Annotated in this window: 86 protein-coding genes and 1 tRNA gene (1 of these 87 cut by a window edge); 48 read left to right on the top strand and 39 right to left on the bottom strand. The window is 69.3% G+C overall.

The window, feature by feature from the left end; translation table 11 throughout:
* Window positions 1-494 carry the 3' portion of a carbohydrate ABC transporter permease gene (locus tag LCL61_RS26410; RefSeq protein WP_340682204.1) on the top strand. Its footprint begins 325 nt before the window's first position, so 494 of the gene's 819 nt are visible here — the last part of the coding sequence; its start codon lies off the left edge, out of view; the stop codon is at window positions 492-494.
* 29 nt (window positions 495-523) lie between these two features.
* On the opposite strand, the gene LCL61_RS26415 is transcribed toward LCL61_RS26410, so the two are convergent.
* Window positions 524-2161, bottom strand: coding sequence for an ABC-F family ATP-binding cassette domain-containing protein (locus LCL61_RS26415; protein ID WP_340682205.1), 1638 nt, complete (start codon window positions 2159-2161; stop codon window positions 524-526).
* Window positions 2162-2420: 259 nt separating this feature from the next.
* On the opposite strand from LCL61_RS26415, the gene LCL61_RS26420 reads away from it, so the two are divergent.
* Window positions 2421-3197, top strand: coding sequence for a PaaX family transcriptional regulator (locus tag LCL61_RS26420; RefSeq protein WP_340688684.1), 777 nt, complete (start codon window positions 2421-2423; stop codon window positions 3195-3197).
* A gap of 35 nt (window positions 3198-3232) precedes the next feature.
* Window positions 3233-4012 carry an enoyl-CoA hydratase/isomerase family protein gene (locus LCL61_RS26425; RefSeq protein WP_340682206.1) on the top strand — a complete coding sequence of 260 codons (780 nt, stop codon included), beginning with the start codon at window positions 3233-3235 and terminating at the stop codon, window positions 4010-4012.
* Here LCL61_RS26425 and LCL61_RS26430 read toward each other — a convergent pair.
* Together LCL61_RS26430 and LCL61_RS26435 are read right to left on the bottom strand one after the other, a co-directional pair.
* The gene (locus LCL61_RS26430) at window positions 3999-4130 is read right to left on the bottom strand and encodes a hypothetical protein (RefSeq protein WP_340682207.1); all 132 of its coding nucleotides are present in this window, start codon (window positions 4128-4130) and stop codon (window positions 3999-4001) included. The genes LCL61_RS26425 and LCL61_RS26430 overlap by 14 nt on opposite strands.
* 141 nt (window positions 4131-4271) lie before the next feature.
* Window positions 4272-4742, bottom strand: a complete 471-nt coding sequence (locus LCL61_RS26435; protein ID WP_340682208.1) for a hypothetical protein — start codon at window positions 4740-4742, stop codon at window positions 4272-4274.
* 634 nt (window positions 4743-5376) lie between these two features.
* On the opposite strand from LCL61_RS26435, the gene LCL61_RS26440 reads away from it, so the two are divergent.
* From LCL61_RS26440 to LCL61_RS26455, 4 genes are all read left to right on the top strand, one after another.
* Entirely contained in the window at window positions 5377-7593 is a 2217-nt protein-coding gene (locus LCL61_RS26440) for a glycosyl hydrolase family 18 protein (protein WP_340688685.1), read from the top strand.
* 73 nt (window positions 7594-7666) lie between these two features.
* The gene (locus LCL61_RS26445; protein ID WP_340682209.1) at window positions 7667-8692 is read left to right on the top strand and encodes a lactonase family protein; all 1026 of its coding nucleotides are present in this window, start codon (window positions 7667-7669) and stop codon (window positions 8690-8692) included.
* A 133-nt stretch (window positions 8693-8825) separates the two neighbouring features.
* Window positions 8826-9995, top strand: coding sequence for an alginate lyase family protein (locus tag LCL61_RS26450; protein WP_340682210.1), 1170 nt, complete (start codon window positions 8826-8828; stop codon window positions 9993-9995).
* A gap of 139 nt (window positions 9996-10134) precedes the next feature.
* Window positions 10135-10208: transfer RNA gene (locus tag LCL61_RS26455), tRNA-Pro, on the top strand.
* A gap of 306 nt (window positions 10209-10514) precedes the next feature.
* Here the strand turns inward: LCL61_RS26455 and LCL61_RS26460 are convergent.
* Window positions 10515-11183 (bottom strand): tyrosine-type recombinase/integrase, encoded by a 669-nt coding sequence (locus LCL61_RS26460; protein ID WP_340682211.1) that lies wholly within the window; start codon window positions 11181-11183, stop codon window positions 10515-10517.
* Window positions 11141-11347, bottom strand: a complete 207-nt coding sequence (locus LCL61_RS26465) for a hypothetical protein (RefSeq protein ID WP_340682212.1) — start codon at window positions 11345-11347, stop codon at window positions 11141-11143. Before LCL61_RS26465 ends, LCL61_RS26460 begins: the two co-directional genes overlap by 43 nt.
* A gap of 50 nt (window positions 11348-11397) precedes the next feature.
* Between LCL61_RS26465 and LCL61_RS26470 the strand changes: the two genes are divergently transcribed.
* Together LCL61_RS26470 and LCL61_RS26475 are read left to right on the top strand one after the other, a co-directional pair.
* On the top strand, window positions 11398-11733 hold the full coding sequence (locus LCL61_RS26470; protein WP_340682213.1) for a hypothetical protein: 336 nt from the start codon (window positions 11398-11400) through the stop codon (window positions 11731-11733).
* Between the two features lie 576 nt (window positions 11734-12309).
* Window positions 12310-12765 (top strand): hypothetical protein, encoded by a 456-nt coding sequence (locus LCL61_RS26475; protein ID WP_340682214.1) that lies wholly within the window; start codon window positions 12310-12312, stop codon window positions 12763-12765.
* Window positions 12766-12924: 159 nt separating this feature from the next.
* Here LCL61_RS26475 and LCL61_RS26480 read toward each other — a convergent pair whose 3' ends face one another.
* Window positions 12925-13302, bottom strand: a complete 378-nt coding sequence (locus LCL61_RS26480; RefSeq protein WP_340682215.1) for a hypothetical protein — start codon at window positions 13300-13302, stop codon at window positions 12925-12927.
* Between the two features lie 259 nt (window positions 13303-13561).
* Between LCL61_RS26480 and LCL61_RS26485 the strand changes: the two genes are divergently transcribed.
* Window positions 13562-14539, top strand: a complete 978-nt coding sequence (locus LCL61_RS26485; RefSeq protein WP_340682216.1) for a hypothetical protein — start codon at window positions 13562-13564, stop codon at window positions 14537-14539.
* A gap of 65 nt (window positions 14540-14604) precedes the next feature.
* Here the strand turns inward: LCL61_RS26485 and LCL61_RS26490 are convergent, their stop codons facing one another.
* On the bottom strand, window positions 14605-15369 hold the full coding sequence (locus LCL61_RS26490) for a serine protease (RefSeq protein ID WP_340682217.1): 765 nt from the start codon (window positions 15367-15369) through the stop codon (window positions 14605-14607).
* A gap of 257 nt (window positions 15370-15626) precedes the next feature.
* Here LCL61_RS26490 and LCL61_RS26495 point away from each other — a divergent pair, with 257 nt between their 5' ends.
* Window positions 15627-16031 carry a ChaB family protein gene (locus LCL61_RS26495; protein WP_340682218.1) on the top strand — a complete coding sequence of 135 codons (405 nt, stop codon included), beginning with the start codon at window positions 15627-15629 and terminating at the stop codon, window positions 16029-16031.
* Window positions 16032-16103: 72 nt separating this feature from the next.
* On the opposite strand, the gene LCL61_RS26500 is transcribed toward LCL61_RS26495, so the two are convergent.
* The 4 genes from LCL61_RS26500 to LCL61_RS26515 form a co-directional block, all read right to left on the bottom strand.
* The gene (locus LCL61_RS26500) at window positions 16104-16235 is read right to left on the bottom strand and encodes a hypothetical protein (protein WP_340682219.1); all 132 of its coding nucleotides are present in this window, start codon (window positions 16233-16235) and stop codon (window positions 16104-16106) included.
* Between the two features lie 89 nt (window positions 16236-16324).
* Window positions 16325-17473, bottom strand: a complete 1149-nt coding sequence (locus LCL61_RS26505) for a family 43 glycosylhydrolase (protein WP_340682220.1) — start codon at window positions 17471-17473, stop codon at window positions 16325-16327.
* A complete protein-coding gene (locus LCL61_RS26510) occupies window positions 17470-18282 on the bottom strand; it encodes an endonuclease/exonuclease/phosphatase family protein (RefSeq protein ID WP_340682221.1) in 813 nt (270 codons plus the stop codon). The genes LCL61_RS26505 and LCL61_RS26510 overlap by 4 nt, the downstream gene beginning before the upstream one ends.
* 103 nt (window positions 18283-18385) lie before the next feature.
* A complete protein-coding gene (locus tag LCL61_RS26515) occupies window positions 18386-18634 on the bottom strand; it encodes a hypothetical protein (protein ID WP_340682222.1) in 249 nt (82 codons plus the stop codon).
* A gap of 173 nt (window positions 18635-18807) precedes the next feature.
* Between LCL61_RS26515 and LCL61_RS26520 the strand changes: the two genes are divergently transcribed.
* Genes LCL61_RS26520 through LCL61_RS26530 form a run of 3 tightly spaced genes read left to right on the top strand, consistent with a single transcriptional unit; the run spans window position 18808 to window position 20464 of the window.
* Entirely contained in the window at window positions 18808-19176 is a 369-nt protein-coding gene (locus tag LCL61_RS26520; protein WP_340682223.1) for a hypothetical protein, read from the top strand.
* Between the two features lie 56 nt (window positions 19177-19232).
* A complete protein-coding gene (locus LCL61_RS26525; RefSeq protein WP_340682224.1) occupies window positions 19233-19901 on the top strand; it encodes a DsbA family protein in 669 nt (222 codons plus the stop codon).
* A complete protein-coding gene (locus tag LCL61_RS26530; RefSeq protein WP_340682225.1) occupies window positions 19898-20464 on the top strand; it encodes a vitamin K epoxide reductase family protein in 567 nt (188 codons plus the stop codon). The genes LCL61_RS26525 and LCL61_RS26530 overlap by 4 nt, the downstream gene beginning before the upstream one ends.
* Here LCL61_RS26530 and LCL61_RS26535 read toward each other — a convergent pair.
* Window positions 20443-20625 (bottom strand): hypothetical protein, encoded by a 183-nt coding sequence (locus LCL61_RS26535; protein ID WP_340682226.1) that lies wholly within the window; start codon window positions 20623-20625, stop codon window positions 20443-20445. The genes LCL61_RS26530 and LCL61_RS26535 overlap by 22 nt on opposite strands.
* 199 nt (window positions 20626-20824) lie before the next feature.
* On the opposite strand from LCL61_RS26535, the gene LCL61_RS26540 reads away from it, so the two are divergent.
* From LCL61_RS26540 to LCL61_RS26555, 5 genes are all read left to right on the top strand, one after another.
* Entirely contained in the window at window positions 20825-21871 is a 1047-nt protein-coding gene (locus LCL61_RS26540) for a C40 family peptidase (protein WP_340682227.1), read from the top strand.
* A gap of 37 nt (window positions 21872-21908) precedes the next feature.
* Window positions 21909-22271 carry a BlaI/MecI/CopY family transcriptional regulator gene (locus LCL61_RS26545; RefSeq protein ID WP_340682228.1) on the top strand — a complete coding sequence of 121 codons (363 nt, stop codon included), beginning with the start codon at window positions 21909-21911 and terminating at the stop codon, window positions 22269-22271.
* Window positions 22268-22738, top strand: coding sequence for a hypothetical protein (locus LCL61_RS42680; RefSeq protein ID WP_425341936.1), 471 nt, complete (start codon window positions 22268-22270; stop codon window positions 22736-22738). Before LCL61_RS26545 ends, LCL61_RS42680 begins: the two co-directional genes overlap by 4 nt.
* The gene (locus LCL61_RS42685; RefSeq protein WP_425341937.1) at window positions 22645-23175 is read left to right on the top strand and encodes a M56 family metallopeptidase; all 531 of its coding nucleotides are present in this window, start codon (window positions 22645-22647) and stop codon (window positions 23173-23175) included. Before LCL61_RS42680 ends, LCL61_RS42685 begins: the two co-directional genes overlap by 94 nt.
* Before the next feature lie 319 nt (window positions 23176-23494).
* A complete protein-coding gene (locus LCL61_RS26555) occupies window positions 23495-24589 on the top strand; it encodes a S1 family peptidase (RefSeq protein WP_340682229.1) in 1095 nt (364 codons plus the stop codon).
* On the opposite strand, the gene LCL61_RS26560 is transcribed toward LCL61_RS26555, so the two are convergent.
* The 5 genes from LCL61_RS26560 to LCL61_RS26580 form a co-directional block, all read right to left on the bottom strand.
* Window positions 24562-24978: a hypothetical protein gene (locus tag LCL61_RS26560; protein ID WP_340682230.1), complete on the bottom strand. Its 417-nt coding sequence runs from the start codon at window positions 24976-24978 to the stop codon at window positions 24562-24564. The two genes, LCL61_RS26555 and LCL61_RS26560, sit on opposite strands and share 28 nt — an antisense overlap.
* A 284-nt stretch (window positions 24979-25262) precedes the next feature.
* A complete protein-coding gene (locus LCL61_RS26565; protein ID WP_340682231.1) occupies window positions 25263-26375 on the bottom strand; it encodes a VanZ family protein in 1113 nt (370 codons plus the stop codon).
* Window positions 26368-26673: a hypothetical protein gene (locus tag LCL61_RS26570; RefSeq protein WP_340682232.1), complete on the bottom strand. Its 306-nt coding sequence runs from the start codon at window positions 26671-26673 to the stop codon at window positions 26368-26370. The genes LCL61_RS26565 and LCL61_RS26570 overlap by 8 nt, the downstream gene beginning before the upstream one ends.
* A 95-nt stretch (window positions 26674-26768) precedes the next feature.
* Window positions 26769-26933 carry a hypothetical protein gene (locus tag LCL61_RS26575; RefSeq protein WP_340682233.1) on the bottom strand — a complete coding sequence of 55 codons (165 nt, stop codon included), beginning with the start codon at window positions 26931-26933 and terminating at the stop codon, window positions 26769-26771.
* Between the two features lie 80 nt (window positions 26934-27013).
* On the bottom strand, window positions 27014-27940 hold the full coding sequence (locus tag LCL61_RS26580; RefSeq protein ID WP_340682234.1) for a MurR/RpiR family transcriptional regulator: 927 nt from the start codon (window positions 27938-27940) through the stop codon (window positions 27014-27016).
* Window positions 27941-28084: 144 nt separating this feature from the next.
* Between LCL61_RS26580 and LCL61_RS26585 the strand changes: the two genes are divergently transcribed.
* The 3 genes from LCL61_RS26585 to LCL61_RS26595 are packed head-to-tail and all read left to right on the top strand — an operon-like array spanning window position 28085 to window position 31124.
* On the top strand, window positions 28085-29476 hold the full coding sequence (locus LCL61_RS26585) for an MFS transporter (protein WP_340682235.1): 1392 nt from the start codon (window positions 28085-28087) through the stop codon (window positions 29474-29476).
* The gene (locus LCL61_RS26590; protein WP_340682236.1) at window positions 29473-29913 is read left to right on the top strand and encodes a GAF domain-containing protein; all 441 of its coding nucleotides are present in this window, start codon (window positions 29473-29475) and stop codon (window positions 29911-29913) included. The genes LCL61_RS26585 and LCL61_RS26590 overlap by 4 nt, the downstream gene beginning before the upstream one ends.
* A complete protein-coding gene (locus LCL61_RS26595) occupies window positions 29910-31124 on the top strand; it encodes an amidohydrolase family protein (RefSeq protein ID WP_340682237.1) in 1215 nt (404 codons plus the stop codon). Before LCL61_RS26590 ends, LCL61_RS26595 begins: the two co-directional genes overlap by 4 nt.
* Window positions 31125-31266: 142 nt before the next feature.
* Here the strand turns inward: LCL61_RS26595 and LCL61_RS26600 are convergent, their stop codons facing one another.
* The 7 genes from LCL61_RS26600 to LCL61_RS26630 all read right to left on the bottom strand — a co-directional run bounded on the left by LCL61_RS26600 (window position 31267) and on the right by LCL61_RS26630 (window position 38422).
* Window positions 31267-32637 (bottom strand): aldehyde dehydrogenase (NADP(+)), encoded by a 1371-nt coding sequence (locus tag LCL61_RS26600; protein ID WP_425342066.1) that lies wholly within the window; start codon window positions 32635-32637, stop codon window positions 31267-31269.
* 370 nt (window positions 32638-33007) lie between these two features.
* Complete coding sequence (locus tag LCL61_RS26605; RefSeq protein WP_340682239.1) at window positions 33008-34009, bottom strand: proline racemase family protein; 1002 nt, start codon at window positions 34007-34009, stop codon at window positions 33008-33010.
* Window positions 34010-34921, bottom strand: a complete 912-nt coding sequence (locus tag LCL61_RS26610) for a dihydrodipicolinate synthase family protein (protein ID WP_340682240.1) — start codon at window positions 34919-34921, stop codon at window positions 34010-34012. It lies immediately after the preceding gene.
* Window positions 34918-36279: an NAD(P)/FAD-dependent oxidoreductase gene (locus LCL61_RS26615; RefSeq protein WP_340682241.1), complete on the bottom strand. Its 1362-nt coding sequence runs from the start codon at window positions 36277-36279 to the stop codon at window positions 34918-34920. Before LCL61_RS26615 ends, LCL61_RS26610 begins: the two co-directional genes overlap by 4 nt.
* Window positions 36276-36584 carry a (2Fe-2S)-binding protein gene (locus tag LCL61_RS26620; RefSeq protein WP_340682242.1) on the bottom strand — a complete coding sequence of 103 codons (309 nt, stop codon included), beginning with the start codon at window positions 36582-36584 and terminating at the stop codon, window positions 36276-36278. The genes LCL61_RS26615 and LCL61_RS26620 overlap by 4 nt, the downstream gene beginning before the upstream one ends.
* On the bottom strand, window positions 36581-37744 hold the full coding sequence (locus LCL61_RS26625; RefSeq protein WP_340682243.1) for an FAD-dependent oxidoreductase: 1164 nt from the start codon (window positions 37742-37744) through the stop codon (window positions 36581-36583). The genes LCL61_RS26620 and LCL61_RS26625 overlap by 4 nt, the downstream gene beginning before the upstream one ends.
* A 78-nt stretch (window positions 37745-37822) precedes the next feature.
* Window positions 37823-38422 (bottom strand): XRE family transcriptional regulator, encoded by a 600-nt coding sequence (locus LCL61_RS26630; protein WP_340682244.1) that lies wholly within the window; start codon window positions 38420-38422, stop codon window positions 37823-37825.
* Window positions 38423-38658: 236 nt separating this feature from the next.
* Between LCL61_RS26630 and LCL61_RS26635 the strand changes: the two genes are divergently transcribed.
* Complete coding sequence (locus LCL61_RS26635) at window positions 38659-39792, top strand: metalloprotease (RefSeq protein WP_340682245.1); 1134 nt, start codon at window positions 38659-38661, stop codon at window positions 39790-39792.
* Between the two features lie 420 nt (window positions 39793-40212).
* On the opposite strand, the gene LCL61_RS26640 is transcribed toward LCL61_RS26635, so the two are convergent.
* Entirely contained in the window at window positions 40213-41628 is a 1416-nt protein-coding gene (locus LCL61_RS26640; protein ID WP_340682246.1) for an aminopeptidase P family protein, read from the bottom strand.
* Between the two features lie 90 nt (window positions 41629-41718).
* Here LCL61_RS26640 and LCL61_RS26645 point away from each other — a divergent pair, with 90 nt between their 5' ends.
* The 3 genes from LCL61_RS26645 to LCL61_RS26655 all read left to right on the top strand — a co-directional run bounded on the left by LCL61_RS26645 (window position 41719) and on the right by LCL61_RS26655 (window position 44047).
* Window positions 41719-42705, top strand: a complete 987-nt coding sequence (locus LCL61_RS26645) for a LysR family transcriptional regulator (RefSeq protein ID WP_340682247.1) — start codon at window positions 41719-41721, stop codon at window positions 42703-42705.
* Window positions 42706-42843: 138 nt separating this feature from the next.
* Entirely contained in the window at window positions 42844-43056 is a 213-nt protein-coding gene (locus LCL61_RS26650) for a hypothetical protein (RefSeq protein ID WP_340682248.1), read from the top strand.
* 550 nt (window positions 43057-43606) lie between these two features.
* Window positions 43607-44047, top strand: coding sequence for an STAS domain-containing protein (locus LCL61_RS26655; RefSeq protein ID WP_340682249.1), 441 nt, complete (start codon window positions 43607-43609; stop codon window positions 44045-44047).
* Between the two features lie 12 nt (window positions 44048-44059).
* Here LCL61_RS26655 and LCL61_RS26660 read toward each other — a convergent pair whose 3' ends face one another.
* Complete coding sequence (locus LCL61_RS26660; RefSeq protein WP_340682250.1) at window positions 44060-44410, bottom strand: STAS domain-containing protein; 351 nt, start codon at window positions 44408-44410, stop codon at window positions 44060-44062.
* A gap of 151 nt (window positions 44411-44561) precedes the next feature.
* Between LCL61_RS26660 and LCL61_RS26665 the strand changes: the two genes are divergently transcribed.
* Window positions 44562-44978, top strand: coding sequence for an ATP-binding protein (locus LCL61_RS26665; RefSeq protein ID WP_340682251.1), 417 nt, complete (start codon window positions 44562-44564; stop codon window positions 44976-44978).
* 34 nt (window positions 44979-45012) lie between these two features.
* Here LCL61_RS26665 and LCL61_RS26670 read toward each other — a convergent pair whose 3' ends face one another.
* The 4 genes from LCL61_RS26670 to LCL61_RS26685 form a co-directional block, all read right to left on the bottom strand.
* Window positions 45013-45846, bottom strand: a complete 834-nt coding sequence (locus LCL61_RS26670; RefSeq protein ID WP_340682252.1) for an ABC transporter ATP-binding protein — start codon at window positions 45844-45846, stop codon at window positions 45013-45015.
* A 39-nt stretch (window positions 45847-45885) separates the two neighbouring features.
* Window positions 45886-46461: a dihydrofolate reductase family protein gene (locus LCL61_RS26675; protein ID WP_340682253.1), complete on the bottom strand. Its 576-nt coding sequence runs from the start codon at window positions 46459-46461 to the stop codon at window positions 45886-45888.
* 87 nt (window positions 46462-46548) lie between these two features.
* Entirely contained in the window at window positions 46549-47220 is a 672-nt protein-coding gene (locus LCL61_RS26680; protein ID WP_340682254.1) for a response regulator transcription factor, read from the bottom strand.
* Window positions 47221-48405, bottom strand: coding sequence for a sensor histidine kinase (locus LCL61_RS26685; RefSeq protein WP_340682255.1), 1185 nt, complete (start codon window positions 48403-48405; stop codon window positions 47221-47223).
* Between the two features lie 158 nt (window positions 48406-48563).
* Between LCL61_RS26685 and LCL61_RS26690 the strand changes: the two genes are divergently transcribed.
* Window positions 48564-48797: a hypothetical protein gene (locus LCL61_RS26690; RefSeq protein ID WP_340682256.1), complete on the top strand. Its 234-nt coding sequence runs from the start codon at window positions 48564-48566 to the stop codon at window positions 48795-48797.
* A gap of 89 nt (window positions 48798-48886) precedes the next feature.
* Entirely contained in the window at window positions 48887-51190 is a 2304-nt protein-coding gene (locus LCL61_RS26695; RefSeq protein ID WP_340682257.1) for a LuxR C-terminal-related transcriptional regulator, read from the top strand.
* Between the two features lie 12 nt (window positions 51191-51202).
* Here the strand turns inward: LCL61_RS26695 and LCL61_RS26700 are convergent, their stop codons facing one another.
* The 3 genes from LCL61_RS26700 to LCL61_RS26710 all read right to left on the bottom strand — a co-directional run bounded on the left by LCL61_RS26700 (window position 51203) and on the right by LCL61_RS26710 (window position 55829).
* Window positions 51203-52324 (bottom strand): helix-turn-helix domain-containing protein, encoded by a 1122-nt coding sequence (locus LCL61_RS26700; RefSeq protein ID WP_340682258.1) that lies wholly within the window; start codon window positions 52322-52324, stop codon window positions 51203-51205.
* 481 nt (window positions 52325-52805) lie between these two features.
* Window positions 52806-54485: a dihydroxy-acid dehydratase gene (ilvD, locus tag LCL61_RS26705; RefSeq protein WP_340682259.1), complete on the bottom strand. Its 1680-nt coding sequence runs from the start codon at window positions 54483-54485 to the stop codon at window positions 52806-52808.
* A gap of 63 nt (window positions 54486-54548) precedes the next feature.
* The gene (locus LCL61_RS26710; RefSeq protein ID WP_340682260.1) at window positions 54549-55829 is read right to left on the bottom strand and encodes a hemolysin family protein; all 1281 of its coding nucleotides are present in this window, start codon (window positions 55827-55829) and stop codon (window positions 54549-54551) included.
* Between the two features lie 131 nt (window positions 55830-55960).
* Between LCL61_RS26710 and LCL61_RS26715 the strand changes: the two genes are divergently transcribed.
* Window positions 55961-57295, top strand: a complete 1335-nt coding sequence (locus tag LCL61_RS26715; RefSeq protein ID WP_340682261.1) for a cytochrome P450 — start codon at window positions 55961-55963, stop codon at window positions 57293-57295.
* A gap of 14 nt (window positions 57296-57309) precedes the next feature.
* Here LCL61_RS26715 and LCL61_RS26720 read toward each other — a convergent pair whose 3' ends face one another.
* Window positions 57310-58482 carry an MFS transporter gene (locus tag LCL61_RS26720; RefSeq protein WP_340682262.1) on the bottom strand — a complete coding sequence of 391 codons (1173 nt, stop codon included), beginning with the start codon at window positions 58480-58482 and terminating at the stop codon, window positions 57310-57312.
* Window positions 58483-58637: 155 nt separating this feature from the next.
* Window positions 58638-59090: a carboxymuconolactone decarboxylase family protein gene (locus LCL61_RS26725; protein WP_340682263.1), complete on the bottom strand. Its 453-nt coding sequence runs from the start codon at window positions 59088-59090 to the stop codon at window positions 58638-58640.
* Window positions 59091-59148: 58 nt separating this feature from the next.
* Here LCL61_RS26725 and LCL61_RS26730 point away from each other — a divergent pair, with 58 nt between their 5' ends.
* The 9 genes from LCL61_RS26730 to LCL61_RS26770 all read left to right on the top strand — a co-directional run bounded on the left by LCL61_RS26730 (window position 59149) and on the right by LCL61_RS26770 (window position 67956).
* Window positions 59149-60564 (top strand): PLP-dependent aminotransferase family protein, encoded by a 1416-nt coding sequence (locus LCL61_RS26730; RefSeq protein WP_340682264.1) that lies wholly within the window; start codon window positions 59149-59151, stop codon window positions 60562-60564.
* A gap of 133 nt (window positions 60565-60697) precedes the next feature.
* Window positions 60698-61180, top strand: a complete 483-nt coding sequence (locus tag LCL61_RS26735; RefSeq protein ID WP_340682265.1) for a hypothetical protein — start codon at window positions 60698-60700, stop codon at window positions 61178-61180.
* Between the two features lie 79 nt (window positions 61181-61259).
* A complete protein-coding gene (locus tag LCL61_RS26740; protein WP_340682266.1) occupies window positions 61260-62240 on the top strand; it encodes a helix-turn-helix domain-containing protein in 981 nt (326 codons plus the stop codon).
* Between the two features lie 40 nt (window positions 62241-62280).
* Window positions 62281-63048, top strand: a complete 768-nt coding sequence (locus LCL61_RS26745; RefSeq protein WP_340682267.1) for a MoaF C-terminal domain-containing protein — start codon at window positions 62281-62283, stop codon at window positions 63046-63048.
* Between the two features lie 9 nt (window positions 63049-63057).
* A complete protein-coding gene (locus LCL61_RS26750) occupies window positions 63058-63450 on the top strand; it encodes a nuclear transport factor 2 family protein (protein ID WP_340682268.1) in 393 nt (130 codons plus the stop codon).
* Window positions 63447-64625 carry an ABC transporter substrate-binding protein gene (locus LCL61_RS26755; protein WP_340682269.1) on the top strand — a complete coding sequence of 393 codons (1179 nt, stop codon included), beginning with the start codon at window positions 63447-63449 and terminating at the stop codon, window positions 64623-64625. Before LCL61_RS26750 ends, LCL61_RS26755 begins: the two co-directional genes overlap by 4 nt.
* A gap of 88 nt (window positions 64626-64713) precedes the next feature.
* Window positions 64714-65574, top strand: coding sequence for an ABC transporter permease subunit (locus tag LCL61_RS26760; RefSeq protein WP_340682270.1), 861 nt, complete (start codon window positions 64714-64716; stop codon window positions 65572-65574).
* Window positions 65561-67264, top strand: coding sequence for an ABC transporter permease subunit (locus LCL61_RS26765; RefSeq protein WP_340682271.1), 1704 nt, complete (start codon window positions 65561-65563; stop codon window positions 67262-67264). The genes LCL61_RS26760 and LCL61_RS26765 overlap by 14 nt, the downstream gene beginning before the upstream one ends.
* The gene (locus tag LCL61_RS26770; RefSeq protein WP_340682272.1) at window positions 67261-67956 is read left to right on the top strand and encodes an ABC transporter ATP-binding protein; all 696 of its coding nucleotides are present in this window, start codon (window positions 67261-67263) and stop codon (window positions 67954-67956) included. The genes LCL61_RS26765 and LCL61_RS26770 overlap by 4 nt, the downstream gene beginning before the upstream one ends.
* Before the next feature lie 118 nt (window positions 67957-68074).
* On the opposite strand, the gene LCL61_RS26775 is transcribed toward LCL61_RS26770, so the two are convergent.
* Window positions 68075-68872 carry an SDR family oxidoreductase gene (locus LCL61_RS26775; protein ID WP_340682273.1) on the bottom strand — a complete coding sequence of 266 codons (798 nt, stop codon included), beginning with the start codon at window positions 68870-68872 and terminating at the stop codon, window positions 68075-68077.
* A 14-nt stretch (window positions 68873-68886) separates the two neighbouring features.
* A complete protein-coding gene (locus LCL61_RS26780; protein WP_340682274.1) occupies window positions 68887-69606 on the bottom strand; it encodes an SDR family oxidoreductase in 720 nt (239 codons plus the stop codon).
* Between the two features lie 114 nt (window positions 69607-69720).
* Here LCL61_RS26780 and LCL61_RS26785 point away from each other — a divergent pair, with 114 nt between their 5' ends.
* The 4 genes from LCL61_RS26785 to LCL61_RS26800 are packed head-to-tail and all read left to right on the top strand — an operon-like array spanning window position 69721 to window position 74655.
* Entirely contained in the window at window positions 69721-71586 is a 1866-nt protein-coding gene (locus LCL61_RS26785) for a primary-amine oxidase (protein ID WP_340682275.1), read from the top strand.
* 10 nt (window positions 71587-71596) lie between these two features.
* Window positions 71597-72388, top strand: coding sequence for a molybdenum cofactor biosynthesis F family protein (locus LCL61_RS26790; RefSeq protein ID WP_340682276.1), 792 nt, complete (start codon window positions 71597-71599; stop codon window positions 72386-72388).
* Window positions 72389-72391: 3 nt separating this feature from the next.
* Window positions 72392-74026 (top strand): amidohydrolase, encoded by a 1635-nt coding sequence (locus LCL61_RS26795; RefSeq protein ID WP_340682277.1) that lies wholly within the window; start codon window positions 72392-72394, stop codon window positions 74024-74026.
* Between the two features lie 41 nt (window positions 74027-74067).
* Entirely contained in the window at window positions 74068-74655 is a 588-nt protein-coding gene (locus LCL61_RS26800; protein ID WP_126732189.1) for a TetR/AcrR family transcriptional regulator, read from the top strand.
* 61 nt (window positions 74656-74716) lie between these two features.
* On the opposite strand, the gene LCL61_RS26805 is transcribed toward LCL61_RS26800, so the two are convergent.
* Both LCL61_RS26805 and LCL61_RS26810 read right to left on the bottom strand, forming a co-directional pair.
* Window positions 74717-75661, bottom strand: a complete 945-nt coding sequence (locus tag LCL61_RS26805) for an alpha/beta hydrolase (RefSeq protein WP_340682278.1) — start codon at window positions 75659-75661, stop codon at window positions 74717-74719.
* Window positions 75658-76644, bottom strand: coding sequence for a methyltransferase family protein (locus LCL61_RS26810; protein ID WP_340682279.1), 987 nt, complete (start codon window positions 76642-76644; stop codon window positions 75658-75660). The genes LCL61_RS26805 and LCL61_RS26810 overlap by 4 nt, the downstream gene beginning before the upstream one ends.
* A 234-nt stretch (window positions 76645-76878) precedes the next feature.
* Between LCL61_RS26810 and LCL61_RS26815 the strand changes: the two genes are divergently transcribed.
* The 5 genes from LCL61_RS26815 (at window position 76879) to LCL61_RS26835 (ending at window position 82803) form a co-directional block, all read left to right on the top strand.
* Window positions 76879-78639 carry an ABC transporter ATP-binding protein gene (locus tag LCL61_RS26815; protein ID WP_340682280.1) on the top strand — a complete coding sequence of 587 codons (1761 nt, stop codon included), beginning with the start codon at window positions 76879-76881 and terminating at the stop codon, window positions 78637-78639.
* A complete protein-coding gene (locus tag LCL61_RS26820; protein WP_340682281.1) occupies window positions 78636-80216 on the top strand; it encodes an ABC transporter substrate-binding protein in 1581 nt (526 codons plus the stop codon). The genes LCL61_RS26815 and LCL61_RS26820 overlap by 4 nt, the downstream gene beginning before the upstream one ends.
* Complete coding sequence (locus LCL61_RS26825; RefSeq protein ID WP_073842625.1) at window positions 80213-81157, top strand: ABC transporter permease; 945 nt, start codon at window positions 80213-80215, stop codon at window positions 81155-81157. The genes LCL61_RS26820 and LCL61_RS26825 overlap by 4 nt, the downstream gene beginning before the upstream one ends.
* Window positions 81154-82074, top strand: coding sequence for an ABC transporter permease (locus tag LCL61_RS26830; RefSeq protein ID WP_340682282.1), 921 nt, complete (start codon window positions 81154-81156; stop codon window positions 82072-82074). The genes LCL61_RS26825 and LCL61_RS26830 overlap by 4 nt, the downstream gene beginning before the upstream one ends.
* 75 nt (window positions 82075-82149) lie before the next feature.
* On the top strand, window positions 82150-82803 hold the full coding sequence (locus LCL61_RS26835; RefSeq protein WP_340688686.1) for an alpha/beta fold hydrolase: 654 nt from the start codon (window positions 82150-82152) through the stop codon (window positions 82801-82803).
* Window positions 82804-83013 lie beyond the last annotated feature (210 nt).

Genomic DNA, 83013 nt, shown 5'->3' on the forward strand with positions numbered 1-83013 from the left:
GCTTGATGATCCCGCCGCAGGTGATCCTCATCCCGGTCACCGAGGTGCTGCGGCTGACCGGGTTGATGGCGACGATCCAGGGCTTGGTGCTGTTCAACGTCGGCTACTACGTGCCGTTCGGAGTCTTCGTGTTCACCGGATTCATCCGCGGGGTGCCGGTGGAACTCGAGGAAGCCGCGCTGCTCGACGGCGCTAGCCGGACGCAGGTGTTCTGGCGGATCGTGTTCCCGCTGCTGCGCCCGGCCACGGCGAGTGTGCTGATCTTCCTCGGGGTGTGGATCTGGAACGACTTCATCGACCCGTTGATCATCCTCGGGCCCAGCCAGGGCACGACGATCACCACCGGGATCTACCGCTCGATCGGGCAGTACCAGGCGGATCTCGGCAGCGTGTTCGCGCTGATGTTCCTGGCGACGCTTCCGGTGCTGATCTTCTACCTGGCTTTGCAGAAGCAGTTCGTGAAGGGGCTGACCGGCGGGGCGACCAAGGGCTGACCCCCTGCCGCATTCAGTCCTCTAAATGCTCAGAGTTCCGTGACCTTGCCCTCGGCGACTTCCAGCCGCCGCGTCGTCGCCACCGCGTCCAGCATCCGGCGGTCGTGCGTCACCAGCAGCAGCGTCCCCGGATACTCCGCCAGCGCCGACTCCAGTTGCTCGATCGCGGGCAGGTCGAGGTGGTTCGTCGGCTCGTCGAGCACGAGCAGGTTCACCCCGCGTGCCTGCAGCAGCGCCAGCGCGGACCGGGTCCGCTCCCCCGGCGACAGCGTGGCCGCGGACCGGAGGACGTGCGCGGCCTTGAGCCCGTACTTCGCCAGCAGCGTCCGCACGTCGGCGTCGGCAAGTTCCGGGACCTCGCGGGCGAAGGCCTCGACGAGCGGAAGGTCGCCGAGGAACAGCTTCCGCGCCTGGTCGACCTCACCGACCACGACACCGGAACCGAGTGACACAGCGCCTTCGTCGGCCGGGACCCGGCCGAGCAACGCCGCGAGCAGCGTCGACTTCCCGGCGCCGTTGGCCCCGGTGATCGCGACCTTGTCCGCCCAGTCGATCTGCAGGTCCACCGGGCCGAGGGTGAACTCGCCCCGCCGCACCACCGCGCCGCGCAGGGTCGCCACGACCGCTCCCGCCCGGGGTGCGGCGGCGATCTCCATCCGCAGTTCCCATTCCTTGCGCGGTTCCTCGACGACTTCGAGCCGCTCGATCATGCGGTCGGTCTGCCGCGCCTTCGACGCCTGCTTCTCCGTCGCCTCGCTCCGGAACTTGCGGCCCACCTTGTCGTTGTCGGTGGCCTTGCGCCGGGCGTTCTTGACGCCCTTCTCCATCCACGAACGCTGCATCGCGCCACGCGCTTCGAGTGAGGCCTTGGTGTTCGCGAACTCCTCGTACTCCTCACGGGCGTGCCGCCGCGCGACGGCGCGTTCCTCCAGGTACGACTCGTACCCGCCACCGTAGGTCCGCACCTGCTGCTGCGCGTAGTCGAGTTCGACGACGCGGTCCACGGTGCGGGCGAGGAATTCCCGGTCGTGGCTGACCAGCACGGTCCCGGCGCGCAACCCGGTCACGAACCGTTCGAGCCGTTCCAGCCCGTCGAGGTCGAGGTCGTTGGTCGGCTCGTCGAGCAGGAAGATGTCGTACCGGCTCAGCAGCAGCGACGCCATCCCCGCTCGGGCCGCCTGCCCGCCCGACAACGACAGCATCGGCTGGTCGAGGTTCACGGCGAGCCCGAGATCCGCGACGATCTCGCCCGCCCTGTCGTCCAGGTCGGCCCCGCCGAGCGCGAGCCAGCGGTCGAGCGCGAGACCGTACGCGTCGTCCGCGCCGGGTTCGCCCGCGGTGAGCGCTTCGGTGGCGGCGTCGAGCGCGGCCTGTGCGGCGGTGACGCCGGTGCGCCGGGAGAGGAACGCGCGGACGGACTCACCCTCACGGCGTTCCGGCTCCTGCGGGAGGTGACCGACGGTGGCCGTCGGCGGGTTCAGCCGGACGCTGCCCTCTTCCGGCGGGACGAGGCCGCCGAGGGTCTTCAGCAGGGTCGACTTGCCCGCCCCGTTGACACCGACGAGACCGATCACTTCGCCGGGCGCGACGACCAGGTCGAGACCGGAGAACAGAACGCGGTCGCCGTGGCCGGCGGCGAGATTCTTGGCAACGAGTGTGGCGCTCATGAGATCGGTAAGTCTACGGGGGCCGATTGGACACCTCGTGGTCCCTCGGAAGAGTGGCAAGTATCCAAGCGATCACGGAACGTGGGTAACCTGGTTGTTCTTCTGGACCCGAACGAATCCCCGAGCATGAGGTCGGTGACAGCAAATGGCGGACTCCGCCACCCCGGTCCCCGTCGTCCACCAGCAGAAAGGCGGTACCCGTAGGCCGACGTTGAGCAGGCGGCGGGAAGTCGGTCATGCCAGCGCGCGGTCGCTGCTGATGACGATCCTCGGCGAGTACGTCCTGCCCCGTGACCAAGCGATCTGGACCTCGACGCTGGTCGAGGCGCTGCGCGTGCTGGACATCGAGGAGAAGTCCGCACGGCAGGCGCTGGCCCGTTCCTCCGCCGAGGGCTGGGTCGTCTCCGAACGCGTCGGACGAAGAGTGCGCTGGTCGCTCACTCCACCCGGCAGGCGCCTCCTGACCGAAGGCGCGGAACGGATCTACGCGTTCGGCAACGAGGAGAAGACCTGGGACGATCGCTGGCTGATGCTGATCGTGTCGGTCCCCGAAGCGAAGCGGGATCTCCGGCACAGGCTGCGCACCCGCCTGACGTGGGCCGGGTTCGGTTCGCCGGTGGCCGGTGTCTGGGTCAGCCCGGATCTCAGCCGCCAACGGGAGGCCCAGCAGATCGTGCAAGAGCTCGGCCTCGACGCGCAGGCGATGTCGTTCACCGCCGCCTACGGTGACGTCGGCGATCAGGAGACGATGGTCGCGCGGTCCTGGGACCTGAGTGACCTCAAGGACCGCTACGAGGACTTCATCGACCGGTTCACCGGTCTGCGCCCCTCCGGTGAACGCGGTGTCCTGCGCGCGCAGACCGAACTCGTCCACGAATGGCGCAGCTTCCCCTTCCTCGATCCCCGGCTTCCGCTAAAACTTCTCCCCGACGGTTGGAGCGGCGTGCGCGCGGCGGACCTGTTCCACCGCAAGCACGTCGAATGGCGACCAGAAGCACAGGCGCAATGGGACGAACTCGTGGGGGCATCGGGCTAGGGTCACGGAAAACGACCCATCGGAGGGAACCCGCCTTGGCCGCCTCGATCCGCCTCGACCGTGAAGACGACCTCGCCGTCCTGACCATCGCTTCGCCGCCGCTGAACCTCTACACGGCGGATCTGCAGGCCGAACTGGGCGAGGCGATCGGTGAACTGGAGGCCACGCCGCCCCGCGCGGCGCTGATCCGCGCCGAAGGGAAGATCGTCAGCGGCGGCGTGGACGTCTCCCTGTTCGACGCCCAGTCGAGCGCGGCCGAGGCGAAGGTGCTCTTCGACGAGATGCTGGCGATCCCCGACCGGATCGCCGCGCTCCCGTTCCCCACCGTGTTCGCCGCCCACGGCCTGTGCCTGACGTGGGCGTTCGAGGTCGCGGTCGCCTGCGACCTCATCCTCGCGAGCGAGAAGGCCAAGTTCGGCCTGGTCGAACGGGTCGTCGGCCTGACCCCGACCATGGGCGGCACGCAGCGGCTCGCCGCCCGCGCCGGCGTCGGCCGCGCCAAGGAATTCGTGATGACGGGCGCGACCTACGACGCCGCGACACTCGAACGCTGGAACGTGGTCAACCGGGTGCTCCCGGTGGACGGCTTCGACGAGGCCGCACGCGCCTTCGCGACCGACCTCGCCCAGGGGCCGACAAAGGCGCACGCCGCCACCAAGAAGGTCCTGGAACACTACGAGCACGGCGGCGTCGCCGAGGCGAATGAACACATCACGACGATCGCCGCCGGGCTCTTCGACACCGAGGACCTGCGTGCGGCGGTGAAGTCGTTCCTCGCCGACGGTCCCGGGAAGGCGACCTTCACCGGCCGCTGAGCCGCCACGGCCGCTGACCGACCGCGTCCACCGGGCCGGACGCGGTCACCGCGGTCGAATTCGTGCCCAAGTACCGGAAGGTATCGGCGGCGAAGACGATCACGACGGGATTCGCCACCTTGGGGTCGTCCTCCGGGCCGAGCGGCCAGGTGATGCCGCCGCGGCGAACAGAGCCGACTGGACGACCGGCGGAAGATGGCTCTCGGTGGTCAGCGCGAGGAGGTCCTTGCCCATCGCGTTGGAGTCGCCCTTCGCGCCGCTATGGCTGCTGTTGAGGTAGGCGAACATCGCGTCCGCATCGGAGAGGGAGATCCGTCCGGTAGGCGGGTCTCGGCGTGCACGGCTCCGCGACGCCCTTGAGCGGCTCCTCGCCCTTGTACACCTGCGCCCGCCCGTTCCGGCAGCCCGGAACCGGGAAGAAACCGCCGTCCGCCGCCTTGATCACCCCGTCGTGGGTGCCATCGGCCGAAAGCCACGATTCCCGCTCGCCGTCGGGTTGCCTGGTCTTCGTATAGACGAACTGGCTCGGCTTCGGTGACGTGCCCGGTGTCTTCAGCGCGGCCGCGACGGCATTGCGGAGAACCATGACGGGATCCGCGGCGGCCGCGGGCGGTTCGAGACCGACCTCCTCGACCGGGGCCAGAGCGACGACAGCGGTGATGGCCTCGGCCAGCCCGGCCGCCCGCACCCAGGCCCAGACCCAGCGCCGCCGTTTCGGCAGCGGCACCACGTTTCTGTTCCGGCGGCGGCCTCGGCCATCCGGCGCGCCCGCGCCGAGGCGAGTGCGCCGGATTCCGCGAACGGGACCGATCCGGTCCGCTCGGCGATCAGCTTCAGCTCATCCATGAGTGGAGATCTCCTTCGCAGTCGTGGTGTCCTGGCGCCTGAGCGGAATGCCCAGTGCCGAAGCCGCCTCCTCGTAGCCCAGGCCTTCTCCAGCAGCTTCCCCGTCGCCTCGGCGGTCACCTGTTCGGCGACGCGCTCGGCGTGCCCTTCTACTCTGGCGGCGGACCGAGGGCTTCGCGCAGCTTCAGTTCCCTGGCCTCCTCGCGGCGCCGGCGCCACCAGGAATACCTCCCCCAGCGCGTCCTCGGTGGCGGCGGGCCCGATGCGCCCGACCGGATCCTCCCCAGATGAGCTCATGAGCCGGCTTTCGCCGTTCGTCGGTGTCACCTGCTATCCGCGCTCGCGGCCGAACGGGTTCACGCCCGCCGAATCGGTCTAGACCTTTTATGCGAGCCGCGCTACATTCAAGCGTGGTCTAGACCACATCGCGCCAGTTCAGCTCAGGTTCAGTCTCGACGCCTCTTTTGGAGAGAACCGCCATGAGACGCACCAGAAAACGACTACTCAGCGCACTCACCGTGACACTCTTCGCCGCCGGGCTCCTCGTGGCCGCGGGGAGTCCGGCGTTGGCGGCGGGCCGCCTCCGCGCCGCCTTCACCTTGGCCGGAACCACCGGTGAGTACACCGTCACCAACCCCAGCGGCGAAACCGTCGCCGACTGGTCCATCACCTTCACCGTCCCCGCCGGCGTGACCGCCACGAGCGGCTCGCACGCCACGGTCTCCCAGTCGGGCGACCAGGTCACCCTCACCCCGGCGTTCTACATCAAATCGCTCGCGCCGGGCCGTTCGACCTACCCCTACAGCCCGTCGTTCCGGCTCAGTTCCGCGGTCAACCCGCTCACGTGCCGGATCGACGACGCGAACTGCGACGGTTCCGGCGACACACCGCCGTCGACACCGTCCAACCTGCGGCTCGTGGCGAAGACGACCACGACCGCCGCGCTGGCCTGGAACGCCGCCGCCCCGGGCTCCCTGCCCGTCGTCGGCTACGACGTCTACCAGGGCACCACGCTGGCGGCCTCGGTCACCGGCACCGAAGCGAGGATCACCGGCCTGACGCCGAACACGGCGTACAGCTTCACCGTCGTCGCCAAGGACCGGAAGGACGCCAAGTCCCCGCCCACCCCGGCACTGGCGGTGACCACCAACAACCCGAGCGACGACACCCAGGCACCGACCGTGCCTTCGAACCTCCGCTCGACCGCGGTCACCTCGGGCTCGATCTCGCTGGCGTGGAACGCGTCCACCGACAACACCGGCGTCGTCTCCTACGACGTCTACCGCGGCACTTCCCTCGCCACCACGGTGACCGGGACGACCGCGACGGTGACCGGGCTTTCACCGTCCACTTCGTACTCTTTCACGGTCAAAGCCCGCGACGGTTACGACAACGTCTCCGCCGCCAGCGCCGCCGTCAGCGCTCGCACCGGCGACATCGTGAACGGGTACGCCCGGGTCGGCTACTTCGTCCAGTGGGGCATCTACGGCCGCCAGTTCTTCGTCAAGAACCTGGTGACCAACGGGTCCGCCGCCAAGCTGACCCATCTGCTGTACGCCTTCGGGAACATAGACCCGGTCAACCACACCTGCCTTTCGGGTGTCACCAAGGGGACGACGTCGAATCCCCAGGACCCGAACCAGGGGGACGGCGCCGGCGACGCGGAAGCCGACTACTCACGGCCGATGTCCGCCGCCCAGTCCGTCGACGGCGTCGGCGACACCGGCTGGGAGACGCTGCGCGGCAACTTCAACCAGCTGAAGAAGCTCAAGGCCAAGTACCCCAACCTGAAGATCCTCATCTCCTTGGGCGGCTGGACCTACTCGAAGTACTTCTCCGACGTCGCGGCCACGCCCGCGTCGCGGCAGAAGTTCGTCGCGTCGTGCATCGACACGTACCTCAAGGGGAACGTGAAGCCGTACGGCGGCGCCGGCGGTCCGGGTACGGCCGCAGGCATCTTCGACGGCATCGACATCGACTGGGAGTGGCCGGGCAGCCCCGACGGGCACCCCGGGAACCACTGGAGCGCCAACGACAAGACGAACCTGACCGCTCTGCTCGCCGAGTTCCGCACGCAGATGGACGCCTACGGCGCGACCACCGGCAAACGGTACGAACTGCAGGCGTTCACCCCCGCCGACCCGGCGAAGGTGAAGGGCGGCTGGGAGATCCCGAAGATCTTCGACTACCTCGACGTCGCGAACGTGCAGGGCTATGACTTCCACGGCTCCGGCAGCGACAACTCGTGGGAGCCGAACCGCACCGGCCACCAGGGGAACCTCTACGCCGACGCGGACGATCCGTACAACTTCAAGTTCAGCGTGGAGTCGGCGATCAACGCCTACACCGATGCCGGGGCCAATCCACGGAAACTCACCCTCGGCCTCGCCTTCTACGGGAGAGGCTGGCAAGGGGTCGCGGACGGCGGCAAGAAGGGCGAATGGCAGAGCGCGACCGGAGCCGCGCCAGGCCAGTTCGCCGAGGAAGCAGGTACTCGTGGTTACGCGAATCTCTTGGCCAGTGTCCCCAACTGCGCCGTCCAGCACGACACCGCGGCCGTGGCCACGTCGTGCTACACGGGCAACGGAGGGCAATGGTGGACCTTCGACGACGCCTGGTCCATCCAGCAGAAGGTGGCCTGGCTCAAGACCAGAGGGCTGCTCGGGGTCATGGCCTGGGAGATGTCCGGTGACACCGGATCCCTCATGACCACGGTGGACAACTCGCTGAAGTGACGGCTCCCCTCGCGCGTGGTGAGCCACGCGCGAGGGCTTCACCTCCGCCTCGGCTTGCTGCACAGTGTGCTTCGTGACTTCTGCGAATGATGGCCCGACTCTGCTCATCGCCGGCTCCTACACCGCGGTGAGCAACGGCAGTGGCGAGGGCATCGGCACGTTCCGGCGTGACGCACGGACCGGGGAGCTGACCCCGGCGGGTTCGCTCGCGCTGGACTCGCCGAGCTGGCTGACCCCACATCCCGCGCTTCCCGTGCTGTACGCCGTGAACGAAACGGCCGAAGGCGCGATCACCGCGGTGGCCGTCGCCGCAGACGGCACGCTGTCGGCGCTGAACTCGCTGCCGACCGGCGGCGCTGATCCGTGCCACCTGGCGGTCACTCCCGATGGCCGGTACCTGTTGTGCGCCAACTACAGCGGCGGCAGCCTGGCCGCTTTCGCGCTGGGCCCGGACGGAGTGCCCACCGTGCGGACGGCGCTGGTCCGGCACGAAGGCAGCGGCCCGGACACCGAACGGCAGGAGACGGCGCACGTCCACATGGCCGTCGTCGACGAGACCGGGACACTGGTCAGCGCGGTCGACCTGGGCACGGACGAGATCCGCGGCTACCGCCTCGGCGAGGAGGGCGAGCTGATCCCCTTGTCGGTGTCGACGCTGCCCGCGGGGACCGGTCCGCGGCAACTGGTCCGGCGTCCCGGCACAAATCACGCGTACGTCGTCGGCGAACTGGCCGCCTCGCTGGTGACGGTGCGCGAAGAGCCACCAGGCACGTTCGCCGTCGAGAACTCCGTTCCCGCGACGCTCGAACCCGGCGGCGAGAACCTCCCGGCACAGCTCGTCCTGCACGAAGACCGGCTGTTCCTGTCGAACCGGGGTCCCGAGAGGATCACGGAGTTCACGTTCGACGGTGTGCTTCCGCAGGCCGTCGCCGACCATCGGACCGGCGCATGGCCGCGGCACTTCTCCGTTGTCGGCGAGCATTGTTATGTCGCGTCGCAGAACTCCGACGCGATCCAGGCCTACGAACGCGCGACCTGGCGCCTGATCGGCACTTATCCGGTCGGAAGCCCGGCCTTCATCGGTGTCTGGCCGCACTGATCCGTTCAGCCCGCTGAACGGGCGGGCCCTCTTTCTTTTCGGGGTGAACAAAGGTCTTGACGCACCTGGTTCAGACCATGACACTGAATCGCGCGCCGCCGGTGACCTGGTTCACACCCACTCGAGGAGTCCCATGTCCCTACCGAGGAAACTGCTCGCCCTGACCACGCTCGTCCCGTTGGCACTGGGCCTTTTCAGTGCCCCCTCGCAGGCCGCACCCGCCACCTTCACCCATCCCGGCGTACTGGTCAGCCGCCCGCAATTGGATTTCGTCCGCGCCAAGGTGCAGGCCGGCGCGCAACCGTGGAAACAGGCTTACGACGCGATGATGTCGAGTTCGTACGCCTCACTGTCGCGGTCACCGAAACCCCGCGCCATCGTCGAATGCGGTTCCTATTCGAATCCGAACATCGGCTGTACCGATGAGCGGCAAGACGCGATCGCCGCGTATTCGCTTTCGCTGGCGTGGTACATCACGCGGGACGCGAAATACGCGACCAAAGCGATCGAGATCATGGACGCGTGGTCCGCGATACTGAAGGATCACACGAACAGCAACGCTCCCCTGCAGTCGGCGTGGTCGGCCTCCTCGTGGCCGCGCGCGGCGGAGATCATCAAGCACACGTACACGAGCTGGCCGAATTCCGGCCGCTTCGGCACCATGCTCCGGAACGTGTACCTGCCCGAGGTGATCAACGGCAGCCACAGCAACGGCAACTGGGAACTCAGCATGACCGAGGCCGCGATCGGCATCGCCGTGTTCCTCGACGACAAGGCGGCCTACGACAGGGCCGTCGCGAAGTTCCGCACCCGCGTCCCCGCTTACCTCTACTTGACCAGCGACGGTGCGCTCCCGAAGACCGCGCCCGGCAGCGGCCTGGACACCCGCGACAAGATCGTCAAGTACTGGCAAGGCCAGACGACGTTCGTCAACGGCCTCTCCCAGGAGACCTGCCGCGACTTCACTCACACCGGCTACGGCCTCGCCGCCATCGCGAACTTCGCCGAGACCACCCGCATCCAGGGCCAGGACCTCTACCCCGAGATCGCCGACCGCCTCCGCGAAGGCCTCGGCTTCCACGCGAAGTACCAGATGGGCGCGGCCGTCCCGTCGTGGCTTTGCGGCGGCGGCCTGAAGCTCGGCCTCGGCCCGATCACCGAGGTCGGCTACAACCATCTCCACACGCGCCTCGGGCACACCATGAGCAACACCGAGGCCCTCACCCTGCGCCAGCGCCCGGCGGGCACCAACAACCTGTTCGTCTCCTGGCAGACCCTCACCCACGCCGGCAACCCCCAGTGACCGCGTAAGGGCCGCCCGAATCCGGCAGGGCGGCCCTCACGGACCGTTTTCCCAGCTCAGACACACAGTGACCCCTGGTTGCAAGCCCCTGTCCGGGACCCGCTAAAGTACTCACATCGCACTCCACGGAGCGCGGGTCCGGGCTGTGGCGCAGTTTGGTAGCGCACTTGACTGGGGGTCAAGGGGTCGCAGGTTCGAATCCTGTCAGCCCGACCGGAAGACGAAGCCGCTTGGCTTGGGTGAAGACCCAGGCCAAGCGGCTTTTTCGTGCCACCGGACAAAATTCTTCAGTGAATACCGAAGCAGCTGCTTGGGGACCACGTAGGGACCAAGTCACGGTCTGGAGCGTCTCTGGCGCACTTGACCCGGGCAAAACAGCGCCAGGTCGCCGGGGCTGGCTTTGGACCAGGCGGCGGGCTGATGGCTGGGATCTGGTCCACCGCGGGGCCGGTAGGGCCACGAGAACGGTGTGTACGACCCCATAGGCGGGCGGTGCGTGCGGCAGCGTGAACAACGCCTTTAACGGGCACACCCGGATTGAGCTTCGTCGGCGCCTTCCGGCATTCGTGCTGTCGGCCGGTACGCGCTTCCGTCCGGTCCTAAAACGCCAAAAAGAAACGCTCCGCCTTCGAGAAGGCGGAGCGTCTCCTGAATTTCTGGCAATTCTTCTATCGGACGAACTGGAGCCGTCCTGACCGTGGTGCCCGCAGATGCTCGCTGAGCATCTCCCCCGCCTCCGTGATGGCGCGGTGGTCGGGTACAGGTACCTCTGGGTTGTCGTGATCGAGCCGTGGCCGGCGATCTTCCGCGGATGGTGCACGGAACGCCGGGGGCGGCCATCCAGGTCAGCCCGGTGTGCCGCAGGTCGTGGCGGCGCAGGTGCTCGTATCCGAGCTGGGCGACCACGTCGTCCCAGTAGGTCGCGTCGCGCAGCACCGCGGTGGTGATGCGGCCGCCGCGGGGCCCGCGGAAGAGCCGGTCGTCGGGGTTCCCGTCGGTCAGGGCGATCCGGTGCTCGACCAGTTCCCGAATGTCCTCGATCAGGGGTACTTTCCGGGCCCGTTCGCCCTTGTCCAGCAGCCCGCCGGGCCCGGGGGTGATCTGCCGCCGGAGGTTCCGCGTCCAGGTCGTAGTGTCGATGTCTTTCACCGGCAGCCCGAGACTTCGCCGATCCGGGCGGCAGTACACGCCGCGAACAGCGCCACGTCGCCCCAGCTGCGGTACTCACCGTGCGAGCGCGCGACGAGCGCGTCCGCGAGCCTGGTCAAGGTGTGCCAGTCCGGCAGCGCCAGGGCCCGCGGGTCTTCCAGTTCGTCCTCGGCCTGCTTGTACTGTTTCTGCCGGCCGGTCACCCTCGCCGGGTTGTGGTCGACGATGCCGTCCCGGTAGGCCTGCTCCGTTGATGGCCTGGCGTGACAACACCGGCGAGTCGCTGGCGTTGTTGCCGCGCAAGGGAAGCGGGGGTTCCAACACGGTGGCCGATCACATCGAGGTCCTGGATGAGGCCATCGCCCAGATCCCGGCCCGCTATCGCCGTGACCTGCTGATCACTGTGGACGGTGCGGGCTCGTCCCACGGTCTGGTCGACCACATCACGGCCCTGAACGGCTCACCATGGCGGACGGTGCGGTATTCCATCGGCTGGGACCTGGGCGCCCGGGAACGCGCCGCCATCGGCCATGATCTTCGGCAGCCCGCTATAAGCGTTCCAGCCGCCAACCTTCGCCTGTCCGCATAACTCCGGATGGTGTCGGTGTCCGGCACCGCGAACACGTGCACCACGCGGCGGGACTCGCCCACCGTGCCGGGACGCGGGCGCCCGAAGAACAGCCGTACCGTCAACGCGCCTCCCGCAACGTGGCGCCCGGCGGAGACGGGCGTGGCCGGGGAGCTACCCGCCTCCGCCGGAACCCTGGTGCGGCCATCCCGTTCCGGTGCCGGCCGTGGCCGTCATCGTCGCCGACTGGCCACCGATCACCGACGAGCAGATCCAGGCACTGGCGATCATCCTCAACCGCGTTGAGACACGCCTTGCGAAGCAACAGCCGCATAGCTGCGTGGTGGTCCGGCATGGCGCAAGCAGTACTTGTCAGTCCCCGTCACTATGAGGGACAAGGCTTACTCTGCGCCAGGAGGCCGGAGCAGCGCATCGACCGTACGGCGGAGCGGGGGCGCCAGTGCGCGGCCGGAGCTGTGGTGGGCGAGGCTTGTCCGCCTGTCTTGCCGCCGGTTCCAGGGCCAGGAAGTGGCTACTTGTCCTCACCTGATTTTCGACCTGACAATGAGCTACATCGGCCTTTTCTTTTCTTGATATGTGAGGAGAATTGTTTTGTCGAATTCAATTGTTCGGCGCTCGCTGGTCGCGGCGAGTGTGACACTCTTTATTTCCGGACTCCTCGCGGGGGGCGCGTCCGCCGCCGAGGCGGCCACTGGGACGGCTGAGGCACTGCCGCAATTGGAGTGCGAGGGCCGGGTGGAGCGCCCGACGCAAGACGGCGACATCGTGCGTGCCCGCGCCGTAACCCGCTGCCGCGACGAGGTGGAGGTGATCGGGGTACGAACGTGGCTGCAGAAATATGATGACGGCGAGTGGGAGAACGTCGAGGAGGATCTCGGAAGGAGGGAGGACGCCAGGTGGGTGCGCGCCGACGCCGAAGCTGAGTGCGAGCGGGGCCGCTACCGGACAGTATCCGAGCACTTCGCACGCGATGGCAGGGATGATTACCGCGACCGCAAGGAGAGCGAGAGCGTCCGGATTCGCTGCAGGTGACCTGCGCTCGCGGATTCATGAAGCTCGCTGTCCGCAATGGACGCTTCTGGTAGCGCCGAGAAGCCGCGACACCGCAGCGGTGTCGCGGCTTCCGCTGACGTCAAGGCCCGCCGGGGCACGTCGCCCCAGCTGCCGGACGCCCCGCGCCGAGGTCCCGGCCTACTCGGTGATCGTGGTCCAGGGCCGACAGGTCACTTCCTCACCGTTGTCCCAAGCGCAGGCTTTGAACTTGGCCGTCTCACCGTTGGCGAAACCAGGGATCTTCACGATGACCGTCGCACCGTTCTTGGCGTGGACGGTCTTTTCGAAGGAGTCGTGGACCACCGTCATTTTGACGGAATAGCCGGGCGGGAAGAGGTCGTCGTTGAGAAACAGCTGGTCATAATCCTTGCCTTCGTGGTGGTCATTCCACCTGACCTCGCCGTAGGCGTTTCCGCTCCCGATGTACCAGTGCGCTCCATCCGGTGTGTCGGCGGCCGCAGAGGCCGGGACGGCAAAGGCGCCCAGAGCCAAGGCGGCGACCATCCCGGCGGTCATAGCGATCCTGCGTATCACTTTTCGTCCCCTCATGGTGCGGATTGGTTAAGCGGCCCCATTTCGTCAGGGCGTGGGCATCAGTGTCACCGGCGAGACGGACCGGGCACACACCCTTTTCGCCAAGGCGCAAAGGGCGTTGTTGGCCTGCCGCATCAGCACCTCGCGATCATCCGCGCATGGCGAAGTCGCGCAGGGAACCGCGAGAGCTTCCCGCGAGTCCCAGTTGAGAACTGGACGTACCACGACTACAAGGGGATGCATGAAGACCCTACTCAAGAAGGCGACGATCACTGCCGCGGCGAGCGTGCTGATGCTCGGCCTCACCACGGTGGGCACCGCCTCCGCTGAGGCCGCGGCCATCACCTGCGACACGAAGTCCAGCGGCAAGGACGGCCCCTTCTACCACGGGGAATCGGCCTCTTACGCCTACGACAACCGGTTCAGCAAGAGTCACCCTGTGCCCGCGCTGGCGACCAACATCCCGCAGGGCACGGCGACCTGGTCGAACTGGGACGGGTCGAACGACCTGATCCTGGTCACCTCGTACGAGTCGGGCCACCGCAGCGCGATCATCATCGGGATCGACGCCAAGACCGGCAAGCAGGTCGGCCAGGCGCTGCTCGCTTACTCGCACGTCGGCGGGATCGCCGTATTCGAGAAGCAGGGTTGGGCATTCGTGTCGGGCAAGGGCGACACGATTCGCAAGTACTCGCTGGCGAAGCTGAAGACCGCGATCAAGAAGTCGCTGCCCATTGAGCAGGAAGGCAAGGCGCAGACCGTCTACGCCTCCTCGTTCCTTACCAGCCACGGCCCGAGCAACACCCTGTGGGCGGGCAAGTTCGAAGACTCCGAGCGCGGACTGATGCACTCGTACACCGTCGGCGCCGACGGCAAGCTGGGCTACCGGCCGGGGTCGTGGGAGGTGCCGACGAAGACGCAGGGCCTCATCGTCACCAAGGACCTGTTCATCTACAGCACTTCGCACGGCAGGAACAACCGCAGCAACCTCTACGTGGTCCGGCGCGGCGCCGGCGACAAAGACCTGGACACGGCCAAGAAGCACTGCTTCCGCGCGCCGAGCATGTCCGAGGGGCTGACGGTCTACGGCAGCAACGTCTACCTGGCGTTCGAGTCCGGCGCGCACTACTACAGCAAGGCCGCGGACAAGCCGAGGAACATCATCTCGAACCTGCACAAGGCGCAGCTGTCGTCTTTGGAGGCGCTGGCGCCCCGGTGAAGCGTCGGCAAGCGGGCGAGGACGGTCAGGTCACCATCCTCGCCCGCTGCCGAAGCGCAGGAGCGTCAGTGGTGTCCGAGAATGGTGCGGTGGATCCAGCCCTTGTAGGCGGGCACGCTGGTGTAGAGGCCGGGTCCGTTGGCGCAGGGCACGTCGTTGTCACCAGGCCCCGAGGTGACGCCGATCAGCTCCCATCGGCCCCACTTCCCGCGCTGGATCTGCGGTCCGCCGGAGTCCCCCATGCACGCCATCGCACCAGGCTCGCGGCTGATCGTGCAGAGCCGGGTCGAGTCCGCGTAGCCGGGCGAGCATTCCGACACCGCTCCCCGGCGGGTGTCGAGCTGCTGGAGTCGTTCGGGGAAGACCACTTCGGTGATGTCGGCGGTGTCGACCGTGGTGCCGAAGCCCATCAAGCGTGTCGGTGTGCCGGGGCGGCCGGGGCGGCCGGCGATGCGGATGGGCTGTTCGGAGACGGGGCGGTCCAGGCGTACCAGCGCGATGTCGTTCTTGTTCGGCGCACCTGGCTGGTAACCGGGGTGGCGCACCATGCGATCGATCGCCCGCACGGTGCCGCCGGAGGTCCGGCGCTCGCTGCCGACGCGCACCGTCCCCTCCGGCTGAGCCGGGTTGTTCCCCGGGTCGACACAGTGCGCCGCGGTCACCACCCACTGCGGGTGGATCAGCACGGCCCCGCAGACACCTTTGGCGTTGTTCAGCTCGGGCACGACCTCCGGGATCGACGCCATGAACTCGTAGCGCTCGGTGGAGTCCTTCCCGTTCACCACGGCATCGGCACTGCCGGGTAAGGCGATCGCGCAGAAAGCTCCCACCAGCGCAACACTGGCGGCACGAATCAGGTGGCTGCGCACGGAACCCGCTCTCGTCATACGTTTCCTTAGTTCGAGTACTTCGGATCGATCGGGTCCAGCATCGCGGCCCGCCTCGTCCTGGACCATCGGGTCAGCCCGTGGATGCGTCGTGGTGCCTGCTCGACGCCGCGCGGTAGGGCTCGCCCTACTCACCCTTGGTTTCGACCGGGCCGGGATCGGTTATCCGATAGCGCGATCCGTGAGGAAGGAGGTCCGCCATGCCAGGACGGGAAGACCTGCCCAGCACGCTCTTGCGTTCGCCGCGCGAGGCTCAGGACACCTGGGTGGCCGCGCATGATTCGGCGCTCGAAACCTACGGGCCCGGCCGCCGTGCCAGCCAGACCGCGTTCGCGGCCGTGAAGCACTCCTTCGAAAAAGTCGGTGATCATTGGGAGCCGAAGGAGCGCCGCGGGCCGTCCGACGAGCAGGCCGCGGGCGGTGCCGGGCAGCGTACGAAGAGCACCCACGGAGGCGTCGACGCGCGAGCCGGAAAGGAGCACCTGTATCAGCGGGCCCGCGAGCTCGGGGTTCGCGGGCGTTCCCGCATGTCGAAGAGCGAACTGGTCAAGGCGCTCGAGAAAGCCAGCCGCCGCGAGACCGCTCGCGCCCGGCAGAGCCGGTAACGACCGGCACCGAGGTCGTCACGGGGAGAGGCCGGCTCGTCGTAGGAGCCGGCCTCCATCCCTAGTGAAGGCTCACTCCCGGCCGAGCACGATCGTGGGCTCAAGCTCGAAAGCCGTTTCCTCCAGGGCATCGTTCTCGCCGCGTGGTTCCGGCACGGCCACCCGTTCGGCCGATGACTCGGGCTCTTCGTATGCGTGTGTCATGGTTCTCAACTCCGTTGGTGTCGCATCCGGCTGGTGGAGGCCGGCACGAGGCGATTACCCGGTGATCCGGAGATCAATCATCCGGCGGGTCACCACCGCACGCTGAATTCGGCCGCTGCCCCACTGCCGGTTTTCACCAACCGGGCGATCCGGCTCCGCCGTTCCGGCGAAGGATCCTCATGCGGAAGCAAGCTCGCGTCGGTGATGTAATTCCACGAAGCCCACCACGAACCATCGGGCGCCTGGAACGCGTTGAACGCGCCAGGACCCCGCTTGTTGCCCGGCAGGTTCTTCTTGCGGTACTCGTCCGGCAGACCGGGCCGGAATCGCGGCTCACCGTCCGGGTCCGGCTGATAGGAGAAATACGCCCGCTGCTCGGCCATCGGGGTGCACCGGTTGTCGGTCAGCGCGGTTCCGCAGTAGGCGACGCCGGTCGCATAGCGGTTCGCGTACCAGTTGTTCCCCGAGTAGAAGAGGTACCAGCCACCGTCGATGCGGACGGCGTTGGGATTCTCGATCGTGAGGACGTCGTCGGACGGACTGTTGTGGTGCGTCCACTCGAGATTCGCGTTGTCGATGAGCTTCTTCGCGTCGGCTTCGGCTATCCGCCGCACGTGGCGAGGCCGGTCGAAGTCCAGTTTCGCCGCCCCCAGAGCGGTGACGCGGTCCTGCGTCCACGCGCCGTTGCGCAAGGTCAGCCAGACCTCGCCTTGTCCCCTGCTCACGTCGGCGTCGATCGCCCACCCGCGATCCGGGCAGAACAGCGGATCGGCGTTGGCGACGAAGCCTCCCGTGGCCCGCAACGAGGTGGCGTAGCCGACGCAGTGTTTCGCCTGGCCGGCGGGCTCGGGGCCGGGAAGCGCCGCGCTGTAGAACACATAGTAGACGACACGGCCGTCCTCCTGGTGCGCGAACAACGCCGGTGTCCACAGTGGAGAGTCGGGTCTCGCCCAGTATCCCGCGGGGAACGTGACGCCGTCCCAGGCGTCGCCATCGACGGCGCCTCGGCGCTGGAACGATCCGCCACCGAACTCGACTTCGGTGTACGGCAACTTCTTGCCGGGAATGCTCGCGCCGACCGCGACATAGGTGTTCGTCTCCGGCACCCGCATCAGATCCGCCGCCGGGAACCGGAAGTCCAGCGACTCGTCGCGCGGCCCGGTTTCGGCTGTCGCGGACGGCACGGCCGTCAGCAGGCTGACGCCGCATACGAGGGCGATCAGGGCGCGTCGCATCATCGGGTCACCGTCACCCGAACGCGCACCGGACGGTGGTCACTTCCGTAGCCGCCGAGGGCGTCCACCGCGGACCCTGTCGAGTCCTTCTTCGCCCACACGTGGTCGATGGACCTGGTGCCATGGCTCGGAGCGCTGTAGGAATCGGCCACTCGCCGCAGCCCCGTCATCAGGTCCGAACCCGGTTCGGCGTTGAAGTCACCCATGACGACGGGCTCGGCCGCACGCGAGGAGAACCAGTCCGCGGTGGCACGGACCTGCAGATTGTGCAGTTCACGGTTGAGGGCGAACCGCTGCGCGGACGGGGTCAGGTGCACGACGCCCACGACCCACTCGAAGCCCGCGCCTCCCACCCGCACCCAGTTGACGTACTTCGGTGGCACCCAGCAGCCACAGTCGCCGGGCTCCGCGGGGCCGGTACCGGGTGTGGACGGGTCCACTTTGGACGCGGGTGAGATCTCGTGCGCGCCGTGGCCGGTGACGGACATGGTGCCGCGCACGAGGATGGCGTTGTGCTTGACAGCGCGACGGTCCGACTCGTAGATGGCGACGTACCCCGTCGCGGCCGCGGCCTCCTTCACCACCTCCTCGCGGTCGGCGACCTCCTGCAGCCCGATGACGGCGGGGCGTTCGGTCTCGAGGAGACGGACGAGGTCGGCCTTGAGCCCGCCCGCGTCGCCCACGTTGTAGGTGACGACCTTGATCGTGCGTTCGGTCGCCACCTCGGCGGCCTCCGCGCCGGGCACCGCGACGAGCGCGGCGAACGGCACCAGCAGTGCCAGCGCGAGGGTCTTGCGCCTCGAATGCTTCATGGGATTCCCTCCAGTGTCGATGACGGAGGGAATCGGACCATCGGCGGCCCGCCACGGGCAACGCTCCGCGCGATCCCGTCATTTTCCGGAAAGAATTGGCGGCCTACCCCTGCGAAGGGTTCTCCCAGACGAAGGTGACCTTGTTGCCCGCCGGATCCGCGATCTCCGTCAGCTTGACGAAGCCGAAGTCCTGGATCGGGCCGCACCCCACGCCGCGCCCCGCGAGGCCGCCGACGGTCTCGTCGATGTCCTCGACGACGAGGACCACGGTGCTCCTACCCGCGGCTTCCGGGTCGTGGGCGACCTGGAGCCCGGCGTTCCCGGTGATCTGCCATTCCGCGACGCCTTCCATGGGTTCGGTGTCGGGCCGCCGCCCGATCCACTGCTCCTACCAGGCGACGGCGGCGGCATGGTCGGAAACCGGCAGGACCGCGTAGACATCTGTAGCCGGTTCGTCCGAGTTCGCCCCGGCTTTACAAGGTCACCTTTACCCTGCACCGCGTGACCGGCAGACGGACTATGAGGATGACAGCGCGGCTTTTCGCCGTGCTGGCCGTGCTCACCGCTGTCGCCCTCTTGCAGGGTTCCTTGTGCAGTGACGGAGCGGCGGCGGCCGGTTCGCCCTGCGCTCCCCTGTTCGCCGTCGAAGCCACCCACACCACGACCCCGGCCGACGAATGCGAGCCGGCCGAGTCCCTGCTGAGCCCGGCGGAACAGCCCCATCCGGACAACCACCTCGACGACGTCGCGGGGATCGGCATGGCACTGCTGGCCGCGCTCGTCCTGCTCGTCCGGCATCATCGCCCCGGTGGGACGGGAGTACCGCCGTCCTCCCCGGCAAGGCGTTCGACGACCACTCCACCGCTCGTCCAGCTCTGCGTTTCCCGTACCTGATCCGGCAAAGCCCCTGCCGCTTTCAGTTGCCGGAACCGAGCCAAGGACACAACAGAATGACCAAGAACACCAAGGTTTCCCTGACGGTCGTGGCCGTCGTCGTCGCGGTCGTGGCCGCGTTGCTCGTCGTCACCAATCTGGGTGAGTACGCCCCGAGCGGGCAGGCGGACACACCCCCGGTCGTACCCGCGTCGATCCTCGTCCGGCCGGACAGCCATCGGCTCTCCGACCCGCCGGGCAGCAAGGTGACCGTCGTGGAGTTTCTCGACCTCGAATGCGAGGCGTGCGGCGCCGCGTTTCCCGGCGTCGAACGCCTCCGAGCCGAGTACGGCGACCGTGTCACCTTCGTGATGCGCTACTTCCCCATCCCGAGCCATCAGAACGCCGAACTCGCCGCGCGGGCCGTGGAGGCGGCGGGTGGACAGGGCAAGCTCGAACCGATGTACCGTCTGATGTTCGAGAAGCAGCCGGAGTGGGGCGACCAGCAGGTCTCCCACCGCGAGACCTTCCTCGGGTTCGCCCGCGAACTGGGTCTCGACTTGCAGGTCTTCGAAACCGCGCTCGACGACCCGGTCACCCTCGGCCGGGTGCTCGCCGACCGCACCGACGGCTCGAACATCGGCGTCGAGGGCACGCCGACGTTCTTCGTCAACGGCGTCAAGTTCTCGGGTTCACCGTCCTATCAGGGCCTCAAGGCCGTCATAGACCGGGAACTGGCGAAATGACGCCGTTCGCCGTTCGGGTGACACCGTGGGTGCTGCTGGCCGGCGGCGCGATCGGGCTGCTGGCGTCGTTCGTGCTCACCGTCGAGAAGATCGCGCTGCTCAAGGACTTCTCCTACATCCCGACCTGCAGTGTCAACCCGGTGCTCAGCTGCGGGTCGATCATGAAGACGCCGCAGGCCGAGCTGTTCGGGTTCCCCAATCCGTTGCTGGGGATCGCCGGGTTCGGCGTGGTCGTGACGACCGGGGTCGCGTTGCTCGGCGGAGCAAAGCTCCCTCGCTGGTACTGGCTGGGCCTGCAAGCCGGCGCGGCCCTCGGTGTCGTCTTCGTGCACTGGCTGATGCTGCAGAGCCTGTACGTCATCGGCGCGCTGTGCCCGTACTGCATGGTCGTCTGGGCGGTCACCATCGCCGTCTTCTGGTACACGACCCTGCACAACCTCCACAAAGGACCGGAGGTGAAGGCGGCGATCCGATACCACAGCGTGGTCCTCGTGGTCTGGTACGCCGCCATCACCGTCGCGGTCCTGCAGGCCTTCTGGAGTTACTGGACGACGCTCGTCTGAAGGCGGCTCCGGTCGAGACCACGCAATCCCCAGGCACAGAGCGCGCCGATCACCGTCAGGGCCAGCCACGGGAATTCCGGGAAGCCTGCCCGGCGCGCGAGGTCGAAGACGGTGCCGTCGCCGTGCCCGTCCAGGCAGCCACCAGCTCCGGAGCCCGCCACGACCGCAACAGCAAGGCCGCGACGAGTCGACGAAGAGTAGCCGGGAAGACACTCACGGTTCCCACCGTAGCAAAGATCGGCTTCATCTCCCATGAGTCTTAGTACTAGGTGCTTTAGTAGGACTTCACCGGACACTCACCTCCGTCCCCGTACTACTAAGCGCAATAGTTGGCCCTGTACGACAGGAGATTCGGCACCCGTGACCCCACATCGGCGCTCACTGCGGCACCCCCTCGCCGCCACCGCCGCCCTCATGATCCTCGGCTTCGGCACGCTCCCCGCGAGCGCGCAACCGGCGCCGGACGGCCAGGATCCGATGCGGCGCTACCAGGAACTCGGCACCCAGGCGGCCAAGGCCGACGAGGATCTGCAGGAATCCCAGGACCGGTTGAAGACCCGCGAGAGCGAACGCGACCAGGCCACGGCCGCCCTCGGCCGCGCCGACGGCGATCTCACACACGCTCGGTCGGCGATCGATCGCTTCCGGCCGCAGGTCGAGGCGATCGCGCGGTCCGCGATGAGCGGCGAGCGCCTCGGCAACGCCGTCCTGCTGCTCGACAGCGGCAGCAGGCAGGAGTTCCTCGACCGCTCCTCCGCGCTGTCGGTCCTGGCCGGGGAGAAGGCCAAGGCGTTGAACGGCCTGCGCGACGCGCTCGCCAAGGCACAGACCGCGCGCGCGACGGCGGAGGACGCGCGGGAAATGGCCCAGCTCGCCGCCAACGACGCGACCTTGGCGCTGGACCAGGTCCGCACCCGCAAGAAGGACCTCGACGACCAGATCGCCAAGGTGCGGGAAGCTCTCGGACAGCTACCCGCCGCCGACAAGGCGAAACTCGGCAAGGTCCAGGACAAGGGCTCTTACCTCGGCCCTCCCGGCGCCGCGAACGACGCGCTGCAGGCGGCACTGTCCAAACGGGGCTCGCAGTACGAATGGGGGGCCACCGGGCCGAGCGAATTCGACTGCTCGGGCCTGACGTCGTGGGCGTACAAGCAGGCGGGGATCTCGCTTCCGCGCACCAGCCGCCAGCAGTACACCGTGGGGAAGGCCGTCGCGTTGGACGCGCTCGTCCCTGGCGATCTCGTCTTCTACGACGACGGCACCGGCGACCCGGGAGCCATCCACCACGTCGGCATGTACGTCGGCGGCGGCAAGATGGTCGACGCGCCCACCGAGGGCCAGCTGGTCGACGTCCGTTCGGTCAAGGGCGACGGGCATCTGATGGGCGCGCGGCGCATCGTCGGCTGAGCCGGAGCGGCACAGCGTCCTTCCCGGCGGAGGTGTCATGCAACGGCTGGGCGAACTCGAAGCGTCGGTGATGGACGTGCTCTGGGACGCGGGGGAACCCTTGCGGGTGCGCCAGGTTCTCGAGGCGATCAACCGGGATCGCGACCTCGCCTACACCACCGTGATGACGGTGCTGGACAACCTGCACCGCAAGGAATGGGTCGAGCGCGAAATGGAGAATCGCGCGTACCGCTATCGCGCCGTGGCGACCCGCGAGGAGACCACCGCGCAAAGCCTGCGGGAAATCCTCGACGCCTCGGACGACCGGGAGTCGGTGCTGCTGCATTTCGCGCGCTCGGTCTCCGAAGAGGAGTCGGACATCCTGCGGCGGGCCCTGCGACGGAAGCCCGGCAAGCGATGATCCTGGCGGCGGTGCTCCTGTTCGGCGTGGTGGTGATCGGCTGGTGCTCACCCCGGCTGCTCGGCAGGCTGACCGCAGGCGGGATCAGCCCCGGCACGGCGCTCGCGTGGTGGCTGCTGACCGCGCTCGGCGTCCTCGTCGGCGCCCTCGGCGCCGTCCTGCTCCTCGTCCTGCCGGACCACGGGCCCGCCGGGGCCATCACCCGGATCCTTCACGAGTGCTGGGCGGCCGTCGGCCACAGCGGTCTTCCCGGCCTCGATCCACTCGCCGGCACTTTCGCGGGCACCGCCGTCGCGATCGCGGCGGCCGGCTCGCCGTGTCCACCGCCCGGCGCCGGAAACGCAGCACGCTGCTGCACCGGCGCCATCTCGACGTGCTCCGGTTGTCCGGCGCCCGGCCGGGGCCGACGCTGTGGCTGCCCGACGACCGTCCGATCGCCTACAGCCTCGGCGGCCGCGACGGCCTGATCGTCGCGAGCCACGGCCTCGCGGGCAGGCTCTCACCCCGCGAACTCGACGCGGTGCTGGCCCACGAACGCGCTCATCTGCGCGGAAGGCACCACCTTCTGACCGGATGCGCCGAAACCCTCGGCCGCGTACTGCGGTTCGTCCCGCTCATGCGCGAACTCCCCGGCGCGGTCCGGCTGCTCGTCGAACTGGCCGCCGACCGGGCGGCCGCTGCCGGGCACGGACCGGAGACCGTGCGTTCGGCACTGCTGTCGATCCACGCGGCCGGCGGCGGTGACACCGCGCTCCGATTGCGCTGGCTGGCCCGGCACGCGAGCCGACCGGCGCGCTTCCCGGAACGGGTGCGAGCCATCGCGGGCGGAGCGCTGGCGTTGTTCGCCGCGCCCGTGCTCACCGTCGGCCTGATGTTCACGGCGGGCCTCGTTTCCTGCTGGTGAAAGAAACGCGTTCGTCACGGATGCGGGCGAACGGGTTCAGCGCGGACACCATCAGGTGATCTGCACTTTTCGGCCTGGGAAGCCCCTTTCCCGAACGGGTGTATGAACGTCGCTGAGCGTCGTTCGCCGGTCGGCGGATCGGGGACGGCAAATCATGCAATCTCCACTCACACGAGTGAGGAGCCGCCATTCCGCTGAGCCGGAAAGGCGAATTCCCAGCGCTACTCAGTTGGCGGCATTCGGCCGGTGTCCGCCTGTCGTAACGTCGATCAAGGAACGCTTCTCCCGCAACGAATTCCGTGAACCCATGGAGGTTTTCGTGATCCGACGTCCTCTGCGCACCCTGACCGTCCTGATCGGCGCGGCGGCAGCCGTCACCGCCTTCGCGGCACCGGCTTCCGCCGCGACATCGGTGCTGAACGAAACGGCGGGCACGGCCACGGTGGCCGCCGCCCAGCAGGATCTCGGCACCTCGCTCGGCGCCGCGTTCGCCGGGTCCTGGCTGGACGCCACGACCGGTGAACTGATCGTCGGTACCACCGACGCGAGCCGGTCTTCCCGAATCCGCGCCGCGGGCGCGATCCCGAAGGTACTGCGGCACAGCGCCGCCGAACTGCGGCAGATCCAGTCCACATTGGACAACAGAACCGCGGGCCTGCCTCGCTCGGTCGCCGGCTGGTACGTCGACGTGTCGTCGAACGACGTCGTGGTCAGTGTGGTGGGCGGCGATCCCGCCGGACTGGCGTGGGCCACCTCCGCCGGGGTCCCGGTCCGGGTGGAACACGTGAAGAGCGCGCCGCGGCCGTTGTGGAGCGTGATCGGCGGGCAAGGCCTGTACTTCAGCGGCGGTGCCTGCTCGGTCGGGTTCACCGCCTACGACGACGACGATCATTACGTGATCACCGCGGGCCACTGCACCGAACTCGGCGGCACCGTGCGCGGCGCCGGGGGCACGATCGGCAAGGTCGCGAGGTCTTCCTTCCCCGGCAACGACTACGGGACGGTCAAGGTGGCACACTCCGACGTCTCGACCCCGCCGCGGGTCGACCGGTACGAGGACGGGTCCGACGTGCGGATCGAGGGCGCCGACGTGGTCGGCGTCGGCGGCCGGGTCTGCCGGTCCGGGATCACCACCCACTGGCACTGCGGGCGGGTCGAAGCGCTGGACCGGACGGTGAACTACGGCAACGGGAACATCGTGCGGGGCCTCACCCAGACCGACGCCTGCGCCGAACCGGGCGACTCCGGTGGCTCGTTCGTCAGCCGCCCCTCGTCGGGCTCCGGCACGAAACTCGTGCAGGCACAGGGCATGACCTCGGGCGGTTCCGGTGACTGCGCCGAGGGCGGCACCACGTTCTTCCAGCCTGTCAAGGAGGTGCTCGACCGCTACGACCTGACGCTCGAAAAGGACTGATCTCCCGTGGCGAGGGGCGGCCGTCCCTTGATCAGGACGGCGAGTTCACCCGCCTCGACGACCAGGGTCTCGATCTCGGCCCAGCGGCGGCGGACTCGCTCGTGATCGGACACCAGCGTGCCGGAAACCATGCCCAGGAACAGGTTCGCGTCCGTTCCGACCTCCGCCAGCCGCAGGAAGGGACGACGGTCTTCTTCGGTTCCCGCCCCGTGCTCCGCGGCCCACTCACGGGCTCGCATCCCGGCGTCGTGGCAGGCGTCGACGAGGAGGGTCCGGATCTCCTCCGGCCGGTTCCCCGGGCTCGCGGGAGGTTTCCCCATCAGCGGGAAGATGTTCCAGGCCACCGACAGCAGGCAGTCGGCCACTTCGTCCATCGACTCCACGTCCACCGGGCGAGTGTTCCGGCCCGTGCGTCCTGCCAGGCGCAATGACGCGCACGACGGGCAGGTTCGACCCGATCGGGTGGAACCCACCTGTCGGACCTCACGTGATTGGGCGGACGACACGCGTGATCCGGCGGACGACACGCGTGACTGGATGGACGACACAACCGTGGCCGGGTTCAGCGCGAGAGCCGTCCGCGCAATCACGCGTGTCGTCCATCTGATCACGCGTGTCGTCCATCTGATCACGCGAAAGCGCCATTCCAGTAGGTACTTAAGACACTCTGGGCCTAATCGTCCTTACCGCTCACGAGGCTCGGTTCGGCCGGCTCGTCGAGTTCGCGCACGTCGGCCATCCGCAGGCCGGCGATCAGCCCGGACAGTCCCTGGTGACCTTCGGGCCGGAAGGCGAGGATCCCGCTGGCGAAGAACAACAGGTTCGCCAGCGGCTCGAACCCGCCGTTGACCACCGACGCCAAGGTCAGCAGCGTGAAATAACCGCCGGAACCGGCCAGGAACCGCACGACCGTCCGCCACAGGGCGGGCTTCCCGCCGTCCGGGCCGGCGGGGCGCAGCAGCACGACCCGCTGGCCGAAGCTGGCGCCGTTGCCGGCTACGGGAATGACGAACAACAGGAGCAGAGCCGGCAGGAACGTGCCGATCAGTGCGGTCACCACGGTGTTCGGTTCACCGGCGAGCAGGGTCGTCACGATGCCGACGGTGGTGCCGAGCAGGACGACCGACACGACGTCGACGGCCATCCCGAGAAGGCGGCGGCGCGCGGTGACCGGCCGCGGCGTTCCCGGCGGCGCGGACGGCTCGTTGCCCGGCAACAGCCGCAACAGCGGGGCGAGGCCGAAGCCGACGGCGGCACCGAGGGTGTTGGTCAGCAGGTCGTCGACGTCGGCCAGCCGGTACGGACACTCGAACAGGAACCAGACCCCGGTCAGCTGCGTGCACTCGATGAACAACGAGACCGCGAAGCCGATCGCGACGGTGGCCGCGAAGCCGCGCCCGAAGAGGTGCCGTACGAACATCCCCAGCGGCACGAACAAGGCGACGTTGAACACCGCCTGCTGGACGGCGGGATTGCGCAGGAACGCCCGCAGGCCGGCCCCGGTCTGTTCGCGACGGACGTCGGCGACGAACTGGAACGGGCGCAGTTGCAGGTGACTGGACGCGTGCTCGGCACACCACGCCGCCGTCGTGTCCGGGATGGGGAGCAACGTGTACGTCCACAGGGACATGGCGTAGACCAGGAACCCGAACACCAGCAGGACCCGCCAGAGCCCGAGCTCCCCGCGGCGCCGGTAACTCGCGGCGATGTACGGGACGGCCAGGAGGCCCGCTAGCACGAAACCCGCGAACACCGCGATGACCGCGGAGATGGTCGGATCAGTCACTCGCGGAAGCTAACAACGCGCGCTCCGGCGCACCCGTCACACCACCTGGCCGGGTGACGGAGTCGGCCGGGGCGAGGGTGCGCTGATGCGCGAGCGCGGCGATGGCGAAGGTCAGATGGACGACGACCCAGTTGCGGTCTTCGCGATGGACCCGCTGCAGCAGGTCGAGAGAAGCGTCGCCCGGCGTACGTCCCTGACGGCAGGCGTCGATGAACGCCTGGGTCAGTTCGTCGACGTTCCTCCGGAACTCCGCGAAGGTGTCGGAGGGCTGGGCGTTGGTGCAGAAATCCACGGTCACGTTACAGAGCGTTCCATAGCGCGACACAAAGTTACGAACTGGCGCAGCCCGAATCACTCACGTGAGGTAGACCTCGCGCAAATCTGTGCTCTGCGTCACGCCGAAGCGAGCCCAGCGGGCAGCCGGCGTTCCCGTTCGGCCGCCTTCGTCCGGCGGGTGACCGGGAAGCGCTGATCGAGTTCGACCAGCAGCGGGCTCGCCGCCATCAGTGCCAGAAGGGCGAGCCCGGCGTATGCGCCCAGAGTCGCGATGATCGTCATTTCGGCCTCCTCGGTCCCCGTGCCGCCTGTTCCGGCGGCCTGGAACCAGGATCGCCTCCCCGCGGGGGGCGGCGGATCGGTCATCCGGCGGAGACGCCTCGACCGGTCGGCCTTTTCGGCACTGTCCGATCGGCCGATCCCGGGCGGCGGTGCAGCAGGTCGAACCGCGACCACATGGCCTCGGCCGCCTCGATGGACTCGCCGGTGCGGACGGGATCGACGGCGGCGAGTTGCGCGACGATCGCCTGCACCAGGCTCATTCCCGCGGTCAGCGACGGGAAGAAGGTCACGCCCTCGGCGGGCACCATCAGCACCTGTTCGACCGCGGCCGCCAGCGCGGGACTGGCCGCGTCGGTGATGGCGAAGGCACGCGCTCCCCTGGCCTTGGCCTCGTTCGCGGCGAGCACCGTGCTCTCGTACAGCCGCCAGAAGCTGATCGCGATGAGGACGTCCTCGGATGTCAGTTTCGCCGTGGCGTTGGCGAGTTCGGCGTCGCCTGCCGTGATGGCGTGGACGTCGTATCCGGCGAGCCGGGCGTTGTGCGCGAACGCGATCCCGACCGCGGCGTAGCTGCCGTCGGCGATCACGACCGTGCGGCGCGCCCCGGCGACGGCCTCCGCGACGTTGCGGATCTCGTCCTCGGCGACGCGCCGGTTGAGCAGAGCGAGGCTGTCGAGGTCGCGGCGCAGCGACGCCGAACCCGGCGAGTCGACGTCCCGGTGTTCCTCGGCCACCTGCGGCGCGCTCAGCGACGACATGTACCGCGCCCGCAACTCCTGTTGCAGCGCCGGCCAGCCGGCGAAACCCAGCGCCTGGGCCGTACGGGTAACGGTGGCGACGTTGACCCCGGCGAGCTGGGCGAGTTCGGCCGTCGAGCCGAACGACGCCCGGCGCGGTTGCGAGACCAGCACTTCGAGCACAGCGGCCGCCTTCGGCCGCAGGCCGCGCTCCGGTGCGCGGTCCCGAAGCCACGCCTCGAAACCGTCGTCGGTTCCCGTCCCAGTCACGCGCACCCTCCCTCGACGGCGTCACGGTAACGCATCGTGCCCGGCGAACCACTTGCAACAACCATTGCAGTTTTGCCAAAACGCAGTATACGTTGTCCGCACTCTCGTCTCTCCTAGTCGCCCGAACCACGGAAGGCGTTCCCCATGACGCTTCTGGCACGACTGGACCGGCTCCCGCTGAGCCGTCCCCATTACAAACTCCTGCTCATCGGCGGGCTCGGTTACACCTTCGACGGAATGGACTCCGCCGTCGTCGCCTTCCTCCTTCCGAGCGCGAAAGCCGCCTGGGGCCTCGACAACGGCCAGCTCGGGTTGATCGGTTCGGCGACGCCGTTCGGCTTCCTCTTCGGCGCGATCGCCGCCGGGCTGCTGGGCGACCGCATCGGCCGCAAGAAGGTCATGATGTACGCGCTGGCCTTCTACGCGGTGTTCTCGGTGGTCGCCGCCTTCTCCCCCAACTACGAGGTCTTCCTGGGCGCCCGGGTGCTGGCCGGGGCAGGCGCGGGAGCCGAAAGCGCCATCATCGCGCCGTTCCTGTCGGAGTTCGTCCCCGCCAAACGCCGCGGCTGGTTCGTCGGCGCGCTGGCCGGGTTCTTCTCGTTCGGGTTCGTCGCCGCCGCGCTGATCGGGCGGTTCGTCGTCCCGACGGTGCCGGAGGGCTGGCGGGTCGCGCAGCTGATCACCGCGCTGCCGATCGTCATGCTGCTGTGGTGGCGCCGTTCGCTGCCGGAATCACCGAGGTTCCTGGTCGCGAACGGGCGTCATGCCGAGGCCGAAAAGATCGTCGCGAAGCTGGAGCGGGACGTCGAAAAAGCGACGGGGCAAGCACTTCCCGCCGTCGCGGCGGCCGACGCCCAGCCCGCGACGGAGACCCCCAAGGTCAATCTCCTCAGCGCGCTGAAGTTCTTGTGGAGCCCGGCGATGGCTCGCCGCACCGCGGTGATCTGGACCGTGTGGTTCGTGATCACGTTCTCCTACTACGGTTTCTTCTCCTGGATCCCGACGCTGCTCGTCGAGCGCGGCATCACGGTGACCAAGAGCTTCGAGTTCTCGATCATCATCTACCTGGCGCAGATCCCCGGATACTTCTCCGCCGCGTGGCTGTCGGAACGGCTCGACCGCAAGCACACCATCGCGTTGTACCTCGCGGGCTCCGCGGTGAGCGCGTTCTGGCTGAGCCAGATGGACGCGCCGTGGTCGATCACCCTCGCCGGGGCGGTGCTGTCGTTCTTCCTCAACGGCACCTACGCCGGCGTGTACTCCTACACCCCCGAGGTGTTCCCGACCTGGATCCGCGCCAGCGGGACCGGGCTGTCCAGCGCGTTCGGCCGGGTGGGCAGCATCCTCGCCCCGACCATCATCGGCCTGTCCGCGGCGAGCCTCGGCTTCGCCGGCGTCTTCGGCCTCACCACCGCCGTCCTGGCGGCCGGGGTGGTGTGCGTGGTCGTGTTCGGCCTGTCCACCGCCGGCCGTTCCCTGGAAGAACTGACCGAACACGGCGCGCCCGTGAAGACCGCCAAGGAGATGACCAAGTGACCGTGTCACTGTCCACTGTGGAAGACAAGACCCGAGCCACGATCGGCGTACGGCTGTTCACCGTGCTGGCCTGGGTGCCCGAACGGCGGGCACTGCGACGGGTGCACAGCAGCCACCCCGTCGAGTACCCGGTCGGCGGCGAGAAGACCGTCGAGGTGGCCGCCGGGTGGCTGGAGCGGTGCATCACGGGCCAAGAGCCCTACTTCGGGCCGGACAGCGCGGCGGTGCGGGAGATCTTCGCCGACCACGAACTCATCGATCGGCTCGGCTGCGGCGCGGTGATCAACGTGCCGGTGGTGGACGGCGGCCGCACGCTCGGCGTCCTCAACCTCCTCGACGCAGAAGGCAGCTACGACGACGATTCCGTCGCGGCGGCCCGTTCACTGGCACCGTTGGCGGTCCCGGCCCTGCGCGAACTCCTGGAGGAGAACCGATGAACGGATCGCTGCTGCTGCGCAACGCCCGTCTGCTCGACCCGGTCAAGGGCGAGTACACCGAGGGAGACCTCCGGTGCGCCGACGGCCGGATCGTCGAGATCGGTGACGGGCTCACCGCGGACGGCGCGCGGACCGAGGACCTGCGCGGTGCGTTCGTGCTGCCCGGACTGATCGACGCCCACGTGCACGTCACCGCGTCGACCGCGAATCTGGGATCGCTGCCCGCGTCGTCACCGTCGTACGTGGCCGCGCACAGTGCCCGCACCATGAGCCGCATGCTGGACCGGGGCTTCACGACGGTCCGTGACGCCTCCGGCGCCGACTACGGCCTCGCCGACGCGCAAGCCGAGGGCCTGTTCCGCGGCCCGCGCCTGCTTTTCTGCGGACGCGCGCTGAGCCAGACCGGCGGGCACGGCGACAGCCGGACGCGCGGCGCCAACGCCAGCGACGATCACCCGTGCTGCGCCGGCCTCGGCCGGGTCGCCGACGGGGTCGACGCGGTCCGCGCCGCGGCGCGCGACGAGCTGCGCAAGGGTGCGCACCACATCAAGGTGATGGCCTCCGGCGGTGTCGCCTCCCCGACCGATCGGATCGACTCGACGCAGTACTCCGCCGAGGAGCTGCGCGCCATCGTCGAAGAGGCGGAGGCGGCCAACCGTTACGTCGCCGCGCACGCTTATACCGCCCGCGCGGTGAACCGCGCGCTGGAACTGGGCGTGCGGTCGATCGAGCACGGCAACCTGATCGACGACCTCAGTGTCGAACTGTTCCTCCGGCACGACGCGTATCTCGTGCCCACCCTGGTCACCTACTGGGCGCTGAAGGAGGAAGGGCGCGAGCACGGGCTGCCGGAATCCAGCTGGCGCAAGGTCGACGAGGTGCTCGGCGCGGGCATGGCCGCCCTCGAGCGGGCGGCCAGGGGCGGCGTGAAACTCGTGTACGGCAGCGACCTCCTCGGCGGGATGCACCGGCACCAGAACCACGAGTTCCGGCTGCGCGGCGAGGTCCAGTCCGCGCTGGAGGTGGTCCGCTCCGCGACGTCGACGGCGGCCGACCTGCTGAACCTGACCGGCGAGATCGGCACGCTGGCTCCAGGCGCGCACGCGGACCTGCTCGTCGTCGACCGGGATCCGCTGGAGGACATCGGCGTCCTGGCCGAGCCGGAGAAATTCCGGCACGTCGTGCTGGGCGGGACCGTCGTCTCCCCGTGACTCGTGAGTGGAGTGGCCGGTTCCTTTGAGGGGTAAGGCGAGGTGGCGCGTTGCGAAAACCGGCCCAGGCGGTAGTGAAGGCCTCCTTCCCTACTCTGAAGGTAGGGAAGGAGGCCTTCACTACCCCGGCGTGGCTCACGAGTCACGAGAAGTGTTGCGGGACGTCCCACGGGTTGTCGTCCCGCAGCGGTTCCGGCAGGAGGTGCGACGGCCAGTCCTGATAGGACACCGGCCGCAGGAAGCGTTCCACCGCCGCCGTCCCGACCGAGGTCGACGCCGGTGACGTCGTCGCCGGGAACGGTCCGCCGTGCTGCATCGCCGCGGTCACCGCGACCCCGGTCGGCCAGCCGCCCCACAGGATCCGCCCGCTGCGGTCGGCCAGCACCGGGCGCAGCGTCTCGACCTCGGAGGCCTCTTCGGGTGACGCGTGCACGGTCGTCGTGAGCTGACCGGGCAGGGCCGCCAGCACCGGCAAGACGTCGGAAGGGCGTGAGTACCGCACCACCACGCCCAGCGGGCCGAAGCACTCTTCAGCCGCTTCCGGTACGAAGTCCTCCAGCGCGACTTCGAGCAGTTGGGCGCCTGGTCCCCGGACGACCTCACGCATCCCGGGGATCGCGGCCAGCCGTGCCGCGCCGGTCTGAAAACCGGACGCGATGCGGTCGTTCAGGAACGGCGCGGCCGGGACCTCGCGCAACCGTTCGGCGACGAGATCCCCGAACGGGCTTTCCGACGGCACGAACACCAGACCGGGATTCGTGCAGAACTGGCCGTTGCCCAGCGTCAGCGAACCGGCGTAGCCCTCCGCCAGTTCCTCCGCCCGCGACCGTGCCGCGCCGGGCAGGACGATCACCGGGTTGACGCTGCCGAGCTCGCCGTGGAACGGGATCGGGACCGGCCGCTCGGCCGCGATCCGCGCCAGCGCGAGCCCACCCGACACCGACCCGGTGAACGCGGCGGCCGCGATCGCCGGATGGCGCAGCGCATCGACGCCCGCGGCTTCTCCTTCGACAAGGCCCAGGAGCGCACCCCGGCGGCCGAGGGCTTCCACGACGACCGAAGCCGTCCTGCGGGACAACTCCGGATGGCCGGGGTGGGCCTTGACCACCACCGGGCAGCCGGCCACCCACGCCGACGCGGTGTCCCCGCCCGCCACGCTGAACGCGAACGGGAAGTTGCTCGCGGCGAACACCAGGACCGGACCGACAGCGGTGCGGTACCGGCGCAGCTCCGGCCGGGGTCCTGGCGGCCACGACGGGTCGGCTCGGTCGATCCGGACGTCGTGGTACGAACCGCTTTCGGCCGCGAGCAGTCGCAGCTGGAACGTCGTGCGGGCCAGCTCGCCGGTCAGCCGTTTCGTCCCCAGCCGGGTCTCGGCGTCGGCTATCTCGATCAAGGAGGGCCCGGCCTCGTCCAGGGCGTCGGCCACGCCGGTGAGCACCGCCGTGCGCGTCTTCGGGTCGGTCGCGGCCCATTCAGCGGCGATCTCCGCCGCCCTCTCGATCTGCTTCATGCTTCCTTCCTCTCCGGGTTCTCCACCGAGTTCCGGAATCCGAACACGGCGTACACCACCGGTCCGAGCACCATCCAGGCCGCGAACCGCGTCCAGGTTCGCGATCAGCCGCACCGCGAACGCCACCCCGACCAGCGGCACGAACGGGACCCACGGGGTGCGGAACGACCGCGGCAGATCCGGCCTGGTGCGCCGCAGCACCACCACCGCGATCGACGAGACAAAGCCACTTTCGCGACACGGGGCCGCAGTTACGGCTTCCGAACCGTCTCGATGTCGCCAGGGACCACGCCGCCGGGTGGTGAAGGGCCCCTTCGCTACTCTCAGGGTAGGCAAGGAGGCCTTCACGGACCGGTGCGCGCCGCCAACCTCAGAGAACGAAGCCCGCGGGGAACGGGTCGTCCGGGTCGAGCAGATAGGTGGCGTTGCCGGTGATCCAGGCACGTCCGGAGAACTCCGGCACCACGGCGGGAACGCCGCCGACGGTGGTCTCGGCGACGAGTTCCCCGGTGAAGGTGGTGCCGATGAACGAGCTGTTCTCGAACGGCGTGTGCAGCGGCAGTTCGCCGCGAGCGTGAAGCTGGGCCATCCGCGCCGAAGTGCCGGTGCCGCAAGGCGACCGGTCGAACCAGCCCGGGTGGATCGCCATCGCGTTCCGCGAAGCGCGGGCATCCGACCCCGGCGCGAGGAACTGGACGTGCTTGCAGCCGCCGATCAGCGGATCGGCGGGATGTTTCGGCGGACGCCGGTCATTGATCGCCGCCATGATGTCCAGCCCGGCGGCGAGGATCCGGTCCTTCGCCGCCCGGTCGAACGGGATGTCCACTTGGGACAGTTCGAGGATGGCATAGAAGTTGCCGCCGTAGGAAAGGTCGTAACGCACCTCGCCGAGGCCGGGCACTTCGACCACGGCGTCTCGCTCGGCGAGGAAGGACGCGACGTTGCGGAGCTTGACGCGGACCGCGCGGCCGTCCCGGACTTCGACCTCGGCGTGCACGAGCCCGGCCGGGGTGTCCAGCCGTACCACGGTCTTCGGTTCGGTCACCTCGACCATGCCGGTCTCCACCAGCACGGTCGCCACGCCGATCGTGCCGTGCCCGCACATCGGCAGGCAGCCGGACACCTCGATGTACACCACGCCCCAGTCTGCGTCCGGCCTGGCGGGCGGCTGCAGGATCGCGCCGCTCATCGCCGAGTGACCGCGCGGCTCGTTCATCAGGAACTGCCGCAGGTGGTCCAGGTGCTCCATGAAGTACAGGCGGCGTTCGGCCATCGTGTCGCCGGGGATGACGCCGACCCCACCGGTCACCACCCGGGTCGGCATGCCCTCGGTATGCGAGTCGACGGCGGTGATCGACCGGATCGACCGCACCTACTCCACCCCCAGCGAGGCGAGCGCGCGGCGCATGTCGGCGGTGACCTGCTCGCGGTGTTCCTCGGTCAGCGGCCCCCGCGGCGGACGGCACGGCCCGCCGTAGCGGCCGACGAGGTCCATTCCGAGTTTGATGGCCTGGACGAACTCGGTGCGCGAGTCCCAGCGAAAGGCGGCCACCAGCGGCTCGTAAAGCGCCCTGGCCTCTTCGAGTTTTCCGGACCACGCCAGGTCGAACAGGCGCACCGACTCGGCGGGGAACACGTTGGGGAATCCGGCGAACCAGCCTGTCGCGCCCATCAGCAGGCTTTCCAGCACGACGTCGTCGGCGCCGCTGATCACGTCCAGTCCCGATGCCTGCTCGCGGATCTCCAGCACCCGCCGGACGTCGCCCGAGAACTCCTTGACCGCGACCACGTTGTCGATCCGCGCGATCTCGGCGAGCAGGGCGGGCGTGAGGTCGACCTTGGTGTCGATGGGGTTGTTGTAGACCATCACCGGCAGCCCGACCGACGCCACCGCTTCGAAATGCGCGAGCACCTCGCCGCGGTTCGCGCGGTACATCGTGGGCGGCAGGCACAGCAGGCCGTCGGCACCGTCCTCGGCGGCGACCTCGGCCCAGTACTTGGCCTGGTGCGATCCGGGGCCGTGCACGCCGACGACGACGATCCCGTCCTCACCGACGGTTTCGATCGCGGTGCGGGCGACGCGACGGCGTTCCTCGTCGGTCAGCGACGAGTATTCGCCGAGCGAGCCGTTCGGGCCGACGCCCCGGCAGCCGTTGTCGACCAGCCACCGGCAGTGCGCGGCGTAGGCGTCGTAGTCCACGGCCAGCCCGGCGGGGGCCGACGCGTCCACCCGGTACGGGAGGGCGGTCGCGACGACGACGCCACCGAGGTCGGGGGTGCTCATCCAGGTTCTCCTTCGGTTCGGGCGGCGAGTTCGCCCAGCCGGATCGGCTGGACGATCGGGCGGTGGTGCCGTTCGGTGCCACCGCGGAGTTCGGACACGGTCGGACCACAGATGCGGCCCTGGCATGGGCCGAGGCCGGCCCGGGTGCCGAGTTTCAGCGCGTGCGGGCCGGGACAGACCGTGTCTTCGGCCGCACGCGTCAATTCGCCATACGTGGTTTCCTCGCAGCGGCAGACGATCGTGTCTTCGCTCAGCCAGCTTCGCCAGGCCGCACCGATCGGGTGGGCCGTGGCGAGGCGGTCGGCGAACGCGAGGGCCCGGTCGCGGGCGCGGATCAGCTCCGGCGACGGCTCGCCCCCGGCGGCGACGCACCCGGCCACCGCTCCCTCGGCCGCGGCGGTGACCGCGCCGCCGATCCCGGTGATCTCTCCCGCGGCGAAGACATCGTCCACTGTGGTCCGTTGCGCGGCATCGACCCGCACGAAACCGTCGTCCAGGACGCAGCCCGCGGCGACGGCCAGTTCCGGCTGCGGGACGAAGCCGTGGCCGACGCAGACCGCGTCGACCTCGTAGGTCCGCTCGGTGCCGGGGACGACCGACCAGTCGGCACGGACCCGCGCGGTCACGACCTCGCGGACGCGGTCCACGCCGCGGGCCTCGATCACGGCCCGCCCCAGTCGGTACGGGATCCGGTGCCGGGCCAGCGTCGTGGCGTATCGAGCCAACTCGCCGGCCTTCCCGGCGTGGGCGGCCAGGCGCCACGGACGGGACGACCATCCTTTCCGGACGGTCGAGAACGGGTTCGCCTCCAGCACCCCGACCACCTCGGCCCCGACGCCCAGCAACGATTCCGCGACCGGCAGCAGGAACGGCCCGGCCCCGGCGACGAGGACCCGCTCGCCGATCGCGACCCGCTCCCCCTTCGCCAACGCCTGTGCCGCGCCCGCGGTGTACACGCCGGGCAGTTCCCAGCCGGGGAACGGCAGGGTGCGGTCGTGCGCGCCGGTCGCCAGGATCAGCGCGTCCGGGACGAGGGTCAGCCGCCGCCGTCCACCTCCGTCGGACTGTCCCCGCAGGATGTGCACCGCCTTCTCCGCACGGTCGAACGCCCAGACGGCGGAGCCTGGCCACCAGTGACATCGCGGATGCGCGAGTACCCGGCGGCGCCGGTCGAATTCCGCCCGCCCGTGCTGAACCCGCTCCGGACGCTTCGCCGCGTACGCGTCGGGAAGCATCCGGTGGTACTGGCCGCCGGGGGTCTCCGCCTGGTCCAGCACCGTGACCTGGGCACCGGCCCACAGCGCGTGCTCGGCCGCCGCGAGCCCGGCGGGCCCGGCTCCGACGATCACCACGTTCACGCGTTCTCCTCCCGGGACTGGGTGCGGATCTCGTCGCCGTCGGCGGCCGGACGTCGGCACGCGCGGACGTCGGGCACGTCGTTCACCGTGAGCAGGCAGTCGAAGCACGCGCCGATACCGCAGAACACACCGCGCGGAGCCCCGGAACGCGTGGTCCGCCAGGAGGTCCATCCCGCGGCGAGCAGCATCCCCGCCACGCTCTGGCCCGCGATCCCGGTCACGGGTTCGCCGTCGACGGTGATCCGGATCGGCCGGTCGGTCCGGCCCACCGGATCGCGGTCGCGCGGCAGGAGCCACCCGCTCATGCCGCCACCACGGCCGGACGGTCCACAGTGAACTCCTCGACCGGCATCGCCGGCTCGGCCCCGGTGAGCAGTTCGCGCAGCAACCGCGCGGTGCCGACGCTCAGCCCGATCCCGGCGCCCTCGTGCCCGGTGGCGTGCCAGAGATTCCCCAGCCGCGGATCCTCGCCGAGCACCGGGAGGTGATCATCGACGTAGGGCCGGAATCCGCCGTACGCGCGCATGATCGCGACGTCGGCGAGCGCCGGGAACAGGCGCAGTGCCTTGACCGCGATGGCGCTCAGCACGTCCGGGCGGATCGCGTCGTCGAAATCCACCCGGCGGCGTGACGAGCCGATCAGCACGGTGCCGCCCCAGGTCGACTCGACGACGGCGGAGGTCTGCAACTCACTCGAATCGGCACCGACCGCGCCGACGTAATCGGCGTCGTAGACCTTGTGCCGGACGACGCCGGGCATCGGAGTGGTCACCAGTACCTCGCCCCGGCGAGGGCGGACCGCGATCGCGGCGCCGAGACGCGCCGACACCTGACCGGCCCAGGGGCCCGCGGCGTTCACGACGACGTTCGCCTCGATGACCTCACCGGGCACGCGAACGCCGGTGATCCGTCCGTTGTGGACGGTCGCGCCGACGACCTCGGTGTCGGAGCGCAACCGCGCGCCGTGGCGCAGCGCGGAGCCCAGCAGGGCCAGCGCCGCTCCCGCAGGCTGGACTTGCGCGTCCTCCGGGTAGTGGAACGCGGCGGCCACTTCACGGGTCAGAGCGGGCTCCGCTTCGGCAAGTTCCTTGGGGGACAACGGTTCCGCGCGAACGCCGGTCTGCGACGCGGCGAAGGCGGCGAGAGCGCGAGCTCCGTCGTCCGTGGTGGCGACGACGATGCCGCCCTTGGGGTCGTATTCGATCGCCGAAGCTGCGCGCGCGTCCTCGTCCGCGATCTCGGCGACCACCTGGGGCCACAACGCGGTCGAAAGCTTCGCGAGTTCGAGTTCCGCGCCGGGCCCCTTGTCGGAGACGAGGATGTTGCCCTCGCCGTGCGAAGTGGTTCCGCCGGCGGGACGGCCGCGATCCACGACCACGACGTCGAAGCCCGCCCGGCTCAGCTCACGGGCGCACGCGGCGCCGACGATGCCCGCGCCGAGAACGACCACGCGCGTTCGGTTCATCGACCCTCCAGCGTTCGGTAAAGCGAACGATCGGAGCGTAGGTTCCACCTCTGAGAGGTGTCAATACCTCGAGCGCGGTCAGCCCTTCAGCACCGGATGCGGCCTGCCGTCCAGCCGCTCATCGGCGCGATACTGCAGCAGGAGGACCGAGTGCACCGGCCCCTCCGACGCGGTGTAGCAATGCGGCTCACGGGCGTCGAAGGCGACATAATCGCCCGGGCCGACCTCGACGGTCCGGCCCGCCACCTCGACCAGCAGCGATCCGGTCTGCACGATGGTGTGCTCGACCCCGACGTGCCCCTGCGAACGCTGTGGCGCGTCCCCGCGCACCACCTGGTCGTACACCTCGAAGACGCCGTCACCGGTCTCGATCCGCCGCAGCGGCCGGAGATCCACTCCCTCGCCGCTGAGCACCTCGACGTCGGCACCGCGCACCACGGTGAGCGCGCCGCCCGCCCGATGGTCGAGCAGGTCGGAGATCGCCACTTCCAGCACCCTGGACAGGCTGAAGACGGTCTCGATGGTCGGATTGCCGCTGCCGGACTCCAATTGCGACAGCGTCGCCTTGCCGATGCCTGACCGCCGTGAGAGCTCCGACAGCGAGATGCCCCTCGCCGCCCTGGCCGCGCGCAGGTTGACCGCCAGCATGTCCCGGATCGAGGGCGTCTCGTCCTCCACCGCTGCTCCCTGTCGTTCGTCAAACCGTACGACCGGATGGGCGAATCGTTCGCTTTGCCGATCGAGTTCGCGGACATCATGACACGCCCCGTGGCGGGGAGGGCATAGCCGCGGCCGATGGGACGGCGCGATGGTGGGCGGCGCCGGCCGCGATGAAACTCCTTCACCAACCGGTGTGTCACCGTCGACACAGGGTCACGGGCGCACCGTCGTTTCCCTCCAGCGAGGAGATTCCCGTGCAGCTGATCCGCAGATCCGCCGGCCGACGACTTCGAGCGTTCGGCGCGGTGCTCATCACGACCCTCGGGCTGACCGCGGCCGTGTCCACCGCACCGGCGACGGCGTCCGCGAACGCCTGTCTCACCGGCACGCTCGCCTTCGACCATCTCGACGCCGAAGCGGGTACCAGCAAGCCCCTGCGCACACAGGTGGCCCGGAACGCGAACTGGGAACTGTGGGGCCGCACCGGTTCCGCCGCGGCGACCCGGCTCGCGGCGGGTATCACCGGCGCGTCCGACGGCCGGTTCACCGCCTGCCACACCGCGTCACTCACCGAGGCGTACGTGCGGTTCCGGTCGAGCAGCACCTCGATGTGGCGGGTCGTCAAGGCCGCGAACAACACCACCGACTACACGTTCGACTCGGCACACCGCACGAATGTGTCCGGCACCCAGGACCTCGGAACGGTGAAGGTGCCATCGACGCTGCAGCGGGCGTGGAAGGTCGTGGACACGCTCAATGTCTTGTACTGGAAACGCGCCAACCCGGCTTCGTCGTGCTGGACGGCCCGGCAGTCCGACGGGCGCTGCGACCGGATCACCTTCGTCTGGGATCCGAGGGTAGCCGAGGGCGGCTACTGGGACTATCCGAACACGAACTACGTCTTCCTCGGCGCGACGATGCCCGACTCGAAGCACCTCATCCTCCACGAGGCCGGGCATTGGCTGCAGTGGCAGCTCTACGGTCGTGATTTCCCCGTGGTCGACGGCTGCAACCCGCACTACATCGAGAAACACAGCTCGAAATCGTGCGCGTGGACCGAAGGCTTCGCCGACGCCGTCGCCGCCTACGCGCTCGGCGACTACCGCTACGTCTACGACAACGGCACCTCGTACAGCTTCGAAAACGACGCTTCGACGCCTGGCTGGGACGACGGCGACACCGTGCAGGGCAGGGTCGGCTCGTCGCTGCTGGACCTGTGGGCGCCGGACGGGCCGGACGGCGGGAACTGGAACCGCACGATCGCGCTGATGACCCGCCACTTCAGCCAGGACTTCCGTGAGCACTTCACCGAGGACCGGCCCGCCGCGGGCCTGTCGACGACCGGTGCCGCCGAGCGGATCCTCGCCGGGCACACCATCTGGTACTGACGGGAGGTGAAGGCCGGACCTAAGTCCGGCCCTCCGGTGAGGGGTAAGTCAAATGTGGCGTGACCGAGCCTCTGCGGTGAAGGACCCTTCGCTGGGTCAAGGTAGAGAAGGCGGCCTTCGCGGCGTGGTTCCGGACTGGCCACGAGAGCCGGCCATGCGTTGAGTGTCCACAAGGGACACATTTGAGCGGCGAAAAGTCTGATTAGTGGCTATATGTGCGGTTTTCGAGAGGGGTCGCGAGTGGCAATGATGGTTAGAACGCACATTGCCACTCACGACCCCCGCACAAAGTACCCAAAATGGACACTACTGCCCGACCGGTGTCCCTTGTGGACGGTCAAGAGCGTGCCAGCCTCCTTGGCGCCCTACTCCACCACTGACTCGGCTCACGCCACCTTTGCCTTGCCCCTCGTCCGTCCTTCAGCCCCTGGCTGCCTGGACCCAGGCGGTGATCTCGTCGGCGGTCGAAGGGAAAGCACTGGAGAGCAGGTCGCATCCCGATCCGGTGACCACGACGTCGTCCTCGATGCGGACGCCGAGACCGCGCAGCTCGGGCGGCACGGTGCGGTCGCCGGCGTGGAAGTACAGACCGGGCTCCACCGCCAGCGCCATCCCCTCGGCGAGCGTGCCCTCGCGGTACGTGGACGGATGGGCGGCGGCGCAGTCGTGGACGTCCAGCCCGAGGAAATGGCCGGTACCGCAGACGATGTACCGGCGGTGCTGCTGCCCGTCCGGCGACAGCGCTTCGTCCACCGACACCGGGAGCAGGCCCCAATCGTGCAACCCCTCCGCGAGCACGCGCAGAGCCGTCGCCTGGAACGCGCCGTAGTCCTGGCCGGGCCGGACCTCGCCCAACGCCGCGACATGCGCCTTGTGCACCAGGTCGTAGACGTCGCGCTGGGCCTTCGTGAACTCGCCGCCGACCGGGAAGGTCCGGGTGATGTCCGCCGTGTACAAGGAATCCACCTCGACGCCGGCGTCGAGCAGCAGGAGGCTGTCCTCGGTCACCTTCCCGTCGCAGCGCGTCCAGTGCAGGATCGGGGCGTGCGGCCCGGCCGCCACGATGGAGGTGTAGCCGGGCCCGGTGCCCTCGGTGCGTGCGCGACGGTCGAAAGTGCCCTGCAGCCAGCGTTCCCCGCCGCCGCGGACCGCCTCCGGGAGCGCGGCCAGCACGTCCGCGAAGCCAAGGGCGGTCGCGTCGACGGCGTCGCGCAGCTGGCCGATCTCCCAGTCGTCCTTGATCCGGCGCAACTGGGCGAGGACCGTCCGGAGCCGCTCACTGTGGCCGAAGCGGTGCGCGTCGAGCGCGGGATCGACCCCGGCACCGACCAGGAAGCTCGGGTTCCGCCCGCGCAGGCCGTGCGGGAGGTCCTCCAGCGGGTGGCATTCGATGCCGAGCGCGTCCCCGTACGCGGCCGGTCCGGCGGCGGAGCCGACCCACAGCGGACTGGTGTCGGCGTCGCCCACGAAGTCGGGCTCGTGCGCCTCGGCGGGGCGTGGGACGTACAGCGTGGCGTGGTGACTGTCCCCCGCCGGAGTCATCACCAGGATCGCGCCCTCGCGCTGGCAACCGGTGAGCCAGACGAAGTCGCTGTCGGCGCGGAAGCCATGGAAGGTGTCGTTGGACCGCACGACGGCCCGGCCCGCCGCGAGCGCGATCCGCTGACCGGGCAGTTCCGCCGACAGCCTGCCGCGATGGGCGGCGGCCGCCTCGGCGGTGCCGGGCGGCACCTCCACCACGTCGTCCGCAGGCTCCCAGCCGTCGCTGATCCAGTTCCGGAACCCTTTGGCGGCCAGCAGCGCGCGCAGATCCGGCCGGGTTCGGTCGCCGGTCATCGGCTCCCCTTTCAGGTAGTCATGGTCCTGGCCGCACCTTCGCACCGCGACGGACCCGGCCGTAATGACCGGCGGCGATAGACTCCGCCTATGGCCCTGGAGATCCGGCACCTGCGGGCGATCTGCGCCATCGCCGAAGCGGGCAGCCTCTCGCAGGCGGCCGCCGCGCTGGGCATGTCCCAGCCATCGCTGACCTCGCTGCTCCAACGGCTCGAACGGCAGATCGGCGCGCCGTTGTTCGTCCGCAGCCACACCGGTGTGACCCCGACCCCGGTCGGCGAGCAGACGTTGCGCCGCGCGCTGACCCTGCTCGTGGAGTTCGACCGGTTCGAGAGCGATCTCCTCGGCGCGCTCGGCGACGGTCCGGTCCGGCTCGGATCGTCCCAAATGGACTGTCTGCCCACCTTCGTCGAACGGCTGGACGACGCGCTGCCGGGGCTGGACGTGACCGTCCACGTGGAACCCTCCAGCGCGGTGCTGGCTCAGGCCTTGGCCCGCGCGACGCTCGACATCGCCGTCATCGCCATGTCCGACGACCAGGAAGTACCACTGGCGAAACACCTCGGGCACCGGGTGCTGTTCTCGTGGGTGCCCGTGTTCATCGGTCTCCCCGCCCGGCACCGGCTCGCCGGCGGGTTCGAGGTCGACCTCGCCGAGCTCGCCGACGAAGCGTGGATCGGGCCGCCCGGCCCCGAGGACGGCTCGCTGACGTCGCTGCGCGCGGCGACGCATCGCGCCGGGTTCACGCCGCGAATCCGGTTCGAATGCCCCAACGGCGGCGGACGGCACCTGATCGCCGCCGGGCAGGCGGTGCAGCTCGTCGAACCCACCGCGCCCGAACTGCCCGGCATGGTCGTCCGGCCGCTGAAGGGCGACCCCATGCGGATGCGGCTCGTGCTGGCCTGGCGCAAGGAACGGCTGACGTGGGACCAGGCGGAAAACGTGTACCGCGCGGTGATGACGTCGTACACGCGGCACGCCATGGCATCGACCCCGTTCCGGACCTGGTGGGAGCGGCGGCGGAGTTCCCGGTCTTGGGACGGGCTGGTGGACTTCTTCCGCGTGGACGGTCCGTGAGCGGGTCGCGGGACCAGGCGTGCCGGAGGATCCCGCCCTGGCTGAGCCCGCCACCAGGGAACGGCCGCTTTCGAACAGCCTGTAACCCGATCCCGCCGCGCCGCGATTGACCCCGTACCGAGCGAACGGAGACGGGGGATGATGCCGCAACGGCTGTGGCTGGGTCTGGCGGTCGTCTACGCGTGCACCGCCGTGGTCCAGCTCTACCTTCTCGCCAGCACCGGCGCCGTCTGGGCCGGGACACTCACCGCCGCCGGCTTCGCGGCGGCACTGCTGTGTCTTCTCGCCACCTGGAAGTCCTCGAAACGAGAACGGGGAGACACCGGGGAAATCGATTCGCACCGCCCCTGACGGCCGGGTACGGGACAGCCCACGTCTCGCCGAAAACCGTTGCGGTGTCGTGGAGTTCGTCGACGGCACGGGTCAGCGCGCGGTGCCGCTCGGACCAGACAGGATGCCGGGAGTCGCCGTCCGCTCCTGGCCGCGCTCGACCTGATGGGGACGCCGATGGACCCTGCGGGTGATCTGGGAACTCCGCCGGGGCGACGTCGGCTTCCGCGAGCTGCGGCGCCGGGGAAGGCTACCGCCTGACACCTTTGGGCGAACGGCTCCTCGACGCGTTGCACCGCTCGAAAATAGGGTCTCGCCTGGGAAAAGGCACTTCGCGAGTGACCATGCACGGCCATGTATCCCGCCGTTCACCCCAGACGGCCTTGCCAGGTGCGGTGAGCGGCGTACGGTGAGAAGTACGTGAGGTTGAGTCCACCAGCCCGCACGAACGACCCGCATGTCCGCGGCCCAGCACCTTGTCACAGGGCGACGCGGCGGCGAGTTGACTTGCGCAGCCGTTGTGCAGGCTTACCCGTTGTCGTCTCGTCCCGGCTATCCGGGAGACAGCACCATGACCGAACGTATTCCTTTCACGCGGAGCAGCCGCGACGGCCCCGCCTTCAGCGCCGCTGCCCGGCTCGCCGTTCCGCCGCCGCGTCCTTCGGCCGAGAACCTGTTGCGGGTAAAGCGGATCCGGTGGAACGAGGACCTGCTCGTAGTCGCCGCGGCCGGGGAGATCGATCTCGCCACCGCGGGACGGCTGGAGCGCGCGCTTCGGGGCAGGCTCCCGGCCGCGACGGTGCTCGACCTCACCGAGGTCGGCTTCCTCGGCGTCGCCGGGTTACGGGTCATCGAATCCGCCGCCGCCCGCGCCCGCTCCGAACACCGCACGACCGGGGTGGTCACGGACGCCCGGCCGGTACTGCGCCTGCTGCACCTGTTCGGCGTCGACAGCCATATCCCCGTGTACCGGCACCTCGACCACGCGCTCCTCGAAGTGCCGAACCGCTGAGCCGCCTGCCGCTCAGGATCCGGCGAGCGGCAGGAGCGTGGAGAGTCCCGTCTTCGAGGCCAGCCGCCGGATCGTGGGTGACGGCAGGAAACTCAGGTCGACCCCCTGGGTACTGCACCGGTCGTTGATCCTGACCAGGGTCGCCAAACCGGTGGAATCGCAGAACTCCACACCTTCGAGATCGACGACGAGCCTGCCCGGCGCGGGCTCCAGCGCGTTCTCGAACGTCTCCTTGAGATCTTCGGAGGTCGTCAGATCGATCTCCCCCGCCACCGCGATGACGACCTCGGCGCCATCGGGCCTGGCGACGGTCACCGAGAACGGAACTTCCAGGTTTTCGCCGTCTCCGCTCGTCACCGTCATCCACCCCTCGCGATCGGTACCCGACTACTCCGAACATATCGGATGACGGCGCCCGCTCGCGCGGCACTCGTGTCCCGATCCCCGGCGGTGCCTTAGCCTTGTCGATGGACCCGGCGGTCGTGGACCGCGGCGGACGACGAGGAGAAGCTTCGTGATACCGATCGACGAGCCGGTGCGCGACGGCACCGACGAGCTGGTCCTCGAGGTCGCCGCCGTCGCCGCCCAGGCAGCCGCGCTACGGGACGTCCTGGCGAAATGGGCACTCGAACGGGGGCTTCCCCGGGAACTGGCCGAAGATCTCAAGCTCACCGCCTACGAAGCGATGACGAACGTCGTCAAGCACGCTTACCCCGACGGCACCGACGACAACGTCATGAAGGTGACCGCCGCCCACGGCGACGGTCACCTCAGGATCAGCGTCGCCGACGAGGGCCGCTGGCGCGACGGAGGCCGCCCGGACGGCGGACGCGGCCTGCCGATCATCCGCGCCTTCGCGCCGGAGGCGACGGTGACGAGCACGCCGACCGGGACCATCGTCCGGCTCGCCTGGCCTTGCCCTTCCGCCTGACACGGGCGTCAGCCGACGGCGGTGACGAGCGTCTTCACGAACGTCGCACCGCGTGCGCGGCCCAGCGCCCGTTGATGCGGTGGACCTCGACGTCCCGCTCGTAACAGGCGGAGAGCCCTTCGCCGGTGAGGACATCGTCGATCGGCCCCGCGCCGGTGACCTTGCCGCGGCGCACCATCAGCGCGTGCGTGGCCGTCGCCGGGATCTCCTCCAGGTGATGCGTCACGGTGACCGTCGCGAGCTCCGGCTGGGCCAAAGTCAGGTTTTCCAGCGCCATCAGGAGATCCTCGCGGCCGGGCAGGTCGAGACCGGCGAACGGCTCGTCCAGCAGGAGCAGCAGCGGGTCGGCCATGAGTGCCCTGGCGAGCCGGACCCGGGCGCGTTCGCCCTGCGAGCAGACGCGCACCGGCCGGTCGCGCAGTTCGGTGCAGCCGACCAGTTCGAGCAGTTTCGACGCCCTGTCCCGGACCGCGTCGTCGTAGCGATCCCACAGCGGCAGCACGCTTCCGCTGAACCCGGTGAGCACCACGGTGTGCGCGTCGTGGTTCTCCGCGTCCGGCAGCCGCTGGTTCGCGCCGACGAAGCCGATATGCGTCCGCACGTCACGCAGGTCGACCGCGCCCATGCGATGGCCGAGCACGACGGCCGTCCCCGCGCTGGGGAACCGCCGGGTCGAGGCCACCGAAAGAATGGTCGACTTCCCGGCCCCGTTTCGGCCGAGGACGACCCAGCGCTGGCCGTAGTCCACCCGCCAGTCGACGTCCGACACCAGCGGCACGCGACCCACGTGGACCTCGACCCCGGACAGCTCCACCGCCGGTCCGTCGAGGTTCGGCTGCACGAAGACGGGCTTGTTCACGCGGTTCATGATCGCAGGACACGTGCCAGGCTCCTGCCTGGGGTCCGATCATCGGATGACGTCGTAGACCAGCTTCTGGACGCCGTTGCCGTAGGCCTCGCTCTCGACGAGCTTGAGGTTCTGCTTGTCCTTGTCGGTGTCGCCGAACATCTTCTTGCCCGCGCCGAGCAGAACCGGGAACAGCAGCAGGTGGTAGCGGTCGATCAGCCCGGCGTCGGTGAGGTTCCGGTTCAGTTCCGCGCTGCCGTGGATGATGATCGGCCCGCCCTCGGTCTCCTTGAGCTTCGCGACGTCGTCGAGCGAACGCAGGATCGTGGTCTCGCCCCAGTTGCCGACGAGGTCCTCGTCCCGCAGGGTGGTCGAGACGACGTACTTCGGCATCGCGTTGTACTCGGAGAACTCCTCGGTCATGCCTGGCCACACCGGCGCGAACGCCTGGTAACTGACCCGGCCCATCATCATCGCGGTCGCCTCGCCCTGCTCACGCCCCTTGAGCTCGTAGGCGGCTTCGTCGAACTCGATACCGTCGAAGGTCCAGCCGGAGTTGCGGTAGCCCGGCTCCCCGCCGGGCCCTTCGACGACGCCGTCGAGCGAGACGAACGCGGTGGCGATCAGGGTGCGCATCTGGTTTCTCCTTGGGTTGGTTCAACCTGCTTTCGACACTGCGTCGACCGGGGAACGACGGATTCGACACCGCGCCGGAAAAAACTTTCAGCCGTCCGCGTCGCGCACGAGCAAGGCGATCTGCACCCGGTTCTCGACGCCGAGTTTCGCGAGCATGCTGCTCGTGTGCGCCTTCACCGTCGCGACGGTGATGCCCAGCCTCCGCGCGACGTCGGTGTTGGACAGGCCCTCGGCGATGGCGTTCGCGGTCTCGCGTTCCCGGTCGGTCAGGGTGGCCAGCAGCCCGCGGGCGGTGTCCCGGGACGCCCGGCGCGCGTCGGACGAGTGCGGCCCGGTGGCCGCGGCGATCAGCCGGGACGTGGCGGCGGGCGAGAGCGCTGGTTCGCCGGTCGCGACCGTACGGATCGCCGCGAGTATCCGGGGCGGCGGCGTGTCCTTGAGGAGGAACCCGAGCGCGCCGACGCGCAGCGCGCCCAGCACCATCTCGTCGGAGTCGAACGTCGTGAGCACGAGAATCCGGGGCGGGTCCGGGAACCGGAGGATCTCCTCGGTCGCGCTGAGGCCGTCGCGCCCGGGCATCCGGACGTCCATCAGGACGACGTCGGGCCGCTGCTCCCCCACCACGGTCACCGCCGCGTCGCCGTCGTCGGCCTCGCCGACCACGACGAGGTCGGGTTCGCCGTCGACGATGAGCCGCAGCGCCATCCGCACCAGGTGCTCGTCGTCGACGAGCACGACCCGCACCCGCTCGTCGCCCATTCACTCGCTCCCTTCGCGGACGGGCCACGGCAACCGCGCGGCGAGGACGAAACCGCCGCCTGGTTCCGCGTGGTGGTCCAGCTCGCCGCCTGCCAGTCCGACCCGCTCGGAGAGCCCGAGCAGCCCGAAACCCGAGGCGGGCGGCCCCGCGATCGCCCGCGCCGCGCCGGAATCCCGGATGGTCGCCCGCACGCCGTCCCCCGCTTCCCCCTCGACGGTGACTGCCACCTTCGCACTCGGCGCGTGTTTGCCCGCGTTGGTCAGGCCTTCCTGGACGACCCGGTAGACGGTCCTCGCGATCGCGTCGGGCGGCTCGCCCGAGATCGTGGTCGTCAAGGAGACGTCCAGCCCCAGCGCCCGCGCGTCCGCGACCAGTGCCGGCAGGTCGGCGAGCGAAGGCTGCGGTGGTTCCACCTCATCCGGGCTGGCCCGTAGCACCCCGAGGACGTCCCGCAGTTCCTCCAGCGCCTGATGGGAGCCGTCGGCGATCCCGCGGGCGAGTTCCGCGACCTGGTCGGCGGGCAGATCCGGCCGGTGCCCCAGCACCCCGGCCTGCATCGCGACCAGCGAGACGCGGTGCGCGAGGACGTCGTGCATCTCGCGGGCGATCCGGTGCCGCTCCATGATCCGTGCCTCGGCCGCCCGCGCGGCCTGCTCCCGTTCCGCGCTTTCGACCCGCTCGCGCAGGGAGCGCACCTCTTCCCGGCGCGCCCCGATCGCGGCGCCCACGGCCACCACGATGCCCACCATCAAGGTGGGGAGGCTGATCAGCAGCCACCACGGTCCCGGCGCCTCGCGCTGCGGATACAGGTCGGCGGTCAGCACCGCGGTGACCACCGACAACACCGCCGCGACCGCCGTTTCGGCCGGTCGCCGCCGGGTGGCCAGCGAGCAGAGCGCCAGCAACGACGCGCCGCCCGCCAACACCGAAACCGTCGACGCGAGGATGACCGCGATCGTGATCACGACCGGGAAGCGGCGGCGCCACAGCAGGGCGATCAAGCAGGCGAGCGCGATCAGCGGATCACCGGTGATCATCCAGTCGACCCTCGGCCCCGTCGCGCCCACCGGCACCTGCGACGCCGTGACGAGCCAGAGCAGCACGCCCAGTCCGGCCGCGGCGAGCAGGCGCCAGGCCTGTCCCCACGGACTGAGGGGCGGCTGGGCGTCGGCGTCGGTGATCACCGGCCCATCATGGTCGACCCGCTCGCGGCGGCGCAGCCGGACACAGGACGACCCGGGGCTCGACTTTGGTCGGACGCGAAGCGCGACGCGCTGCCGATGTGCGCCTGGCCCCGCGGCGGCGACGCTGGGTCCCGACCGTGAACCAGGAGGTAGGAAGCATGACCAAGGGCGGCTATCTGGGGCTGCAGATCGTCGGGATGGTGGCCGTCGCCGTCTTCGCGCAGGCCGCCATCCGCAGCCTCTTCGATCATTCCGCGACCCAGTTGTGGGGCGCGTTCGACTGGGTACCCGGTGACTGGGGCGGCAGAGTGCTCGTGTTCCTGCTGCTCGTGGCCGCGGGAACGGTACTGGCGGGCTGGGCCCATGATCGCGGGAAGCAAGCTTCCCGCTAGGAGGACGCCGGTCCGCTAGTATCCGCAGCCGGGCGATTTCCGTCTACATCGGACGGAACTCGCGGGTCTGGTCGATGGCGGGAGAATGCATGGCGGACGGAGTTGGCTCACTCGCGGGGTGGTCTGCCGATCCCACCGAAGTGACCAGCTACGTGGGCCGCGACGCCGAGACCGGTGAAGCGCGGCGCCTGCTGGAGGCGTCGTCGCTGGTCACGCTGACCGGACCGGGCGGCGTCGGCAAGACGCGGCTGGCGTGGCGGGTCGCCGCCGCCCACCGCGAGGCCACCGCCGACGAGGTCGCGTTCGTGTCGCTGGCCGAGCTGCGGGAACCGGCGCTGCTCGTGCCGACCGTGGCGAACGTCCTCGGCTTCGGCGACCGCTCGGCGAAACCGGCCATCGAGGTGGTCGTCGAGGCGCTTCAGGCAAGCCGGTTGCTGCTGGTGCTGGACAACTGTGAGCATCTGGTCGACAGCTGCGCCTGGTTCGCCGACACCGTCGTCCGGGCCTGCCCCCAGGTGACCGTGCTGGCCACCAGCAGGCAGTCGCTCGGGGTGGCGGGCGAACGTGTCCTGCCGGTGCCGCCGCTGGCGATCCCGGAACAGGGCGACTCCTTCGAGCGCGTGATGAACGACGAGTCCGTGCGGCTGTTCGTGGACCGCGCGACCGCGGTCGCGCCGTCGTTCCGGCTCACCGAGGAGGACACTGAACCGCTCATCCGGCTGTGCCGCAGGCTGGACGGGCTGCCGCTGGCCATCGAGCTGGCGGCCGTCCGCGCGCGGGCGTTGTCGCTGCGCCAGCTGGCCGACCGCCTCGACCGGCAGTTCTCCGTGCTCACGAAGGACCGGCGAGGACGGCCGGAGCGGCACGAGACCATGCGGGCCCTGATCGACTGGAGCCACGACCTGTGCACCGGGCCCGAACGGCTGCTGTGGGCGCGTGCGTCGGTGTTCTCCGGCAGCTTCGACCTCGACGCCGCCGAACAGGTCTGTTCCGGCGGCGAACTGCCGCGCGAACGGGTCCTCGAAGTCGTCGACGGACTGCTCGACAAGTCCATCCTGCTGCGCGAGGAGTACCCCGGCGGCGTGCGGTACCGCATGCTGGAATCGGTGCGTGAGTACGGCGTCGACAGGCTCACCGAGACGGGCGGGACGGCGGAGTACCGGAAACGGCACCGCGACTGGTTCGCCGAACTCGCCGGCCGGTACGCCACCGAATGGCTGGAGACCGATCAGCTCGCCTGGATCGGACGGCTGCGGCGCGAACACGCGAACCTTCGCGTCGCCCTCGACTACTGCACCGGTGATCCCGAAGACGCGATCATCGGGCTGCGGATGCTGCGCGACGTCAAGGAGTTCTGGATCGTCCGCGGTCTGAACACCGAGGGCCGGATGTGGGTCCGCCGTCTCGACGAAGCCGCGGCGCCCGGTGTTCCCGAGCGGGCACACCTGCTGTGGCTCTCCGGTTTCCTCGCCCTGGTGCAGGGAGACCTGCCCGCTCACCGCCGCATGCTGGAGAGGGCGGCCGCCGAAGCCGAGTCCAGCGGCGACGAGCTCGCCGCCGCATACGTGCTCCACGTCCGCGCCTACGCCGCGCTGATCGGCAACGACATGGCCGAGGCGTCACGCCTGTTCGGCACGGCCATCGACCTGTTCCGCGCCCACGGCGACGAAGGCGCGGACCTCTGGGCGAGTTACAACCACGGGCTGGCCATCTGGCTGAACGGCGACATCGGCCGCGGCCGGGCGGTACTCGCGGAAGCCGTCGAACGCTGTGAGCGGCGGGGCGAGGTCTTCTGGCGGGGCTGGGCGCTGTGGTCGCGCGCCGCCGCCGAATACCTCCAAGGTGATCTCGCGGTCGCGCGCCGCTGCTGTGAGCAGGTCCTGCGCCTGCACGCCCGCGTCGACGACCGCGTCGTCGTCGGGTTCACGCTCACCGTGCTGGCGGGCTGCGCCGCCCGCACCGGACGGCCCGGCCGGGCCGCGATCCTGCAGGGGGCCGCGATGAACGTCTGGCGCACGGTGGGCGCGTGGCCGACGCGGTACGAGGCGTTCACCGAGCCCTTGCAGGCCGACACCGAGGCCGTGACGACCGCACTGGGCTGGGAGGTCGCGGTCAAGGAGTTCTCCGACGGCGCCGCGATGCCCATCGCCGACGCCATCGCGTACGCCCTCGAAGAACGGTCGCCCGAACCCCGCAAGCAGGCCTCGCAGGTGCTCACGAAACGCGAGACCGAGATCGCGCACGTGATCGCCGAGGGGCTGACGAACCAGGAGATCGCCGACCGGCTCGGCATCGCCCGGCGGACGGTGGACACCCATATCGACCACATCCTCACCAAACTCGGCTACTCCAACCGGGTCCAGGTCGCCACGTGGGTGACCCGGTCCGCGTAATCCGCCTGACGCTCAGGCCACCTTCATCGGAGTCGCCTGCCGACCCGGTTCGGGCGTGAGCAGCTCAGCGCGCAAGGCGATCCTCAGGTCCAGCCGCGCCTCCGGGTCGTCGAGCCGGGCGCCGAACAGGACCCGGAGGCGGCGCAGGCGGTTGCGGACCGTCTGCGGGTGGACGCCGAGGTTGTCCGCGATCTCGGGTGCCCCGCCGCGGGCGGAGAGCATGGCGTCGAGGGTTTCGGCGAGTTTGGCGCGCTCGTTCGCGGGCAGGCCGTCGATCGGGGCCAGGCTGCGCGTGACCAGCGCGGTCGTCAGCACCTCGTCGGCGAAAAGCCAGTGCGTGGTCAGGTGGTCCGACCAGCGCACGAGCGGGCCGTCCTCGATCACCTCACGCCGGACCAGCTCGAGGGTCCGGCGCGCCCACCGCAGGGACACCGCGGCTTCGGCGGGCGCGACCGCGGGCCCGACCGCCGCCCGCGTCCCCGCCAGCACGCCACCGATCTCGACGTCGTCCGGCACGAGCAGGTGCGGATACTCGCCGGTGAGGCCGGCCAGCACCTCCGGGCCGAACGAGGCGCGGACCGCGCCGGGCTCCGCGGCGACGGCCACCACCCGGGCGGGCGGCACCCAGCCCGCCTCCGCCGCGAGTCCCGCCCATTTCGACGGCGGGCGGCCGCTCAAGATCTCCTTCAGCAGGTCTTGCCGCAGTTCGGCGACCGAAGGAGTGTGCGCCGCGCGGTAGGCGGCGGTGGACAGCCGGATCAGGACGTCCGCGCAGCGGAGCAGGGCCTCCACCCCGGTGTCCATCAGGGCCGACCCCGCCCCGGGCTGCCGCGACAGCGAGGCCAGCGCGGGCAGGGCGCACCGGCCCGCGGAGTGGTAAGCGCGGGAGAGCCGTTCCAGGTCCTTGCCCGCCGCGTACTCGGCGACGCCGACCTGGCGGAAAGCGTCCGCACCGGCCGCGATGCCCAGGTTCATCCCGTCGTGTTCCAGCACCGAGGCGACGAACTCCGTGGCGCGCGCGTCGAACAGCGGCGCGTGCTCCGGCAGCGAGTGCCGGATCCCGTCGACGACCACGCGGGCGATCACGAGGGCGGCGGTGCGGGCTGGGGCAAGGGACGCGGTCAGGGTCATCATCGACCTCCGGAGCAGCGGGAATCGTCGGGCCGCCGAGTCTGCTACTCCGGAGTAGCGGGGCACATCGGGTGAATTACGTACTCGCGTCTCTCCGGCCTACGCATCACCCGTTCGTGGTGGCCTCCAGGTACATGAGGGACCCGTTCCTGTACCTAGCCGTCCTGAGTCGGAAGTGCGCGTCTTAAGTCCGTATCGGTATCCGGCCGTAGTGCGCCTGGGGCGGGTCGTGAGGTGACGGCAGGGTCCTAGACTGCTCTTAGGGGCGATCCCGAGACAGTCGTGCCCGATTCGGCACCTTGCCTGGCTGGCCCTTGTGGACTTTCGTGGGCACCCCTCATTTCACGCGGTGAAGGGCGCTTTACCCACGTCACATGCGGTGAAAGTCCCCTTCGTCCACCCTGAGGCAGAAGAACTAGCGACGCGAACTTCTGACTCAGGACACTAGGTACAAGAAGGGGTCCTTCCTGTACCTCTGACCCGCCTACTCGCAAACAGCTCCGTGCGCGGCACTGCGGACGACCTTGGCGTACTTGCCGAGCACTCCCCGGGTGTACGCCGGCGGCTTGGGGGCCCAGCCCTTCTTCCGCGCCTCGATGTCGTCGATCTCGACTTCGAGTGTCCGGTTCGCGACGTCGAGGGTGATCGGGTCACCGTCCCGTACGAACGCGATCGGCCCGGCGTCGACGGCTTCCGGGGCGATGTGGCCGACGCACAGCCCGGTCGTGCCGCCGCTGAACCTGCCGTCGGTGATGAGCAGGACGTCCTTCCCGAGTCCGGCGCCCTTGATCGCGCCGGTGATGGCGAGCATCTCCCGCATCCCCGGCCCGCCCTTGGGCCCTTCGTACCGGATGACGACGACGTCCCCGGCGACGATCCGGCCTTCCGCGAGCGCGTCGAGAGCGGCTCGCTCGCCGTCGAACACCCGCGCGGCGCCGGTGAACGTCGATTCGTCGAAGCCCGCCGACTTCACGACCGCGCCTTCGGGTGCCAGCGATCCCTTGAGGATGGTCAGCCCGCCGGTCTTGTGGATCGGCCGGTCGAGCGGGCGGATGATCTCGCCGTCGATCCCGGCGGGGGCGATGCCTTCGAGGTTCTCGGCCATGGTCCTGCCGGTCACGGTGAGCACGTCGCCGTGCATGAGCCCGGCGTCGAGCAGCGCCTTCATCACCACGGGGATGCCGCCGACCTTGTCGACGTCGTTCATCACGTACTTCCCGAACGGCTTGAGGTCGCCGAGGTGCGGGACCTTGTCCCCGATCCGGTTGAAGTCGTCGATGCGCAGGTCGACCTCCGCCTCGCGCGCGATCGCGAGCAGGTGGAGGACGGCGTTGGTCGAACCGCCCAGCGCCATCACGACGGCGATGGCGTTCTCGAACGCTTCCATGGTCATGATCTGCCGCGCGGTGATGCCCTGGCGCAGCATCCCGACGACGGCCTCCCCCGACCGGTGGGCGAACCCGTCACGACGCCTGTCGACGGCGGGCGGAGCGGCCGACCCTGGCAGCGACATGCCGAGCGCCTCGGCGACCGACGCCATCGTGTTGGCGGTGTACATCCCGCCGCAGGCACCTTCGCCGGGACAGATCGCGCGTTCGATCCTGTCCACTTCGGCGCGGCTGATCTTCCCCGCCAAGCAAGCGCCGACAGCTTCGAACGCGTCGATGATCGTGACGTCCTGGCCGTCCACCTGACCGGGCATGATCGAGCCCGCGTAAAGGAAAACGGAGGCGAGATCGAGCCGCGCCGCCGCCATCAGCATGCCCGGCAGGGATTTGTCGCAGCCCGCCAGCAGCACGGAGCCGTCCAGCCGCTCGGCCATCATCACCGTCTCGACCGAATCCGCGATCACCTCTCGGGACACCAGCGAGAAGTGCATGCCCTCGTGGCCCATGGAAATGCCGTCGGACACCGAGATCGTGCCGAACTCCAGCGGATAGCCGCCTGCCGCGTGCACGCCGTTCTTGACCGCCTTGGCCAGCCGGTCGAGCGACAGGTTGCACGGCGTGATCTCGTTCCACGAGGACGCCACGCCGATCTGCGGTTTGGCGAAGTCGTCGTCGCCCATCCCGACCGCGCGGAGCATGCCGCGGGCCGCCGCACGCTCCAGGCCGTCGGTCACGTCGCGCGAACGAGGTTTCACATCCGGCTGGTCTTGCGGCATCGGAACACCTTTCTTCGTGGCGGGACACCGGGCACGCTGCCAACCCGGCGCGCCCGGCGCAACTCACCGCTCCGTGTTCGCTCCACGGTGCAGCGCCACCCGCGTGATCGCGTGATGCTCCACGCCGAGCACCTCGACGGTCCAGCCGGACACCGTCACCCGGTCGCCCGGCTTCTCCGGGATCCGGCCGAGGATCACGAGGATCAGTCCCGCGATCGTCGCGTACTCCCCCGGCGGGGCGTCGCGCAGCTCGACCCCGACGTCGACGAGGTCGTGCACCGGGAAGGTGCCGGGCAGGACCAGGGAACCGTCCGTACCGTCGCGGACGGCCAGCACGTCGCGGTCGGTCTCGTCGTAGATCTCGCCGACGATCTCCTCCAGCAGGTCCTCCAGCGTCACCATGCCCGCGACGGCACCGTGTTCGTCGACGACGAGCGCCATCTGCTCCCGCTCGGCCTTGAACCTCCGCAGCGCGTCCGAGACCCGCAGCGAATCGGGGAACACGACCGCCGGCCGGACGGCCTCGGCGAGGTCTTCGTGCTCGCCGAGCAGATCACGCAGCCGCACGACACCGACGACGTCGTCCAGGTGGCCGCCGCGGGCGACCGGCGCCCGGGAATGGCCGGACTCGGCCAGCTGCCGCCGCGCCGACTCGAGGTCCTGCTCGGCCGCGAGTGTCAGCACCGCCCGGCGAGGGACGAGCACTTCCCGCAGCCGTCGCTCGTGGATCTCCAAGGCGCCGTTGATGATCATGCGCTGCTCGGCGTTAAGGCCGCGTTGCGCCGAGACCAGTTCCCCCAGCTCCTCGGGCGACATCTGATCCGGATCGGCTTCCGCCCGGCCACCCAGCACCCGCACGACGAAGTTCGTCGACACGCTCAGCGCCCACACCACGGGCCTCGAGATCGCCGACAACAGATTCAGCGGGCGCGCCACCAGCAACGCCCACCGCAACGCGTTCTGCATGGCGAGCCGTTTCGGCGCCAGTTCCCCGAGTACCAGGGTCAGGAAGGTGAGGACCATCGTCACCAGCGCGACGGCCACCGCCCCGGCGGTGTCGCCGAGGAAGGCCAGCAACGGCACCAGGGGTTGCGCGAGCGACACCGCCGCCGTCGCCGAAGCGAGGAAACCGGCGAGCGTGATGCCGATCTGGATCGTCGCCAGGAAACGGTTCGGGTCGCGCGCCAGCCGCACCAGCGTGCGGCCGGCCGCGCGACCGTCGCGCTCCAACGCCCGCAACTGCCCCTCACGCAACGAGATCAGCGCCATCTCGCTGCCCGCGAACACCGCGTTGAGCACCACCAGCACCGCGACCAGCGCGATGTCGAAACCGTAGTCGCCCACAAGCACTCCCCGGCCCGCCGGAAGTGCAGAACACTACCGAGCGGACAGCGTGTCCGCAGAAATCGGAGCCGCTGGCTACTGACACGTCGTTCCGATACCTTCGAAGGGGAACCCGCACGGACGGAGTCCTGATGTTCGCACTCAAGACCGCTCCCGCACGGACCTTCCGGCACAAGGCGGAGGCGATCGCCAAACCGGTCACCCGCTGGGGCATCGGTCACGCCATCCCCCGGGTCGCCCTGCGGGCCGCGGCACGCCGGGGCGACCTCCAGGGCAGGCTGTCCGTCGAGGCGAGCGGCGGAGCGGATCTGAGCGGGCTGTTCGACGAGATCCGCTCGCACGGCGCCATCGCCACCACCCGGGTCGGCCATGTCAGCACCCGGCATTCGGCGTGCAAAGAGGTGCTGACCAGCGACGCGTTCAAGACCGTGCGGTTCGTCCCGGACAACCCGCTGCTCAACAAGCTGGTCGCGTGGTCGGCGTCCGGCCTCATCCATCCGATCGAGCCGCCGTCGCTGCTCGCCAGCGAACCGCCCGACCACACGCGCTACCGGAAGCTGGTCACCCGCGTCTTCACCGCCCGCGCGGTCGAGCAGCTGCGCGAGCGCACCCAGGCGATCACCGACGAACTGCTCGACGGCCTCGACCCGGCGAACCCCGTCGATCTCATCGAGCACTACTGCGGGCTCTTGCCGGTCACCGTGATCAGCCAGATCCTCGGCGTCCCCCCGGAGGAACGCGACAAGGTGCTCGCACTGGGCGGCGCAGCGGCCCCGAGCCTCGACCTCGGCCTGCCGTGGCGAACCTTCCGCACGGTGGAGGCGACGCTGGCCGAGTTCGACTCATGGCTCACCGTGCATCTGGAGAAACTGCGGAAGAACCCCGGCGACAACCTGCTCAGCAAGCTGATCGCCGCGCGCGAGGACGGGGTGGGCCTGACCGAGCGGGAACTCAAGGCCACCGCCGGATTGGTCCTGGCGGCCGGCTTCGAAACGACCGTCAACCTCCTCGGCAACGGCATCGCCCTGCTCACCCGGCACCCGGGCGAACTCGCGAAACTGCGGGCGGATCCGGACCTGTGGAGCAACGCCGTCGACGAGATCCTCCGCTACGACCCGCCGGTTCTGCTGACCGGCAGGCTGTCCGCGCGGGACACCGAGATCGGCGGTGCCCGCATCGAGCGCGGCGCGATAGTCACCACCGTGCTCGCGGGCGCCAACCGGGACCCGGAGATCTTCGACGACCCCGCCACCTTCGACGTCGAGCGGGCGAACGCGCGGGATCACGTGTCGTTCGGCGCGGGGCGGCACTACTGTCTCGGCGCTTCGCTGGCGAGGATGGAAGGCGAGATCGGGCTGCGGTCGATCTTCGAGCGCTTCCCGGACCTGCGGCTGCTCGACGGTGCGCGACGGCGGGAGACCCGGATCCTGCGCGGCTTCGAAACGCTCCCCGCCGCGCTCGCGTAAGCGGATCGTTTCGTTCACCCTCTCCGCCGCCCCACCACCGGGACCGCCAGCAGCACCAGTGCTCCGCCGATCCACAGCACACTGACGGTGGCGATGGCGTCGACGGCCAAGCCACCGAAGAGCGCGCCGAGGGCGATGGACAGGTTGAACGCCGACACGTACAGCGAGGAAGCCGCCTCGGTCGCATCCGGCGCGGCGGCGAGGATCCAGGTCTGGAAAGTGACGGGGACGGCGCCGTAGCCCAGCGCCCAGAGGACGAGGATCGCGGCGGCCGAGAAGGTGTTGTTGTCGGTCACGGCGAACACGGCCATGGCCGTCGCGAGAACCACGCCGATCCCGCACACGGTCTGCCGCAGGTACCGGTCGATCAGCGCGCCCGCGAGGAAGTTCCCGCAGACGCCCGCGGCCCCGAAGATCAGCAGCACCACACCGATCATGCCGTCCGCGACGCCGTCTTCCTGAAGGATCGGCCGCACGAAGGTGTAGGCGACGAAGTGACCGGTGATGACCAGGAAGGTCATCGCGATACCCGCGCGGACCGCGGCGTGCGAACGGAACACGCGCGGCAGATCCGCGAAGGTGATCGTCTGGTCCGGCTCCACCTTCGGCATCAGGAAGATCATGCAGGCCAAGGAAATCAGGCCGAGGATGCCCACGGCCGCGAAGGCCGTCCGCCAGCCGCCGAGGTCGCCGATCAGGGTACCGGCGGGCACGCCCAGCACGGACGCCGTCTCGACACCGCCGAAGATGACGGCGGTGGCGCGCGCGACGTGGTGTTTCGGCACCAGGCGCAGCGCGATAGCGCCGGCGAGGGCCCAGAAACCGCCGACGCTGACCCCGATCAGGAAGCGGGCGACGAGAACGACGGCGAAACCGGTGGCGAACGCGGAAGCCAGGTTGGCCGCGCCCACGAGACCGACCAGCACCGCCAGCACCAGCCGCCGATCGGTCCTGCCGATGGCCACGGTCACCAGTGGCGCCGAAATCGCGGCGACCAGACCGGGCACGGTGACCATCAGGCCCGCCGTTCCCGGGGAGATGTCCATTGCCGAGCCGATCGGCGTGAGCAGGCCGACGGGCAGCAGTTCGGAGGTCATCAGGGCGAAGATGCCCAGTGTCACGGCCAGGACGGCGAGCCAGCCCTTGACCGGTGAGTGGCTCCTGGGCAGGGTTTCGGCGGCGGTCACGAGTGAGCCTTTCGAGAGCAAGGGCGATGGCCGCGCGCGAGGTTGCACGGCTGGTTCGGCAGGCCGACTTGGGAATCGAGCCACAGCGGGTTGTCCGNCCGGCGCGATGCGTCGCCGCGCGCGAGCGGCCATCGCCCTTGGTGTGCGGGGAGCGGTTATTCGGTGCCTGGCGTCTTGCGAGTGGTCACGTTCATCCGGTTCCAGGCGTTGACCGTGAAGATCAGCGCGATGAGCTGGGCGAGCTCCGCGTCCTCGAAGTGCAGAGCCGCCTGGTCGTACACCGCGTCCGAAACCCCTTGTGGCAGCAGGGTCACGGCTTCGGTGAGAGCGAGCGCCGCCCGCTCCTTCGCGGTGTAGAGGCTTGACTCTTCCCACGCGTTCAGCTGGTTGACGCGCTCTTCGGTTTCGCCCGCCTTGCGCGCGTCGCTGGTGTGGTAGTCGATGCAGTACGCGCACCTGTTGAGCTGGGACGCGCGGATCTGCACGAGTTCGAGGAGGACCGGATCCAGACCGGCGCGGGCCGCGGCGTCCAGGGCCAGCACGGCTTTGAAGACTCGCGGGGCGACGCGGGAGAAATCCATCCGCTCGGGAATGTGCACTGTGGTCATGCCAAGGACACTAGGAGTGCCAGTGACCCACGGTATGGTGCATTCTCGTGGAGATTTCATGGGTCAATTCCCGTCGGCTCGCGGCGTCATGATGGACCGGGGCAGCGATCTGCATCTGGAGCTCGCCGGCAGCGGGAGCGTGCGGTTCCGGCTGATGCGGGCCTTGCGTGAAGCGATCCGGTCCGACCGGCTCGCGCCCGGCACCCGACTGCCGCCCTATCGCGCCCTCGCCGCCGACCTGGGCATCGCCCGCAACACCGTCGCCGACGCGTACGCGGAGCTGGCGGAAGAAGGCTGGCTCATCACCCGCCAAGGGTCGGGCACGCGCGTCGCGCATCGCGCCACGCCGCTGGAACCCGGCCGCTCACGGGGACCGGCGCGCCCGGCCTCACGGCGCGTCGTCCACGACCTGATGCCCAGTTCCCCGGACGCCTCCGCCTTCCCACGCTCGGCCTGGGCGGCTTCGGCCCGGCGGGCGCTCGCGACCGCTCCCAACGAGGCCTTCGGCGCCGGTGATCCTCGCGGCAGGCCGGAGTTGCGCGCGGCTCTGGTGGAGTATCTGGCGCGGACCAGAGGGGTACGCACGGAACCGGACCGGCTCGTGGTCTGCTCCGGATTCGCGCACGGGCTGACCCTGCTGCGCCGGGTCCTGCGCGGCCCTGTCGCCGTGGAGTCCTACGGACTCGAGTTCCACCGCTCGCTGCTCGAAGAGGCCGGGCTGAAAACGGTGCCGTTGACGGTGGACGCCCACGGAGCACGCGTCGAGGAACTCGACGGCACCGGCGCGGACGCCGTCCTGCTGACACCCGCCCACCAGTACCCGATGGGAGGCGCTCTGCGTCCGGAGCGCCGGGCCGCGGTCATCGACTGGGCGCGCGCGACCGGCGGCCTGCTCCTCGAAGACGATTACGACGGCGAGTTCCGCTACGACCGCGAGCCGGTCGGCGCCGTACAAGGTCTCGACCCCGATCACGTCGTCTATTTCGGTTCGGCGAGCAAGAGCCTCTCCCCCGCGCTCCGGCTCGGCTGGCTGGCCGTACCCGGCTGGTTGGCGGACGAGGTCGTCGCCGCCAAGGGACCGCGGGAGATCTGGTCGGGCGTCGTCGATCAGCTCACCCTCGCCGACTTCATCACCTGCGGCGCCTACGACCGGCATCTGCGCCGGATGCGGAAGGTCTACCGGCACCGTCGCGACCTGCTCACGACCACCCTCGCCGAACGCGCCCCGCACATCACGGTCAGCGGAATCGCCGCGGGGCTGCACGCCGTGCTCGAACTGCCCGCAGGTACCGAGGAAGCCGCACTGCGCGCCGCACGGCGTCAGGGGCTCGCTCTCGACGGCCTCGCCGCTTATCCGCATCCGGACAGCGCGATGCCCCGGCGCGAGGGTTTGGTCATCGGGTACGGCACCCCCTCCGAACACGCCTTCGGTGCCGCACTGGACGCCCTTTGTCTCACCTTGCCCGACCGGTGACGGCCGGGCGTCCACAAAGGACGGCAAGGTTCGCTCGCGAGTGATCGACCGACCACGGGCCCGTCTCGACGCAGGCGGCAAGCGGGCATTTTTACCGGACCACCGACGGAAACCGGCCAGTAACCTCACGCCCGTGGAGACGGACCGCGAGGGCAAGGAAGCACCGGAGCTGCCTGCCTTCACCGTCGGCGGATGCCTCCTGGGCTTCTTCATGACCATCCTGGTCCTGATCGGCCCGGGCCTGCTCTGGATCAGCAGCTACTTCGAACCCGGCGACGACGACCGCTTCGTGGTCATCGCCATGGGCGTCGTGTTCACGCTCGGCGGGCTGGGCACCGTCGGCTCACACCTCAGGCAGAACGCCAAGGCTCGCGAGGCCCACCGCGGGCTCGACCGGTCCGGGGTCCGCGCGAACGCCGAAGTCGTTTCCAGGAAACGGATCTGGGTCGGCGAGGTGAGCACACCCGCGGACGACGTCGACCTCGTCGTCACCGGCCCGGGAGTGACTCCGTTCAGTGCGCGCGTCCTCACCGAAGACGTCGGCCGCTACGAAACGGGCACGGTGGTACCCGTCGACGTGGACCCGAGGACCCTCCTGTTCCGCCTCGCCGACTGACCTCGCCGCGATCATTGCCCGGCAGCATCGTATCGCTTATCGTATATGAAATTCACCCCCCGATGCTGCGAGGTGACCCGTGACCACCGCCACCGCCGACCCGACCACCACCACGGTCGCGCGAGATTTCACCGATTTCCGCACGGTGGTGTCGCAGTCCTTCGTGCCGCTGCACGTGACGAGCGAGCACCGGGACCACTTCCGCGGTCGCATCCGCTCGTGCGGCGCGGACGACGTCCAGCTGACCGAGGTGACCGCGTCGGCGCACGTGGTCGAACGGACGCCCGAGCTCATCGCCAGGGCGGACAGGCACTACTACAAGCTGAGCCTGATCCTGTCCGGCACCGGGCTCCTGGTCCAGGACGACCGCGAGGCGATGCTGCGCCCCGGGGACGTGGCGTTGTACGACACGCACCGGCCGTACACCTTGGCGTTCGAGGAGGATTTCCGCACGCTCGTGGTGATGTTCCCGCAGCGGCTCATCGATCTCCCCCGCGACCTGGTCGGCCAGCTGACCGCGGTACCCATGTCGGGCAAGCGGGGCATGGGCAACGTGGTGGTGCCCTTCCTCGCGCAACTCGGCAGCAACCTCGACCAGCTCGGCGGGCCGGCGGGCGTCCGGCTCGCGCATACGGCGGTCGATCTGCTCGCCACGCTGTTCGCCAGCGAACTGGACCTCGCCCGCGCGACCGCCGGGCCGCACCACGAGCTGATGCGCCGCGTACTCGCCTACATCGACTCGAACCTCTCCTCCACCGACCTCGGCCCGGCGCAGATCGCGGCCGAGCACTACATCTCCACCCGGCATCTGCACGGCCTCTTCCACGAACAGGGCACGACCGTCTCGGGCTGGATCCGCACCCGGCGGCTCGAACACTGCCGCCGCGAATTGCTCGACCCGGTGCACCTTTCCCGGCCCGTCGCGGCCATCGCGGCGAAGTGGGGTTTCGTCGACGCGCCGCATTTCAGCCGGGTGTTCAAGACGGAATTCGGCTGCTCGCCGAGCGAACTGCGCCGCGGCTTGACCGTGAGCGACCGGTTGTTGCCGCCCAGCGCGTGACAGCTGGCGTCGCCGGTGCGGTCGCCTCGACGATGACCGCATGCCCGAAGCACCCGAGGAACAGTGGCGCACCTATGACGAGTTCGCCGCCGGAATAGCCACCTACCGCCTGCCGAACGCGGACCTGTCGGGACGCGAGCTCACCGTCACCCTCGACGACGGAAAGACGCTCGCGCTGCGATTCGAGGACGCTGAAACCGTCACCTGCAACGGAATCAAGGATCCGTACGACGCGGTCGCCGTCCGGGAAGACGTTTTCTTCGTCAATCTCCCACACATCAGCGTGGAAGGTGAAGCGCTCACCGTCGTCTTTTCCACGACGACGCATCGCGCGCTCGCCGTGCGCTCGGTCATCGGCGCCGAGGACGTCGAAGGCGTTCCCCGTGTCTCGCAGACGTTCTGGTCCGGCACGACCGGCGCGGGCACGCCGACCGGCGAGGTACCGGGTCCGTCGCGCGACCTGATCGGCAAGCGCAACATCTACCGCTACAGCCCCGAACACCTCTACGAGCACGTGTACGTGTCCTCGCAACGCTATGCCTGGCAATGCCTCGAAGGTGTGCAGCGCGGTCACGGGGACATGGACTTGTCGACGGTGTGGAAGTTCCAGGACGGGCTCTACCTGTTCTGTTTCCGCGAATTCCGCATCGCCGTGGCCAGCGTGTGGTTGCACGACCTCGGCTACGCGCTGAAGACCACCGGCGTCTTCCTCGGCCTGACCGGCGACGGCCGGTCGGAACACTCCCGCGCGGGCGGGCACATCTACCCACTCGGCGCCGTCGACTATCCCGACGCGCAACCGGTCTAAGGAGCCTCAGTGTCCAATCTAGACATCATCGCCGCGCACTACGCCGCGAGCGACCGGGGCGATCTGGCGGGCATGCTGGCCCCGCTCGGTCCCGGGACCACTTGGACGGAGGCGGCCGGTTTCCCCTACGCCGGCACCTACACCGGCCCCGGAGAAGTACGGGACAACGTCTTCGGCGCGATCGCGAGGGAGTGGGACGGCTACACCTTCACCCTCGGCGACCTTTTCGACGCCGGTGACGCGGTGATCGGCATCGGGACCTACGAGGGCAAGCACCGCGGGACCGGTCGCTCGTTCACCGCCCGCGTCGCGCACGTGTGGAAGTTCGCCGACGGCAAGGTCACTTCGTTCGAGCAGATCGTCGACTCGGTCCCCGTCGTGAACGCCATGGAGAACCGGTGAAACCCGCGCGGCGCCTCGTCGCCCTCGCCGCCGTGGTCCTGCTCGCCACAGCAGGCTGCGCCGGCTCCGAAAGCGGTTCGAGCGGGCCGATCGTGGTCGGTTCGGTCAACGCGCTGAGCGGCGCGGCCACGTTCCCCGAGGCCTCCCAGGCGGCCAAGGCGGTCTTCGACGCGGCCAACGCGAGCGGCGGCGTGAACGGCAGACAGATCCAGTACAAGGCCCTCGACGACAAGGGTGACCCGGCAGCAGCCGCCGCCGCGGCCCGCGAGGTCGTCGGCCGGGACGAGGCGGTGGCGCTCGTCGGTTCGTCCAGCCTCATCGAGTGCGAGATCAACAACAAGTACTACGAACAGCAGAAGATCCTGTCCATGCAGGGTATCGGCGTGGACCCGGCCTGTTTCTCCAGCCCGAACATCGCCCCGGTCAACGTCGGCCCGTACCACGACATGACGCTGACCCTGCTCTACGGCTCGGAAACCCTGAAGCTGAACGACATCTGCGCGCTGCTGGAGATCGCGGGCAACACGCTGCCGTCGTACCAGGCGGCGATCGACGAGTGGTCGGCCATCACCGGCAAGAAGCTCAGGTACCTCGACGCGACCGTGCCCTACGGCGGTTCCGACTACACCTCCTACATCGTCAAGGCGCGCAACGCAGGGTGCAAGGCGATCACGGTGAACCCGGTCGAGCCGGATTCCATCGGGCAACTCAAGGCCGCCGCGGCGCAGGGCTGGAACGACGTCACGTGGCTGCTGCTCACCAGCGTCTACAGCGAGAACTACGCCAAGGCCATCACCAACGCCGGCGCCGGGGTGTACGTGCCCGCCGAGTTCTACCCGTTCACCGACACGACCAGCCCGCAGAACAAGGACTGGCGCGAGCTGATGACCAAGAACAACATCCCGCTGACCTCGTTCAGCCAGGGCGGTTACCTGGCGGCGAAGTACTTCCTCGACGTCATCCGCGGGATCCAAGGTGACATCACCCGCGAATCGGTGACCAAGGCACTGCGCGAGATGAAGCCGATCACCGACCCGATGGTCGGTACACCGTACGTCTTCGGCCCCGGCCAGACACACCACGACAACACCGCGGGCTGGCCGATCAAGCTCACCTCCGGCACCAACAAATGGGAACTCGCCGCCGACGACTGGCTGCGGATTCCCAAGAAGTAACGGGAACACGGCTGGCGGGGGTCGTGAGTGATAAGTGTCGTTCTAACGACACTCATCACTCACGAGCCTCCCTCACACAGGAGGAAACATGCTGCAGGGAGCGCTGGCAGGCTTGGCCGCCGGCGGACTGTACGCGGTGTTGGCGGTGTGCCTGACGCTGATGTCGCGCCTGGTACGGGTGGTGAACTTCGCCCAGTCGGCCACCGGGATGTTCGGCTGCTACGTGGCGGTGTTCCTGTCCGTCCACGCGGGACTGCCGACGTGGCTGGCCACGGTGGTAGGAATCGTGCTCGGCGGGCTGCTGAGCGCGCTGCTCGGCTGGATCGTGTCCACCTGGCTCGCCGAGGCGGACACCGGCACCCGATCGGCGGTCACCGTGGCGGTGCTGCTCCTGCTGATCTCGTTGTCGTTCATCCTGTTCGGCAACAAGCCACAGCCGTTCCACCCGATCCTGGACGGTCCGGCGGTCACCGTCGGCGGCGTGGTGATCAGCCAAGTCACCGTGGTCACGGTCGCGCTGGCCGTCCTCGTGGCGGTGGCCAGCCGGATCGTGCTGAGCCGGACCCCGGCGGGGGTCCGGCTCAGGGCGCTGTCCGAACGCCCGACCACGGCGGAGCTGCTGGGCATCCCGGCGAAACGGCTCAGTGTCGCGGTGTGGGCGGTCACCGGGGTGGTCAGCACGCTGGTGATCTCGATCGTGGCGCCGTCGCAGTCCAACGACGCGACGTCGCTGGCGATGCTCGTGGTCCCCGCGGCCGCGGCCGCCCTGCTCGGCGGATTCCGCCGTCTCGACCTCGCGGTCGCGGGCGGGCTGGGCCTCGGCCTGATCCAGGGCGCGGCCGCGCAGGTCGACGGCCTTTCGGTGGTGCGGTATTTCCTGCCGTTCGCGGTCATCGTCGCGCTGCTGCTCTGGTCGCAGCGCAAGGAGGTGTGGGATGCGGCTCGCTGAACGCGGGATTCCGTTCGCGGTCGCCATCGTGGCGATCGCCGTGGGGTACGGCCTGAGCGTCGGGCTCGACGGGTACTTCGTCTACCTCGGCATGAGCGCCGTCGTCGCCGGGATCTCCCTGCTCGGGCTCGGCGTGGTCACCGGCAGCGCGGGCATGATCTCCCTGTGCCAGCTGACCTTCGGCGCCGTCGGCGCCTGGACGGTGTCGGCCTTGAACGAGGCGCAGGCGCCCGGCGGGTTCCTCACCTGGCTGGTGCTCGGCGGTCTCGCCGCCGGGGTGGTCGGAGTGCTCGTCGGACTGCCGGCGCTGCGGCTGCGCGGGATCAACCTCGCCGTCGTCACGCTGGGGCTCGCCGCGGCGGCCGACCTCGCGCTGGTCCAGCTCCAGTTCCCCGGCGTCTCCGGCGGGATCTCGGTCGAACGGCCGGACGCCTTCTCCGACGACCGGGCCTACTTCCAGCTCGCCGTCGTGGTGCTGGTGCTCTGCTGCCTCGCCGTGCACTTCCTGCGCCGCGGGCGCTGGGGCAGCGCCTGGCAGGCGGTGGCGTTCTCCGAACGCGGCACGGCCGCCGCCGGGACGAGCGTGCGAACGTCGAAGCTGACCGCGTTCGCGGTGAGCGCCACCCTCGGCGGGATCAGCGGCGGCCTGCTCACCGGGCAGGTCGGGCTCGCCTTCCCGGCCAGTTTCACCGCGATCCAGTCGCTGGCGCTGTACGTGCTGGCGATCATGTCGGGCGCGCACCTGATCGACATGGCCGTGTTCGGCGCGGTGCTGTGGGTCGGGGTGCCTGAACTGCTGAAACGCTGGGGAATCCCGCAGGACTGGGGTTTCGTGGTGTTCGGCGTGCTCGGGGTCCAGGCGCTGGCCGGCGGCGGGAACCTGGGCACCACGGTGCGCCAGGTGTGGTACCGGCGCGCCAGGAAGGAACCGGCGAAACTCGATCTCGCGGCCGGGACGAGCGCGGTGGAACCGGTCTCACCTGGTCCACCGGTGCTCACCGTACGCGGGCTGAGCGTGAACTTCGGCCACGTGGCCGCACTGTCCTCAGTGGACATATCGGTCCCGGAACACGGGGTGCTCGGCGTCATCGGGCCGAACGGTGCGGGGAAGTCGACGCTGGTCGACGCGATCAGCGGCTTCCTGCCGAACGCCGAGGGCCAGGTGGAGCTCGGCGGCAGCCCGCTGACCGGGTCGCCGTCGAACCGGGCCCGCGCCGGGTTGCGCCGGACGTTCCAGCAGGATCGCGTCCCGCCGGGGCTGACGGTCGGGGCGTACCTCAAGTTCCTCGCCAGGCGGCGGCTCACCGCCGACGAGATCGGCGAGGCGCTGGACTTCTTCGGCTGCCCGGCCGCCCGCACTCCGCTGTCGCAAGTGGACGTCGGCGCGCGCAGGCTGGTCGAGGTCGTCGGGCATCTGCTGGCGCGGCCGCGTGTACTGCTGCTCGACGAGCCCGCCGCGGGACTTCCGCACGAGGAACACGTCGCCTTCGGGGAACGGCTGCGGCAGGTCCCCGCGCGGTTCGGGGTGTCGGTGCTGCTCATCGAGCACGACCTCGACCTGGTGCGCTCGGTCTGCGACACGATCACCGTCCTGGACTTCGGCCGCGTGCTGGCCTCCGGTCCGCAGGCCGAAGTGCTCGCCGATCCCGCCGTGCTCAAGGCGTACATGGGTGAAACGGAGATGCTGTGAACGCTTTGCGGATAGCGGGGCTGACGGTCACCCGCGGTGCGGGACCGGTGATCCGGGACGTCGACCTGACTCTGGAGCCGGGGCGGATCACGGCGCTCGTCGGCCCGAACGGCGCCGGCAAGACCAGCCTGCTGGAGGCCGTCTCCGGCGTGGTCCCCGCCTCGGCCGGAACCGTCCACATCGGATCCGACGAGATCACGAAGCAGTCGCGGGTCTCCCGTGCGCGGCGGGGTCTGGCGCATATCGAGCAGGGGCGCGCGGTCTTCGGCGGCCTGACCGTGCTGGAGAACCTGATGCTGACCGCGCGCACCCGCGCGCGGGCCGACGAACTGTTCGAGCTGTTCCCGGAACTGGAGAAGCGCCGCGATTCACCGGCCGCGCTGCTCAGCGGCGGCGAACAGCAGATGGTGGTGCTGGCCCGCGCGTTCGCCGCGCGGCCGTCGTTCCTGCTGATCGACGAGATGTCACTGGGCCTGGCGCCCGTGGTGTTCACGCGGCTGCTGCCGATGGTGACCCGGTTCGCCGAGGAGGGCGCGGCGATCCTGTTGGTCGAGCAGTTCACGCATCTGGCCCTCGGGGTGGCGAGCGACGCGCTGGTGGTCTCTTCGGGGCGGGTCACCTATGCGGGTTCCGCGCAGGGCCTGCTGGACTCGCCGGGGACTCTGCACGCGGCCTACCTCGGCGAATCCTGACCGTTCGGAAGTCCGTGAAGGCCTCCTTCCCTACTCTCAAGGTAGGGAAGGAGGCCTTCACGNCCTCCTTCCCTACTCTCAAGGTAGGGAAGGAGGCCTTCACGGAGTCCGCACCCGTCTAAGAACCCATCCCCGCCCGTTCGAAGGCCAGCGTCGGGAGATCGACGGCGTGCGCCCCGCCGTCCGCCACGATCACCGCGCCGGTGATGTACGAAGACTCCGAAGACCCCAGGAACCGCACGATCGACGCGATCTCCTCCGGTTCGGCGGGACGGCGCAGCGGGACCTCGGCGGTGACGCGCCGGTAGCCCTCGTCGTGGCCGCCGTCGAAGCCCGCCGCCTCGGCGAACTGGTCCATTTCGCCGTCCGCCATCGGGGTCCGCACCCAGCCGGGGCAGACCGCGTTCGCGCGCACGCCCTTCGGCCCGTAATCGCGGGCGATCGAGCGCGTCAGGCCGATCAGCGCGTGCTTCGCGACGGTGTAGCCGGCGACGTTCGGCCCGGCGAACAACCCCGCCAGCGAGGACACGATGACCACCTGACCGCCGGTTTCGACCAGCGAGGGCAGTGTGGCCCGGCAGAACACGAAAGCGCTGGACAGGTTCGAGCGCAGCGCCAGTTCCCATTCCTCGTCGCCGGTGTCGACCACCGAGGACAACCCGTGCCCGCCGGCGTTGGCCACCACGACGTCCAGCCTGCCGAACTTGCCGACGATCTCCGCCGCGGCGTTCTCGGCGGCTTCGCGAGCGCTGGCATCGCACGAGATGACGTGCGCGCCGGTTTCGGCGGCCACCTTCTCCAGCGGTTCGAGCCGCCGTCCGAGCACCACCACCTGGGCGCCTTCGTCGGCGTACCGGCGGGCCACCGCGGCGCCGATACCGGTACCGCCACCCGTGATCGCGACAACCTTTTTCACTTGCGGAGTCCTTTCTAAGCGGGAAAACCGGAACGGGCGGAGACGCCGAAGTCGGCGAGCACGGCCTGGCCGTTGACCGCCCGCGAACGCGCGGACGCGAGGTGGAGCACCTGCCAGGCGACCTCTTCGGGAGCCTGCACCGGGAAAGCGGGATCGTCCAGTACGTCGCCGAGATCGCCGCGCGCCATCGGGGTGTCGACCACCGACGGGCAGACGCAGTTCACCCGGACACCGGGAAGATCGACGGCGAGAGCCCTGGTCATCGCGACCACGGCGCCCTTCGAAGCGCAGTACGGGACCATGCCGGGCGCGCTGGTGAACGCCGAGTCGCTGGCCAGCAGCACCACCGAGCCACCCGACGCGGTGAGCCACGGCGCGGCGTGTTTGACCAGCAGGAACTGGCCGGTGACGTTGATCGCCATGAGCGCGGCGAAATCCGCCGCCGAGGTTTCGGTGACCGGTGTGCCCACCGGTCCGGAGATCCCCGCGCAGCCCACCACGACGTCGAGTCCGCCGAACCGGCTCGCCACGGCATCGACGGCGGCCGCCATCGACGGCTCGTCGGTCACGTCGGCGTGGAGCGCCAGGAGACCGTCGGCCAGTGTGGGGACGGGTGCCCGGTCGAGGGCGCCGACCCGCGCGCCCTCGGCGAGGAAGGCCTGGACGCAGGCAAGGCCGATACCGGATGCCGCGCCGGTCACCAGCACGGCCTTGCCCGCGAGATCCAGACCCATGCCGCCATCCTCCGGTCCGGACCTTTCACGGAGGTTGGCCGTCAGTGCACCCTTCTTGTCGGCAGCCGCATGACGGCCTTTTCAGGGAGAGGTGGACCGGCAAGACTGCGAACCATGACCAGGCCGCATCCACTCGACCCGCTGACCGCCGACGACCTCACCGCAGGCCGCGAGATCCTGGCCGCCGAAGGCCTGCTCGCCGCGACCACGCGGTTCCCGGCCGTGCTGCCGGTGGAGCCCGAGAAGGGCGACGCCGCCCCCGACCGCCGTGTCCAGTACACGCTGCTGGACACCGCGACCGGCGAGGCGCGCGACGTGGTCGTCTCGCTGGCTAAGCGCGAAGTGGTCTCCAACGAGGACTGCGGCGAAGGTCAGCCCGCGTACCTGTTCGAGGAGTACGACCTCGCCGCGTCGATCACCAAGGCGTCACCGGAATGGCAGGCCGCGATGGCGCGGCGCGGGCTCGGCGACCGGATCGAGCACGCCTTCTGCGCTCCCCTGGCCCCCGGCTTCTTCGGCAGGCCCGACGAGACCGGCCGGGTCATCCGCTCGCTGACGTTCCTGCGCGACGACGCGTCCGACAGCCCGTGGGCGCATCCGGTCGAAGGCCTGATCGTGCACATCGACCTGACCGGGCAGCGCGTCATCCGGGTGGAGGACGAGGGCGACGTGCCCGTACCGCCGGAGCACGGCCGCTACGGCGACGTCCCGGCCCGAAGCACGCTCAAGCCGATCGAGATCACCCAGCCGGAGGGGCCGAGCTTCACCGTCGACGGCAACGACGTCACCTGGGAGGGCTGGCAACTCCGCGTCGGCTTCAACGCCCGCGAAGGCCTGACGCTGCACCAGATCAGCTTCCAGGACCGGTCGGTGCTGCACCGCGCGTCGGTACCGGAGATGGTGGTGCCCTACGGCGACACCGCGCCCGGCCGGTTCTGGATCAGCTACTTCGACGCGGGCGAGTACCTGCTCGGCAAGAACGGCAACGATCTGCGGCTGGGCTGCGACTGCCTCGGCGTCATCCACTACTTCCCCGCGTTCGTCGCCGACGACCACGGCCATCCGGTCGAGATCCCCCGCGCGATCTGCATGCACGAGGAGGACTACGGGATCCTCTGGAAGCACACGGATCTCGACGGCCGCGCCGAGGTCCGCCGCTCGCGACGGCTGGTGATCTCGTCGATCTCCACCATCGGCAACTACGACTACGGCTTCTTCTGGTACTTCTACCTCGACGGCACCGTGGAACTGGAGGCGAAGGCCACCGGCATCGTGTTCGCCGGCGCCGCGCACCCCGGCACGGATCACCCGCACGCCAACGAGATCGCGCCCGGCCTGTTCGCGCCGGTGCACCAGCACCTGTTCTGCGCGCGGCTGGACGTGGCGATCGACGGCGAACGCAACTCGCTCGTCGAGGTCGACGTCGAACGCGTCCCCATGGGTGAGCAGAACCCGTACGGGAACGCGTTCACCTGGAAGGAAACCCCGCTGCGGACCGAACAGGAGGCCCGGCGGTTCGCGGATCCGGCCAAGGCGCGTGTCTGGGAGATCCGCAGCGCGGAGCGGACCAACCGGCTCGGCTCGCCGACGGCCTACCAGCTGGTCCCCCGGCCGTCCGCGACCCTGATGGCGCAGCCGGGGTCGACCGTCCACCAGCGGGCGACGTTCGCCACCCGTCACCTGTGGGCGACGCCGTACCGCGCGGACGAACGGTTCCCGGCGGGCGATCGCCCGAACGCGCATCCAGGCGGGGCGGGTCTCCCCGCCTGGACCGCCGCCGACCGCGACCTCGTCGACACCGATCTCGTGCTGTGGCACGTGTTCGGCCCGACCCACATCCCGCGTCCGGAGGACTGGCCGGTCATGCCGGTCGACTACTCCGGTTTCTCCCTGCGCCCGTACGGCTTCCTGGACCGAAACCCGGCCCTCGATCTGCCTTCCGGCGCTGCCGTCGATCACTGTTCCGCCCACGAGCACTAGGACTGCACCGATGCCCGAACTGACCCTGTCCGACACGTCCACGTGGCTGCCGCTCGACGGTCTGGCCCCCGGCTTCGACGCGAACAAGGCGCCCACGGTCGGCGACCTGCACGGCCGCTCGTTCGAACTCGCCTGCGAAGACGGCACCACGTTCACCGCGGCCTTCTCCGGTACCCGGATCGAATGGACCTACCACGGCACGGGCACCGACCGCTGCGAGACGTTCCTGGTCGACGACGACCTGTACTACGTCCAGTTCCATCCGCAGGCCCGGCAGGACGAGGCGTTCACCCTGCTGCTGGACCTGCGCCGCGGCCGCGCCCTCCTGGTGCTGAGCAAGATCGGCGACACCTCGCCCCGCGTCACACAGTCCTTCGTGGCCGCCACGATCGGCGGCATCGAGCCGACCGGGGAATCTCTCGCCCCGACCACGTCGCTGGTCGGGCGCCGGGTGCTGTGGGTGTACAGCACCGAACACGCCTACGAGCACGTGTACCTCAGCCCGCACTGGTACACGTGGCAGTGCCTTGCCGGTCCCGAGCGGGGGCTCGCGGACACCGATGAGAACTCGGTCTACGAGCTGCGGCCGGGTATCTACGTCTTCGCCTGGCGGGAGAAGGTGATCCCGTGCGCCTCGGTGACCGTCGCCGACCATCGTGACGCGAAGCGGCTGCGCTCACACGGTGTCCTTTTCGGACTCGACGCCACCGGGAGCACACCGACCCACTTCACCTTCGGCGCGCACGGCAGGCTGCTGAGCACCACCGCGCACCCCGAGGCCTACGACCCGGCAGGGAGCTGAGCCTTGACCGCCGACATCGTCCTCACCAACGCCACCGTGTACACAGTGGACAGTGGGAGGCCATGGGCATCGTCGCTGGCGATCAAGGACGGCAAGGTGCTGTCCCTGGAGGATATCGAACGCGGGCCGAACACCGAGGTCGTCGACCTCGAAGGCGCGTTCGTGATGCCCGGTCTGGTCGACGTGCACAACCACCACGCCCTCGCCGGGCGCGCGGCCCTCTTCGAGCTGAACTTCGGCCTCGACGCCGGACTGGCCGACATCCTCGCGGCCGTCCGCGCGAGGGCCGCCGGACTCGGGCCGGACGAGTGGGTGGTCGGCGGCGCCTGGGCGTCCACTTTGGTCAGCGCCCTTTCGCGGACTTCGGCCCGGCACGCCCTCGACGAAGCCGCCGGCGGACGCCCGGTCATGCTGTCGGACGACAGCAGGCACAACCGCTGGGTGAGCAGCCGGGCTCTGGAGCTCGCGGGTGTCACGGCCGCGACGCCTGATCCGGCGGGCGGGGAGATCGTCCGCGACCCCTCGACCGGGGAGCCGGTCGGCGTCCTGCTCGAAGCGGCGGGCGTCGCGGTCGAGCGGGCGCTCAGCGAGACACGGACGCTCACCGCGGAGCAGCACGCCGCGGCGTCGCGGCACGGGATCGGAACGCTGCACTCGTACGGGGTCACCGCGTTCCAGGACGCCGGTGTCTCCGCCGACATCCTGCGGGCGCTGAAGTCGCTCGACGACGCGGGTGAACTGCGCGCGTGGGTCGTTTCGTCGCTGCTGATCAACGACCCGATCTTCGGCTTCGACCCGATCGGGGCGCCGTTGCTGGAGGTGGCCGGCCAGTACCGGAGCGAGCATCACCGGCCGGACTTCGTGAAGATCTTCCTCGACGGTGTCCCGCCCACACGGACCGCCGCCTTCCTGGAGCCGTACCTGCCGGACGCCGCACACGGGGCCTGCCATCACGGCGCCACCACCATGCCGGGTGAAGAACTCGTCGGCTGGTTGCGCACCGCGGCCGCGGCGGGGCTCTCGGCCAAGGTCCACTGCACCGGGGACGCGTCGGTGCGCGCGACGCTGGACGCCGTCGAAAAGGTGCGCGCCGAGGGCTTCACCGAAGCGCGGTTCCAGGTCGCGCATGGCCAGTTCGTGCACCCCGACGACCTCCCCCGCTTCGCCGCGCTGGGGGTCGCCGCGGACATCTCGCCGTTCCTGTGGGTCCCCGGCGTCATCCCGGCGGCCATCGCCGAGGTCCTGCCCGGCGAGCGGGCAGGGCGGATGCAGCCGAACCGGTCGCTGCTGGACGAGGGCGCACTGGTCGCGGGCGGTTCGGACTGGCCGGTCAGCGAGTCGCCGAACGCGTGGGAAGGCATCCACGGCCTCGTCACCCGCCAGGATCCGACCGGCACCTTCCCCGGCGCGCTGTGGCCGGAGCAGGCGATCACCCTGGCCGAGGCGATCGAGGTCTTCACGCTGGCCGCCGCCCGCGCCATGGGGCTGGGAGACGTCGCCGGCTCGCTGACCCCCGGGAAGTCGGCGGATTTCGTCGTCCTGGACCGCGACCCGTTCAAAACCGACCCGTCGGCGCTCGTCAAGACAAAGGTGACGCAAACGTGGTTCGCCGGGCACCGCGTGTATCACCAGGCCTGATCTCCTACACTGGTAGAAGAACCAGTGCGGGAGGTCTGCCGATGCCGAAGATCATCGACCACGACGAGCGGCGCAGCCACATCGTCGACGTCACCTGGGATTTGATCACCCAGGGCGGGATCGAGGCCGCCACCATGCGCGAAATCGCCGCGGCCGCCGGCTTCGCCAACGGTGCGCTCAAGCTGTACTTCCCGAGCAAGGAAGACATCATCCAGGCCACCTACGAACGCGCGCTCGGCATGATGCGCGAGTACGTGGAGCTGGACGAGCTGCGCGGGCTGACCGCGCTCCGCGAGCTGTGCGTCTCGTCGATGCCCATCGACGAGGACCGCATCGCCGCGGGGCGCGTCCTGCTCACCTTCTGGCAGCTTTCGCTGACCAATCCGAAACTGCAGGACAAGTACCTCGAACACATCCGCTCGTGGCGGGGCCTGCTGCACCGGTATCTCACCGAAGGCAGGGAAGACGGCGACATCGTCACCGAAACGCCCGACGAGCAGCTGGTCGACGAGGTCGTGCTGATCAACGCCGGGGCGAACGTGATGAGCCTGGTCGCCGGGGAGTTCTCGACGGTCGCCCTGCAGCGGCAGCACCTCGAGTCGTTCTTCGAGCGCCTCACCCGCCCCTGACGCCACGTACTACCGCATTTCGTCCTCTGAATGCGGTAGTACGTAGCGCCAACTACCGCATTCAGAGGACGAAATGCGGTGGGTCGAACACCCGCGTCAGGAAGCTCGCCACGTGCCGATGGGAGCGCGGCGAGGCCGGGAGATCCGTGTGAAGCCCATAGAACCCATGGATCTGCCCCGAGTACCGCGTCATTTCGACATGGGTGCCCGCGTCGGTCAGCCGCCGCGCGAACTCTTCCCCTTCGTCCCGCAGTACGTCGTACTCGGCCGTGAGCACCAGCGCCGGCGGCAGACCGGTCAGGTCGTCGGCGCGCAGCGGCAGCAGGTACGGGTCGTTCAGCTGCGCCGGATCCGACACGTACTGCTCGAAGAAGAACCGCATGGCCCCGGCGGTCATACCGAAGCCCTCGGCGAAGTCCACATAGGACCGGAATCCGTCGTCCGGATGGCCGTACACCGGGCAGATCAGCACCTGCGCGGCCAACGGCGGGCCGCCGCGGTCACGGGACATCATCGAGACCACCGTCGACAGGTTGCCGCCCGCGCTTTCACCTCCGACCGCGATCCGCGTCCCGTCGACCGGAGGTCCCGCGCCGCCCGCGGCGAGCCATTCGACGACGGCGTAGCAGTCGTCCGGGGCCGCCGGGTACGGATGCTCGGGCGCGAGCCGGTAGTCGACCGCGACGACGGCGACCTTCGCCGCGTTGCACACCGCCCGCGACGCGACCTCGTTCTCGTCGATCGAGCCGATCGTCCACCCGCCGCCGTGGATCCAGACGAACGCGGGCACCGGCGCGGCGACATCCGGCAGGTAGACCCGCACCCGCACACCGGACGGCAGGACGTGGTCGGTCACCGAGGCGACCTCTTCGACCGAGTCGGGGCGCCGCCACGAAGCGGCGAAGGCGGCACGCAACTCGGGAGCCGTCATGGGCCCGGTCGGCGCCTCCTCCGGAGCGCTACGGGCCAGCAGTTCCTTGACCGCGGGATCGAGGGTCACGGTCACACCGCTTCCGCGACGAGCACCCGCGGGCTGCCCGGCAGCGCGAGCCGGTCGGTGACCCGCCAGCCCGCCTCGTCCAGCCAGCCACGGACTTCGGCCTCCGGATAGACGACCGTCCCGTCGATCACCAGGTACTCCCCCGCGTGCAGCGCGTCGATCGGCCGCTGGACGGTGTCGTCGTCGAGGAAGAAGTCGAGCAGCAGCAACGTGGCTCCCGGCGCGGCGGCGGCGCGGGCGTTGCGCAGGATCCCCGCGTTCTGCTTCGCGTCGAACCGGTGGACGACGTGGTTGACCATCACCAGGTCGAACTCGCCTTCGGGCCGCGCGGTGGGCGTCTCCGCCCCGACGACGGTCGTGCGGTCCGCGAGCCCCGCCTCGGCGGCCGCGGTGGTGACCGACTCGGCGAAGCCGGGATCGAAGACGAACGTCGTGTGCAGTTCGTCGTTGGCCTTCATGGCTTCGACAGCGAACGCGCTGGAGAGCCCGCCGAGGTCCAGCGCCTTTCGATGGGAGCCGAAATCGTAGGCGACGGCCAGCATCTTGGCGTGCAGGGCGTTATACGTCATGACGCCCGCCATGAAGGTGCCCCAGCGCGCGTCGTCCATCTCGAGCTTCCCGGGCTCACCGCTGTCGGCCGTGTGACCGAAGTGCAGCCAATGCGGGTAGCTGATCGAGTCGAGGAACGTCAAGAACGGCGCCAGATCGAGGTCTCCGCCGCCGAGGTAAGCCGCGGCGTCGGCGGTCAGGTCGTACCGTCCGTCCACACGGGACAGCAGACCGAGCGATGACATGGCGTCACCGAGGATGCGGGTGATCTTCTCCGGTTTGCCGGTCTTCTCCGCCAGTTCCGCGGCCGTCAGCGGCCCGCCGGTGAGCGCGGTGAACAGGCCGATCCGGCTCGCCGCGAAGAGTTGCTTGGCCGCCATGTACCCCACGGCGATGTCCACGATCCGCTCGGGACCGGCAGTCTTGGTCGACCCGCTCACGGGTGCCCTCCTTAGCTCGTTTCCGCCGAGAGTCTACAGTCGTAGACAAAAGAATCCAGTGCAAGTTTTCGCCCACCACCAGGAAAAACCCGCCGGATATCAACTTCCTACATTCGTAGAATATACCCATTGACAGCGCACCCGCCCAGTGTCAACATGCGTAGAACTACCCCCGCCGGAGGCCCGTTCCCCGGCAGTGCGGTCCGCTTCGGGCGGGCTCGGGAAAGGGGATTCATGACCCTGCTCGAATTACGAGAACTCACCGTCGGCGTCATCGCCGACGAAACCGAACGCGAACTGGTACGCGAACTTTCGTTCGACCTCGACCAAGGCCGGACACTCTGCGTGGTCGGTGAATCCGGCAGCGGTAAAACGGTGACGGCCTTGTCGATCATCCGGTTGCTGGAATTCGTCGCGCCGGTGTTCACCCGCGGTGAGATCGCCGTCGACGGCGTGGACGTCACGCGGCTCTCCGCCGACGAGATGCGCGCGTACCGCGGCCCGCGGATCGGCATGATCTTCCAGGAGGCACTGGATTCACTCAACCCGAGTCAGCGCGTCGGCAAACAGCTGATCGAAGCCTACCGGAAGCCCGGTTCCCTGCCACGCCAGGCCGCACGCAAGGGCACGCCACTGCATCGCGAGGCCGAGGCGAAGGCTCGCGGCCTGCTGAAGGAGGTCGGCCTCGCCGACACCGACCGGGTGCTTTCCCTGTACCCGCACCAGATGTCGGGCGGTATGCAGCAACGCGTGATGATCGCGCTGGCGCTGATGGCCGATCCGAGCCTGCTGATCGCCGACGAGCCGACCACCGCGCTGGACGTCACCACGCAGGCGGAGATCCTCACCCTGTTCGACCGGGTCCGCCGCGACCACGGCACGGCGTGCGTCTTCATCACGCACGACATGGGCGTGGCCGCGCAGGTGGCGGACCGGATCGCGGTGATGTACCGCGGCGAGCTGGTCGAGCTGGGGTCCACAGAGGACATCCTGCACTCGCCGAAACATCCCTACACCAAGGCGTTGCTCGGCTGCGTTCCACAACTCGGGGTCAGCAGGCGCGACGGCTTCCCCACCATCTCCGAAGCCCTGCTCGAAGCCGCGATGAACGGCGAATCGGCGGTCGCGACCGAAACCAGGTCGTTGAGCCGCGCGAAAACCGGAGACACCGGCGAGGGCACCGTGCTCGTCATCGATTCGGTGTCCAAAGTGTACGGACGACGCGGCCGGTTCTCGCTGAGCCGCGAACCCGAGGTGCACGCGGTCAAGGACGTCTCGCTGGAGATCGCGGCCGGCGAGTTCTTCGGCCTGGTCGGGGAATCCGGTTCGGGCAAGACCACGCTCGGCCGTCTGGTGAGCGCGCTGGAGCCACCGACGTCGGGCACCATCGCCTTCGGAGAGCACCGGTGCACGCCGTCCGGTCTCGAAGGCGACGAGCGCGCGTTCCGCCGCCGCGCGCAGCTCATCTTCCAAGACCCGCAGAGCTCGCTCGATCCCCGGCACACCGCAGCCCGGATCATCGCCGAACCACTGCGGGAACTCACCGGCCTCCGCGGTGCCGAACTCGACCGCCGCGTCACGGAACTGATCGACGAGGTCGGTCTCCCCTCCGACACCGCGAAGAAGCTGCCGTCGCAGCTCTCCGGCGGGCAGCGGCAGCGCGTCTCCATCGCGCGCGCGATCGCGGCCGAACCCGACCTCATCGTCGCCGACGAGCCCACCTCCGCGCTCGACGTCTCGGTGCAGGGCCAGGTCATGAACCTGCTGCTGGAACTGGGGCGCACCCGCGCGCTCAGCTTCCTGTTCATCACGCACAACCTCAGCCTGGTGCTGTCGGTCGCCGACCGCGTCGGCGTGATGTACCGGGGCGAACTGATCGAAATCGGCGAACCGGACGAGATCCGGCTCCACGCCCGGCACGAGTACACCCGCCGTCTCCTCGCGGCGAATCCCGAACTGCCCGCCCACCCCCACACTGGAGTGCGGAACCCATGAGACGAACCCTGACCAAGGCCGCGCTCGGCCTGGCGACCGTCCTGCTGCTCAGCTCGTGCATGGGAGGCCAGGCGGGTGGTGGGGCCGCCGACGGGCCGCCGAAGCCCGGCGGCAACCTGAACGTCGCCGTGCCCACGGATCCGCAGTCACTCGACATGGTCGCGAATCCCGGCCAGGTGACCGCGCATATCGGCAACATGATGTACGAGAAGCTGTTCGAGGTGGACCGCGGTTTCACCGCCCGGCCCATGCTGGTCGAGGACTACACCACGAGCCCGGACAGGCTCACCTACACCTTCAAGCTCCGCCAGGGCGTCACCTTCCACGACGGCAACCCGCTGACGTCCGAGGACGTCGTCGCGAGCCTGAAGCGGTGGCAGCAGGTGCACCGCACCGGCCAGCTGGTCACGCCGGACATCGACGCGATCACGCCGACCGATCCGGCGACGGTGACCATCAAGCTCAAGAAGCCGCGTTACCCGCTGATCAACGAACTCGCCGGCGCGGGCACGGAGATCTACGAGGCGAAGAACCTCACCGGTGTCGCGCCGACCGGGTTCGCCCAGGACAAGGCGATCGGGACCGGGCCGTACAAGCTCAAGAGCTGGGACATCGGCCGCGAACTGGTGCTGGAGCGGTACTCCGGCTACAAGTCCCGGGCCGAAGAGGACTGGGGCGGACAGGCGGGCGCCAAGCACGCGTACCTGGACACCGTGACCTACAAGGTCGTCTCCGACCAGGACGCGCTGATCAACGGCCTCCAGACCGGCCAGTGGGACCACATCATGCCCACGAACGACCAATACGAGCCGCTGCGCAACAACCCGGCCGTTGTCGTGCACAACCTGCCCGGCGGCAACGACAACGTGGTGATCCCGAACTTCAACACCGGTTCGAAGTTCGCCGATCCCCGCGCCCGCGAGGCGCTGAACCTGCTGCTCGACAAGCCCGCGATCAACGCGGCCACCGGCGGCAGCAAGGACCTCACCATCGAGACCGGGGCCTTCGCCTCGCCGGACAACAAGCAGTTCTACTCCACCGCGGGTGAAGAGGTCTACAAGGCCCACGACCCGGAGAAGGCAAAGCGGCTGCTGGCCGAGGTCGGCATCACCGCCGGCGCCACGATCCGGATCGTCACCACCAACTCGTATCCGGAGTTCGGCAAGTGGGCCGTGCTGATCCAGGACAGCCTGTCGAAGATCGGCATCAACACCAAGATCGACACCTTCGACTTCGCCACCATGCTCGGCACGCTGACGAAGGAACCGGGCGGCTGGGACATCACCACGCTGTTCTTCGACTCGGCACTGACCTCGCCCGCGCAGATGCCCGCGCTCACCCTGGGCACGCTGAACGGTTCGTCTTCGCCCGAACTGGACGGCCTCATGGCCGAGTTCAACGCCTCGACGACACCCGAGCAGGCGAAAGCGGTGGTGGACAAGCTTCAGGCGTTCACCTGGAAGCAACTGTCGGTGATCACCCTGAGCCAGTCGAAGCTGTACGCGGCCTACTCCCCCAAGCTCAAGGGCTACGGCGACTTCTACCGGGTCTTCTGGAACACCTGGCTGGCGTCATGACCGGTCTGCTGCTGCGCAGGCTGCGCGATCTGGTGATCATCCTGGTGATCGTCGGGACGATGATGTTCTTCGTCATCCGGCTGATCCCCGGTGACCCGGCGCAGGCCATCCTCGGCCCGACCGCGCGACCGTCCGATGTGGACGCCCTGCGGGAGAGCATGGGGCTGAACGGGACACTTTGGGAGCAGTACTTCAGCTGGGCCGGGAACGTCCTGCACGGCGACTTCGGCACGTCGATCACCTACCACGCGCCGGTACTCGGCGTGGTCGCCGACCACATCCTGCCGACGCTGACCCTCGCCGTGTTGTCGACGGTGATCAGCTTCTTCCTCTCGGTCGCGATCACCTCGTGGCAGGCGGTGTCGCCGCGCAATCCGGTGGCCCGCGCACTGGACCGGCTGTCCGCGCTCGGGATGGCGATGCCGGACTTCTGGATCTCGCTGATGCTCGTGCTGGTGTTCTCGGTGACGCTGCGCTGGTTCCCCTCCAGCGGCTACGAGAACCTGTTCACCGACCCGGCGACGGCCGTGCCGGCACTGGTGCTGCCGCTGACCGTGCTGGTCATCGGGCAGACCGCGTTGTTCGTGCTCACCCTGCGCGAAAGCCTGCTCGGTGAGCTGCCGTTGGCGTATCTGCGCACCGCGCGGGTGAAGGGGCTGTCGGAGCGGCAGGTCATGACCAAGCACGTCCTGCCGAACGCGCTGATGCCACTGATCACCCAGCTGGGCAGCAACTTCGCCATGCTGGTCGGCGGCATCGTGATCATCGAGTCCATCTTCGTCGTGCCGGGGCTGGGCCATCTGCTGATGGGCGCGGTGTCCACTCGCGACTTCCCGCTGATCCAGGGTGTGACGCTGTTCGTCGCGGTGCTGTTCGTGCTGGTCAACCTGCTGGTGGACCTGTCGTACGCGCTGCTCGACCCGAAGGTGCGTGTCTCGTGAGCGTGGCTCTTGTGGAAAAGACGTCGCCGGTGCGCGAGAAGCCGTCGCCCGGCCGCGCGGCCAAGGTGTTCCGGCGCAACCGGATGCTGGTGATCACCACGGCCATCCTGGCGGTGATCGTCCTGGCCGTGATCGTGCTGCCGTTCTTCCTGCCGAGCGTCAGCGCGACCGATCCGGTCAACCGGCTGCTGCCACCGTCGGCGGCGCATCCCCTGGGCACGGACTCGTTCGGCCGGGACGTGCTCGCCCGCCTGGTCTCCGGCGGGCGGGCGTCGCTCGGGCTGTCCGCGCTGATCACCCTGTGCGCGGCCTTCACCGGCCTGGTGATCGGGCTGATCAGCGGGTTCTTCCGGGCGGCCGACGCGGTGCTGATGCGGGTGATGGACGCCTGGATGTCGTTCCCGGCGATCATCCTCGCGATGGCGCTGGCGATCTCGCTCGGCGCGAGCATCTGGACCGAGCTGATCGCGCTGACCGTGATCTTCACGCCGTTCACCGCCAGGGTCATCCGCAGCCGGGTGCTCGGCATCGCCGGTCGCGCCTACATCGGCGCCGCCCGGGTTTCGGGGATGAGCCGGTGGAAGATCCTCGTCGTGCACGTGTTCCCGAACGTGCTGCCGCTCGCGCTGGTCCAGGTCGTGATCCTGTCCGCGGCGGCCATGCTCGTGGACGGGGCGATGAGTTTCCTCGGTCTCGGTATCGCTCCCCCGACCCCGACCTGGGGCAACATGATCGCCGAAGGGCGGTCGTACCTGGTGCAGGCGCCCTGGCTGGTGATCGTCCCCGGCGTGACGATCATGGTGTGCGTGTTCCTGCTGAACCTCATCGGGTCGTCGCTGCGGATCGCCGTCGACGCCCGCGCACGGACGTTGAGCGAAATGCAGCGCCTGCGCACCCGCCGCCCCTCCGGCAGCTGAGAAAGGATCCAATTGTCTGCCACCACTTCCCTGGCCGTGCGCCGATTCGCTCCCGAAACCGTCTCGGGACCGCCCGTGCTGCTGGTGCACGGATTCGCCTCCGACGGGCACACCGACTGGATCACCACCGGGTGGCCGGCCGCGCTCACCGCCGCGGGACGCGAGGTGCTCGTACCCGACCTTCCCGCGCACGGCTCCAGCCCGGCACCCTCGGGATCGCTGGGTGCCGTCGCGATCACTTCGGAACTCACCCGGCTGATCGCGAGACTGTCCGAAGTGGACGTTGTCGGCTATTCACTGGGTGCGCGGCTGGCCTGGGAACTGCCCGCACAGGCTCCCGTCCGGCGGCTCGTGCTAGCCGGCGTGAGCCCTTTCGAGCCCTTCGGCGCCGTCGATGTCGCGGCCGCGCTGGCTTTCGCCGGTGGCGGCAAGGCTCCGTCGGATCCGCTGACGGGGATGATCGCTCAGATGATCACCGCGCCGGGGCGGAATCCGGCCGCGCTCGTGCGGTGCATCGAAGACCTGCGGGCGGAGCCTTTCGCCCCGGTTTCCGGTGCTGTCTCCGTACCCACCCGCTTTGTGGCGGGCGTGGAGGATCCGGTGAGCCAGGGCATCGAGACGTTGGTGGAGCTGGTGCCGGGGGCGGATCTCGTGCGGGTGCCCGGGGATCATGGTGGGGCGCTGCGGAGCGCGGAGTTCAAGGCGGCCGTGCTGGAATTCCTGGGCTGAGGTCTCCCGCTCTCCGCGTGTGTCAGGAAGGCGGCTCCGGAAGCCACGCTTCTCGAGGCTCGACCGATGCCATGAAGGGGTCCTTCCTTGCAAATTCTGCAAGGAAGGACCCTTTCATATCGCTCTCGCCCGGCTCACGCCACCGAGGTTCGGGTCCGGCGCTCTCACTACTGCGATGAAGGACGCTTTCATAGCAAATTCTGCTATGAA

Origin of the sequence: Amycolatopsis coloradensis (assembly GCF_037997115.1) — a bacterium.
Taxonomy (GTDB): domain Bacteria; phylum Actinomycetota; class Actinomycetes; order Mycobacteriales; family Pseudonocardiaceae; genus Amycolatopsis; species Amycolatopsis coloradensis_A.

Coding starts and splice junctions, on each gene's coding strand:
- LCL61_RS26415 (WP_340682205.1), bottom strand. CDS start 2,161: ATGAGCGCCACACTCGTTGCCAAGAATCTCGCCGCCGGCCACGGCGAC.
- LCL61_RS26420 (WP_340688684.1), top strand. CDS start 2,421: ATGACGATCCTCGGCGAGTACGTCCTGCCCCGTGACCAAGCGATCTGG.
- LCL61_RS26450 (WP_340682210.1), top strand. CDS start 8,826: ATGTCCCTACCGAGGAAACTGCTCGCCCTGACCACGCTCGTCCCGTTG.
- LCL61_RS26470 (WP_340682213.1), top strand. CDS start 11,398: ATGGCCTGGCGTGACAACACCGGCGAGTCGCTGGCGTTGTTGCCGCGC.
- LCL61_RS26480 (WP_340682215.1), bottom strand. CDS start 13,302: ATGACCGCCGGGATGGTCGCCGCCTTGGCTCTGGGCGCCTTTGCCGTC.
- LCL61_RS26485 (WP_340682216.1), top strand. CDS start 13,562: ATGAAGACCCTACTCAAGAAGGCGACGATCACTGCCGCGGCGAGCGTG.
- LCL61_RS26495 (WP_340682218.1), top strand. CDS start 15,627: ATGCCAGGACGGGAAGACCTGCCCAGCACGCTCTTGCGTTCGCCGCGC.
- LCL61_RS26500 (WP_340682219.1), bottom strand. CDS start 16,235: ATGACACACGCATACGAAGAGCCCGAGTCATCGGCCGAACGGGTGGCC.
- LCL61_RS26505 (WP_340682220.1), bottom strand. CDS start 17,473: ATGATGCGACGCGCCCTGATCGCCCTCGTATGCGGCGTCAGCCTGCTG.
- LCL61_RS26510 (WP_340682221.1), bottom strand. CDS start 18,282: ATGAAGCATTCGAGGCGCAAGACCCTCGCGCTGGCACTGCTGGTGCCG.
- LCL61_RS26515 (WP_340682222.1), bottom strand. CDS start 18,634: ATGGAAGGCGTCGCGGAATGGCAGATCACCGGGAACGCCGGGCTCCAG.
- LCL61_RS26520 (WP_340682223.1), top strand. CDS start 18,808: ATGACAGCGCGGCTTTTCGCCGTGCTGGCCGTGCTCACCGCTGTCGCC.
- LCL61_RS26525 (WP_340682224.1), top strand. CDS start 19,233: ATGACCAAGAACACCAAGGTTTCCCTGACGGTCGTGGCCGTCGTCGTC.
- LCL61_RS26530 (WP_340682225.1), top strand. CDS start 19,898: ATGACGCCGTTCGCCGTTCGGGTGACACCGTGGGTGCTGCTGGCCGGC.
- LCL61_RS26545 (WP_340682228.1), top strand. CDS start 21,909: ATGCAACGGCTGGGCGAACTCGAAGCGTCGGTGATGGACGTGCTCTGG.
- LCL61_RS42680 (WP_425341936.1), top strand. CDS start 22,268: ATGATCCTGGCGGCGGTGCTCCTGTTCGGCGTGGTGGTGATCGGCTGG.
- LCL61_RS26575 (WP_340682233.1), bottom strand. CDS start 26,933: ATGACGATCATCGCGACTCTGGGCGCATACGCCGGGCTCGCCCTTCTG.
- LCL61_RS26585 (WP_340682235.1), top strand. CDS start 28,085: ATGACGCTTCTGGCACGACTGGACCGGCTCCCGCTGAGCCGTCCCCAT.
- LCL61_RS26595 (WP_340682237.1), top strand. CDS start 29,910: ATGAACGGATCGCTGCTGCTGCGCAACGCCCGTCTGCTCGACCCGGTC.
- LCL61_RS26600 (WP_425342066.1), bottom strand. CDS start 32,637: ATGAAGCAGATCGAGAGGGCGGCGGAGATCGCCGCTGAATGGGCCGCG.
- LCL61_RS26610 (WP_340682240.1), bottom strand. CDS start 34,921: ATGAGCACCCCCGACCTCGGTGGCGTCGTCGTCGCGACCGCCCTCCCG.
- LCL61_RS26620 (WP_340682242.1), bottom strand. CDS start 36,584: ATGAGCGGGTGGCTCCTGCCGCGCGACCGCGATCCGGTGGGCCGGACC.
- LCL61_RS26625 (WP_340682243.1), bottom strand. CDS start 37,744: ATGAACCGAACGCGCGTGGTCGTTCTCGGCGCGGGCATCGTCGGCGCC.
- LCL61_RS26640 (WP_340682246.1), bottom strand. CDS start 41,628: ATGACCGGCGACCGAACCCGGCCGGATCTGCGCGCGCTGCTGGCCGCC.
- LCL61_RS26645 (WP_340682247.1), top strand. CDS start 41,719: ATGGCCCTGGAGATCCGGCACCTGCGGGCGATCTGCGCCATCGCCGAA.
- LCL61_RS26650 (WP_340682248.1), top strand. CDS start 42,844: ATGATGCCGCAACGGCTGTGGCTGGGTCTGGCGGTCGTCTACGCGTGC.
- LCL61_RS26655 (WP_340682249.1), top strand. CDS start 43,607: ATGACCGAACGTATTCCTTTCACGCGGAGCAGCCGCGACGGCCCCGCC.
- LCL61_RS26660 (WP_340682250.1), bottom strand. CDS start 44,410: ATGACGGTGACGAGCGGAGACGGCGAAAACCTGGAAGTTCCGTTCTCG.
- LCL61_RS26670 (WP_340682252.1), bottom strand. CDS start 45,846: ATGAACCGCGTGAACAAGCCCGTCTTCGTGCAGCCGAACCTCGACGGA.
- LCL61_RS26675 (WP_340682253.1), bottom strand. CDS start 46,461: ATGCGCACCCTGATCGCCACCGCGTTCGTCTCGCTCGACGGCGTCGTC.
- LCL61_RS26680 (WP_340682254.1), bottom strand. CDS start 47,220: ATGGGCGACGAGCGGGTGCGGGTCGTGCTCGTCGACGACGAGCACCTG.
- LCL61_RS26690 (WP_340682256.1), top strand. CDS start 48,564: ATGACCAAGGGCGGCTATCTGGGGCTGCAGATCGTCGGGATGGTGGCC.
- LCL61_RS26695 (WP_340682257.1), top strand. CDS start 48,887: ATGGCGGACGGAGTTGGCTCACTCGCGGGGTGGTCTGCCGATCCCACC.
- LCL61_RS26700 (WP_340682258.1), bottom strand. CDS start 52,324: ATGATGACCCTGACCGCGTCCCTTGCCCCAGCCCGCACCGCCGCCCTC.
- ilvD (WP_340682259.1), bottom strand. CDS start 54,485: ATGCCGCAAGACCAGCCGGATGTGAAACCTCGTTCGCGCGACGTGACC.
- LCL61_RS26715 (WP_340682261.1), top strand. CDS start 55,961: ATGTTCGCACTCAAGACCGCTCCCGCACGGACCTTCCGGCACAAGGCG.
- LCL61_RS26725 (WP_340682263.1), bottom strand. CDS start 59,090: ATGACCACAGTGCACATTCCCGAGCGGATGGATTTCTCCCGCGTCGCC.
- LCL61_RS26730 (WP_340682264.1), top strand. CDS start 59,149: ATGGGTCAATTCCCGTCGGCTCGCGGCGTCATGATGGACCGGGGCAGC.
- LCL61_RS26745 (WP_340682267.1), top strand. CDS start 62,281: ATGCCCGAAGCACCCGAGGAACAGTGGCGCACCTATGACGAGTTCGCC.
- LCL61_RS26760 (WP_340682270.1), top strand. CDS start 64,714: ATGCTGCAGGGAGCGCTGGCAGGCTTGGCCGCCGGCGGACTGTACGCG.
- LCL61_RS26765 (WP_340682271.1), top strand. CDS start 65,561: ATGCGGCTCGCTGAACGCGGGATTCCGTTCGCGGTCGCCATCGTGGCG.
- LCL61_RS26780 (WP_340682274.1), bottom strand. CDS start 69,606: ATGGGTCTGGATCTCGCGGGCAAGGCCGTGCTGGTGACCGGCGCGGCA.
- LCL61_RS26785 (WP_340682275.1), top strand. CDS start 69,721: ATGACCAGGCCGCATCCACTCGACCCGCTGACCGCCGACGACCTCACC.
- LCL61_RS26790 (WP_340682276.1), top strand. CDS start 71,597: ATGCCCGAACTGACCCTGTCCGACACGTCCACGTGGCTGCCGCTCGAC.
- LCL61_RS26800 (WP_126732189.1), top strand. CDS start 74,068: ATGCCGAAGATCATCGACCACGACGAGCGGCGCAGCCACATCGTCGAC.
- LCL61_RS26815 (WP_340682280.1), top strand. CDS start 76,879: ATGACCCTGCTCGAATTACGAGAACTCACCGTCGGCGTCATCGCCGAC.
- LCL61_RS26820 (WP_340682281.1), top strand. CDS start 78,636: ATGAGACGAACCCTGACCAAGGCCGCGCTCGGCCTGGCGACCGTCCTG.
- LCL61_RS26825 (WP_073842625.1), top strand. CDS start 80,213: ATGACCGGTCTGCTGCTGCGCAGGCTGCGCGATCTGGTGATCATCCTG.